This is a genomic window from Kribbella sp. ALI-6-A, from assembly GCF_001984195.1.
Lineage (GTDB): Bacteria > Actinomycetota > Actinomycetes > Propionibacteriales > Kribbellaceae > Kribbella.
Genome location: NZ_MTQN01000009.1, coordinates 281,540 through 394,084 on the forward strand (window position 1 = coordinate 281,540; position 112,545 = coordinate 394,084).

The following is a 112,545-nucleotide window of genomic DNA, read 5'->3' on the forward strand; positions in this document are numbered from 1 at the left end:
GGGGTCGTGGAGCTGGTCGACATCACCACCGTCAACCCGTCGATCATGAACGCGGCGGGCGAGATGATCTCGACCACCCGCGACCTGAACCGATTCTTCGGCGCACTGCTCGACGGCGACCTGCTGCCCGCCCACCTGCTGGCCGAGCTGAAGACGACGGCCCACAACTCGCCGTACGGCCTGGGCCTGATCAGCCGGTCGCTGTCCTGCGGCACCGCGTGGGGCAAGGACGGCGACGCGCCGGGGTACTCGACCTGGACTTTCGTCTCGCCGAACAACACCCGGCGCGTCACCGTCTCGGTCACCTGGGGCGCGGGCAACCACAAGGCCGCGGTGAACGCCCTGCTCGACAAGGAACTGTGCCGCTAGCGCCGGACGATTCGTACGTGGGTCACCGCCGGCGAGCTGCGCTGTTCGACCACTCGGTACTGCCGCAGCGCGTCACCGAGTCCCGCGAACAGCGGCTCGCCGGCACCGGCCAGCAGCGGCGCCACCGCGATGTCCAGCTGGTCGATCAGCCCGGCCTGCAGGTACTGCCGCACGGTCGCCGCACCGCCGGCCACGATGACGTCCTTCTCGCCGGCCGCCTCCCGGGCCCGTTCCAGCACGACCTCGATCGGCTCGCTGGTGAAGTGGAAGGTCGTCCCGCCCTCCATCTCCAGATCTGGCCGCGGGTGATGGGTGAGCACGAACGTGTCGTGGTGGTACGGCGGGTTGTCGCCCCACCAGCCCTTCCACGACTCGTCCGGCCACTCCCCCCGGATCGGCCCGAACATGTTGCGTCCCATGATGGTGGCCCCGAACGCGTCCCGGTCGAGCCCGACCTCGGCGTCCAGCCCGGTCGCCGTGCCCTCGAACAGCGGATCCATCCAGTCGTGCAGGTGCTCCACCCCGTCCCCGAACGGCTCCTCCAGCCGCTGGTTCGGCCCCGCACCGAACCCGTCCAGCGTGATCGTGAAGTTGTGAACCCGAACTTTGCCCATGATCGTTTCCTCCTGCGTTTGTGGCTTGCTGTCACCCGGTGGTCGGAGCCGTCCGTGGTTCTTTGACATCTAGACTGCCGCCATGCCCGGCCGAAAAGCGCGCGTCAGCGACGTCCACGAGGTGGCGCTCGGGATGCCGCACGTCACCATCGAGAAGGGTGGCGCCGGCAATCCCGTCTACCAGGTGGGCGGCAAGTCGTTCGTGTTCTTCCGCACGCCGCGGCCCGACGCGTTCGACCCGGAGACCGGCGAGCGGTACGACGACGTGATCGTGATCTGGGTGCCGTCGGAGGAGGACAAGCTCGCGCTGGTCTCGGACGACAACAGCCCGTTCTTCACCACGCCGCACTTCGACGGTCACCTGTCGGTGCTGGTCCGGGGCAGTCAGATCGGCGGGCTGTCCCGGCAGGAACTGACCGAGGTGATCCAGGACGCGTGGCTGTCCCGGGCCTCGAAGCGACGGGCGGCGGCGTGGCTCGAGGAGCATCGGCTGGCCTGATCCCCGGCTATCGTCCGGCGTGAAGCAGCTGGACTCGGGGAGGCGGACGCGATGGACGTGACAGTGCTCGGAGCGGTCATCGGCGTCCTGGTGGTCGCGGGCGTCGTCTGGGGTGTCGTCGCGCTGGTCCGCCGGCAGCAGTTCATCAGGTCGGTGCGCGAGCGCGGCTGGACGTTCGTGAACAGCCCGGACTTCACCGCGATCGCGCGACTCGGCAACCCGCCGTTCGGCCTCGGGTTCCGGCGTGACCCGGACGACCAGATCACCGGTCGCACCGCGTCCGGCCGCCCGTTCCAGGTGATCGAGTACAAGTCGGAGCACTGGAAGGGCTGGGTCGGCATGGTCGCGCTGTCCCGCCGGCTGCCCGAGTTGTGGGTCACCGCTCCCGGCATCCAGCCCCGGCACGGCGTGGAGGCGACCACGATGCCGTCCCCCGTCACGCTCGGTCCCGGCTGGCAGATCGGCGCGCTCGACCCGTCGTACGCCGCGGAGGTGCTCACCCCACAGGTGTGCCACCAGCTCAACGGGATGGCCGGCGCACATCCGGCGCTCAGCCTCGGCATCGACTCCGACCAGCTGACGGTGCTCCACCCGCCGCGCAAGGAGGTCGATCAGCTCGGCCCGTGGCTGGAGCAGCTCGCCGCCGTCGCCGACGCGATCGACGCCACCGGGCTGGACCGCTGGATCCAGCCTGAGCAACCGCCGAGGCTGACCTTCTACCACCACCCGGACTGGTACTGGGTCGGCGTGGACGACAGCCTGCTGGAGGTCACGCCGGCGAACCGGTCCGGCCACAGTCACCGCACCGCCGACGTGATCCGCGGCCGCGACGGCGACGGTCCGCCGTTCGTCGCGTTCACGCACCACTGGCAGACCACCCGGACCGAGAGCTCCACCGACAGCGAGGGCCGCACCACGACCCGCACGGTCACCGAGAACCACAGCGAGGCGATCCTCGGGTTCCAGCTGCCGGTCCGGATGCCGGAACTGACCGTCGCCGGCCGCGGGTTCGGGCGCGGGATCAGCTTCGAGAGCGAGGCGTTCAACGAGCGGTTCAAGGTCACCTCGCCGAGCACCAAGTTCGCCTACGACGTGATCCACCCGCGGCAGATGGAGTTCTTGATCGCCACCTCGCCGGCGCCGTTCCGGATCGCCGGCGACTGGGTCTGGTTCGCGCCCGGCACGCACGACCCGGCGCTGGTCGCCCACAGCTCGCACTTCATCCGCCACTTCCTGGCCGGCATCCCCCGCTTCGTCTGGCGCGACCTCGGAATGTCTGATGCGCCATACCCAAGGCTCGACCCGGTGGCGCCCGGCAGTTAGCTCACTCACACCAGGTCACATTCGGCCGCCGGGCGCGGTCTTCTGGAAGAAGGAACATCGCCGGCTATCCCGAGGAGCACCGCCGTGACCGTGACCGAGCAGCAGATCGCCACCTCCGTCCTGGTGATCGGAACCGGCGGAGGCGGTCTGCGCGCCGCCATCGAACTGGCCGAACAGGGCATCGACGTCCTCGCGCTGGGCAAACGGTCCCGGTCGGACGCGCACACCTCGCTGGCCGCGGGCGGGATCAACGCCGCGCTCGGCACGATGGACCCCGAGGACAGCTGGCAGCAGCACGCCGCCGACACCCTGCGGGAGAGCTACCTGCTGGCCAATCCGGTCACCGTGCAGATCGTCACCGAGCAGGCCGCCCGCGGGATCGCGGACCTCGAGCGCTACGGCATGCCGTTCGCCCGTGAGGCCGACGGGCGGATCTCGCAGCGCTTCTTCGGCGCGCACACCTATCGCCGGACCGCGTTCGCCGGCGACTACACCGGGCTGGAGATCCAGCGCACGCTGGTCAACCGGGCCGTGCAGCTGGGGGTCCCGATCCTCGACACCGTCTACGTGACCCGGATCCTGGTGCGCGACAACGCCGTGTTCGGGGCCTACGGCTTCGACATCGTCACCGGGAAGCGGTACGTGATCCGCGCCGACGCCGTGATCCTGGCCGCCGGCGGACACACCCGGATCTGGCGCCACACCTCCTCGCGCCGCGACGAGAACACCGGCGACTCCTTCCGCCTCGCCGTCCTGGCCGGTGGCAGGATCCGCGATCCCGAGCTGGTCCAGTTCCACCCGTCCGGCCTGATCGAACCGGAGAACGCGGCCGGCACCCTGGTCTCCGAAGCCGCCCGCGGCGAGGGCGGTCAGCTGCGCAACGCCGAGGGCGAACGGTTCATGGCCCGGTACGACGCCGAGCGGATGGAGCTGTCCACCCGGGACCGCGTCGCGCTGGCGGCGTACACGGAGATCAAGCAGGGCCGCGGTACGCCGAACGGCGGCGTCTGGCTCGACGTGTCCCACCTGCCGCGCGAGACGATCATGCGGCGCCTGCCGCGCGTCTACCAGACCCTGCTCGAGCTCCAGATGCTCGACATCACCAAGGAACCGATCGAGATCGCCCCGACCGCCCACTACTCGATGGGCGGAGTCTGGGTCCGGCCGGAGGACCACAGCACCGGCGTCGACGGCCTGTACGCGATCGGTGAGGCGGCCAGTGGCCTGCACGGCGCGAACCGGCTCGGCGGCAACTCGCTGATCGAGCTGCTGGTGTTCGGGCGGATCGTCGCCGAGGAGGCCGCGAAGTACTCGACCGGTCTGCAGCGTCAGGAGCGCTCGGCCGAGGCGCTCGGCGAAGCGCGCGCCGAAGTCGACGACCTGCTGGCCGGCGACGGGGAGGAGAACGTCCGCGCTCTCCAGCGGGCGCTGCGCAACACGATGACGAACCGGGCGGGCGTCGTACGGGACGAGGAAGGGTTGACGGCCGGGCTGGACGAACTGGCCGAGGTGGAGGACCGGATGAGTGGCCTGGGCATCCATCCCGACATCGCCGGGTTCCAGGACCTCGCGCACGCCTTCGACCTGAAGGCCTCGGCCCTGGCCGCGCGCGCCACGCTGGAAGCCGCCCTGGTACGCCGCGAGACGCGCGGCTGCCACAACCGCTCCGACTACCCCGAGCTCGACGAGAAGCTCCAGGTGAATCTGGTCTGGTCCGGCCGGGGCCAGGTCGAGCAGGAGGAGATCCCGCCGATCCCGTCCGAGCTGAACGCGCTGATGCGTGAGGTCTCCACCGAGGGCAAGCTGGTCGAGTGACGCCGCCGGCAGCTTGGTCGCCACCAGCTGTCACAGGCCGGGAGGCTGTCTTGTCCTAGCTGGTGACCGGCCGGCGACCAGCGCCACCGGCGGACAGGAAGGCCTCACGATGAAGGTCGTCGTCATCGGCGGTACTGGTCTGATCGGCTCGAAGGTCGTCGCGAAGCTCACCGAGCACGGGCACGACGCCGTGGCGGCCGCTCCCAGTACGGGAGTCGACACGCTCACCGGCCGGGGACTCGCCGAGGCGCTGGCCGGCGCCGACGTGGTGGTCGACGTGTCGAACGCGCCGGTCTGGGAGGACGACGCGGTGCTGGAGTTCTTCGAGACCTCCACCCGCAACCTGCTCACCGCCGAGCAGGCGGCGGGCGTGCGGCACCACGTCGCCGTCTCGGTGGTCGGCACCGAACTGCTGCTCGACAGCGGCTACTTCCGGGCGAAGCTCGCGCAGGAGAAGCTGATCGAGAGCTCGCCGGTCCCGTTCTCGATCGTCCGCGCGACCCAGTTCTTCGAGTTCGTCCCGAGCATCGCCGACGCGTCCACCGACGGCGCGCGGGTCCACCTGAAGCACGTCTTCTTCCAGCCGATCGCCGGCGCCGACGTGGCCCAGGCCGTCGCGCGGGTCGCCGTCGGGTCGCCGCTGAACGGCACACTGAACGTGGCCGGTCCGGAGCGGTTCCGGATGGACGACTTCTTCCGCGACGTGCTCGCTGCCGGCAACGACCCGCGCGAGGTCGTCACCGATCCGGACGCCGTCTACTTCGGCATCTCCCCCAGCGAGTACGCGCTGGTCCCCGGCGACGACGCCCAGCGCGGCGAGACGCCGTACGGCGAGTGGGCTCGCCACAACTCCTGATCCGTCCCCACCAGCTTTCGGAGGTACACCCATGTCCACAGGTGTTTGGCAGTCGGCTCTGACCGTCCTGCAGGAGGCCGAACCGCCGTCGATCCCGGTCGGCGCGCACGCGATGACGGTGGTGATCGAGTACCCGCCCGGCGACCCGGGCGCGCCGCCCCACCGCCACCCCGGCGGCCCGGCGTTCGGCTACGTGATCGAGGGCGAGATGCGGTTCGAGCTCGAGGGGCAGCCCGAACGTGTGCTGCGCGCCGGCGAGGCGTTCTGGGAGCCCGGCGGTGACGTCATCCACTACTCCGACGGCAACGCGAGCGACCAGACCACCCTGCGCTTCACCGTCACCATGCTCTGCGACCCGGCCCAGCCGATGCTGGTCGTCGTCGACGAGGAGGAACTCGCCCAGCGCAAGCACCTCCGCGCACCGCGCCCGGCCTGACTCCCCCACTGACCACTCCCGCGCTGGAAGGAAACTGATTCGTGAGTGCCCGGATCGCGTCGATCGAGGACCTGCGCGAGCATCTGCAGTGGGCGATCGAGCTGGAGCACGCGACGCTGCCGCCGTACCTGGTCGCGCTGTACTCGATCGACGCCGAACGGAACCCGGACGCCGTCCAGGTGGTGAGCAGCGTGTTCGCCGAGGAGATGATCCATCTCGCCCTGGCGGCGAACCTGCTCAACGCCGTCGGTGGGCACCCCCGGCTGGACACCCCGGCGATCCTGCCGGGGCATCCGCGAACGATGCCGCACGGCGACCGGTCGCTGGAGCTGTCGCTGCTTCCGTTCGGGCCCGAGGCGCTGGAGATGTTCCTGCGGCTGGAGCAGCCGGCACCGCCGGACGCTCCGGCCGAGGGCGACGGCTACGAGACGATCGGCCAGTTCTACTCGGCGATCGAGGAAGGGCTGCGCGACCTGTGTGCCGAGCTCGGTGAGACGGCGGTGTTCAGCGGCGATCCGGCGGACCAGGTCACCTCGGGGCCGTTCGCGCACAGCACCGGAAAGCTGACCGCCGTCACCGATCTGGCCTCGGCGCTGGCCGCCCTGGAGGAGATCGTGGAGCAGGGCGAGGGGACCTCGCGCGGCGAGGTCTGGGACGGCGACCAGGACGTCTTCCATCCCGAGCGGCACGAGGTCGGCCACTACTACCGGTTCCAGGAGCTCGCCCAGGGCCGCAGGTACCAGCGCGGGGACACACCTCGCTCGGGACCGACCGGGGACAAGCTCGCGGTCGACTTCACGGCCGTCCTGCCGATGCGGCGCGATCCGCGGCCGGCCGAAGCGGGCAGCCGGGTTCGGGCTGCCCAGGACCAGTTCGACAAGACCTACCGCGGGCTGCTGGCTCAGCTCCAGTTGGCGTTCAACGGAAGCCCCCAGGCGCTCGGTGCGTCGATCGGCACGATGTACGGCCTCAAGGCGCAGGCCCAGGCTTTGATGGCGATGCCGAACGGCGACGGCACCACGGCCGGCCCGACGTTCGGGTCCGGCGAGGACCTCGCACAAAATTCCTGACACCGCAGGGTTTGACGGTTGGGTACGAATGGCGGTCGAAGGCAAATGACCGCGGTCCGGAGAAGAGGCCGCGCCGTGACGAGTCCGTCGCGAGGTCACGTTCATGCTCAGTCAGCACCATGCCGCACCCACCAGATGTTCCTCGGTCGAGGACCGCGCGCGCCGCGAGGCCGCCACCCGGGAACTGCTCGAAGTCCGCGCCCGCTCCACCGACGAGGCCGAGCGGCAGCAGCTGCTCGAGCAGGCCGTCGAGCTCAACATCGAGATCGCCCGCGGCATCGCGCAGCGGTTCCGCAGCCGCGGCGTCGAGGACGAGGACCTCGAACAGGTCGCCTGCCTCGGCCTGATGAAGGCGGTCCGCAACTACCGTCCCGAGGACGGCATCCCGTTCATCGGGTACGCCGTGCCGACCATCCGGGGCGAGGTCAAGCGCTACTTCCGCGACTGCAGCTGGACGGTCCGCATCCCGCGCCGGCTGCAGGAGCTGCAGGGCAGGATCGCGTCCGTCGTGCCCGAACTGCTGCAGGAGCTGGGGCGCGAACCCACGCTGGACGAGATCGCCGCCGCGATCCATGCCGATGTCGGTGAGGTCCGGCAGGCCGAGGGCGCGCGAGGCTGTTTCAGCGTGCTTTCCCTGGACCGGCCGGCCGGGCGGACCGACAGCGACCTCGTGCTCGCCGATGTCGTCGCCGACAGCGAGGACCCGCAGCTGCACCGGTTCGAGGCGATCGAGATGCTGTCCCCGCTGATCGCCGAGCTCGGTCCCCGGGACCGGGAGATCATCGAGCTGCGCTTCGTCGAGAACTGGAAGCAGGCCGACATCGGTCAGAAGCTCGGCATCAGCCAGATGCAGGTCTCCCGCCTGCTGACCCGGATCCTGGCCGACCTGCGCGAACGCCTTCAGCCGGCCGAAGCCGCCGCCTGACCCTCAGGTTCCGGCGCTGGGCCCCGCGGATGCCGTCAGGCGTCGGCGGGGCCTTTGCGGTGGTGGCGATCCACCCGGGCGCGATTGCCGCACGGCGTACCGCACCATGCCTGGTTGGGACGCCGCCGGAAGAACAGCTGCCCGCAGCCCGGCGCGTCACACAGCGCCAGCTCACTCGGCGCGCTGACCAGCACGTCCCGGACCTCCCCGGCCAGCCGAGCCAGCAGCAACGTGAACGGCTCTGGTGAACCAACCGGGCGCGCTTCGGCAAGCCCAGGACCGTCGCCGATCGCCAACACTTCCGGCGCCGCCGCAAGCGCCTCGTTCAGTACGCCGGCGTCGCTCGCGTCCCATTTGCCATGCCCGGAGGCTGCCCGCAGCAGGCGAAGCGCGGGGTCCCGCAGTGCGAGAAAGTCCCGCACGTCGGACTCCGTCACCTGTTCGGGACGCGACGCCGGCAAGGCCGCCGCGTCCAGCCACGAGTCCAGATCGGCCGGCGTCCGGATCAGCTCGACCTCCTGCCAACCCCGGCGGATCACCGTGTTGACGAAGTCGAGCGCCGGCCAGCCTTCCAGCCAGGTCCAGCTCGGTACGTCGGCCACCCGGCCAGTCTAGCGCGACACGCTAATGCTTTACATGGCAAAACCCGTTACCTAGGGTCGAAGCATGAACCGGGAACGGGCACGGACCACAGTCATCTGCGCGGTGCAGTTCGTCGACGTCATGGGCGTGACCGTCGTCGTCGCGGCGCTGCCACGGATGCTGTCCGATCTGCAGGGCTCCCCCACGCAGGCCGGCCTACTGGTTCCGGCGTACGCCGTGGGCTTCGGCGGGCTGCTGCTGCTCGGGGCGAGACTCGGCGATGCGAAGGGGCATCGCCAGGTACTACTGGCCGGGCTGGCGTTGTTCGCGGCCGGATCGGTCCTGTGCGCGGTCGCGCCGGCCGTGAGCTGGCTGGTCGCCGGCCGTCTGCTGCAAGGCATCGCGGCAGCGATCAGCATCCCGAACGCGTTGGTCCTGCTGATCGGAGCCACCGAGCCCGGTCGCTCACGCAATCGCGCGTTGGCCGCCTGGAACGCGACCGGCGGCTTGGCCGGCGCATCCGGCTTGCTGGTCGGCGGACTGGTCACCGACAGCCTGGGCTGGCGAGTCATCTTCTGGGCCAACGTCGCCGCGACCGCCGTACTGGCACTCGCGATCGGGCGCCTGGTCGACGTCAAGGACACCCGTACGCCGACGCCGCTGAACGCCGGCTCGGTGATCCTCCAGGTCCTGTGCGTCAGTGCAGTCGTTGCCGCGGCCAACGTCGCCGGGACCTCGTGGCTCGCGGCGGGTCTGCTCACCGTCGTGGCCGTCGCGCTGGTGCCGCTGCTCGTTGTCCGGGAGCGCTCGACCGAAGCACCGCTCGTTCCGCCCAGAATCTGGCGCCGGCCCGGCACCGTCGGCGGCGTGATCGGGTCGTTCGGGATCACGGCCACCACCAGCACGTTCGTCGTGATCACCACGCTGTGGTTCCAGGACGCCCGCGGCCTGAGCCCCAGCGCGGCCGGGCTGATGATCCTGCCGTTCAGCTTCGCCGTCGTCGCCGGGGCGGCGTGCGGCGCCCGGCTGGTCAAAGGCCGGGCCCGGCCGGTCCTGGTCACCGGCCTCACCCTGATCGGCGTCGGCGCGCTGGCCGTGGTCGTTCAACCGACGATTGCGGTGATGGTCGCCGCGATGGTCCTGAACGGCGTCGGCAACGGCATCGGTGCGGTCGCCGCCTACACCCTCGGCACCGAGGTCGCCCCGGACGAGCAAGGCTCGGCCGCCGGACTGCTCAACACCGCCGCCCAGCTCGGCACGGCCGTCATGGTGGCCCTCGGCGTCGGGATCGCCACCGCGGTCGGCCCGGGCGTGAACCACACCTCGGGCTGGCTGACCGCCGCCACCACAGCGGCCGTCATCACCGCCGCGGTCCTAGTCGTCGCCAGGCTCCGAACCCCGGTCGGCTCCCCAACGTCCTGAATCGGTGCAGACGCACGCCTTGTTGCCGTCCTGGTCGGCGATCACCACGAACGACGGCGCTTCGCTGTCGTCGACCACGATCCCGCCGGCGGCGACCGCGGCGGCGATCCGCTGCTCGGCGTACTCGGGCGCCACCCAGATGTCGAGGTGCCAGCGCTGGCGTGGCGTGTCGTGCTCGTCGGTCTCCTGGAACCACACGATCGGCACCCGCCCGGTCGCGTCCCGGACGTCGGTCCCGATCGACCCGCGGCCGACGGCGTCGGTGCTCCCGGTCAGCAGGGCCGCCCACACCGGCGCGATCGTGACCGCGTGCGCCGTGTCGAGTCCGAGCTCGATCGCCGTGATGCCGGCCGGGTCGGCGGTGGCCTTGTGCTCGGCGGCGATCTCGGTGATCCGGCCGGCGAGGTCGAGATCCTTGTCCGTCACCCATTCGACGACATGCTCGGTGCCGGAGTCGTCGGTGTAGATCGCGTCCTGGCTGATCAGCTTCAGGTCGACGTACTGATTGCCGAGCGTTGCCTGCGGATGGTGGCCGAGCGCGGAGCCCGCCTCCCCGACCGCCTCGACGAAACGCGCTCCGGCGGTGAAGTCGCCGACCAGGTAGCGGGCGTGCAGGCCCTGCCCGAGTTTGCGCCAGTCGGTGAGGTCGGCTGCGGCGATTTGTGCTCCGGTCTTCATCTCCATGTCCGGACTCTAGGACCGCTCCCGGACAGTCGGCTTCCGCAAACTACTGCGCAGGCCGTTCGACCGGCTCCGGGCCGGCCGGCTCGGCCGGGTCGGGCTCTCCCAGCGGGTGCACCGGGTCCGGCTCGAGATCCGGCTCGTCCGGCTCCCCGAGCGGGTTGATCGGGTTGGGCTCGACCGCGGGATCTGTCACCTCGGTCAAGTACCCGCGAGCCTCGGACGGCATCCCCTGGGCCCAATAAGTTCCGGAACCGGGGAAGGGGTGTGGAATGCGCATGCTCGCAGTAGAGTCCAGCGCGCAAACGCTTTCCCGTAGATCATCGGAGGCACTGTGAGGCGTTCCATCTCCGCGGCGGTTGCTGCCGCACTGGCGGCCGGCAGCGTGCTCGCCGCCGCCGGACTGCCGGCCACCGCAGGCCGGCCCGATCGGGGTGCCGCCGTCACCGGCACCTATTCCGGCGGAGCCGACCAAGTCTGGCAGCCGCTGCCGACCACCCACGTGACGCGGGACGAAGGCGGCGCGACCGACGCCACCGTCGTGGTCGACCCGAGCGCCCTGCGGCAGAAGTACAGCGGCATCGGCTTCTCGCTCGACGAGACCAGCGTGTCGAACCTGTGGAAGCTCACCCCCGCCGAACGCGACCGCGCGATCCGCCTGCTGGTCGACCCGGTCAAGGGCGCCGGCTTCGAGCGCTTCCGCCTCACCATCGGCAGCCCGGACCTGATCGAGCACCTGCCGTTCTGGTCGTACGACGAACTGCCGCCCGGCGTCACCGAGGACTTCGGGCTCAAGTACTTCTCGATCAAGCGCGACGTCGACGCGCACATCATCGACACGATCAAGCTGATCCAGCGCTACAACCCGCGCGCGACGTTTTTCGCCTCGGCGTGGAGCGCCCCGGCCTGGATGAAGACCAACAACCGCTTCACCGGAGAGGTCGCGCTCAAGCCCGGCAGCACGTCGTACTACCAGGTCGGCAAGCTGCGCGACGACTGCATCGACGTCTTCGCCCGGTACTACGTGAAGTACCTGCAGGCGTACGCGAAGTACGGCGTGAAGGTCGACGCGCTGACCCTGCTGAACGAGCCCGGCATCGACGTGGTCTACCCGGCGATGGACATCAGCATCGAGCAGCAGCAGAAGCTGGCGGTCGCGATCAAGCGCGAGGTTCGCCGCGCCGGGCTGAACACCCAGCTGTACGTGCACGACTTCAACTTCTACGACTGGCGTGACCCGAACAGCACCGAGACGAAGAACTACCACCGGATCTTCGACGACCCGCGCACCAAGCAGGCCAGCGACGCGATCGCGTTCCACCCGTACTGGGGTGACCCGACGGTGATGCGGGACGCGTACGAGCAGACCGGCAAGCCGGTGCACATGACCGAGACCAGCGACCTGAACCCGGCGACGATCCTGAACTACTTCCGGCTCGACGCGTCGTCGTACGTGATGTGGGCGCAGGCCATCGACCAAGACGGCGGCACGCTGCACTGGACGCCGTCGAAGGACAACAACATCGACTGGGCCGAGGTCGGCCGCACCACCAAGTGGCCGAACCGGCTGGTCAAGGTGGACACGACGGCGAAGACGTTCACCGTGCGCAACGAGCTCTACGCGATGGGGCAGTTCGCGAAGTACCTCGGGCCGGAGCACACCCGGGTGGAGTCGAGCGCGCCGGCCAACGGCGTCAGCAACGTGGTCTTCAAGGACCGCGGCGACCGCTTCGTCGCGATCGTCGGCAACGCCAACGCGACGCCGAAGACCGTGCGGGTCCTACTCGCCGGCAAGTCGTTCACGACCACCGTGCCGGCGAACTCCTTCGCGACGTACCGCTGGAAGGGTGACGTCCCCGCGCAGCACCACAACCGTGCTCCCGTGCTGAACGACGTGCCGGAGGTCGTCGCCGACCAGTACGCCACGACTCAGGTGCAGCTCTCGGCCACCGACCGGGACCGTGACCGGCTCGCTTTCTACGCCAAGGATCTGCCGTCCGGGGTCAGCCTCGACGCGCGCACCGGTCTGGTGACGCTTCGCCCGACGACCGCCGGCCGGCAGGACGTGAAGATCCGCGTCACCGACGGCGCGGCGTACGACGAGCTCACGCTGCACGTGACGGTCAACCCGAAGGGCACTCCGCTCGGCGAACGGGTCGAAGCCGAGGCGTACGTGGCCCAGCACGGCTGGACCGACGGCGGCGCGAACTTCGTCGAGTCCAACCCGTCGGCCAGCGGCGGCAAGAACATCGGCTGGACCGCGCCGGGCAACTGGCTGCAGTACCGCGTGGACGTTCCGCAGGCCGGCACCTACCAGCTGGAACTACGGGCCGCCAACGGCACCGGTGCTGTCGCCCCCGACGCCGTCTCGCTGCGCGACGCGTCCGGCGCCGTACTCGCGAAACTGTCGGTCCCGGACACCGGCGGTTGGGCGACCTACCAGTCCCTCACCGCGCAGGTCACCCTGTCCGCCGGCGAGCAGACCCTCACGCTCTTCTGCGAGACCGGCGGCTTCAACGTCGACTACTTCCGGCTGAGCTAGCCGGAACCGGTCAGCGATCGCCGACGGTCTGCTTCAGGCGTTGTTTGGCGTCGCGCTCGACGAACAGCGGGACGAAGTCCCTGATCGGAGCGTGGTCGAAGGTCGGCTGGACCTGCTGGACGACCTCGGCCACGTTCTCCGTCGGCACGTCGGGGAACTGCTTGGCCAACCGGTCCACGACCTCGTTGATCGCGCGCTTCTCCTCTGTCTTGTCCATACCTCCACCATTCCCACGCACCCGGCCGGCCATCAACGCCGGCCGGGTTTGTTCACCTGATGGTCATCTTCCGAGCACAGCGGAGAAGAACTGCCGGAGGTCTCGCACCAGAAGGTCCGGCGTCTGCTGGGCGGCGTAGTGCCCGCCGGTGTCGTACTCGTTCCAGGAGACGATGTTCGCGTGGTCCCGTGCGGCGTAGCGGCGGATCGAGCGGAGGTCGTCGGCGAACTGGGCGAGGCCGAGTGGGACGGTGGTCGGTGCGGCCGGCGCCTCCTGGGCGGCGCTGTCGGCGTAGATGCGTAGTGCCGATCCGGCGGTGCCGGTGAGCCAGTGGATGGTGATGTGCGTGAGCAGGACGTCGGGTTCCAGACCGCCCATCACCTGGCTGTTCCACGCCAGCAGGCCGACCGGGGAATCCGTCAGCGCGTACGCCAAAGTCTGCGGCTGCTGGGCCTGCACATGGCTGTACGCCGACGTCGTTCGCTGGAGCTCACGGAGAGCGTCGAGTGCACGTCGGTCGCTCGGCGAGAGGTCGTCCGCCGGCTCGGTCGTCGGCGGGTACGACAGCGACTCACCGTCCGGGAAGGAGAACAGCTGCGTCACATGGACGCCGAGGACTTCGCCCGGCGCGACCCGGCCGAGCTCGGGTGAGATGTGCGAGCCCCAGTCGTTCCCGGCGGCGCCGTACCGGTGATAGCCGAGTCGGCGCATCAGCGTCGTCCAGGCGCGGGCGATGCGGCGGGGTCCCCAGCCCGCGTCGGGCGTCGCCCCCGACCACGCGAAGTTGGGCAACGACGGGATCACCAGGTGGAAGGCGATCGACCGGTCGAGCCCGTACGCCGCGGGATCGCTCAACGGGCCGATCACCTCGAGGAACTCGGCGACCGAGCCCGGCCACCCGTGGCTCAGGATCAGCGGTACGGCGTCCGGTTCGGGTGAGCGCACGTGCAGGAAGTGCACGTGCGCCCCGTCGATCGTGGTGGTGAACTGCGGATACGCGTTGAGCCGCGCTTCCCAGGCCCGCCAGTCGTAGCGCCGCAGCCAGCGGTCCATCAACGCCCGCACCGCCGCCGACGGTACGCCGTACGTCGTGGCTCCGTCGGGAGGCAGCCGCGTCCCGGCCAGTCGGCGGTGCAGCTCGGCCAAATCGCTGTCCGGCACGTCGATGCGGAACGGCTTCATGAGTCCTCCCGGGGCGCAGCCCGGGCGGGCCGCTCGCCGGTAAGTCGGCGTCGTCGACGAGTTCTCGACAAACGCGTGAAGTCGCCGTGGGCGGGGAACCGTGCGAACGTGGCTGCCAAAGGCGAGTTCGACCGTGACACCGACTACATCGCGACCCGGATCACCGCGGACGGGCGGGACGGATTCCCCGTCGAGCCCGGGCGGTACCGGCTGGTGGTCGCGCGTGCTTGCCCGTGGGCGAACCGGGCGATCATCGTGCGCCGGCTGCTCGGCCTGGAGGACGTGCTGTCGATCGGCTTCTGCGGACCGACGCACGACGAGCGGAGCTGGACGTTCGACCTCGACCCGGGTGGCGTCGACCCGGTGCTGAAGATCCCGCGGCTGCAGGACGCGTACTTCAAGCGGGACCCCGACTACCCCAAGGGCATCACGGTGCCGGCGATCGTCGACGTCCCGACCGGCGCGGTGGTCACCAACGACTTCGCGCAGCTGACGCTCGACCTGTCCACCGAGTGGACCGCCCACCACCGCGAGGGCGCCCCGGACCTGTATCCGGACAAGCTGCGCGACGAGATCGACGAAGTTGCCCAGCGCATCTACACCGACATCAACAACGGGGTCTACCGGTGCGGCTTCGCCGGTTCACAGCAGGCGTACGAGGCTGCCTACGACCGGCTCTTCGCAGCCTTGGACTGGCTGTCCGACCGGCTGCGCGACCGCCGGTACCTGGTCGGCGACTCCATCACCGAGGCCGACATCCGGCTGTTCACCACGTTGGCCCGCTTCGACCCGGTCTACCACGGCCACTTCAAGTGCAACCGCAACAAGCTCACCGAACTGCCGGTGCTGTGGGCCTATGCGCGCGATCTCTTCCAGACCCCCGGCTTCGGCGACACGACCGACTTCGTCCAGATCAAACAGCACTACTACCTCGTGCACACCACCATCAACCCGAACCAGATCGTGCCGAAGGGCCCGGACCTCGCGAACTGGCTGAGCCCGCACGGACGTGAAGCCCTCGGCGGCAGCCCGTTCGGCGACGGCACTCCCCCGGGCCCGACCCGCGAGGGCGAGCGCGTCCCGGCCGGGCACGGCGCAGACTGACGAGAGGCCAGGGACCGAGGTCCCTGGCCTCTCGCACCAATCACAGACGGCACGATCTTACCCGCGGTGAAACCGCGATCACAAGTCGTGGCGAGACCGGCCGCTCATACAGTTGCCCTGGACAACAACTTTCGGTCCAGGAAGTCGCCGATCAGCCGGCCGGTCTCGTCCAGAGCGCTCTCCAGCAGGAAGTGCCCACCGTCGAGCAGGTGGATCTCGGCGTCCTTGGCGTCCCGGGCGAACGCCTCCGCACCGGCCGGCCCGAAGATCGGGTCGTTGCGACCCCACACCGCCAGCACCGGAACCTGACTGGTCCGCAGGTACTCGTGCAGGTCCGGGTACAGCGCCGAGTTCGTCGCGTAGTCCCGGAACAGCTTCAGCTGGACCTGGTCGTTGCCCGGTCGCGCCAACTTCTGCAGATCGTGGTGCCAGGTGTCCGGGCTGACCACGGTCTCGTCGGCGACGCCGGTGACGTACTGCCACCTGATGCCTTCCGGGGACAACGCCCACCGGACCGCCTCTTCGGTCTCGGCGTTCTGCTCGTTCTGGTAGTCCCACACGACCTTCCAGAAATCCGCGACGAAGCCGTCGTCGTACCCGTTGCCGTTCTGGGTGACGATCCCGGTGATCGCCTCCGGGTCCTTCAACGCCAGCCGCCATCCCACCGGCGCGCCGTAGTCCTGGACGTAGATCGCGTACCGCTCGGCGCCGAGCGACTTCAGCAGCTCGTCGGTCAGCTCGGCCAGCGCGTCGAAGGTGTAGTCGAACTCCTCCACCGTCGGCGCGTCCGACAGCCCGAAGCCCGGCAGATCCGGCGCGATCACCCGGTACCGGTCGGCCAGCAGCGGGATCAGGTCCCGGAACATGTACGAACTGGTCGGGAACCCGTGCAGCAGCACGACAACGGGCGCTTCCACCGGCCCGGCCTCCCGGTAGAACAACCGCTGCCCCTGCACGTCCGCGAACCGGTGATGTACGACGTTGCGCATGTCTTCTAACCCCTCAACTCGATTGTGAGGGTTAGATCAAAGCGCGCAATGGTGTAACCTGTCAACACCGACAAGGGGGTTAGAGATGACAGCGACGGACGAGCACTTCCTGCTCGACCTGCTGAACAGCACGCCGGTGGTCGCCGGCGTGCAGCAGGACCGGCTGGAGGAGACCGAGGCCTGGAAGTCCTGCCCGGACGGAAGGTCCACGCTCGCGGAAGTCCGCTCAGCCCTTCAGGACGTGGTCCGCGGCGACCAGCCGGCCGACGTACTGGCACCGTTCTTGCGTGACGTTCGCCAGGTCCCGACCCTCACGGCCGACGGCACGGTCGAGTGGAGGCTGGAAGCGCCTCCCGAGCTCACTGCCGCAGCCCGTGCCGTCCTTGCCTGGTCCGAGCTTCGAACCACCCGCCCCGGACGGCTCCGCTCCTGCGGAAACCCCGACTGCCGGCTGTTCCTGATCGACCGCAGCAAGGCGAACACCGCCCGCTGGTGCTCGATGACCACCTGCGGCAACCGGATGAAGGCCCGCCGCCACTACCAAGCCAGGACCAAAGCCTGACCGGCGTCAGGTGCCAGGCTTCTGGAGCAGGTAGTCCTCGGCGCGCATCGACGCGGCGGGCTTGACGTCTTCGGGCAGCAGCTCCCGCAGGTCGCGCTCGGTCAGCGTGCTCGGGTCGCGCAGCGCGAGGCGGGTGGCCTGGTTGGAGATGGCTTCCTCGAGCAGGTTGCGGATGAAGCGGCCGTTGCCGAAGTTGTGACCGCGGGGCGCGGGCGGGATCACCCGGCGGACGCTGTCCAGGACGGCCTGGGTGTAGATCATGCCCTGCTGCCGGGCCTGCAGCTCGAAGATCGCGACCAGCTGGTCGGTGTCGTACTCGCTGAACGACAGCAGCTTCGGGAAGCGCGACTGCAGACCGGTGTTCGACTCCATGAACCGCTGCATCTCGCGGTGGTAGCCGGCCACGATCACCACGCACTTGTCGCGGTGGTCCTCCATCATCTTCAGGATCGTGGCGACCGCTTCGAGCCCGAAGTCGCCGGGCGCGTTCTCGGGCACCAGCGTGTAGGCCTCGTCGACGAACAGCACGCCACCGAGCGCCTCGCGGAACTTGGCCGCCGTCATCGGCGCGGTGGTACCGACGGTCGGGCCGACCAGGTCGGACCGGTCGACCTCGACGACGTGCCCGCTCTCGAGCACGCCCAGCTCCTTGTAGATCCGGGCGAGCAGCCGGGCGATCGTCGTCTTGGCCGTACCGGGCTTGCCGACGAACACCATGTGCCGGGCGCGCTCCTGCGCCGGCAGCCCGAACTCCTGCCGCCGCTGGTTGGTCTTGATCTCGGCCACCATCCGGCGGACCGCGTCCTTGACCGACTCCAGTCCCACCAGCGCGTCCAGCTCGGCCAGCGGCCCGTCCGACATCACCGGCGTGTGGACCACAGGCTCGTCGACGACCGGCTCCTCGACGACCGGCTCAGGCTGCTCCACGACCGGCTCGGTCACTGCAACAGGGGTGACCGCGGGCTCGGGTACGACCGGCGCCGGACGCTCCAGCAACCGGAAGAACGCTCCGAGATCCGGAACCTCCGGGTCCGGCCAAGCCCCTCTGTCCGGTACGCCGGCCAGCTGCACCGACACCCGCGTCGCCGCCGCCACCCAGGACCGCGCGAGCGCCTCCTGGTCCTCCGCGATCGCCCGCCCCAACCAGTCCGTGGTCCGCGCCAGCCAGACCCGCGGGTCGAAACCACGCTCGAGGTCGGCGATTGCGTACTCGACATCCCATCCGGCGACGCCGAGAATCTGCCCGACCGCCGCCGGCTGCCCGCGCAGCCCCGTCGCCCGGATCACTCGCGCCAGCAACTGCGCGAAGTCCCGCGTCTGATCGTTCGCCACAACGGCCGACAACTTCCCGTGCACGTCTCGCAAGGTGTCGAGCGAGTACTTCATCGCCGCCGACGGACCACCCAGTTCCGGCAGCACCGCCCGCTCGCCATCACTCAGTACGGCGGTCCGCCAGAACTGCTCGATCGTGTCGTAGTCGGCCGCCACGTGCATCCGGGTCGCCTCGCGATCGGCCAGCACCCGGTCGAACGCCGCGGTCAGCGCCCGAGCCCGCGCGGCCAGCGGCGGCGCGTCGACGAACAGGCTCGCCACGTCCCGCGACAACCGCAGCGCCTGCAACCGCGCGTCCTCGGGAAACCCCCGCGCTCCGGACACCGCCTGCAACGGCCAGTCGGTCGCCGCGACCCGCACCACGTATCCGGCCCCACCGAACCGCACAGACGGCCGGTGAAAGTCTCGAGTCAGTACGGCGGCCAGATCGGCGTACTCGCCGTGCAGCACCGGAATCCACCCGGCCAGCAGCGGCGCGACCTGATGCGCGAGCCACACCGCCGCCGGCGTCCCCTCCACGAACTCCGGAAACACTCCCGGCCGCAGCGCACCCGGCTCGTCGGCCCACGCCCTCAGCTGCGCGCGGACACCGTCCACCCACTCGTCCGGCACTTCCCACGGCTCGTCAGCACCGACAACGTCGAGCACACGCGGTCTCCGGGAGTGGTCAGGCACAGGCACACCTTAATCTGCGACCGGCCGACGTGCCGACCACGCCGCCTGCCCCCGGCAACGACGCCGGAGCGGCCGGTCGGGTGCTCAGGAGAAGGTTCGCGGCAGTCGCGGGTGGCGGTTGACGTCCTTGTAGATGAGGTAGCGGAAGCGACCCGGGCCGCCGGCGTAGCAGGCCTGGGGGCAGAAGGCGCGCAGCCAGAGGAAGTCGCCTTCCTGGACCTCGACCCAGTCCTTGTTCACCAGGTAGACGGCCTTGCCCTCCAGGATGTAGATGCCGTGTTCCATCACGTGGGTCTCGGGGAACGGGATCACGCCGCCGGGCTCGAAGGTGACGATGTTGACGTGCATGTCGTGGCGGACGTCGAGCGGGTCGGCGAAGCGCTGGGTCTTCCAGCGGCCCTCTGTGCCGGGCATCTCGACGCCTTCGACGTCGTCCTCGTGGGTGACAAAAGCCTCCGGTACGTCGATGCCGTCGACGCGCTCGTAGGCCTTGCGGACGAGGTGGAAGCGGGCGAGCCGGTCGCTGGTGTTGCGCAGCGTCCAGTCGGCGGCCGGCGGGAGGAAGGCGTAGCTGCCGGGGACGAGTTCGTGCTTCTCACCGCCGACGGTCAGCACCACGTTGCCCTCGACAACGAAGATGACGGCCTCGGCGCCCGGGTCGGTCTCGGGCCGGTCGCTGCCGCCGCCGGGGGCGACCTCCACGATGTACTGCGAGAACGTCTCGGCGAATCCCGACAGCGGCCGGGCCAGCACCCACAGCCGGGTGTCGTCCCAGAACGGGAGCTGGCTGGTGACGATGTCGCGCATCGTGCCGCGCGGCAGGACGGCGTACGCCTCGGTGAAGACGGCGCGGTCGGTGGTCAGCTCGGTCTGCGCGGGATGCCCGCCGGCCGGCGAGTAGTAGCGCGGCTGATTCATCGTTCGTCTCCTCGGGTCAGCAGCCGGCCGCGCGGGCCGGCGTCGATGTCGATGGGTCGGCCGCGCAGCCAGGTCCGGCGGACGACGCCGGCCAGCGGCCATCCGGCGTACGGGGTGACGGCGTTCTTGTGCTGCAGGGTGCCGGGATCGACCACGAAGGCCTCGTCCGGCGCGAAGACGCACAAGTCCGCGTCGCGGCCCGGCTCGATCCGGCCCTTGCGGGTCAGTCCGGCCTGTTCGGCGGGCGCCTGGCACATCCACCGGGCGACGTCGGCCAGGCCGAAGCCGCGGCGGCGCGCCTGCGTCCACACCGCCGGCAGAGCGACCTGGAGCGAGGCGATCCCACCCCAGGCGGTGCCGAAGTCGCCGGTGGTCAGGTGCTTGAGCTCGATCGTCGACGGCGAGTGGTCCGACACCACCAGATCGATGAGCCCGTCACGCAAGCCCTGCCAGAGCAGCTCGCGGTTCGCCGCTTCGCGGATCGGCGGGCAGCACTTGTACGGCGTGGCGCCGGGCGGGATCTCCTCGGCGCAGAAGGTCAGGTAGTGCGGGCAGGTCTCCGCCGTGATCCGTACGCCGTCGCGCCGGGCCGCGGCGATCAGCGGCAGCACCTCGGCGCTGGACACGTGCAGGATGTGCACCCGGCAGCCGGTCCGGCGGGCCAGCTCGACCACCGCCGCGACGGCCGCGTTCTCCGCCTCGCGCGGACGGGAGCGCAGGAATCCCAGGTAGTCCGGCCCGCTCGCCGCCGGCGCAGACTCGATCCGGTGCGCGTCCTCGGCGTGCACGATCAGCAAGCCGTCGAAGGCGCTGATCTCACGCATCGCGGCCTCGAGCCCGGCCGGTTCCAGCGCCGGGAACTCGTCGACGCCCGAGTGCAGCAGGAAGCACTTGAACCCGAACACCCCCGCGTCGTGCAGCGGTCGCAGCTCGGCGACGTTGCCGGGGATCGCGCCGCCCCAGAACCCGACGTCGACGTACGCCTGCCGCTCGGCGGTCTTCCGCTTCAGCTCCAGCGCGGGCACGTCGCAGGTCGGCGGGATGCTGTTGAGCGGCATGTCGACGATCGTGGTGACGCCCCCGGCGGCGGCCGCCCGGGTCGCGCTGGTGAACCCCTCCCACTCCGTGCGGCCCGGGTCGTTGACGTGCACGTGGGTGTCGACGACGCCCGGCATCAGCACCTCCTCGTCGCCCAGCCGCACCTGCTCGGCGGCGTCCAGCGCCGATCCGTACGGCGCGACAACGGCGATCCGGCCACGCTCGATGCCGACGGCAAGCGGCGACTCACCCGCGGGGCCGACCACCCGGCGAGCGTGGATGACGAGGTCCAACGCGCTCATATGAGGCCCCTCTCGGTCGCTCTCATCGTAGGCCCGAGTCGTTCGACCGCGATCCGTTCCCCGAGCCGCCGCAGCAACGGAACCGGATCCGCGATACATCGCCGTACGTCGGGCTGCAGGTCGGTCAGGGCGTACGCCGCGTCGATTCCCCCTTGCTCGAGTCGTTCCGCGTCGAGGCGATTCGTCCCACAAACAGCCACCACCGGGATGCCTGCCGCGGACGCCGCCGCGGCAACTCCAGCGACCGCCTTCCCGCGCAACGTCTGCTCGTCGAGCGCGCCTTCTCCGGTCACCACCAGGTCGACCCCCGCGAGCCGGTCCCGAAAGCCGACCAGCTCGAGCATCAACTCGATCCCTGGTGCGAGCTTCGCGCCGAGCACAGCCAGCGCCGCAAACCCAACGCCCCCAGCCGCTCCGGCCCCCGGTGCAAGTCGGAGGTCAGGTTGACCGGCGATCAGGTCTGCCCAGTGGCCGAGAGCGGCCTCCAGGACAGCGACCTGCTCAGGCGTCGCACCCTTCTGCGGCCCGTACGTCGCCGCGGCGCCGGACGGCCCGGTCAAGGGATTGTCGACATCGCAGGCAACCACGATCTCGACACCCTTCAACCGGTCGTTCACCGCACTCACCTCGAGTGAACTCGCCGTACCCAACGCCTCACCACCCTCGGCGACCTCGGCCCCCGCCGCATCGAGCACCCGAGCGCCGAGCGCCCGAATCAAGCCCGCTCCCCCGTCGGTGCTGGCACTCCCACCGATCCCGACGATCACCCGCGTGCATCCACTGTCGATCGCCGCGGCGATCACCTCACCGGTCCCGCGCGAAGTCGCGGTCAACGGACGAGGCTCGCCGCCGGGCAACCGGATCAACCCGGACACGTCGGCGAGCTCGACCACAGCGGTCTCCCCCCGTCGAGCGAACCCACTCCGCACCGCCTCCCCCGTAGGCCCCGCCGCAACCACCGGTACCAGCTCGAACCCAGCAGCAACAGCCGCCGCCAGAGTCCCGTCGCCACCATCCGCCACGAGCACGGACTCGACCACAGCCTGCGGACAAACTCCCCGCACCCCGTCGCCGACCGCCGCCGCGACGTCAGCGCTGCTGACCGTGCCCTTGAACTTGTCCGAGGCAACCAGCACCCGCATCAGCTGAGCGGCACGATCGCGGTCGGAGCGTCCTCGGGCCGCTCGGCCAGGTCCTCGAACTCGACCACCCCGTCGATCTCGGTGCCCATGGCAACGTTGGTGACGCGCTCCAGGATCACCTCGACCACGACCGGGACCCGGAACTCGACCATCAGCTTCTTGGCCTGTTCCAGGGCCGGCAGGATCTCGTCCGGCGCCGAGACCCGCAGCGCCTTGCACCCGAGCCCCTCGGCCACCTTGACGTGGTCGACGCCGTACCCGCCGACCTCCGGGCTGTTGATGTTGTCGAACGACAGCTGCACGCAGTAGTCCATCTCCAGCCCGCGCTGCGCCTGCCGGATCAACCCGAGGTAGGAGTTGTTCACGACCACGTGGATGTAGGGGATCTGGAACTGCGCCCCCACCGCCAGCTCCTCGATCAGGAACTGGAAGTCGTAGTCCCCCGACAGCGCGACCACGGTCGAGTCGGGATCCGCGACCGCGACGCCCAAGGTCGCCGGCACGGTCCACCCCAGCGGCCCCGCCTGCCCGGCGTTGATCCAGTGCCGTGGCCGGTACACGTGCAGCATCTGCGCGGCCTGGATCTGCGACAGCCCGATCGTCGACACGTAGCGCGTGTCCGGCCCGAACGCGCGGTTCATCTCCTCGTACACGCGCTGCGGCTTGATCGGCACGTTGTCGAAGTGCGTCTTGCGCTGCAACGTCGTACGGCGTTGCCTGCACTCCCCCGCCCAGGCCGAACGGTCGGCCAGCTTGCCGGCCTCGGCCCACTCCCGCGCGACGTCGACGAACACCGCGAGCGCGGCGCGCGCGTCGGAGACGATGCCGTAGTCGGGTGCCAGCACCCGCCCGAGCTGCGTCGGCTCGATGTCGACGTGCACGAACTTCCGGCCTTCCATGTACGTCGCCAGCGACCCGGTGTGCCGGTTCGCCCACCGGTTGCCGATGCCCAGCACGAAGTCCGAGGCCAGCATCGTGGCGTTGCCGTACCGATGCGACGTCTGCAGTCCCACCATGCCCGCGGCCAGCGGGTGGTCGTCCGGGATGGTCCCCCACCCCATCAACGTCGGTACGACGGGCACCCCGGCCAGCTCGGCGAACTCGACCAGCAGCGACGCCGCGTCCGCGTTGACGACCCCACCACCGGCGACGATCAGCGGCCGCTCGGAGGCGTTCAGCATCGTGAGCGCCTTCTCCGCCTGGGCTCGCGTCGCGGCCGGCCGGTGCACCGGCAGCGGCTCGTAGGTGTCGATGTCGAACTCGATCTCGGCCAGCTGAACGTCCACCGGCAGGTCGATGAGCACCGGCCCCGGCCGCCCTTCCCGCATCAGGTGGAAGGCCTTCTGGAACGTCCCCGGAACCTGCGCGGCCTCCATCACCGTGACGGCCCACTTGGCCACCGGCTTCGCGATCGAGGCGATGTCGACCGCCTGGAAGTCCTCCTTGTGCAGCTTGGCCACCGGCGCCTGACCGGTGATGCACAGGATCGGGATCGAGTCGGCCGAGGCGGAGTACAGGCCGGTGATCATGTCGGTGCCGGCCGGCCCCGACGTACCGATGCAGACGCCGATGTTGCCGGCCACGGCCCGGGTGTAGCCCTCGGCCATGTGCGAGGCCGCTTCGACGTGGCGGGCCAGCACGTGCTTGATCCCGCCGTGCTTGCGCATCGCGCTGTAGAAGGGGTTGATCGCGGCACCCGGCAGCCCGAAGGTCTGCACGGATCCCTCCTTCTCCAGGATCAGGACCGCGGCGTCGACCGCGCGCATCCTGGCCATCAGCTCGTCGCCCCTTGCGAACCGGCCGAGCCCGACAGGCGCTCGACCCCCCGCAGCAGCGCGGAGTGGTCGAGCCCTCCGTCGCCGTTGGCCCGCGCCGACGCGACCAGTTGGGCGACCAGCGCACCGAGCGGGATGACGACGCCCGCCTCGCGGGCGGCGGCCGTGACGATGCCCATGTCCTTGTGGTGCAGGTCGATCCGGAAACCCGGCTCGAACGACCGGGACAGCAAATTCTCCGTCTTCTGGTTCAGCACCGCCGAACCGGCCAGCCCGCCGCCGAGCACCTCGAGCGCGGCCTTGGTGTCCACGCCGTACGCCTCCAGGAAGACCACGGCCTCGGAGACCGCCTGGATGTTGGCGGCAACGATCAGCTGGTTCGCGGCCTTCACGGTCTGGCCGGCGCCGTTGCCGCCGACGTGCACGACCGTCTTGCCGACCACGTCGAACAGCGGCTTGGCGGTCCGGAAGTCCTCCTCCGACCCACCGACCATGATCGACAGCGCCGCGTTGCGGGCCCCGGCCTCGCCGCCGGAGACCGGTGCGTCCAGCAACCGGAATCCGTTCGCCTTCGCCTGCGCGGCGAGGTCGATCGTGACGTCGGGCCGGATGCTGGAGAAGTCGATGACCAGAGCGCCGGTCTGGGCGTTCTGGAACACGCCGTCCGGGCCCGCGAGCACCAGCTCCACGTCCGGCGAGTCGGGCACCATCACGCAGACCACGTCCGCGTCGCGGACGGCGTCGGCGATCGAGGCCGCGGCGCGGCCGCCCGCCTCGACGAGCGGCTTGGCCCGCTCGGGGTCCAGGTTGTAGCCGGCCACCTGGTGCCCGGCGTTCGCGAGGTGGACAGCCATCGGGCTGCCCATGATGCCGAGGCCGATGAAGGCGATGTTGGTCATGAGTTTCTCCAGTCGAAGCTGTTGAGCGTGGTGGTGGACGGCTTGTACTCCAGCCCGACCATGCCGGTGTAACCACCGGCTTCGAGGGCGTTCAGCTGCGCCCGCAGCGGGAGCGTGCCGGTGCCGGGCTCGTTGCGCCCGGGCGCGTCGGCGATCTGGACGTGCGCGATCCGGTCGAGGTGCTCGGCGATCACCCGGTCGACGTCGTCGCCGTTGACCGCGAGGTGGTAGAGGTCGGCGAGCAGGCCGAGGTTCGGTACGTCGTAGGCCGCCTGGACGCGGTCGATCACCGCGAGCGCGTCGGCCGCGGTCCGCAGCGGGTAGTGCTCGGCGCCGCTGACCGGTTCGACCAGGACGACTCCGCCGATCCGCGCGGCGGCCTGGGCTGCCAGCGCCAGGTTCTCCACGGCGAGATCGTCCTGCTCCGCCGGCTGATGCGCGGCGATCCGGTTGCCGTAGAGCGCGTTGAATGCCCGGCAGCCGAGCCGGTCACCGATGCCGACGGTGACGTCGACGTTGTCCCGGAACTCGCTGGAGCGCTCGGGCCAGGACACCAGCCCGCGATCGCCACCAGGCATGTCGCCGGCGAAGAAGTTCAGACCGGTCAGCTCCACGCCGGCGTCGTCGACCGCCTTCACGAACGTGTCGATCTCGGCGTCGGCCGGCACGGCCTCGGCGAACGGCCACCAGAACTCGACGGCTCCGAAGCCGGCCTGCCGGGCCGCGGCCGGCCGCTCGAGCAGCGGGAGCTCGGTGAAGAGGATCGAGCAGTTCACCGCGAAGCGATTCATCATCTTCCATCTTCCGCATTGTGGAATCTAACTTCTGTTCTGCGAAAGGACGATAAGTTGCCTTCACCGGCAGCGTCAAGCGCCCCGAGCGCTGTAGGTTTCTCCAAAGGGGCAGGAGGTGAACGAATGCTGCTCTCCGAGCTATGCGAAGCGCCGGAACTCGGACTGCGTCTGCTGCACCACGCGCAGGACGCGTCCGACCGCCCGATCGGCCGCCTGGTCACCACCGACTTGCTTGAACCCGGCAACTACCTCAACGGCGGCGAACTCGTGCTCACCGGCCTGGTCTGGCGCCGCTCCCCGACCGACAGCGAGACCTTCGTCGCCTCGGTGGCCGGCCGCGGCGCCACCACGATCCTGGCCGGCAAGGCGCTGCTCGGCGAGATCCCCGAGGATCTGGTCGAGGCGTGCCGTCGCCACCAGGTCACGCTGGTCGAAGTGCCCACCGAGGTCGCCTTCGCGGACATCACCGAGTACGTCGCGGCGGCCACGGACACCGGCGCCCGGTTGTCCGCCAGTCTCGTCCGCCAGCGCCAACTGCTCTCCGCGATCGCGTCCGGCCGCAGCCTCGACGAGCTCGCCGCTCAGATCTCCGCCGACATCGGCCACACCTGCCGGGTCGTCACGGCGACCGGGCGGCACGTCGTACCGGGGCCTGGCGCGCTGGACGACACGACGCTCGACACCGTGACGCGGCGGTTCCTCACCGCCGACCGGACCCCGGCCGTCGCCGACGCGGGCGACGCGTCGTACAGCGTGTTCCCGGTCGGATCAGGGCTCGGGAACCGGCTGACCGCCTGGCTGCTGGTGATCGAAGGCGACCACTCGCAGTGGCCTCGCGACCACGTCGAAACGGTGCACGAACTCTGCGCCATCGCCGCCCTCGACCGCGTACGCCGCGACGAAGGCCGGCACGCGCTGCGCCCGTTGATGGCCGACGCGTTGAGCCTGGTCGAGTCAGGCGGGCCGCTGCCCGAAGTCACCACCCGGCTCCGCCAGGCCGGTGCGCGGCCCGACGGGCCGATGGTGGTCGTCGCCGCCGAGCTGGTCACCGCGCAAGCCGGCGACGCGATCCCCCGCGACGCCGGCGCCGCCGAGGTGGCGATCACCGTCTTCGAGGACGTGGCCGGCGCCGCCGGTCCGGCGACCGTCGCGCCCGGCCGGGACGGGCTGCTGATCGGATTGTTGCCCTGGGCCCCTGATCTGCCGGTCCTGCTGCGCCGCGCGCTCGGCCGGCTCGCGCCGGGCCTGGGCCGGTCCCGGATCGCGGTCGGCATCAGTGGGGAGACCGCGGTCGACGCGCTGGCCGGCGCGCTCGAGGAGGCGCGCTTCGCCCACCGGGTCGCCCGCTCCGGCCTCACGCCCGTGTCGGTGGTGACCTCGGACCAGGTCGCCTCGCACGTGCTGCTGCTCGCCACCGTGCCTGACGACGTACGGCGCACCTACACCCATCGGGTGCTCGGAGCGGTGCTCGAGCACGACCGCAAGACCGGGGGCGAACTGCTCGCCACGCTGCGCGAGTTCCTGGCCTGCTCGGGTTCGTGGGCGCGGACCGCCGAGGCGATGCACCTGCACGTCAACACGGTCCGGTACCGGATCGAACGCGTTGAGCAACTGACCGATCGCGATCTGTCGCGGCTCGAGGACAAGATCGACGTGTTCCTGGCGCTCAAGTCGCTCTGAGCCCCGTCGTTTGGGTGATCGCACAGAACCGGGTGGGCCGGACAGGGCGATCTTCGGAGGTTCGTCGGTAGCCCGTGACGGCGCGGTGAACGCAAGCTGTCGTGCAGGTCACAATCCCGCCGCCGACCCCTTGGAGGGTGTTCGATGAAGGCAGCCCTGCGCCGCGGACGTCAAACCGCTCGTCATCCCGTCGACGAGCTGATGTCGCCCGGACGACTCGCCGTGTACGGCACTCAGCACGTGCTCGCGTTCTACGCCGGCGCGGTGATCGTCCCGATCCTGCTGGCGAACTCGATCGGCCTCAGCACCGAGCAGCTGGTGCACCTGATCAACGCCGACCTGTTCACCTGCGGCATCGCCTCGATCATCCAGTCGGTCGGGTTCTGGAAGATCGGCGTCCGGCTGCCGCTGCTGCAGGGCGTGACGTTCACGGCGGTCTCGCCGATGATCGCGATCGGCCTGGCCGCGGGCGGCGGCACCGACGGGCTGCTGGTGATCTACGGCGCGGTGCTGGTGGCGGGTCTGGCGACGTTTTTCATCGCGCCCTTCTTCAGCCGGCTGATCCGCTTCTTCCCGCCGGTCGTCACCGGCTCGGTGATCACGATCATCGGGCTGGCCCTGCTCCCGGTCGCGGCCGCGGACGCCACCGGCGGCGCGGGCCCGACCTCGGACCCGACCAGCGGCAAGTACCTCGCCTACGCGCTCGGAACGCTCGCGCTGATCGTGCTGATCCAGCGGGTCTTCAAGGGGTTCATGGCCACGGTCGCCGTCCTGATCGGCCTGGTCGTCGGCACGCTGGTCGCCTGGGCGCTGGGTGACGCGCACTTCGACGCGGTCGCCGACTCCGGCTGGGTCGGGATCACCACGCCGTTCTACTTCGGCTGGCCGCAGTTCTCGGTCGCCGCGATCATCTCGATGGTCGTCGTCATGCTGATCACCGCGGTGGAGACCACTGGTGACGTCTTCGCGACCGGTGAGATCGTCGAGAAGCGGATCGGCCGCGAGGACATCGCCCGGGCCCTGCGCGCGGACGGCCTGGCCACCACGATCGGTGGCGTCTTCAACTCCTTCCCCTACACCTGCTTCGCCGAGAACGTCGGACTGGTCCGGCTGACCCGGGTGAAGAGCCGCTGGGTGGTCGCCGCGGCCGGCGTGATCATGATCCTGCTCGGTCTGGTGCCCAAGGCGGGCGCGATCGTGGCCGGCATCCCGCATCCGGTGCTGGGCGGTGCCGCCCTGGCGATGTTCGCCACCGTGGCCGTCGTCGGCTTCCAGACCCTGACCAAGGTCGACTTCCACGACCACCGCAACGTCGTGATCGTGGCGACCAGCGTCGGCCTGGCGATGTACGTCACCGCGCAGCCGCAGGTCGCCCAGGCGGTGCCCGGCTGGGCCGAGATCATCTTCGGCAGCGGGATCACGCTCGGCAGCCTGACCGCGATCGTGCTGAACATCGTCTTCCACCACGTCGGCAAGGACTTCGGCCCGGCGGTGGCCGGCCAGCCCGGCGCGAGCACGGTCCGGCTGGACCAGGTCAACGAGATGAGCCGCGAGGAGTTCGTCGAGACCTTCGCCGGGCTCTTCCAGGGACCGCGCTGGATGGTCGAGCGTGCCTGGGACATGCGGCCGTTCGCCGACACCCACGCGCTGCGGCGCTCGTTCCAGGAGGCGTTGTTCTCCGGGTCGCACGAGGAGCAGCGCGAGCTGATCGAGTCCTACCCGCAGCTCGGGTCGCAGCTCGTCGCCGACGGTCTGAGCGGCGAGGCGTCGCTGCGGGACCAGGCCGCGCGCGGGCTGACCTTCCTGGCCGAGCCGGAACGCGACGAGCTGGCGACGATCACCGAGCAGTACCGCGAACGCTTCGGCTTCCCGCTGGTGATCTCGGTACGCGACGCGGACTCGTTCGCCCGGATCGTCGAGCAGGGCCGCGAACGCCTCGGCAACTGCGAGAACCAGGAGCACGCCGCCGCCCTGCTGGAGATCGCGAAGATCGCCGGCTACCGGTTCGACGACTTCCTGACCGACGCCAATCCCATCCACAGCGCAAGGACCCGCTGGAGCAGCAACCGATGAGTACGACGATCAAGGTCAACGGCCAAGACCTCCCGCTCGGGGGCGCCTCCGTCCACACCACCACGCTCGACTGGTTGCGCGACCGCGGCCTGACCGGCGCCAAGGAAGGCTGCGCCGAGGGCGAGTGCGGGGCCTGCTCGGTGCTCGTCGCCCGCCCCGGCATCGACAGCCCGACCGAGTGGACCGCGATCAACGCGTGCCTGGTGCCGGTCGCGGCGCTGGACGGTCAGGAGATCGTCACGTCCGAGGGCCTGGGCACGAGCTCGGAGCTGCATCCGGTGCAGCGGGAGCTCGCGGTCCGCGGTGGATCCCAGTGCGGCTTCTGTACGCCGGGCTTCGTCTGCAGCATGGCGGCGGAGTACTACCGCCCCACCCGTACTGCTTCTGCTGAAGAAGACTGTGAGCACGGGCCGAACGGCTTCGATCTGCACTCGCTGAGCGGCAACCTGTGCCGGTGCACCGGCTACCGGCCGATCCGGGACGCGGCGTACGCACTGGGAGACCCCGACGGCGACGACACGTTCGCCGCCCGCCAGTCGAGTCCTCCTCCCCCGCCGGCGCCTACACGACTCACGGTGAACGGTGCGGAGTTCGTCCGGCCGGAGCAGCTGGACGACGTACTGGAGTTGATCGCCGAATGTCCCGAGGCGAAGGTCGTGGCGGGGTCGACCGACACGGGCGTCGAGGTGAACCTGCGCGGCGTGCGGCCTTCCCTGGTCGTCGCTGTCGATCGGCTGCCGGAGCTGCGGGAGTTCTCGATCGACGACGAGCAGGTCCGGATCGGCGCCGCGCTGACGCTGACCGAGGTCGAGCGCCTGCTCGCCGGGCGGGTCCCGCTGCTGGAACAGCTGTTCCCGCAGTTCGCCTCGCGGTTGATCCGCAACGGGGCGACGATCGGCGGCAACCTCGGCACGGGGTCCCCGATCGGCGACACTCCGCCCGCGCTGCTCGCGCTCGACGCCTCGCTCGTCCTCGCTTCCCGCCGCGGCGAGAGAACTGTCGCCCTGGCCGACTACTTCACCGGATACAGGGAAACACTCAAGGCGCCGGACGAGCTGATCCGTGCCGTCCTGATCCCGTTACCGCTCGCGCCGCTGACCGCGTTCCACAAGATCGCCAAGCGTCGCTTCGACGACATCTCCAGTGTCGCGGTCGGCTACGCGCTCGACGTCGTGGACGGCGTCGTCCGCGAGGCCCGCATCGGGCTCGGCGGTGTCGCGGCCACGCCGATCCGCGCTCGCGCGACGGAGCAGGCGCTGGTCGGTCGCCCCTGGACCGAGCGCACGGTCCGCGAGGCCGCCGCGGTGATGGCTACCGAAGGCACCCCGTTGGACGACCACCGCGCCAGCGCGTCGTACCGGTCGGCGATGCTCGGCCAGTCGCTCCTCCGCTTCCACGCCCAGCAGCTCCACGTCGAGGGGGTCAGCGCATGAGCCAGTTGTCCGAGCGACCGGTCGAGGCCGTGGTCGGTCTGCCGTTGCCACACGAGAGCGCCGCGCTGCATGTCACCGGCGAGGCCCTCTACACCGACGACCTGGTGGTCCGAACCCGCGATGTCCTGCACGCCTGGCCGGTCCAGTCGCCGTACGCGCACGCCCGGATCGTCGACCTGCAGGTGAAGCCCGCGTACGACGTACCGGGGGTGGTCCGGGTGCTCACCTCGGACGACGTGCCGGGGGTGAACGACGCCGGGGTGAAGCACGACGAGCCGCTGTTCCCCGACGCCGAGGTGATGTTCCACGGGCACGCGATCTGCTGGGTGCTCGGCGAGACCCTGGAGGCGGCACGGCTCGGCGCCGAGGCCGTGCAGGTCGAGTACGAGCCGCTGCCCTCGCTGGTGAGCGTCCGCGAAGCGATTGCCGCGGGCAACTTCCAGGGCACCGGGCGGCACCTGGAGCGCGGCGATGTCGAGACCGCGCTGACGACGGCGGCCCACGTGTTCCAGGGTGAGTTCGAGTTCGCCGGGCAGGAGCACTTCTACCTGGAGACGCACGTCGCGCTGGCGCTGGTCGACGAGGGCGGCCAGATCTTCGTGCAGAGCAGCAGCCAGCACCCGTCGGAGACCCAGGAGATCGTCGCGCACGTGCTCGGCGTCGCCAGCCACGCGGTGACCGTGCAGTGCCTGCGGATGGGCGGCGGCTTCGGCGGCAAGGAGATGCAGCCGCACGGGTTCGCGGCGATCGCCGCGCTCGGGGCGACGCTGACCGGGCGGCCGGTGCGACTGCGGCTCAACCGCACGCAGGACGTGACGATGTCCGGTAAGCGCCACGGTTTCCACAGCCAGTGGCGGGCCGGCTTCGACGACGACGGCAGGCTGGTCGCGCTCGAGGCCACGCTCACCGCCGACGGCGGCTGGAGCCTCGACCTGTCCGAGCCAGTGCTTGCACGCGCGATGTGCCACATCGACAACGCGTACTGGATTCCCAACGTCCGCGTCGACGGCCGGATCGCCAAGACGAACAAGACCTCGCAGACCGCCTTCCGCGGCTTCGGCGGCCCGCAGGGCATGCTCGTCATCGAGAACGTGCTCGGCCGCTGCGCGCCGCTGCTCGGGTACGACGCGATGGAGCTGCGGCGCCGCAACCTCTACCAGCCCGGCCACACCACGCCGTACGGGCAGCCGGTTCGGCACGCCGAGCGGCTCGAGGCCTGCTGGAGCGAGGTGGTGCGTGGCGGCGAGGTCGAGCGGCGGCAGGCGGAGATCGAGCAGTTCAACGCGATCCACCCGAACACCAAGCGCGGGCTGGCGATGACACCGGTGAAGTTCGGCATCTCGTTCAACCTGACCGCGTTCAACCAGGCCGGCGCGTTGGTGCACGTCTACAAGGACGGCTCGGTGCTGATCAACCACGGCGGCACCGAGATGGGGCAGGGCCTGCACACGAAGATGCTGCAGGTCGCCGCGACGACGCTCGGCGTACCGCTGGAACGCGTGCGGCTGGCACCGACCAGGACCGACAAGGTGCCCAACACCTCCGCGACCGCGGCGAGTTCCGGGGCCGACCTCAACGGCGCGGCGATCAAGAACGCGTGCGAGCAGATCCGCGAACGCCTCGCCCAGGTGGCCGGCAGCCGGCTCGGGCTCCATGCCCATGACGTCCGGTTCGCCGACGGCATGGTCCGCGGGCTGCAAGGCGGAAGCCTGAGCTGGGACGATGTCGTGCTCGCGGCTTACTTCCAGCGCGTTCAGCTCTGGGCCGCGGGCTTCTACCGGACCGAAGGACTGCATTGGGACGCCAACGCGATGCAGGGCGAACCCTTCAAGTACTTCGCGTACGGCGTGGCCGCCGCCGAGGTCGAGGTCGACGGGTTCACCGGCGCCTACACGCTGCGCCGGGTCGACATCGTGCACGACGTCGGCGACAGCCTGAGCCCACTGATCGACCTCGGCCAGATCGAGGGCGGCTTCGTCCAGGGCACCGGCTGGCTGACGCTGGAGGACCTGCGCTGGGACGAGAGCGACGGCCCGCACCGCGGCCGGCTCGCGACACAGGCGGCGAGCACCTACAAACTGCCGAGCTTCTCGGAGATGCCGCAGGTCTTCAACGTGCACCTGCTGGACAAGGCGCACGAGGACGGCGCGGTCTACGGCTCGAAGGCGGTCGGGGAGCCGCCGCTGATGCTCGCGTTCTCGGTGCGGGAGGCGCTGCGGCAGGCCGCGGCCGCGTTCGGGCCGGTGGGCACGAGCGTGGACCTGCCGTCCCCGGCGACCCCCGAGGCCGTCTACTGGGCACTCGACGAAGCCCGCTCGGCGGCCCCCGTTCCCTCATCCTTCAGTCTGAGCGGTGTCTGAGATGGAATGGATGCGAGCGGTTCAGCGCCTCCGGGAGCAGCGGCTGCCCGGAGTGCTGGTCACCGTGGTCTCGGTGCGTGGGCACTCACCGCGCGAGGCCGGAGCCAAGATGGTGGTCTCCGCCGAACGGACCTGGGCGACGGTCGGCGGCGGCAATCTGGAGATGGTTGCCGTCGACCGCGCCCGCGCGATGATCGCCGAGGGACCGACTCAGCCCGAGGTGCTGGAGTTCGCGCTGTCGGACAAGGCGCCGTACCAGCAGGCAGTGCAGTGCTGTGGCGGTGAGGTGAAGTTGCTGCTCGAGCCGCTGCCGGTCGTGCCGTCCGTCGCGATCTTCGGTCTCGGGCACGTCGGCCTCGAGCTCGCGCGCATCCTTGCGCGGCACGACCTCGAGCTGCACCTGGTCGACTCGCGACCCGATCAGCTGACACCCGAGCGGCTGTCCGTCCTGGACGACGCCGTCGCCGGGGTCCACGTCCATCAGGTCCCGGTGCTGCCCGAGCTGGTGGTCGGCGAACTGCCACCCGGCACGCACGTCCTGGTGATGACCCACGACCACGCGGAGGACGCTGCCCTGTGCGACGCGGCCCTGCGCAGCGGGCACCTGGCGACGATCGGCCTGATCGGCTCCAGCGCGAAGTGGGCGCGGTTCCAGCGCAAGCTCGCCGAGGACGGCAACTCGCCCGAGGCGATCGCCAGGATCACCACCCCGATCGGCCTGCCGGACCTGTCCGGCAAGGAGCCGGCCACGATCGCTGTCAGCGTCGCGGCCCGCCTGCTGCAAATGTTCATTGCCGAGCGCACCACCGCGCCGGCCCAGCGTGAGGCATAAGAATGACCCTGTTCCGAGGCACGTTCCTCGACACCCCTGACAACCCGTTCACCGGTGGTTCGTTGCGAGTGGCAACCGACGCCGCCCTGCTGGTCGAGAACGGTGTGATCCGTGCCCGCGGCCCCTTCGCGGAGCTGCGCCGCGCGCACCCGGCCGAGCAGGTCGTTGACCTGACCGGCGGGCTGGTGCTGCCCGGGTTCGTCGACACCCACGTGCACTTCCCCCAGATCCGCGCGGTCGGCGGGATGGGCATGCCGTTGCTGGAGTGGCTCGACCGGTACGCGCTGCCGGAGGAGGCCAAGATGGCCGACTCCGCGTACGCCGCCAGTGTCGCCGACGAGTTCGTCCGTGGCCTCGTGGCCGCCGGTACGACGAGCGCGATGGTCTTCGGCGCCCACTACGTCGACGCGATGGACACGCTGTTCACCGCCGCGGCCCAGGTCGGGCTGCGAATCACCAGCGGCCTGGTCGTCAGCGACCGGTTGCTCCGGCCCGACCTGCTGACGACGCCCGAGCGCGCCCACGCCGAGTCGATCGCGCTGGCCTCCCGCTGGCACGGCGTCGGCCGCAACCGGTACGCCGTGACGCCGCGCTTCTCGCTGTCGTGCACCGACGAACTGCTCGAGGCGTGTCACGCCGTCCTGACCGAGGTCCCCGACGCGTGGTTCACCTCGCACCTCAACGAGAACGAGGCGGAGATCGCCACCGTCGCCGAGCTGTTCGGCGGCAGCGACTACCTCAGCACGTACGACCGGCACGGCCTGGTCGGCCGCCGGAGCGTCTTCGCCCACAACGTCCACCCCACCGACGTCGAGCTGAAGCTGCTCGGCACGAGCGGCGCCACCGTGGCGCACTGCCCCACCAGCAACGCCGCGCTCGGGAGCGGGCTCTTTCCGATCGGCCGGCATCTCGACCACGGCGTTCGCGTCGCGCTCGGGTCGGACGTCGGCGCGGGCACCGGATTCTCGCTGCTGAAGGAAGGGCTCCAGGCGTATTTCTGCCAACAGCTGCTTGGCGACCACGGCCACCCGCTGACGTCGGCCCACCTGCTGCACCTGGCCACCACCGCCGGGGCCACGGCGCTCGGCCTCGACGCAGAGATCGGCGATCTGAGCGTCGGTAAACGCTTCGACGCCCAACTGCTGCGCCCGGCGGACAACTCCCCGCTCGGCGTGGGCATCACGCACGCGGCCGACGCCGAGGACGTGCTGGCCAGGATCTTCACGCTCGGCACCCCGGCCGACGTCCGTGCCGTCTGGATCGACGGCGAACTGCTGACCCCTGAGGAGGCCTGACCGTGGACCTGCGCGCGTTCAACGCTGTGCCCGACGAGCGGCTCAGACCGATGCTCGCCGCCTGCTGCGACGTCGACCGCTGGGTCGACCGCGTGCTCGCCGGCCGCCCGTACGACGACGTCGCGGCGCTGACCGAGGTCGCGGACCAGGCGGCGCGCGACTTCGACGAGAGCGAGGTCGAGCGAGCGCTCGCGGCACATCCACGGATCGGTGATCGCGCGGACGGCGAAAGCACCGAGGCGTCGTGGTCGCGCGACGAGCAGGCCGGCGTCGGCGAAGACACCGGCGTCCGGGCTGCGCTTGCCCAGGGCAACCGTGAGTACGAGCAGCGGTTCGGCCGGGTCTTCCTGATCTGCGCGACCGGCCTGTCGGCCGGCGAGCTGCTCGCGGAGCTGCGCCGGCGGCTGGGCAACGACGAGACCACCGAGCGGGGCGTCGTACGGGACGAGCTGCGCAAGATCGCCGTGCTGCGGCTCGGCAAGGTCGTCGACCAGGAGATCTCGGTATGAGCACCGTCAGCACGCACGTCCTGGACACCGGCCTGGGCCGGCCCGCGCGCGGCGTACCGGTCAGGCTGTCGCGGATCGCCGACGAGCGTCCGGGTGACCGGGCCGCCGATCTGGTGGTCGAGCTCGGGTCCGGCTGGACCGACGAGGACGGCCGGATCAAGGACCTCACCCCGCACGGGCTCGCGCCCGGCACGTACCAGCTCCGGTTCGACGTCGCCGCCTACGCGGCCGCGTCCGGCCAGGAGATCTTCTTTCCCGAGGTCACCGTGACCTTCACGATCACCGACGAGCGGCACCACCACGTCCCGCTGCTGCTCAGTCCGTTCGCGTACTCCACCTATCGAGGGAGCTGATCCGATGGCGATCCACCTGGGAGCCAACCAGTACGGCAAGGCCGAGAGCCGCGTCGTCCGCATCTACCGCGACACCCCGCGGCACCAGATCCGCGACCTCAACGTGTCGTCGGCGTTGCGCGGCCGGTTCGAGGACGCCCACATCAGCGGCGACCAGGCCGAGGTGCTGCCGACCGACACCCAGAAGAACACCGCGTTCGCGTTCGCCAAGGAGAAGGGCGTGGGCGCGATCGAGGACTTCGCGCTCACTCTCGGCGACCACTTCCTCGCCGCCACCCCGGCCGCCGACGGCGCGCGGATCGCGGTCGAGGAGTACCCGTGGGAGCGGATCCTGGTCGACGGCCAGGAGCACGACCACTCCTTCGTCCGGTCCGGCGCCGGCGTCCGGACCACGGTCGTCAACGTCGAGGGCCGCGGCAGCGAGCGGACAGCGTACGTGGTGTCCGGGATCAGCGACCTGGTGGTGCTGAAGTCCACCGGCTCGGAGTTCCACGGCTTCCGCAAGGACAAGTACACGACGCTGCCGGAGACCAACGACCGGATCCTCGCGACGTCGCTGGTGGCCCGGTGGCGCTACGACCACACCGAGGTCGACTGGGACAAGTCGTACGACGAGATCAAGGCCCTGCTGCTCGAGCAGTTCGCCAGGATCCACAGCTACGCGCTGCAGCAGACGCTGTACGGCATGGGAGAGGCGGTGCTCGAGCGGCACCCCGAGGTCGCGGAGATCAAGTTCTCGGCGCCCAACAAGCATCACTTCCTGGTCGACCTGAGCCCGTTCGGCGTGGAGAACCCCGGTGAGGTGTTCATCGCCGCGGACCGGCCGTACGGGTTGATCGAGGCGACCGTCGTCCGCGACGACGCCAGCGACGCGGGCAGCGCCTGGCACGCCGTTCCCGGCTTCGTCTGAGGCCGGCGTGCGGACGAGCGCCGGACCGATCGTCGTCGACGGGGCGACGGTGGTCACCCTCGATCCGGACCGGCGCGAGTTCGCGACCGGGCATGTTGTTGTCGAGGGCAACCGAATTGTCGCTGTCGGCGCCGGACCGGCACCGGCGCACGAGGGCGCGAGGGTGGTCGACGGGCGTGGGTGTCTGCTCACGCCCGGCCTCGTCAACACTCACCAGCATCTGTATCAGTGGGTGACGCGCGGGCTCGCGCCTGATGCCGGGCTGTTCGAGTGGCTGACGACGCTGTACCCGGCGTGGGCGGGCATCGACGAGGAGTCGGTGCACGTCGCGGTGACGGGCGCGCTCGCTCAGCTCGCGCGGACCGGGTGCACGACGGCGGCGGATCACCACTACGTCTTCCCTCGCGCGGGTGGGGACGTGTTCGCGGCGGAGATCCTCGCCGCGGCCGAGGTGGGACTGCGGTTCCATCCTGCGCGGGGTTCGATGGACCTCAGCGTCAAGGACGGCGGGTTGCCGCCCGACACGGTAGTGCAGGACCGCGACGAGATCCTGCGCGCGACCGAGGCGGCGATCGACCGCTGGCACGATCCTTCCCCCGGCTCGATGCTCCAGGTCGCCGTGGCGCCGTGCTCGCCGTTCACCGTGACCGGCGAGCTCATGCGCGAGGCGGCCGAACTCGCCCGCCGGCGAGGCGTGCGGCTGCACACGCACCTGGCCGAGACGACCGACGAGGCCGACTGGTGCGAGCACCGATTCGGCTGTACGCCGTCGGAGTACGCCGAAGAGCTCGGCTGGACCGGGTTGGACGTGTGGTTCGCGCACGGCATCCACTTCGGCGACGCGGAGATCAAGCGGCTGGGGCAGACGGGCACCGGCGTCGCGCACTGTCCCAGCTCCAACGCGCGACTCGGCGCCGGGATCGCCCGCGTGGCCGACCTGCGCGCCGCTGGGTGCCCGGTCGGGCTCGGGGTGGACGGTGCCGCGAGCAACGAAGCCGGCAGCCTGCTCGAGGAGGTCCGCCACGCCGTCCTGTTCGCCCGGGCCCGGGGTGGCCCTCGATCCTTGGACGTCCGGTCCGCCTTGGAACTGGCGACCCTGGGAGGCGCACGCCTGCTCGGCCGCGAGCACGAGATCGGCTCGATCGAGGTCGGCAAACTGGCCGACCTCGCGGTGTGGCGGCTCGACACGCTCCCGCACGCGGGGATCGCCGATCCGGTGGCGGCGCTCGTCCTGGGCGCTCCCCCGCCGCTCGAACTCCTGCTGGTGAACGGCCGGCCGGTGGTCGAGCGCGACACGGTGATCACCGTCGACGAGTCCGCCGTGGCCGCCCAGGTCGCACAAGCCCAGCAGGCCCTCCTCGCCAAGGCGAGGTGAGGACCCGCGTCCCGCCACCATCCGCCTCCCGATCGGCGCCGTCCCTCTCGTCCAGGCCGGCGCCATCCCCCTCTCCGTGCACAGTCAGCTGCGGGGCTTCCGTTTGGCGAGCGTCGCGAGCACGGTGGAGTCCAGGCCGGTCAGCTTGTCGACCTCCGCCTGGTCGGCAGCCCCGCACTCAACGGCACGCAGCACGAAGCCCGCGAGCGCCGCCGCGGTCGCCGGCTCGTCGAGATACCCCGACTCCCCCTCCCCGGCGTACGCCCGCAGGCGCGCACCGGCGGCCTCCAATCCCTCACGATAGAACGAGTACGTCGCCAGGAACCGGCTCGGAAGCTGGGCAGGATGCATGTCCCACCCTTGGTAGATGCCTCGCTCCAGCGACCGCCGGACCAGCCGCGCGTGCAGCCGCCAGGCCGCGTGCACGGCGTCGCGATCGCCCACCGGCAGGACATTGGTCGAGCCGTCGGAGACGAACACGCCGGTACCGGCCGCAGCCAGTTGCATCACGTTCTTGGCGTGATCCGCGACCGGATGCTCCATGCTCTGGTACGCCGCCGCGACGCCGAGCGAGGCCGAGTAGTCGTACGTGCCGTAGTGCAGCCCGGTCACCCGCCCCGCGCCCGCGCCGATCATCCGCGCGATCAGCGCCGTACCGTCCGGCCCGAGAATCGCTTGCGGCGTCTCGACCTGGATCTCGAAGGTCAGCCGGGGTGTCGCACGAGCCCGTTCCACCGCGTCCAGAACGACGACCATCGCCTCGATCTGCTCGACCGACGTGACCTTCGCGAGCGTGATCACGAAGCCGTCCGTCAACGCCCCGGCCGATGCCAGCTCGCCGACGAACAGATCCAGCGTGCGCACCCCGCGCCGGCGGCTCGGCGCCTCCAGCGACTTGATCCGCAGACCGTGGTACGGCGGCGCGGTGCCCGCCTTGACCGTCTCCGCCAAGGCCCTCGCCGCGCCGATCGCCGCGGCGTCCTCCTCGTCGTCGGACCGGGTCCCGTAGCCGTCCTCGAAGTCGATGCGCAGGTCCTCGATCGGCTCGTCGTCCAGCTTGGCGACGGCCCGGTCGTACACCCCTTCGGCTGCGGGCAGCTCCACCGCGGCCGCCAACTCGTCTGCAGATCCTCCGTAGGACGCCAGAGCGGCCTTCGCCTCGGCGGCCCAAGCCGCTACCGTGCCGGCGTCGTACTGGTCGGCGGGAACGTAAACGGTGTGAACCGGCTGCCGAACCCCGCGATCCCCGGGATAGCGCGCCGCCAGTACGGCGTCCGCCGTGGCCAGCCGTCGGTCCAGCTCATCGGCGAGAGCGTCGAGCTCCGTCATCCGTCCACCCCATTCAGAACGCTTCAATTCCGTATCGCGGATACTAATATCTACAGTGCGGAACCAGCAAGCTCTTGAGCTTCCAGCATCTGACGTTAGACTTCCGCCATCCGGAAATGAAGGAGACACCGTGACGGAAGCCAACGGCAGCGCGCGCACCGCCCGCTCCGGCAGCGTGCAGTCCATCGAGCGCGCCTTCGGCCTGCTCGAGATGATGGCCGACGCCGGCGGCATGATGGGTCTGTCCCAGCTCGCCACCGCCTCCGGCCTGCCCCTGCCGACGATCCACCGGCTCGTCCGTACGCTCGTCGACCTCGGCTACGTCCGCCAGGAGCCGTCGCGCCAGTACGTGCTGGGCCCGAAGCTGATCCGGCTCGGTGAGACCTCCTCGCACATGCTGAGCGTCTGGGCGCGGCCGCACCTGGCCCACCTGGTCGACGAACTCGGCGAGTCGGCCAACCTGGCCATGCTCGACGGCGACCAGGTCGTGTACCTGGCCCAGGTCCAGTCGCGGCACTCGATGCGGATGTTCACCGAGGTGGGCCGCCGGGTTCTGCCGCACTGCACCGCCGTCGGCAAGGCGATCCTGTCCCAGCTGCGTGAGCCTGAGGTCCGGGAGCTGCTGCAACGCACCGGGATGCCCAAGCACACCGAGACCACCATCACCGATGTCGAGGAGTTCGCGGCCCAGCTGCGCAAAGCCGAGCAGGACGGCTACGCCACCGACGAGGGCGAGCAGGAGCTCGGCGTACGCTGCATCGCCGTACCGGTGCCCGACGTACCGTCCCGGCTCGCGTTGTCCATCTCCGGACCGGCCGGCCGGATGACCGAAACCCTGGTGGACCAGGCGATCCCACTGCTCGCGCAGGCGGCTCGATCCTTGTCGGACGACCTGCGCTAGGGACGTTCACACCTTCCACCGGGCGAAGCGATGCAGGGTGTTGTGCGGACCGGTCAACTGGCCCATGATGAAAGCGCGACGCGCCGTGGTGCCCAGCACCCTCCGGCCGCCGTGAGCTCAGACAGCGGGCTGCAGTGACCGAGTTCTCGGAGGGCCCCCGTTGTGACGATTTCCGTGGTGCCGGCCCGGCGGACCCGGGACTTCGCCGAGCTCGCGATGCACCTGCACCGGCTCGACTCCGTCGACGACGTCGCCGGCGCGATCGTTGGTGAGGGCTCGCGGATCCTTGCCGGCGGGGCCGTCAGCATTCTGCTCAACCACCGGCATCACCTCGTGCCCCAAGCCGCGAGCCACCCCGCCCTCCGCGCGGCGGACAGAGTCCAGCTCGAGCTGGAGCAGGGGCCGGCGATCGGCCTCACCGCCGGCTGCGGCGCCGTTCACTGCCCCGACCTCGCCGCGAGCGACGAGTGGCCGTTGTGGTCGCCGGTTGCCGTCGCGCACGGCTGGCGCAGCTGGGTCACCCTGCCACTGCAGAGCCGCAAACAGCACCTGCTCGGCGTACTCAGCTTCGCGCATCCCCGGCCGCACGCGATCAGCGCCGAATTCGGCTGCTATCTGCGGGACTTCTCGATTCACGCGGCGATCGCGCTCGACACCACGGACACCCGGCACAACCTGCAACGCGCGATCGAGGCGCAGACCCGCGTGGGCCACGCCGTCGGCGTACTGATGGAGCGCTTCACGCTGGACGCCGACCAGGCGTTCGCGGTGCTGCGCCGGTACTCGCAGGACCGTAACCGCAAGCTGCGCGACGTCGCCGGCGAAGTCGTGCACACCCACCGCCTGCCGCGGTGAAGGACGCACAGTGGGACGACGGATGCGATGGGGTACCGGTCGAGCGGCTCAGGCAGCGGGCCGGCCCGACGAGCGCCCGAAGGACCGATCGTGAGCACCGCTTCGCCGAGCGACCGGCTCGGCCAGTACGCCGACTCCGTGTGGCAGTGGCACCAACTGGAGACCGTCACCGACGTGGCGGTGGCCGTCACCGCCGCGGGACCCCGTCTGCATGACGGCGGCGGCGAGTTCGGGGTGCTGCTGAGCCACCAGCGCCAGCTCGTTCCGGAAGCGGCCAGCAGCACCGCCATGGCGCTGACGGACGGCTTGCAGGTCGAACTCCGCGAAGGTCCGGCGGTCGACGCGGCGCGCGACGCCTGCGCCGTCTACTGCCCCGACCTCGTCGATGCCCGGCTGTGGCCGCGCTGGGCGCCGATCGCGGTCGGGCACGGATGGCGATGCTGGGCGAGCTTGCAGCTGCTCAGCCGCCGCGAGCACGTGCTCGGCGTCCTCAGCTACGCCCATCCCGAGCCCGACGCCGTCACCCCGGAGGTGATCGAGCGGCTGAACGACCTGGCGGTGTACGCCGCGGTCGCGATCGACTCCGCCCGGATCCGCCAGAACCTGCGGGTCGCCGTCGACGCCCAGACCCATGTCGGTCAGGCGGTCGGCCTGCTGATGGAGCGCTACGGGCTGACCGACGACCAGGCGTTCGCCGTCCTGCGCCGCTACTCCCAGGACCAGCAACGCAAACTGCGCGACGTCGCGTCGGACCTGCTCGAGACGCGCCGCCTGCCGGCGCGCCCCGAGCAGTAGCGGGTCACTCCTTCTTGAGTTTGTCCTGAGCTCTTCCGGCCAGCTTCTCCATCGTGTTGGGCAGGTCGGTGGTGCCGTAGAAGCGGGCGTCGGGACGGGTCGGCGGCGGCATCGGCGCGGTCGTGGTCGGCCCGTCGTGGTAGCTGAACTCGCCGTTGCCGTCGGGCGTCGGACCGTGGGCCCAGCTGCCCTCGCTCGCGGTCTGCCCGTCGCTGAAGTTCAGGTACTGGTACGAGACGTCGGTGTGCTCCTTGGACTGCGGGAAGTTGCTCGGTACCGGCAGCTTCTCGGCCCCTTCCTCGCGTAGCTCGGCCGCCGCGGCCAGCCACATGTTCTGGTGCATCGTGTCCCGCGCCAGCAGGAACGACAGCAGATCGCGAACGCCGTGGTCGTCGGTCATGTGGTAGAGCCGCGCGACCTGCACCCGGCCCTGCATCTCCGCGTTGGCGTTGGCCTGGAAGTCGGCCAGCAGGTTGCCGCTGGCGGTGATGTAGCTGCCCTGCCAGGCGTTGCCCATGCTGTCGGTGGCCCGGGCGCCGGCCCCGGCCACGATCGCCTGCTGGATGTCGGTTCCGCCCACCACCGCGGCGACCGTCGGGTCGTCCTGGACGGCGTCCTCGGTGATGCCCAGCGGGGCCTTCTCCAGCAGTTGCGCGATCATCGTGGCCAGCATCTCCACGTGCCCGATCTCCTCGGCGCCGACGCCGAAGACCAGGTCGCGGTACTTGCCCGGTGTGTGCATGTTCCAGCCCTGGAACATGTACTGCATCGCGACGGTGATCTCGCCGTACTGCCCGCCGAGCACTTCCTGCAACTTGCGTGCGTAGACCGCGTCGGCGCGATCCGGGGTCGACTTGAACTGCAATTCCTGACGATGAAAGAACATTCGCCGCCTCCTCGGGGCTTTGTCGAGGGCGCAGAGTTCCCCTCGCGATCCCCGGCAAACACGCGATCGGTGTTCGGTCACGACGGTCTGCGACCAGCCGTGCGGCGGCATGCCGAGGGCGTCCGGCCCGGCGTCGAACAAGCAACGCCGGGCGGGACGCCCAGGGGGTGACAACTCAGGTGTTGCGGACGTTCGCGGCCGACTCACGAGCGTCACTGCGGACGTCGTCGGCGGCGGACTTGCCTTCGTCCTTCACTTCCGCGGCAGCGTCGGCCGCGGTCTCCTTGACGTGCTGGACCGCTTCCTGCGCGGGCTCCTGCAGGTTCTCCTTGAGTTCCTGCGCGATGCCGGAGGCCTGCTCCTTCAGCGGATCCAGCGCCTTGTCCTTCGCCTGCTCGGCCAGCTCCTGCTCCTTGGCCGTCGCCGGCAGCGCCGCGGACAGCACGTAGCCGAGCGCGAAGGCGACCACGCCGGCGGCCAGCGGGGCACCGCGGGTCCGCTCCTTCGCGGCGCTGGGTGCCGACCCGACGGCGTGCCCGACCTTGCTGCCGACGTCCTGCACGGCTGATCCGGCCGACTGCACCGACGAACTCGTGCCGCCGCCCAGCGACTCGGCCTTGCCCATCACCCGATGCTTCAGCCGGTCGACGCCGGCCCGGGCACGATCAGTCCGGCGCTGCACGATCGCGCTCGGGCTCACCTTTTCGGTCAGCGCGTCGACGTCCCGGCCGAGGTTCTGCCGGGTCTGCTCGATGTCGCGCCTCAGTTCTTGCGTGTCTTCAGCCATTCCGCGTCCTCCTTGAGGGTCTCGACCGTCTGCTCCGGCTTCGGATTGACGTTCTTCAGCTCCTTGCGCCCGGTGCTCGCGAGCACGGCCGCCACGATGCCCCAGACGACCGCCACGATCAGCGCCGCCCAGGCCAGGTGCATCACTTCACCCAGCGCCCACATCGCCGTCAGCGACAGGAACAACGCCAGCATCCAGCCGGCGAACGCCGCCCCGCCGAGCAGTCCGGCGCCCTTGCCCGCCTGCTTGGCCTCGGCCTGCAGCTCCAGCTTGGCCAGCGCGAGCTCCTGGCGGGTCAGCGTGCCGAGGTCCGAGGTCAGGTGCGTGACGATCTCGCCCAGCGACGCATCGCCGTACGACGGAGTGCCGGCCGGCCGGCTGGTGTCGCCGTACGAGGTGGCCGGGTCTCCCGGGCCGCCCGCGGCGTACGATCCGGCCATCTCACTGCCCCGATCCGGGCCCGAACCGCGGCTGCACCGGAGCGCCCGGATCCAGGTCCGGCGCCGACGGCGACGGCTGCGGCGGCAGTCCGGCCGGAGGCGGCGGTGCCGGCGTTCCACCGGTCACCAGCGGATCACCCATTGCCGCACCACCGGTCGCCGGAGTACCGGGTGTCACGCCGGTCGCCATCGGGTCGCGGTAGCCCGGGCCCGCGGTCGGCATACCGGTCGTCGGAGCGGACGTCGTTCCGTTCGACGAGACTCCCGACGGCGAGTTGCTCGACGACGAACTGGCCGCCGACATCGCCCGCGTCATCCGCCCGGCTGCCATGCCCGCCACCACGGCGCCGAGCAGGAACCGGCCCGGACGCCTGCGGGCGATCCCGCGCACGTCCTCGAGGATGTCGGTGAACTCCCGGCCGTCCAGGAATCCCACCGCCCGGTCGGTCCAGTCCGCGCCGTGCCGGGCCAGCTGGCCCGCCAGACCCGAACCGTGCTCGGCCATCCCGCGCAGCTCGTCACCCATCGACCGCAGACCGTTCACAGCCGAGTCCCGCTGCTGCCCGGCCTGGCGGCCGAGTTCGTCCCGGGTCTGTCCGAGCAACTGCTGCGCCTGCTCCCGGACGTCGGCAGTCACGTCGGCCGCACCGCTCTTGGCGGTCTCCGCGACGTCGCGGGCCGCGCCAGCGGCGTTGTCCTTGAGGTGTTTGGCCTCGTCGCGCGCGGTGTCCACGCCTGAACCACCGGACGCCGTACCGACCTGTTGGTTGGTCGTCATCTGACGTCTCCCTTCTGTGAGCCACCTAGGTATCCCCTTGCGCCGACCGCAAACCGAAACGCCGCGATCGGGCTGGGTACCTGAGCGTCATGAGCCTTCGACGGGAAGTCACCACACCGCTGCTGTACCTGTTCGTTCTCGGCGACGTCCTCGGCGCCGGCGTCTACGTGCTGGTCGGCCAGGTCGCCGCCGCCTCGGGAGGTGCGGTCTGGCTGCCGCTGGTGCTGGCCCTGCTGCTGGCGATGCTCACCGCGACCTCGTACGCCGAACTGGTGACCAAGTACCCGCGGGCCGGCGGTGCGTCGTACTACGCGCATCGCGCCTTCGGGCCGTTCGCGGGTTTCCTCACCGGGTTCTGCATGCTGGCCGGCGGGATCGTGTCGGTGGCCGCGCTGGCCCGGGCCTTCGGCGGTGAGTACCTGGCCGAGTTCGTCACCTCGCCGCCGGCCCTGGTCGCCCTGCTCTTCCTGGCGGCGCTCGCGCTGCTCAACGCCTACGGCATCAAGGACTCGCTGCGCGCGAATGTCGTTGCCACCGGCATCGAGGTGGGCGGGCTGCTGCTCGTCGTCGGCCTGGGCGCCTGGGTGATCGCCCGCGGCGACGCCGACCTCGGCCGGCTGAGCGAGCTGAGCGGCTCGGGCACCGGCGCGGTCACCGCCACGCTGAGCGGCGCGGTGCTCGCGTACTACTCGTTCGTCGGGTTCGAGACGTCGGTCAACGTGGCCGAGGAGACCAAGGACCCGCGCCGGTCCTACCCGCGCGCACTGTTCGGCGCGCTCGCCACCGCCGGGGTCGTCTACCTCCTGGTCGGGATCGTGGCCAGCGCCGTCGTGCCCACCGGCGAGCTCGCCGAATCCAGCGGGCCGCTGCTCGAGGTGGTCCGGGCCGCGGGCGGCGTACCGACGTGGATCTTCAGCGCGATCGCGCTGGTGGCGGTCGCGAACGGCGCCCTGCTGACCGGCATCATGTCGTCCCGCCTCGCCTACGGCATGGCCCGCGACGGGCTGCTCCCCCACGTTCTGACCCGGCTGCTGCCCGGTCGCGGTACGCCGTGGATCGCGATCGCGGTGACGTCCGGGCTGTCGCTGGTCCTCGCGGTGACCGGTGAGGTCGCGCAGCTCGCGTCGACGCTGGTGTTGCTGCTGCTCGTCGTGTTCATCTCGGTCAACCTCGCGGTGCTGGTCCTGCGGCGCGAACCGGTCGAGCAGGACCACTTCCGCGCGCCGACCGTCGTACCGGTGCTCGGGATCGCGTCCTGTCTGTTGCTGTTCACCCAGATCGAGGCCGCGGTCTGGCTGCGGGGCGGAATCCTGATCGCCGTCGGCTTCCTGCTCGCCCTGTACGCCGCCCGCAAGAACCGGAACCGTAACCTGGACCGGTCCGACGTTCCGGCGTGAGACGGAGCGAATGCGCTGCGCGAACGTGGGTAACGGAAGCCATCCGGCTGCTGGTCCAACCCCTGCCATCCCGGCCGGACTTCGGTGAGCAGGCTTGCCATGCGTCAATCATCGCCACTTCCCGCCCGCACCGATCTCGACCGGCGACAGGAGTTGCGCGACCAGCGCGCCGCGGAGATCGAGCAGCTGCTCCGGCTCGGCGCCGAGGCCGGCACGCAACGCAGAGCGTCGTACCAGGACCGGGCCGTCGAACTCGGGTTGCCGATGGCCCACACTCTCGCCGCCCGGTACCGGCAACGAGGTGTCGACGGCGAGGACCTCGAGCAGGTCGCCTGCGTCGGCCTGGTGAAAGCCGTCCGCGGCTACCGGCCCGGCCCGGAGACCGACTTCCGCTCGTACGCCGTACCGACGATCCGCGGCGAACTGCGCAAACACTTCCGCGACCGGGCCTGGATGGTCCGGCCGCCGCGCCGGATCCAGGACCTGCAGACCGCGATCAACGCGGTCGAGGGTGAACTGGCCGCCCGCCTGCAGCGCTGGCCGACGACCGACGACCTGGCGGAGGCGATCGGCGTACCGGCCGAGGAGATCCTGGACGCGCAGCGCGCGCAGGGCTGCTTCCGCCCGGTCTCGCTGGACGCCCGGCTGCGGTCGGCGCCGGATCTCACCCTGGAGAACGTGATCAGCGGCGACACCGACACCTACGCGCTGGTGGAGCACGTCGAGACGCTGCGCCCGGTCGTCGACAAGCTGCCCGAGCGCGACCGGCTGATCCTGCGGCGGCGGTTCGTCGACCACCGCACCCAGGCCGAGATCGGCGCGGAGATCGGCGTCAGCCAGATGCAGGTGTCGCGGTTGCTGCGCCAGATCATGCTCGTGCTGCGCTCGGCGCTCACCGCGTGAGGCCGCCGTCCGCGAAGCGCTTGATTGCCCAGCGATTCGCGGGGTACCGGTTCGCTGTTTTCGCGGCCGCTGTTCGCGGGCCGCGCCGAGCCGAAAGGATGCACCCACATGGCGCAGGACGTCGTCGATCTGATCATGCAGGACCACCGTGAGGTCGAGCGGCTGTTCGACGAGCTGAAGGACAACCCCGAGAAGCGCAAGGGGCTGGTACCGGTACTGACCACGCTGCTGACCGCCCACAGCCGCGCCGAGGAGGCCGAGGTTTATCCCGCGGCCGCCGGTGAGGCCGACGAGGCCGACGAGGTCGCGCACAGCCAGGAGGAGCACGTCGAGGCCGACGAGCTGCTGGAGAAGCTGGCCGGTACCGACCCGGAGTCCGCCGAGTTCGAGAAGGTCCTGCAGAACCTGGTCGACGCGGTCACCCACCACGTCGAGGAGGAGGAGACCAAGGTGCTGCCCGGGATGCGGCAGAACCTGAGCGAGCAGCGACTGCTCGAGCTCGGCGAGGCGTTCGCCGAGAGCCGCAAGCAGCACCTCGGCGAGCAGCCCGACGACATCACCCGCGAGCAGCTGCAGCAGCAGGCGCGCAACGCGGACATCTCCGGCACGTCGTCGCTCGGCAAGGACGCGCTGCAGAAGAAGCTGCGCGAAGAGGCCAGCGAGTAGGAGCGACCGGTCCGCCCGACCGGCCGAGGCAGCAGCGTGAGGGAGAGTGCCACCAGATGTTCGACAGCGAGTCCGATCCGGCACTCTCCCGCGCTGCCACGGCGCTGAGCGAGGCCACCCGGTTGGAGCAGATCCGCGACGACGAGTCGTCGGAGCGGTGGATGCTGCAGCTCGGCAGCCTGGCGACGGTGGTCGATGCGGGTGCTCGGCTGGCCACCTGTCTCGGTGAGCGGTTCGAGCACTCCGCCGACACCCGGGCCTGGGGTGGCCCGCCGGCCCACGAGTCGCTCTCCGCGGCCAGTACGTCGGCACTGCAGGCGGCCGCGGCGCTGCACACCGCCGCCGCCCTGATCGCCGAAGCCCACGACCGGCTCCTGTCCCTTCCGCCCGCGCCGGCGCCGGAACCCCCGCACTGATCGGCCGATGATGGAACCGGACACGACGCCCCGCGGTGGGCATGCCATCACCTTCGTCGGCAACGCCACCACGATCGTCCGGCTCGGCTCCTTCACGCTGCTGACCGATCCGAACTTCCTGCACCGCGGCCAGCGCGCCTATCTCGGCAAGGGACTCTGGTCACGCCGGCTGCAGGACCCGGCGCTCACGATCGCCGAGTTGCCGGCCCTCGACGCGGTCGTGCTCTCGCATCTGCACGGCGATCACTTCGACCGGATCGCGCGACGCGAGCTGGACCGCTCGGTCCCGCTGGTCACGACCGAGCACGCCGCGCGCCGGCTGGCCCGATCCGGCTTCGACACGCACGCGCTGAACACCTGGGACACCTGGCAGCTGACCACCGCGGACGAGACGTTGACCGTCGAGTCGATGCCCGGCATCCACGCGCGAGGCTTCCTCCAGACCCTGCTGCCGCCGGTGATGGGATCACTGCTCACCTACCAGGGCCCGACCGGTACGCCGTACACCGTCTATCTGAGCGGCGACACGTTGACCGGCGACCATCTCGACGCGATCCGGGAACGTTGCCCGCAGATCGACGCGGCCGTCGTCCATCTCGGCGGGACCAGGATCCTGTTCTCGACGGTGACGATGGACGCGGTCCAGGGACTCGACTTCCTGCACCGGATCCGGCCCAGCGTCGCCATCCCGGTCCACTACGACGACTACCGGGTGATGAAGTCCCCGCTCGCGGACTTCCTCGCGGCGGTCAAGGCCGACCCGGAGCCCTGGCGGGTGGCGGCACCGGCGCGCGGCGAGACGATCGAGTTGAAGAGCTCCGCACGTTAGCCGGGGCCCGGGCGGGGAACCGGTCGGTAATGATCGCATCGTTGCTCACCGCACCGCTGGCTGTCGTCGCGCTCGCCCAAGGCCCGGCCCTGGCCGCGCCCGCTGCTCCGGCCGTCGCGGACGGCGTCACCACGACCTCGATGACGATCCCCGCCGCGGACAGCCCGTCGCCCACCCCATCGCTGGGCTCCACGCCGCGCACCGGCGCCGACGGCGCCGGGGACAACGATGGTGACGCGGCGGACTTCTCGCAGACCGGGCTGGTCTTCATCTCCGCGGGAGCCATCGTGCTGGCCGTCGGCGGCTCGGTCGTCTTCTACCTGATCCGCCGCAACCGCCGTAGTACGTCGGCCTGAGCAAATTCGCCGGATTCGCCCGCATGGGAGCGGACCGGCGGGGTACTCCCGGCCGGGAGGTTCAGATGGCAACTGAACGCAAGGACATCACGCTGGTACCGATCCTGTCGCGTGGCCCGCATCGTGACCCGCGCCGGGGCGCCTGCTTCATGGAGTACGCGTCCCACCTGGCCGGCCTCGAATGGTCGGACCGGCCCAGCTGCACGCATCCCCTGCTGGCCCTGGTGGCCCGCGAGGTGAACGACGAACTGTCCGACGCCGCCCGCGTCCAGCTCGTCCCGATGATCCCCACCGTGATCGGGCTGGTTCCGACCGACCCACGCTACGTACCGGCGCTGGTCGTGCGCTGCGTCACGCCAGTCCTGCCGGTGGTGTCACCGCAGTTCCGGCGGACGCTGATGGGTGCGCTGAGCAGGGCGCAGGACCTCCTGGCCGAGCTGGCGGCGAGTCCTGTCCCCCGGTGTGAGCCGACCGGCTATCTGGCCGAAGCGCCGCTGGTGCTCGCCGGGGCCATCCGCGCCGTCACCGACTTCCGGGCTCCGGACGGCGACGCTCTACTCCGCAGGCTGCTGTCCGAGGCCATCGACGAATCTCGCTCCTGGATGCCCGAGCCGGCCGAGCCCCGGGCAACTCCGCTGGTCATGACGCCGGCGACAACACGCTGAAGGGACCTTCGCGATGGTGGATCTGGTCGAACGGCGGCAGGCCCCGGCTGTCGGTGAGCGCGCGACCCGGCGCAGTCTGGGGCAGGCGGCGGTACGCATCCTGACGACCACCGACCACAAGGTCATCGGTCACCTCTACCTGATCACGTCGTTCGTCTTCTTCCTGATCGGCGGGGTGATGGCGCTGCTGATCCGCGCCGAGCTGTTCTCGCCGGGATTGCAGATCGTGAACGAGGAGGTCTACAACCAGCTGTTCACGATGCACGGCACGATCATGCTGCTGCTGTTCGCGACGCCGCTGTTCGTCGGCTTCGCGAACGTGATCATGCCGGTGCAGATCGGCGCGCCCGACGTCGCGTTCCCGCGGCTGAACATGTTCAGCTACTGGCTGTTCCTGTTCGGCGGCCTGATCGCGTCGGGTGGGTTCCTGACGCCGCAGGGAGCCGCCGACTTCGGCTGGACGGCGTACACGCCGCTGTCGGACTCCGAACGCTCGCCGGGCATCGGTGCCGACCTGTGGATCATGGGGCTGTGGATGGCCGGTCTGGGCACGATCCTCGGCGCGGTCAACTTCATCACCACGATCATCACCATGCGCGCTCCGGGCATGACGATGTTCCGGATGCCGATCTTCACCTGGAACACGTTCGTCACCTCGCTGCTGGTGCTGATCGCGTTCCCGATCCTGGCCGGCGCGCTGCTGATGCTGGAGGCCGACCGAAGACTCGGCGCGCACGTGTTCGAGGCCGCGAACGGCGGGCCGTTGCTGTGGCAGCACCTGTTCTGGTTCTTCGGCCATCCCGAGGTCTACATCATCGCGCTGCCGTTCTTCGGCATCATCACCGAGATTCTGCCGGTGTTCAGCCGCAAACCGGTCTTCGGCTACATCGGCCTGGTCGCCGCGACCATCGCGATCGCGCTGTACTCCACGGTGGTCTGGGCGCACCACATGTTCGTCACCGGAGCGATCAACCTGCCGTTCTTCTCGTTCATGACCTTCATCATCGCGGTGCCGACCGGGGTGAAGTTCTTCAACTGGATCGGCACGATGTGGGGCGGCTCGATCTCCTTCGACACCCCGATGCTGTGGGCCGTCGGCTTCCTGACGACGTTCCTGCTCGGCGGCCTGACCGGGGTGATCCTGGCGTCCCCCTCCCTGGACTACCAGCTGTCCGACTCGTACTTCGTGGTGGCGCACTTCCACTACGTCGTGTTCGGCACGGTGGTGTTCGCGATGTTCGCCGGGTTCTACTTCTGGTGGCCGAAGATGACCGGCCGGATGCTCGACGAGAAGCTCGGCAAGCTGCACTTCTGGCTGCTGTTCATCGGCTTCCACACCACGTTCCTCGTGCAGCACTGGCTGGGCGTCGAGGGCATGCCGCGCCGCTACGCGACGTACAACGAGTTCGAGGGCTTCACCACCCTGCACCAGGTGTCGTCGATCGGCGCGATGGTGCTCGGAGCCTCGACGCTGCCGTTCCTCTACAACCTCTACAAGTCCCGCCGGTCGCCGCGGGTGAACGTCGACGACCCGTGGGGCTGGGGCCGCTCGCTGGAGTGGGCGACCAGCTCTCCGCCGCCGCGGCACAACTTCGTCTCGCTGCCGCGGATCCGGTCCGAGAGCCCGGCGTTCGACCTGCACCACCCCGATGTCGCCAAAATGGAGTACGCCGACAGCGGCGCGGGCGAGGACAACCTGCTCGACGCGGGCGAGGACCAGGGCCGGCTGAAGAACCTGAACGAGAACGACAACACTTGACCCGCCGGGCCTGCAGCTGCTTCCCGCTCGACGCTCGGTCCAAACTCGGTGCGGATCACGATCTTGGGCCGAGCCGGGTTGCGACCAGGACTCGGTCCGGCAACGCGGAGCGCGCGGCATCCCCTCGATTCCGTTGCATCGTTACCGTTCAGGCGGCCGCAGGTCACGACGGCATGGCAGTTGGTTGCCAATGGCATCTAGTGACTGTTGCTGGTGGGGTGTGGATGGGAACTACTGGGCGTGGCGAAGCATTTGCGGTCAGTGATCGGCTCGACGACTGCACCCGATGCCGGGCTCGACGCCCCTCGCCTTCCATGCCCGACAGTGGAGGTTGCTTTGAGTACTCGCACTTTGTTGAAGCGCAGTGGCGCCATGCTGGTGGTCGCTGCTCTCGCGGCCGGTCTCGCACCCGCCGGTTCGGCGCAGGCCGCGCCCGCGCCGACGTCCGACAGCGCCTCGGCGGCGCCGGCCGATCTGCCGGTCGGCAAGCCCCGGCAGATCGTGAACCGGGTGCAGAACAAGTTGTGTCTGACGTTCGCGGTGACGCCGGACGGGATTCCGACCGCGGTGATGATCAAGTGCAACAAGGGGTCCAAGGGCAAGATCCAGCAGTGGACCTACACCGCGGACCAGCAGTTGATGGTGTCGATGTCGAAGGACGTCGGTGGCGACCTTCCCAACGGCGCCTGCCTGGACACCGCGGCCGATCTGACCACGGTGCAGGACAAGGCCCCGCTGCTGGTGCTGCCGTGCCGTGAAGGCGCGGGGCAGAAGTGGACCTACAACAAGGACACCGGCACGCTGATCAACAAGGCCAACGGCAAAGCCCTGTCCTCGATGATCGGCGTCGCCAAGCAGGCCATGCCGACCTCCACCGTCGTCCCCAACGGCGGCAAGGACCAGAAGTGGCAAGACGCCGGCATCCCCATGGAGACCCTGCTGGGTGCGGTGATCCAGCTGCTCGACGCACTCCTGGAAGCCCTCGGCCTGGAGATGCCCGACGAGTACGAGACCCGCGGCCTGGAAATGCTGAAGTCGATCGACGGCAAGGTCCAGGTCCCCGACCAGCTCAAGCAGCTCCCGAAGAAGATGGTGGAGATGGCCGGCTGACCTCGGCCACCCCCGACACAACCAGGGGCCGGAAGCAACCGCTTCCGGCCCCTGCTGCTTGGCTAGGGCTCGTCGGCGACCGCCTCGAGCTCGGCCAGGAACGCCGTGACGGCCGGCCGGTCCCGGCTCCCGCTCCGGATCAGCACCCGCACGCGACGACGCAGGTCGATCCCGTCGAGCGCCAGCCGAACGGTTGGCGAGCCCTCCCGGTCGGCGACCAGGTCAGGGACGAGCGCGACCGCCCAGCCCGTGGCGGCGAGCGTGAGCGCGGCGAACGGATCGGCGATCGCAGCGGCGACGCGGGGCTCGAACCCCGCCGCGCGGCACAGCGAGAGCGTCAGTACGCCGAGAGACGACGCCGGGTCGAGCACCCATCGGTCGCCCGCCAGATCGCGGAGCTGCACGGTGAACGGCGACCCGCCGGCCAGCGGATGGCCTGGGCTGACCGCGACGCGGAGCGGATCGCTGGCCAGCAGCAGATCGACCAGGCCGGGCTCCGCTCGCTTCGGCGTACCGTCGTGGTCGTCGGACAGCGCGAGGTCGAGCTTTCCCAGCCTGACTTCTCGGGCGGCGTCGTCGGGAGCGACCTGGCTCAGGGTGATGAGTAGACCGGGATGTCGCTGTTGAAGCCGCGCGATGCTCCGCGCCAGCAGCGGAGGCCCGTGGTGCAGAGGCACACCGATCCGGAGCTCGCCGGCGACCTCGGCCCCGGGTGCCTTGACCTCCGCCTCCGCCTGCTCGAGCTCGGCGAGAACGACTTCGGTCCGGGCCACCAGTGCGTGGCCTGCCTCGGTCAGCGCGGCGCGGCGGTTGGTCCGGTCGAGGAGCGGGACGCCGAGGTCCCGCTCCAGTGCGGTGAGCTGCTGGGAGACCGCGGACCGGGTGTAGGCCAACGCATCAGCCGCCGCTGCGATCGAGCCGCGAGCCCCGACCTCGCGCAGCAGCACCAGCTTGCGAACATCGAGCATCCGTCATCTCCACTAACGGTTTCCGTAAGAACCTGTTACCGCAGATTACGGCATCTCGCCCGGGGCCGGTGCGTTCCAGCTCGTGGAAGCACCGTTCACCCCGAAGGAGAAACCGTGTCACACCTGCTGCACCTCGACTCCAGCCCGCGGCGCGAATCGGTGTCGCGCCAACTGACGGCCGCCTTCACGAAGGAGTGGCTGCGGCTGCGGCCGGAAGGCCGGTACACCTACCGGGACCTGGCGGCCGTACCGATCCCCCACGTCGACGAGGCTCATGTGGCCATCAGTCAGCGCTTGGAGACCGCTGGGGAGCGTCGGCTGCCCGAAGCGCGGGCCGCCGCCGCCACACCGGCCGAACGCGACAGCTGGAGCACGAGCTGGCAACTGATCGAGGAACTGCTCGCCGCCGACACCGTCGTGATCGGCCTGCCGATGCACAACTTCTCCGTGCCGTCCGGGTTCAAGGCGTGGCTCGACCGGATCGCCGTACCGCCTCTTCTCGTCGACCGGGACAATGGCCGCGGTCCGCTGTCCGGCACCAGCGTGGTTGTCGCCACCGCCCGCGGCGGCGCGTACGGACCCGGCACCCCTCGGGCCGGCTTCGACCACCAGGAGCCATGGCTGCGGGCCGCGTTCAGCATGCTCGGGCTCGACGACGACCTGACCTTCGTCCACGCGGAGCTGACGAAGTCGCAGCACATGGCGCACTTGTCGCACCTGCGCGGCGCGGCTGCCGATTCGCTCGTCGCGGCGCAGCAGAGGCTGGTCGCGGAAGCAGGCCGCCTGTCCTGAGCGTCGGCTGGGCGGTCCCGGAGGCTGCGGGTTCAACTCTCCGAGACCTCGGCGCGCGGTCGGCTCGCGCGAACGGCGCGCCGTCACCGGCGAGGTTCCCCGCCGGATCCGCTCAAAACGCGGCGGCCGTGGCCGCGTCATCTGATCCTCGCCGGGAGGCCGGGCAGGGTTCATGTCCGGCCGGTTCACTGACAGCTCCGCCCTTGTCACTGTGAGGAGTCAGTCGTGGATCGTCGGAGTTTTCTTCGTGCGGCAGTGATCGGTTCGTCGGCCTCGGTCGCCTTCGGGTTCAGCGTGACGCCGCAGGCGCTCGCGTTCCCCGCCCAGACCGGCCCCAGCCCGTACGGCGGCCTGCGGGCCGCCGACGCCAACGGGATCATGTTGCCGCAGGGCTTCACCAGCCGGGTGCTGGCCAGGTCCACCCGCGTCGTCAGCGGCACCAGCTACACCTGGCACAACGCGCCGGACGGCGGCGCGTGCTTCGCCGACGGCACCGGCTGGATCTACGTGTCCAACTCCGAGGTGGGCAGCGGCAACGGTGGGGCCGGCGCGCTGCGGTTCAACAGCAGCGGGACGGTCACCGGCGCGTACCGCATCCTGTCCGGTACGACGCAGAACTGCTCCGGCGGCGCGACCCCGTGGGGTACCTGGTTGTCGTGCGAGGAGACCGACCTCGGCTACGTCTGGGAGACCGACCCGTTCGGCACGAAGGCGGCGGTCCGTCGTCCGGCGATGGGCCGCTTCTCCCACGAGGCCGCCGCGGTCGATCCGGACCGGCGCGTCATCTACCTCACCGAGGACACCCCCGACGGCGGGTTCTACCGCTTCCGCCCGACCACGTGGGGCGACCTGTCGGCCGGCACCCTCCAGGTCCTGCGGGAGTCCGGCGGCGCGCTGTCCTGGGTCACCGTGCCCGACCCCGACGGCAGCCCGACCCGCACCCGCAGGCAGGTCTCCGGCATGAAGACGTTCAACGGCGGCGAAGGCTGCTACTACCGCAACGGCACCTGTTTCTTCACCACCAAGGGCGACAACCGCGTCTGGGCCTACAACGCGGTGAACAACACGATCGCCATCGCCTACGACGACAACCTCACCCCCAACCCGCCGCTGACCGGCGTCGACAACATCACCGGCACCTCCGCCGGCGACCTGTACGTCGCCGAGGACGGCGGCAACATGGAGATCTGCGTCATCACGCCCGCCGACGTCGTCGCCCCCTTCCTCCGCGTCACCGGCCAGTCCGGCTCCGAACTGTGCGGGGTCGCCTTCAACCCGGCCGGCAACCGCCTCTACTTCTCCTCCCAGCGCGGCACCAGCGGCTCGAGCAGCGGCGGCATCACCTACGAGATCACCGGTCCCTTCCGCACCACCAGCTGACCACCCGCTGACCACGTGCGAACGAACCGCACCGGACCCCGCCGTGGGTTCGGTGCGGTTTGTTCAGGCTGCGTTCGCCGCGGCGTCGTCGGAGCACTGGAGGATCGACGGGCGACGACGGCCGACTCGGGGAGCCTGCGCGCACCCTGCTGATCCACGCTCCAAGGAGTACCCATGTCTCTCGATCGTCGTTCCGTTCTTCGCGGTGCCGCGGGTGCCGCCGGCGCCGCCGGCGTCGGACTCGTCACCGTCGGCGCCGTGCCGTCGCTGGCCGAGGCGACCCCCGCCCCGCGGCGTTCGCCGTTCCCCACGCACCGCCCGTTCCCGCCGCTGATGGACGACCCCAAGGGTCTGCTCGCGTTGCCGCCGGGCTTCAAGTACACGATCGTCACCAAGGCCGGTGAGACCAAGCTGACGACCGGTCAGCCGACGCCGGGATCGCACGACGGCATGGCCGTCTTCGGCGACGGCCGGAACCACACGCTGATCCTCAACCACGAGATCGGCAGCAACAACGCGCTCGGCGTACCGCAGATCAAGGGCACCGTGTACGACGAAGGCGTCGGCGCCGCGGGCGGCTGCACCGTCATCTCCGTGGACCGCGACGGCCGCAACCGCGGCGAGTGGGTCGGCATCTCCGGCACGCTCACCAACTGCGCCGGCGGCCACACGCCGTGGGGCACCTGGATGACGTGTGAGGAGACCGAGAACAAGGCCAACGGCACCACCCGCCTGAAGGACCACGGCTATGTCTTCGAGGTCTGGGCCGACGGTAAGACCGCTCACCCGGTCCCGCTCAAGGCACTCGGCCGCTACGCCCACGAGGCCCTCGCGGTCGACCAGGACCGCACTCACATCTACCTGTCCGAGGACGCGTCCGGCCCCAACGGCCTGTTCTACCGGTGGAGCGCGCCGCGCGGCTACAAGCTCGGCCCGAAGAGCTGGCAGGACCTCGCCGACGCCGGCTTCGGCACGCTCGAGGCGATGGCGATCCTCGGTGGCGACGGCAAGCCGATCCCGGACGTCGCCTACCTGACGTCGGCCCAGCTGCTGCGCCCGTTCCGGGTCGCCTGGGTTCCGGTGCCGGATCGCGACGCGGTGTCGGTCTCGTGCCGCAAGCAGTTCACCGACGGCCAGGTCACCCGCGGCAAGAAGTTCGAGGGCGTCTACGGCACCGACGAGGGCGTGTACGTGGTCAACTCCTACGCCGAGTCGGGCACCGCCGACCTGCCGGCCGACGCCGTTCCGCACGACGGGATGGTCTGGTTCTACAACTACAAGGCCAGGACCATCCAGCTGGTCACGTACTTCCCGCACAACCCGGCCGCCGACCAGGGCAGCACCGCCCGGTACGACGACTACAACTTCGACAGCCCGGACAACGTGACCGTCACGCCGTGGGGCTCGCTCGTGCTCGCCGAGGACGGCAACGCCAGCAGCCACGTGCTCAGCTCCACGCCGGGCGGCCCGACGTACGCGATCGCCCGCAACATGCTCAACGAGTCGGAGTTCACCGGCCCGGCGTTCTCCCCCGACGGCAAGGTGCTGTACGTCAACCTGCAGTCGCCCGGCATCACCTTCGCCATCACCGGCCCCTGGCGCGACTACCTCGGCTGACCGAGGCCGGCGGCACGGTGGCAGTCGTCACCGTGCCGCAGGGTCGTTGGGGTGCGGGCTGAGCACGAGCACCTCGTCGGTCCGCCAGATCCGCAACGGCATCGAGGCGAGCGTCCGCTCCAGTTCTTCGGCGTCGTCGGCGGCGAAGAGCCCGATCGTGCGCCACTCCCCCGGCTTCAGCGGCGGCCGCCACAGGCGGAGCACCCGTCCTTCGGCGGCCAGCTCACGCGTGTGCGCGGCCTCGCGGGCCCGGACGTCGTCGACCTCCTGCGGCGACACGCCCTCCGGTACCCGAGTGGTCATCGTGACCAGGAACTCCATGCCGGCCTCCTCAAGCTTCGGTCCACCCGACTTCGGTACGCCCAGCATCGGTCGGCCCGGCGGGTGCTCGCGCCGGTGAGCTCCCCTGGCAGGCAGTGCCCAGGGGGTTTCCCTGGCGCGACCTCGCGTCCGTTCGCGCGAGGCTCGGAGCGTGTACTCGGCCGAGTGCAGGACGGGAGCAGCAAGGCGATGAGCGCAGCACAATTCGACGTCAGCGAGGTGTCCCCGTCGTACTGGCGGGTGACGTTCGGCAACGGTCCGGTGAACCTGATGGACCCGGACACCGTCGACCAGCTCGGTGAGCTCGTCGGGCGGATCGAGAACGACCCGGATCTCACGGTGGTCGTCTTCCGCAGCGAGACGCCGGGCTACTTCATGGCCCACTGGGACTTCCTGGCCGACAACTCCCGGGTGGCGGCGATGCAGCCCGGGCCCACCGGACTGCACCCGTACCTGGACAACTTCGTCCGGCTCAGCCGGTTGCCGGTGGCCACGATCTCGGAGATCCGCGGCCGGACCCGCGGCGCGGGCAGCGAGTTCGTGCTCGCCACCGACATCCGGTTCGCCTCCGAGCAGGCGGTGCTGGGCCAGTTCGAGGTCGGTGTCGGCGCGGTGCCCGGCGGTGGCCCGATGGCCCGGCTGGGACGCCTGGTCGGTCGCGGTCGCGCGCTGGAGATCCTGCTCGGCGGTGACGACGTACCGGCCGAGCTGGCCGCGGCGTACGGGTACGTGAACCGGCTCGTCCCGGACGCCGACATCGAGCAGTTCACCGACGCGTTCGCCCGCCGGATCGCGGCCTTCGACAAGGTGGCGGTCAGCGGGATCAAGAAGCTGGTCGACGTCGCCACGCTGCCCGCCGACGAGGAGTTCGCGCCCGGACTGAGCGCGTACTTCGCCACCGCCGGCCGCCCCGAGCACCGGCCGTTCGTCAAGCTCCTGCTCGGCAAGGGGCTGCAGCAGCCCGACGGCATCGAGACCGACCTCGGCACGGCCATCGGGCAGCTGCGACAGGATCTCTGACGTCACCGCGTCAGAGGTGATCGGCGTCGACCACGGCCTGGGCGAAGCCCCGCGGGTCCTCCTGCGGCACGTTGTGGCCGACGTCGAGCACCCGATGGTCGTACTTGCCGGTGAACTTGGCCCGGTACGCCGACCCGTGGCCGGCCGGCGTGAACGGGTCGTACCTGCCGTCGATGGTGACGGTCGGGACGCCGATCGTCGGCCCGGCCTGCAACCGGCGCTCGATGGCGGTGTACAGGTGCTCCGCCGGGGCCAGGCCGAGCCGCCAGCGGTAGTTGCCAATGACAATCGGTACGAAGTCCGGGTTCTCGAACGCCGCCGCGGTGCGGTCGTACGTCGCGGTGGAGTAGTCCCAGGTCGGCGAGTTGAACCGCCAGACGAAGTCGCCGAACTCGTAGCGGTTCTCGGTCAGACCGAGCACGCCCCGCTCGGTGGTGAAGTAGTACTGGTACCACCAGGCGTTCTCCGCCTTGGGCGGCAGCGGCTTCCTGTTCGCGGCCAGGTTGGTGATCAGGTACCCGGTCACCGAGACCAGGGCCTCGCACCGCCGCGGCCAGAGCGCGGCGATGATGTCGGCGGTGCGCGACCCCCAGTCGTAGCCGGCCAGGATCGCCTTACGGATCTTCAGCGCGTCCATCAGCGCGAGGATGTCGAGCGCGAACGCGGCCTGGTCGACGTCGCGCCGGGTGCGGTCGGACAGGAACCTCGTCGTCCCGTAGCCACGGAAGTACGGGACGATCACCCGGTAGCCCTCGGCGGCCAGCAACGGCGCGACCTCGACGTAGCTGTGGATGTCGTACGGGAAGCCGTGCATCAGGATCACCGGACGGCCGTCGGCCGGACCGGTCTCCACGTAGCCCACGTTCAGCACGCCGGCTTTGATCTGTCGCACCGGACCGAACCCCGTGCGGGGAGCCTTTGCTCCGGCGGCCTGCGCGGCCTCGGTGCCGAGCAGGCTCAGGTGGGTGGCGGCGACGGTCCCGGCCGCGAGCCTGAGGAATCCGCGACGGCCGGGTTCGGATCGGCTGGGCGGCTTGCTGTTGTCCATCGATGACGCTCCTTCACGAACAGCTCGAGGGTCTTGCGACTCACGGTCGCCGAGTTGGTTGCCGGTCGCACCCGGGGATGTCCCTGGTCCCGTTGCCTGGCCCGGCGTTGGGCCCGTGGCCCGAGTACCGACCGACGGCGAGGCCAGGGACTGTCCCGGGCGCGAAGCGAGCGGCCGGCACGCGACCGTGGGTCCGAACCAGAAAGCCACACCCTCGTGAGGCGTGCTGTCACGCAGGACTGAGACAAGGAGCTTTGATGGGTACGAGCGAGAACAACGGCCACTTCGGCACAGATCGTCGCGGGTTTCTCGGACTGGCGGCCGGCGCCGTGGTCGCCACGCAGCTCGGGCTTCCCGGGCAGGCGGCGGCGAGTCCGTCCGGCGGCCACCGCAAGGAGATCCCGGGCGTGCACCGGTTCCGCATCAAGGTGCCGCAGCGGGAGATCAACGATCTGCGGCAGCGGCTGCGGATGACGCGCTGGCCCGATCGGGAGACCGTCGCCGATCGCTCACAGGGCGCGCAACTGGCCAAGGTCCGCCCCTTGGTCGAGTACTGGGGCCGGCACTACAACTGGCGCAAGCTCGAGACGCGGCTGAACAACCTGCCGCAGTTCATCACCCGGATCGACGGCGTGGACATCCAGTTCGCCCACATCCGTTCGCCGCACGCCGACGCGCTGCCGCTGCTGATGACGCACGGCTGGCCGGGCTCGATCGTCGAGCTGCTGAAGGTGATCGGCCCGCTGACCAACCCGACGGCGCACGGCGGCCGCGCCGAGGACGCCTTCCACCTGGTGCTGCCGACGCTGCCCGGCTACGGCTTCTCCGGCAAGCCGACCTCGACCGGCTGGAACCCGGCCCGCACGGCCAAGGCCTTCCACCAGCTCATGCTCCGCCTCGGCTACCCCCGCTACGTCTCCCAAGGCGGCGACTGGGGCGCGATCATCTCCGAGGTGCTCGCGGTGCAGAAACCTCAGGGACTGCTGGGCATCCACGTCAACATGCCGGGCACGGTACCGCCGGAGATCCTGCGCCACCTGCGCAACTTCGACCCGGCCCCCGCGAGTCTGTCGGCGCGCGAGAAGATCGCGTACGACCGGCTGCTGCACTTCTACCACGACGGCTTCGGCTACGCGGCGATGATGAACCAGAGCCCGCAGACCATCGGCTACGCGCTCGCCGACTCGCCGGTCGCGATGGCGGCGTACTACTACGACAAGATCGCCGAGTGGACCGACAGCGGCGGCGAGCCCGAGAAGGTGTTCTCGTACGACGAGATGCTCGACGCGATCTCGCTGTACTGGCTGACGAACACCGGCGCCTCGTCGTCACGCTCCTACTGGGAGGGCTACCAGGCCGGCGGCGGCCCGTTCGACGCCGTCGCGATCCCGGACCTCCCGGTGGCGGTCACGGTGTTCCCGGGCGAGATCTACCGCGCACCGCGCAGCTGGGGCGAGCGCACCTTCGGCAACCTGATCCACTGGAACGAGGTCGACAAGGGCGGCCACTTCGCGGCGTGGGAGCAGCCGGAGATCTTCACGAAGGAGGTCCGGACCGCTTTCCGGACGTTGCGCTAGCCGGCAGGCCGCCGCTCATCGCACCCGGACCAGCCCTTGCTGGTAAGCGAAAACGACCAGCTGGGCGCGGTCGCGGGCTCGCGCCTTCATCATCGCCCGGTGAATGTGCGTGCGGACCGTCAGCGGACTCACGAACAGCCGCTCGGCGATCTCCTGGTTCGACAGGCCGTGGGCGGCCAGGGCGGTGATCTCGCGCTCCCGGTCGGTCAGCGTCACCAGCGAGCCGTGGGGCAGCTCGCCGCTGCTGCCGGGAGCGGACAGGAAGCGGTCGATGAGCGCGCGGGTGGCCGTCGGCGAGAGCAGCGCCTCGCCGCCGACCACCGTCCGGATCCCGGCGAGCAGGCCCTGCGACGTGACGTCCTTGCCGAGAAACCCGCTCGCCCCTGCCTCGAGCGCGCGGGCCACGTGCTCGTCGGTCTCGAACGTCGTCAGGATCAGCACGCGGGTGCTCGCCAGCTCGGGCGTCGAGCAGATGCGTCGCGTCGCGGCCAGCCCGTCGACGACCGGCATCCGAATGTCCATCAGGACCAGGTCCGGCCGGTGCAGCCGGGCCAGCTCGGCCGCTTGCTCGCCGTCCGCGGCCTCGGCGACGACCGTCATGTCGTCGCACGAGTCGATCAGCATGCGGAAGGTCGAGCGCAGCAGCGCCTGATCGTCGGCGAGAAGGATGTCGATCATCGGGTCAGCCGGTCTTCCTGCCATGGAGCCAGCGGAATGGTGAGACGGACCGCGTACCGATCAGGCCCGGCCGGACCCGCCCGGACCGACCCGCCGACCGCGGCTGCGCGTTCGCGCATGCCGATCAGCCCGAAGCCTTCTTCTCCCACCGGAGCGGGGTGGGCAGAGGTGTTCACCACATGGACGGAGAACGTGTCCTCGTCATAGGCCAGGGAAATCGTCACGACCGGATGGACCGCGTGTTTCGTGACGTTGGTCAGGGCCTCTTGGACGATCCGGAACGCCGTGAGCTCGACCAGCGGCGGTAACTGCCGCGTCGTACCGTCGCTGGCCACGTGGACGTCGATTCCGGCTGCCCGGCACGCTTCGACCAACTCCGGGAGTTGGTCGAGGCCCGGGGCCGGCGTGGTGCCCGGCGAGGAGTCGTCGCCGGGATCACGCAGCAGCCCGACGGTCGCTTTCAGCTCCCGCAGTGCGGCCGACGTGGAGCCGCTCAGCCCGGTGAGCAGCTCACCGACCTGCTCGGGACGCTTGGTCAGCAGGTGGGCCGCCGTCCCGGCCTGCGCGTTCGCGACGGCGAGGTGGTGCGCGACGACATCGTGCAGGTCCTGCGCGATGCGCAGGCGTTGCTCGCTCAGCCGGCGGCGCACCTCGTCGTCCCGGCTGCGTTCGGCGTCCTCGGCGCGAGCCTGCACCAGTTGAAGGTACGCCCGCTGGGTATGGGACATCCGTCCGGCGAACACCGCCGGCAGCAGCCACAGGGCGACGCCGACGGTCCGCAGCAGCAACGAACCTCCCGTCGGGTTCGCGTCGCTCGCCGCTCCGCCCGCGATCACCGCGCTCACCGCGATCGCCGTCCACCAGCCGGCCGCCCTGGGGCCACCGAGCACCGTCAGCCGATAGAGGCATCCGATCAGCGGAGCCAGCAGCAACGGCGTCGGCAGGTAGCCGGCCGCGCAGGCGGCCGCCTCGCAGCAGATCGCGACGACGGTCGCGGCCCGCGGAGAGCGGGCGGACACGAACAGGGCCCCGCTCGCGACCAGGCTCAGCATCGCACCGGGAAGCAGCTCGGCAGGCCGGAAGATGCCCTCGGTGCTGAGGCTGGCACCGAGTACGGCGAAGAGGAACGCGACCAGCGCGGCCAACACGTTCATCGGGCCGACACTACCGGGGCGATCACCGCGCGCTCGGCACATGCGCCGGCTCCGGCCGCTGTTCGCTCAGCGACTCACCCTCCACGTCGACGCGCGGCAGCACCCGATCGAGCCATCGCGGCAGCCACCAGGCCCGCTCACCGAGCAGTTGCAGGAGGGCGGGCACCAGCGTCAGGCGGACCACGAAGGCATCGAAGAAGACCGCGCACGCGAGCCCGAGGCCGATCATCTTGATCAGTGGTTCGTCGGCCGCCGCGAAGCCGCCGAAGACCGCGATCATGATCACCGCGGCCGCGACGACGACCTTCGAGCTCTGCCGGAAGCCGGTGCCGATCGCGTCACGGGCCGGCTCGCCGTGCGCGTGGGCCTCGCGCATCCGCGACACGAGGAAGACCTCGTAGTCCATCGCCAGGCCGAACACGATGCCCACCAGGAGAATCGGCATCAGGCTCATCACCGGGCCGGTCTGCTCGACGCCGAGCAGATCCGCCGCCCAGCCCCACTGGAACACCGCGACGATCACTCCCAGCGCCGCGAACAGCGACAGCAGGAAGCCGAGCGCCGCCTTGACCGGAATCCAGATCGAACGAAACACCACCAGCAAAAGCAGCACGGCCAGGCCGATCACGATCGCCACGTACGGCACCAGCGCGGACTGCGTCTTGCGCGCCATGTCGATGTCCAGCGCGGTGACGCCGGTGATCTCGTAGCTGACGTGTCCGGCAGCCTCCACGCCCGCTCGCGCGGTCCGCAGCTGTTCCACCAGCTTCTCGGTGCGTTCGTCGGTCGGGCCGGTCGACGGCACGGCGGTGAGGATCGCCGTGTCGCCCGCCTGGTTGAAGGTTGCCTTGGACACCGATACGACGCCGCTGGTCGTCCTGATGCCGTCTGCCACGGTCGCCACCGCCGCCTTCGGATCCGCGGCGCCCCGCGCGTCGACCACCACCGTGAGGGGACCGTTGAATCCCGGGCCGAACGCTGCCGCACGGAGGTCGTACGCGCGTCGCTGGGTTTCCGTGACCGGCAGCGACGCATCCCCGGGCGTGCCGAGTTGCAGTGACAAGGCCGGAACGGCGATCGCGGCCAGCAGCGCGACACCGGCCAGCGTGATCACGAGCGGACGGCGCAGAACCAGCCGCATCCAGGGGCTCGCCACCGAGCGGCGAGCGGAAGGTTGCACACCGCCGCGACGTTGCGCTCGCGTCAGGACCCGGTCCGGGGCGAAGCCCAGCAACGCCGGAACCAGAGTCAGCGCCACCAGTACCGCCACGACCACCGCACCCGCGGCGGCCAGACCCATCTTCGCCAGCGACGGAATGCCCACCACCGACAGGCCGGCGAGCGCGATCACCACAGTCGTCCCGGCGAAGGTCACCGCCGAACCGGCCGTTCCCACCGCGCGAGCGGCCGCCTGCTCGGCGTCGTCATGGCTGTGGCGCTCTTCCCGGAAACGGGAGACGACGAACATCGCGTAATCGATTCCTACCGCCAGCCCCAGCATCAGGGCGAGGATGCCGCTGGTGATCGCCATCTCCAGCGGGCCGGCCACCGCCCAGACTCCGAGGAACGAGACAGCCACCCCGATGATCGCCGTGACAAGCGGCAGACCGGCCGCGACCATCGATCCGAACGTCATCAGCAGTACCACCGCGGCGATCGCGACTCCGGCGAGCTCCATGGCACTCATCCTGGTACCGGTCTTGAGCGCCGAGCCGGACATCTCCGCCGTCAACCCGGCCCGACGGGCCTGCTCCACCGCGGCGGCCAGCGCGGCCCGCGACTCCTCGGTCACCTCGGACGACGGCACCCCGTACGACACCGACGCGTAGCCGGTGGAACCGTCGGCGCTGATGCTGCCTCCGGTCGACGGTGGGACGATCCGCGCCACCTGAGGACCGTCGGACAACGAGTCGAGCGCCGCGTCGACAGCTATCGCGTTCTGCGCCGACGTCAGCGCCTGACCCTGGGGAGCAACGAACACGATGGTCGCCGACGCGCCGTCCGCGGCGGCGCCGGGAAAGCGCTGCTCGATCAGGTCGAACGCCTGCTGCGACTCGATCCCCGGCATCGTCGCCCGGGTGGTGACCGGACCGTCCGACTCGACGGCGAGCAGCACCGTCCCACCGAGTGCGAGCAGCCACACCGCCACGACGAACCACCGCCGGCGAAAGCACCAGCGACCAAGACGACTGAGCATGCCTGCCATGACGCGACACTCCACTTCTCCGGCGAACGTTGCGCACAGCCTTTCGGCCCGGCCCCGGTCGCGTCGTCGTGCAGGCGCAGGCTCCGGATACGGCAATCGCAGTACGGGGCGCGAAGGCACCGGGCTGATCCGCGCGGTCGGGCGTGCTCGATCGGCGCGGTCCAGGCGCGTTCGCAGGAGCCCCGGCCGGCGCGGATCCAGGCGCGTTCGTAGGAGCCTGGGTCGGCGCGGATCCAGGCGCGTTCGTAGGAGCCTGGGTCGGCGCGGATCCAGGCGCGTTCGCAGGAGCCCCGGCCGGCGCGGATCCACGCGCGTTCGCAGGAGCCCCGGCCGGCGCGGATCTACGCGCGTTCGCAGGAGCCCGGCCGGCGCGCGGAGCGGCGTGCGCGGCGCGTCTACCGGCGGGTGAGGCGGGCGTGGAAGATCGCCGCGCGGGCGGCGTTGGAGCCGCACGCGCCGTGCACTCCCCCGCCGGGATGCGCGGAGGCCGACGCCAGGTACAGGCCCTTCACCGGCGTCTCCGCCCGGCCGAGTCCCGGGATCGGGCGGAAGACCAGTTGCTGGTGGAGGGCCGCCGTGCCGCCGTTGACCGCGCCGCCGACGAGGTTCGCGTCGCGGGCCTCCAGGTCGGCCGGCGCCAGGATCCGGCGGCGCACGATGCGGCTGGCGAACCCCGGCGCGGCGCGTTCGACCTGGTCCTGCATCCGGTCGGCGAAGCGCTCCACCTCGTCGGCGGTCCACGCGCCGCTGAAGTCCGCGTCGCCGCGGATCCGTTGCGGGACGTGGGTGTAGGCCCAGACGGCCTCCGTACCGGCCGGTGACCGGGTCGGATCGGCCGTGGTCATCTGACCCATCAGCAAGAACGGCTCGGCCGGAACCCGGCCGGCCGCGATCTGCGCCGCGGCGAGGCTGAGTGCGTCCACCGAGTCGGCGAGGTGCACCGTACCGGGCGACTTGGCCGGCTTCTCCCGCCACGGGATCAGGCCGTCCAGCGCCCAGTCGACCTTGACCGTGCCCGGATCCCACTCGAAGCCCCGGATCGCACGTTTCACCCGCCCGGGGACCGCGTCGGCGGGCAGCAGTTCGCCGTACAGGGCGGGGGCCGAGACGTCGGCGAGCACCGCCCGGCGCGCGGCCAGGAACTCCCCGCCGGCAGTCCACACGCCAGTGGCCCGTCCGCCCCGGACCTCGATGCCGGTGACACGGTTGCCGCACCGGATCACCCCGCCGCGGTCCTTCAGCCGATTCGCCAGTGCCTGACTCAGTTGCCCGGCGCCGCCGCGAGGTACCGGATAGCCGAACTGCTGTCCGAGCATCACCAGCAGCCAGCCCATCAATCCCGAACCGGCCGATTCCGGGCTGAGGTCGGCGTGCTGCGCGTTGGTTGCCAAGAGCATCTTCGCGGCCTCGCCCTGGAACCGCCGGTCGCCGAGCGACCGCACCGACGACGCCAGCAGCCGGATCCGTTCCAGCCCGCGCCGGCCCAGCAGGTGCAGCGCGAGCGATCCGCCGGAGCGGACCGGCGGAAACGGATCGAGCAGCAGGCCGACCATGCCGTGCTGGATCCGCCGCCAGTCGTCGTACATCTCCAGCCAGCTGTCACCGTCACCCGGCGTGACCCGATCCAGCTCGGCGGCGGTGTCGAACGGGTCGTCGTGCACGATCGCCCACCCGCCGTCGGTCATCGGGTTCCCGACCGCGGCCGGCGCGTTCGACCACTGCAGGCCCCAGCGGTCCAGCTCCAGCGCCTGGATCGTGGGCGAGACCGCGGCCAGCGGGTAGAACGAGCTGAACGTGTCGTGCACGAAGCCCGGCGCGACGTCCTCGGCGCTGCGGACCGCGCCGCCGATCTCGTCGTTCGCCTCGAGCAGCAGCACCTCCCAGCCCTGGTCGGCGAGCAAGTTGGCGGCGACCAGCCCGTTCGGCCCGGCGCCGATCACGATCGCGTCTGTCATGGCCGCCCGGTGTCCACGAAGCGGTCGAGTCATGCGCGATGGGTACAGGCAGGGCATGAGCGAGAACGAGTGCGTGATCAATGCGTCCGTCGACGACGTGTTCGCCGTCCTGACCGATGGCTGGTCGTACGCCGGCTGGGTGGTCGGTGCGTCCCGGGTCCGGGACGTCGAGCCGGCGTGGCCGCAGCCCGGCTCCAGCATCCACCACTCGGTCGGGACCTGGCCGCTGCTGATCGACGACACCACCACGGTCGAGGAGTACGTCCCGCTGTCGCTGCTGCGGCTCCGGGTGCGCGCCTGGCCGACCGGTGAGGGTCAGGTCGAGTTCGAGGCGACGCCGAAGGACGACGGCTGCCACCTGGTGATGCGCGAGCGCGCGGTGAAGGGACCGGCCGCGATGATCCCGCAGGCGGCGCTCGACCCGGTGCTGAGTCTGCGGAACACCGAGACCCTGCGTCGGCTCCGGCTGATCGCGGAGGGTCGCAAGACGTGATCGTCACGATCACCGGCGCCTCCAGCGGGATCGGCCGGGCCGCCGCGCTGGCCTTCGCGGCGCGCGGCGACACCGTCGTCCTGGCGGGCCGGTCGCGGACGAGCCTGGACCGGGTCGCCGCCGAGTGCCGAGACCGCGGGGGCGAGGCGGTCGTGGCGCCGACCGACGTGGCGGACCGGCAACAGGTCGAGGTGCTCGTCGACCTGACCGTCGCGCGCTGCGGCCGGATCGACGTGCTGCTGCACTGCGCCGCGGTGATGGCGTACGGCGAGTTCACCAAGATCCCACCCGAGGTCTTCGAGCGTGTCCTGCGGGTGGACATCGACGGGACGGTGCACGCGGCTCGCGCGGCGCTCCAGCGGTTCGAGGAGCAGGGCGAGGGTCACCTGATCCTGGTCGGCTCGGTCGTCGGCAAGATGGCACCGCCGTTCATGAGCGCGTACGTGATGAGCAAGTGGGCCGTGCACGGCCTGGCACGGGCGTTGCAGGCCGAGGTGCGGGCGACGCCCGGCGTGCACGTCAGTCTGGTGGCGCCGGGAAGCATCGACACACCGGTCTACCAGAACGCCGGCAACTACATCGGCCGGGTCGGTCAGCCGCCACCACCGGTCGGCGACGTCGACAAGGTCACCGCCGCGATCCTCTCGCTCACCGACCACCCCCGCCGGGAGCTGTCGGTCGGGTGGGCCAATCCCGTCATGATCCTGGGCTTCCGCTACCTGCCCGCCGCGTACGACGCGCTCGTCGTCCCGCTGATGAAACGGCTCGGCCTGTCCCGAACCACGACCCCACCGACGGAGGGCAACGTCTTCGAACCCCGCTGAGACGCGGGCTGCGCGGTCGCCGGACTCGCCGCCCTCGCGATCCGCGACCTGCGCAGCCCGCGCTGAGCCCTACGGCAGCGGCTGTCCGCCGGTGACACCGATCCGCTCACCGGTGATGTAGCTCGACTCCTGCGAGGCGAGGAACACGTATGCCGGCGCCAGCTCCGCCGGCTGCCCCGCGCGACCCAGCGGGGTCTGCGCACCGAACTCGTCCACCTTCTCCGGCGGCATCGTCGCCGGGATCAACGGAGTCCAGATCGGGCCGGGCGCGACGGTGTTCACCCGGATGCCCTTCGAGGCCAGCTGCTGGGCCAGGCCCTTGGTGAAGTTCACGATGCCGGCCTTGGTGGTGGCGTAGTCGAGCAGGTTCGGCGACGGCTGGTAGGCCTGGATCGACGAGGTGTTGATGATGCTCGAGCCCGGGCCGAGATGCGGGATCGCGGCCTTGCAGAGCCAGAACATCGCGTACAGATTGGTTTTCAGCACCCGGTCGAACTGCTCGGTGGTGATCTCCTCGATCCCCTCCTGCGACATCTGGTACGCCGCGTTGTTGACCAGGATGTCGAGACCGCCGAGCTCGCTCACCGCCCGGTCGATGATCTCCTGGCAGTGCGCCTCCTCCTGGATGTCCCCGGCGACGGTCACCGCCTTGCGCCCCTCGGCCTCGATCAGCTTGCGGGTCTCCTGCGCGTCGGGCTCCTCCGCCTCCAGGTACGAGATGAGCACGTCGGCACCCTCCCGCGCGAACGCGAGCGCGACGGCCCGCCCGATCCCGGAGTCGCCCCCGGTGATCACCGCCCGCTTCCCGGTCAGCTTGCCGGTCCCCCGGTAGCTGTCCTCGCCATGGTCGGGCTGCTGGTCCATCTCCCCCGAACGGCCGGGGTGCTGGATCTGCTCCGGTCCCTGGGACTCGGGACCCGGGTGCTGGGTGGTCGGATCCTCCGGCTGGTGCTGGTCGGACATGTGCGAACTCCTGAACATCGTCGAACGACTGGTGGTCCGGCGGTACCCACGTCGGCCACCTCGTAGTCCGGTCGATCAGTCCGCGCCCCACACGATGCAGAACTCGTTGCCCTCCGGGTCCCGCAAGCAGGCCCACAAATCGCCGTCGTAGATGTCGTCGGCCCTGGTCGCGCCGAGTTCGAGCGCCCGGTCGATCGCCGCCTCGCGGTTGTCGGCCGGCACCTTCAGATCCAGGTGGACGCGGTTCTTGCGGATCGACGGCGGGTCCGGAACCCGGCAGAAGTCCAGCCGGACCGTTGCCTCGTGCAACTCGGTGTCCCCGTCGTTGCGCGGCCGCAGATCGCCGCCGAGCAACGACTGCCAGAACAGTCCCAGCGACAGCGGATCGGCGCAGTCGATGGCGACCGCCGACAGCTGCGGTACGACGTTCATGAAAACCTCCGAGTTCGGCACCGGTCGGGACCGACCGATACCCCTTTCCGGCGGCGTGACACCGATCACGCTGTGTTTACGATCGTGCACACAGGGCACAGGGAGCCCGCCGATCGAGAACCAAGGGTAGCGGCGGCCGGACACCGCTGACACAAACGTTTGACAGGTGGGTACGACTGCCGCCGTAGCACTGACCGCGGTCCAGGGATGCGGCCGCGCCGTGATGTGTTGTCCATCGCGAGGTCATGACCATGCTCACTCTCACCGACTCCGGGGCCGGCACGGTCCCCACCCACTGCACCACCGTCGAGGAACGCGCCCAGCGCGAGGCGGCCACCCGCGAGCTGCTCGCTGCCAGAGCCCGCAGTACCGACCAGACCGAACGCCAGGAACTGCTCGAGCGAGCCGTCGAGCTGAACCTCGAGATCGCCCGCGGGATCGCCCGCCGGTTCCGCGGCCGCGGCGCCGAGGACGACGACCTCGAGCAGGTCGCGTGCCTGGGCCTGATGAAGGCCGCCAGCGGCTACCGCCCCGACGACGGCGTCCCGTTCATCGGGTACGCCGTACCGACGATCCGTGGCGAGCTGAAACGCTACTTCCGCGACTGCACCTGGACCGTTCGCATCCCGCGCAGCCTCCAGGAGCTCCAGGGCAAGATCGCCGCGGTGCTGCCGCTGCTGACCCAGGAGCTGGGCCGCGAACCGGCGGTCGAGGAGATCGCCGTTCGCCTCGGCGCACCCCTGGAGGACGTGCGGCAGGCCGAGGCCGCGCGGGGCTGCTTCAACGTGCTCTCGCTCGACCGGCCGACCGACGACGGCGAGCTGGTGCTGGGTGACGCGGTGGCCGACGACGAGGATCCCTACCTGCAGCAGCTCGAGACGGTCGACATGCTCGGCCCGGTCGTCGCCGAGCTGTCGCCGCGCGACCGCCGCATCCTGGAGCTCCGCTTCGTCGAGAACTGGAAGCAGGCCGACATCGGGACGGAGCTCGGCATCAGCCAGATGCAGGTGTCCCGGCTGCTGACCAGGATCCTCGCCGAGCTGCGGAACCGCCTCGAGCCGGCGAGCGCCGCGGCCTGACACGGAAGGTTCCACGCCGACCCGAGACCCCGGCCGATCGTCTGTGGCCGGCCGGTCGTCGGCCGCGGCAATCGGGGTGGGTGCACTGTCCACTGTGCACCCACCCCGATCACGCGTTCAGCTCTCCCGCTCCTTCCGCTCCGCCTCGGCCCTGGCCTCCGCGCCGGTCTCCCCCGCGTAGCCCTCGTCCTGCCCGGCGGCCCGTCCGACGAACGTCTGGTTCTCGCCGGTCCCGGTGGTGGCCTGCGTACCGCCGTCGGCCGCACCTCCGGTCTCGCGCGTCATGGCCACGTCGGTGTCGGCCGGCGCGTCGTCCTCGTTCAGTGCGTGGGACTGCCGCCACCGCTTCAGGCGATCGAGTACAGACATCGGTTTCCCTTTCTCTCAGTCGGCATTTCGGCGCCCCTGACGACTGCCCTGGTAGGCCAGTTCGCGCAGTTGCCGCAGCCACGGCGGGCCCGGGACGGCATGGTCGGGGTGGTTCAGCACCGGATCGAAGGTGAGCACCTCGGTCGACGGCGAGAACAACTCCAGCTCGCCGATCCGCACCCACCGCGGTCGCGGACCGCTGATGGAGACGGTGAACCTCGACGGCGCCCGCTTGTGCAGCGCGTCGACCGACGCGTGGCCGATCCGGCGGCCCTCCGGCGTCAACATCAGCCACCAGTCGTGCCCAGCGACCTCGTACGGGCCGAGCGTTCCGTAGCGAGCAACGTTCCAGTCCGGCGCCGGGACCGGGATCCAGCGGCTCAGCCGACCGCGTCCCGCGCTCGAGAACAGGAAGTCCCACGGGGTCTGCTCGGGCTCCAGCCGCAGGGCGATGCCGAGGACGTCGGGCCAGCGTCCCGGCGTACCGGCGCCCTTGGACAGTTGCACGGTCGCCGGATAGACGCCCTTCGGCAGCACCGCGTTGACGCCACTGACCACCAACTGGCCGGTGAATCCCAGCCGTCGCGGATGCACGGCCGGTGCCTGCCGCACGCGGGCCAGCGCGGAGAAGAAGGCTGAGACAACAGTCCGCATGACGCTCCTGCTCAGTCGGCGATCACGGTCGGCGGCGATGGCTGATCGGGCCGTGGCGCAGCAGCTCGGCGACCTCGGAACGCACAGTGCGCTGCCGCAGTACGGCGGTGTCGCCGGCCGCGGCCTCGCGCATCCCGTCGACGATCTCCTGCAGCACGCTCATCGCGTCGACCTTCGGGAACCAGCCGAGTTCGTTCACGGCTCGGGAACTGTCCAGCGCGGGTGCGCAGCAGGCGAGGTCGAGCCAGCCGGGCGACACCGGCTGCAGGCGTGCCTGCCAGCTCGCCGCCATCACCCCGCGCACCAACGGCGCCGGCGCCTTCACCCAGCGCGCACCGAGCGCCTCGGCGATCAGCGCGGCGGAGATCGTCGTCGGCGCGGCCACGTTGAACGCTCCCACCGCGCGCTGCTCCAAGGCCCGGACCACCGCGTCCGCGAGGTCGTCGGCGTGGACCATCGCGATCGTCAGCCCGGCCGGCATCGGCAGTACCGGCACCGCCGCGAGGGTCCTGGCCGGCAGCAGGATCGGCACCCCGTAGCGCAGCAGCGCGCTGCCGATCGACCGCTGCCCGACGATCCCCGGGCGCAGCCGCGTCACCGGCGTACCGTCGTAGGAGTCGAGCATTCGCTCCGCCGCGGACTTGTGCCGGCTGTACGACGACGTCGGTACGCCGTCGACCGGCCAGTTCTCGTCGACCGCCTGATCGTCGCGCTTGGGCGAGTACGCCCCGACCGACGACATGTGGACGAGCTGTCCGACGCCCGCCGCCGTGCAGGCGTCGAGGACTCGTTGCGTCCCGCCGACCCCGACGGCCTCCAGGTACCCGAGGTCGTGCGAGGGCTGGAACGCCCAGGCGAGGTGCACGACGGCATCCGCACCGAGGAATGCGTCACGCAACTCGTCCCGGCAGTCCGGCCGGGACAGGTCGATCGACATCCACCGAATCCCCTCGGTGGCCCGGACGGGGACCCGCCGGGCCACTCCGACGACGTCGTGCTCCCCGGTCGCCCGCAGCCGGCGGACCAGGGCGCTGCCCACGTTGCCGCTCGCGCCGGTCACGACAACACGCATGGATCCTCCCGGGGTGCTCGAAGACCTGCTGGGACCAGACCTTCAGGAAGGTGCCCGGTACCCGCGCACAATCCGCGTACCTAGAAACCGGGCAGGAACAGGCAGAAGATGTGCCCGGCCGGGTCGGCGAGCACGCGTACGCCCTCCTTCTGCGGTTGCCAGTCCATCAGCGTCGCGCCGGCGTCTACCGCCTGCTGCTGGGCCGCTTCGAGGTCGTCCACCTGGAAGTCCAGATGGACCTGCATCTGCTGCTGGCCGGCCTCGCTCGGCCACCGGGGTGGGCGGTGGTCGGGGTCGCGCTGGAACGACACCTTGCTGCTGCCGTCGGGCCCGCGCAACGACACCCAGTTGTCCTCGTCGGCCACGATCTCCCACCCCAGCAGGCGGCGGTAGAAGTCCGCCAGCCCGCGCGGATCAGGCGTGTCGAGCACAACACCCGACAGCGGGATCATCTTCTCGGCCACTGAACCCTCCTTCGGACGGCAATCCGGTACGGCGAGTCCGGTTGCCAGCCCGCCGACCGGGGAAACGCCGCCGCCGCGCGTGGCTAGGGACGGGAGAACAAACCACCCTTGGCGAGCCGGCTCTCGATCTGGCGGCGCTTGGCCGGATCGGCCAGCGTCTTGGCCGCCTGCTCGCGGTGCGTGGCCAGCGTCGGGCTCCACGCCGACTGGTCGGCCGCGGTGATCGTCTGCTTGCTTCCGGACAACAGCTTCACCAGGAGGTCGGCGACCGCGGTCTGCTCCTCGGCCCGCGGGTGGTAGCTGGCAGCCTTCAGCAGGTCCGGCGTCGCCCCCTGCAGCCACGCCTTGTCCTTGGCGCAGACGTCGTGGCCTTCGGAGGGCTTGAAGACGTCGAGGTACTTCGCACCGCCCTGCTTGGCCGCGGCCTGGATCGCGGTGTTCAGCTCGGTCTCGGTGGCGTTCAGGTAGGCGTAGTCGCCCTTGGCCAGCGGCAGGTCGGGACAGTTGCCCTGGGCCGGCGCGATCCGGGGATAGCCGACCAGCACGATCGTGGCCTTCGGGGCGATCTTGGCCTTGACCGTCTTGAGCAGCTCGACCAGCCGGGTCTTGGTCTTGGCGACGTTCTCCTTCAACTGGTCCTTGCCGCCGGCGGAGAACTGCTTCTTGCAGGGTGCGCCGTCGGGGTCGGACTTCTGCAGGCTCGGGCAGACGGCGAGCAGGTCGGCGAACAGCCCGAAGTCGTTCGCGCCCAGCCCGATGGTGACCAGATCGGTCTGCTTGGTCAAGGCGTTCATCTGCGGCGGCACGAAGCCGGTCGGCGTCGCCTGCCCGGTCTTCACATGGGTGGTGTCGGCGCCGCCGCAACTGACGTCGGTCACCTTCGGCACCTTCAGCTTCGGTGCGGCCAGCGCAGGGTAGTTACCTCCGCCGGAGCGCAGGCAGCCGAGATTGCTCAGGTCGAGTGGCGGGACCAGGGGGGCGGCGGTGTAGGAGTCGCCGAGGGCGACATAGTTCTTGAAGGTCGGAGCGGCCTCGCTCGCGGCGGCCGTACTGGCGCCGGCCGGCAGCAGCGCCGCCACGGCCAGGGGTGCGATCACGCGCAGAACATTCATCAGAGTCTCCGTTCGATGGTGGCGGGGAGGCGGCCCACCGACGGTGTACCCCGGCAATCCTAGGGTGTTCCGGCGCGCAAAAGCAGCACATCTCGACTACAGCATCAACAAATTACCTGACCGCTCAACAGTTATTCACATCGGTCCGAAAAAGTTTCTCCGGCGACCGTTTAGGGCGCTATTTCCGGGGCACCGCGATGCCACCACGACGATGGTCCAGAGATGCGGCCACGCTCGCGACGAGCTACGGAGTGGCCGGATGCTGGACGTGCGCACTGGGTCTGCCGCACTGCGGGTTTCTCCTTCCACCGCAGCCGATCGGCGGCACCACGACGACCTGACGCACGCCCTGCTCCAGCCCGGGCGGCCGGATCGCCAGGACGCGATACGGCGCGCCGTGGAACTCAATCTTTGCCTGGCCTTCGAAGTGGCCGCGCGATTCTCCGGGCGTGGCGTCGACGACGACGAGCTGCGCCAGATCGCCGCGCTCGGTCTGGTGAAAGCCGTCCGGACTTTCCAGGCCGACCGGGACAGTTCCTTTCTCGCATTCGCGCTGCAGACCGTCACCGGTGAACTGAAACGCTATTTCCGCGACCACGCCTGGCTGGTGCGGATTCCGCGCCGGCTGCACGAGGTGCTCGGCGACGTCCAGAAGATGGGCGGCGAGCACCCACCGGCGGGCATCGCGGCCCGGATCGACCGGTCCGAGCAGGAGGTCGAGGAAGCGCTGCAGGCGCGCAGTTGCCGGGAGGGTCTCCCCCTCGCCGAGCTGAGCGACCGCCCGGCCGATCTCGACGCCGAGGTGGAACGAATCGAGACCGCCGACCTGGTTCGGTCGGTGCTGGCCGAGCTCGATCCGCGGTCGCGCACGATCCTGTTCCTGCGGTACGTCGAGGAGCGCGGCCAGGCCGACATCGGCCGGGTCGTCGGGCTCAGCCAGGTCCAGGTGTCGCGCGAGATCCGCCGTGCGCTGACGCTGGCCCGCGAGCGGTCCGCGGAACTCGTCTAAGGGGCCGCAGGCAAGGGCTCACAGCCAAAGGGGCCGCAGGCAAGGACCCGCCCCCAATGGATGCAGGGGCCGGAGGCGCGTACGGCGCTTCCGGCCCCTGCGGCTCAGCTGCTCCCGGCGGCCCGACGCTCACCGGGGCCTCCATCTCGCGCAATCGGCACACAGCTGAGCAGAGGATGGCTCAGGGTCGGGCAGTTCGCGAGGTGAGCCGGGTGAAACCACCCGGCTCACGTCTCGCGGGACAGGTGGATCAGGTCAGCCGGCCATCTCCACCATCTTCTTCGGGAGCTGCTTGAGCTGGTCGGGGACCTGGACCTTGCCGTCGATCGACTTCAGCATTTCCAGGCCACGGGTCTCGTACTCGTCCGGCATCTCCAGACCCAGAGCCTCGAGCAGCGCGTCCAGCAGCTGCACGATGGCGCCGATCAGCGTCTCCATCGGGATGCCGGCGTCGCGCCACTTCTGGTCCTTGCCGCCGTTGGGGACGACGGTGGAGGTCGGCATGGCCTGCTTGGCGACACCGATCATCGAGGACAGGGCCTTGCCGTTGGCCTTGTTGATCAGCGTGCCGGTGTCCTTGTTGTAGCTCCACTTCTGCCCCGCGCCTTCACGGCACGGCAGCACCAGCAGCGGGGCCTTGTCCTGCACCGTGGTCAGATCGGCCGCGGTGTCCAGGCAGGCGCCGTTGGGAAGGTCGCCACCGACGTCCTTCGACATCGACACCATCAACTGCTGGTCCGCGGTGTAGGTCCACTGCTGGATCTTGCCCTTGGACCCCTTGTTGCACTTGATCATCACCGCGGTCGGAATCCCGTCCGGCGTCACCGCGAACGTCAGACACAACTTGTTCTGCACCCGGTTCACGATCTGCCGGGGCTTGCCGACCGGCAGATCGGCCGGCGCCGCCGAGGCGCTGTCGGACGACGGCGCGGGCGCGGCCTGCGCCGAACCGGCGGGTGCGAGACCGGCCGCCAGAGCAGCGACCACCAGCATGGCGCCACTGCGCTTCAACAAAGTGCGAGTACTCAAAGCAACCTCCACTGTCGGGCATGGAAGGCGAAGGGCGTCGAGAGCCCCGCATCGCTGAGAAGCCAGTATTTCGATCACTGACCGCGACGCGTCGCCACACTCAGTAATTCCCACCGGTTCGCCGACGGCAACAGTCACTAGATGCCACTGGCAACAAACTGCCACCCGTCCGTGACCCGCGCCCGCGTGGCAGGTCACGACGCAACGAGATCGCCGGACGCCCGTGCGTGGGCCGACAACAGTTCGTGCCGTCGCCGCGACCGACTCCAGCCGAGACCGTGACATGGCCCGCGAATACCCTGCCCTCCGCCTGGGAAGCATCCGGTCCCGTCCCCCGGTTGACGCACCGTCACGAAACTGCGTGCGCATCGATCGTCCTGGGTACTGGGGCGGTACCTTCTTCGTTCCAGTCCAACCACCGGCCGGGACCCTGATCGCTCGAGAAAGAGAAGCCCATGTCCCAGTCCGCCTCCGCGCGCGGCGCGGCCCGTACTCCGATCCAGCTGGCGGCCATGGTCGTCGGTATCGTCTTCCTCGCCGTCGGCATTCTCGGGTTCATCCCGGGCATCACCACCAACTACGACACGATGTCGTTCGGCGGCCACCACTCCGATGCCTTGCTGCTCGGCATCTTCCAGGTCTCGATCCTGCACAACATCGTGCACCTGCTGTTCGGCGCCGCCGGTCTGGCGCTGGCCCGGACCGTCTCCGGCGCCCGCAACTACCTGATCGGTGGCGGTGTCGTCTACCTGATCCTGTGGATCTACGGCCTGGTCATCGACCAGAACAGCTCGGCGAACTTCGTCCCGGTCAACACCGCCGACAACTGGCTGCACCTGGTGCTCGGCATCGGCATGATCGGCCTCGGCGTCGCGCTGAGCCGGAACGTCACCCGTTCAGCCGCTCACCACTAGCCACGAACGCGGTCACGGCCGCGCCGGAGGTCGAACCTCCGGCGCGGCCGTGTGCTGTGCGGGCCTGCTGTCAGCCGTCGTTGTCCGCCGAGGGGATGACGGCCCCCGGGACGTCGGCCGGCGCGAAGATCTTGTCCTCCCCCGGGTACGGAGTCGACCAGTCATGGGCCTGGTACCAGCCGAAGTGGTTCATCTGCGCCGGGTTCGCGAAGTCGGCCCGCGCGTCGGTCCCGGTGAGGTGCTGCTGGGTCTTCCAGCTGTCCCATTGCGCCGCGACCGCCCGCTGCTCCGCCGGCACGACGGCCTTCGGCGCGGGTGCCGCGTTCGGGTTCTGCGCCGCGGGAACGTCCGCCCCACAGGCCGGCGCGGTGGCCAGTCCGGCGGTCAGCGACGTCCGGTTCGGCACCGCGGTGAACGGCGTGAAATCGGGCGTCTGGGTGAACGCCGTGGCCATCGGGGTGGCCGCGGTGTCCTTCTGGTTCATCGGCTTGATGCCGAGGATCTGCTCGATCGTGCGGATCATCGTGATCTGCGTGTAGTACCGGCTGTCGACGACGCCGTGCCGGGCGTACGGGCTGATGATCTGGATCGGCGCCCGGTGCCCGTCGACGTGGTCCAGGCCGGCCTGGGAGTCGTCCTCGACGACGAAGATCGCCGAGTCCTTCCAGTACTTGCTGTGCGAGATCTCGTCGACGATCTTGCCGGTGGCCAGATCGTTGTCGGCGACCTGCGCGGCACCGCTCGGCGGTCCACCCGTGTGGTCGCTGGACAGCCAGAACATGTTCAGGTTCGCCGGCCCGAACTTCTCGAAGTCCCGCTTCCAGATCTCGTAGCGGTACAGGTCCGGGACCGAGGTGTCGAACTTCGGGAAGCCGTGCACCGAGACGTCGTTCAGCGACGGGATCGGTGACGACGAGACCAGCGGGTAGGCGGTGTTCTGCCCGGTCGCGGCCATGGCCTTGGTGTCGCAGTACAGGTTCTGCCAGGTCGCACCGGCCGGCTTGGTCAGGAACTGCTGGAACTCGCCGAAGTTCCGTACGGTCTTGCCGGCCGCCTGCGCACCGGTCCAGATGAAGCCGCTCTGCTGGTGGCCGAGGGCGTCGTCCTCGGTGTCGTAGCTGCGCAGGTACTCACCGGCCGACGACTCGGTGTACTCCGGGTTGTCCGCCTGCATCAGCCAGTTGTGGCCCTCGGCGGAGTTCGTGCCGACGTCGTAGGTGTTGTCGTAGAGGCCGAACTGCTTGGTCATCGCGTGCTGGTTCGGCGTGACGTTCTCGCCGTACTGCGCGAGCGCCGGATCACCGTTGCCCTCGGCAATGTCACCGAACAGCTGGTCGTAGGTCCGGTTCTCCTTGACCAGCAGGAAGACGTGCTTGATCGTCGACGGGTCGCCGATCCGCAGCGGCACAGGCACCGGCTTCTTGCTGCCCTGGCCCTTGTTCGCGACCCGCGCCGCGTGCTTGGTCCAGCCGTTCTGCTCGAACACCTTGGCCGTGCTTGCCTTCACGGCGTGGTCGTCAGGCAGCTGGAACCGGGTCAGGCTCGACGTCGTGTCGTGGGTGGCGCGGCCGGCCGCGGTGGTCTCCCGCCGGGCGTCGACACCGCGGGTGTTCGACACCACGACGTCCTTGCCGACGGTGGTGATCTCGGCCGGGAAGTAGTCCGTCGGCAGCAGGCCGACGTAGCTGACCGGCTCGAGGGCGTTGCGGTACCGGTAGACCGCGACCGCGTTCGCGCGGCCCAGCGTCACCAGCAGGTGGCCGTCGTCGGTCAGCGTGACGCCGTTGGGCTCGTAGCCCACCGAGGCCTCGGTCCAGGGCTGGGTGGCGATGGTCTGCATGACCTTGTCGCGCCGGGTGTCGATCACCGACACGGAGTTCGTGGCCGTGTTGGTGACGAACAGCGTGCCGTTCTTGGCGTACAGCGCGGTCGGATGCAGGCCGACACTGATGCTCGCCGGCACGGCGGCCGGGCGCGCCAGATCGATCACGCTCACGGTGCCGGTGGTGGTCGCGGCGGTGACCTGCGAGGCAGGCACCTGGGTGCCGTACGAGTTGATCGTGGGTTCCCCCGGCTTCGCCGGACGACCACCCTCGTTGCTGACGTAGAGCTTCGACCCGACCTGGATCAGGTCGCGCGGAGCGTTGCCCACGGCCCAGCTCTGCTTGACCGTGCCGGTCGCCGCGTCGATCGCGACCACCCGGTTCTGGCCGTTCACCGCGGAGTACACGGTCGAACTGTCCGCCGAGAACACGGCCTCGCCGACCAGTGCCTGCTTGGCGCCGTCGGCGGCGATCGTGACGAAGGTCGGGTCAGCGAGTGAACCGTCCGGCTTCACGGTGAACCGGCGGTACCCGTCCGCCTGGCCCAGCCACAGCTGCGAACCGTCGGGCGAGTACGTCGGGCCTTCCTGGCCGATGTCGTTGCCGGGGATGCGCAGGTCCGCCGCGGCGTTGTTGCCGACGTACTGCTGCACCTTCCAGTTCTTCAGGTCGACGATCGCCAGCGCCATCCCGCCGTCGGTGATCGACGCGGCCAGGTGGCTGCCGTCGGGGCTGACCGTCGACGACATGATCTTGCCCTTCTGGAGGACGAGCCGGTCGCCGAGCGGCGCGAGGTACTGGTCGCTGGGCAGGACCTGGCCGTCCGCGGTGACCTGGCCGACCTGGTCGGTTCCGAACTGCTGGGTCGAGGCGACGGCGGTTCCGGCGACGGCGACCGCGAGCGCGGTCGTCGTGGCCGTCACCACGGTCGTACGCCGGCTGATACGCCGGCCGAGAAGACCGTGACGGCTCTTCTCGTCACGCCTACGGCGTGTTACCTGCATGGGGTTGGTCCCTTCAGGGGGTGGACGGAAGCAGCTCGACGGAGCCGTCGAACTGCCAGAGCGGATTCGGTTCGTCGCCGGCCGGAGTCCGGACCAGGAAGTAGCCGTTGACTTCCTTCGGGCCGTCTCCGTCGGCGACGTACCGGCCGACCGGATTGATGTCGAGTTGGTAGATGGCCGAGCCGGCGGCGGCGACACCTGGCACGTGCCAGCTCACGACGCACCGCCAGTCGTTGCCCGGGCCCCGCGCGGCGACCTGGTCGCCGCCCTTGGTGCAGGCGGCCGAGGTCTGCAACTGCTGCTCGGTGACACCCGGCCGGTTGAGCTGGGTGGTCTGCAGGCGGTAGAGATGCGCGAACTCGGTCGCCAGCGCCCGCTGAACCTTGTCCTGCTCGATCCCCGAGCCGGTCGCTCCGGTCGCCGGCGCGACGACCAGTGTGGTGATCCCGAACAGGATCGCGAGCGGCAACGCACCGACGACGATCGCGCGGCGGCCGGAGCCGTCGTGGGCCGGGTTGGTGAAGTCACGGCGGACGAAGAGGTGGTACGCCAGGGCGGTCGCGGCGACGGCCCACGCGAGGCTGACCACGACGCCGATCAGCATCGGCTTCAGTTGCGCGGGCCCGGTGAACAGCCCGTTCCAGCTGATGAACCCATAGCCCGGCAGCGCGAGCCGGACAGCGACCGGAACCGGCAGCATCTGGACGATCTGCATCGCCAGAGCTACCAGAGCCGGCAGCAACAGTCCCATCGGAGACCGGCCGAGCGCGACGGATCCGAGCAGGCCGATCGCGGCCAGCGCCAGCGTCGGCGCGAGAGCGCAGGCCCAAGCGAGCACCACCTTGCCCGCGGCGTCGCTCGCCGACAGCACGTGGCCGTCGAGGCCGATCAGCGGGCGGTTGCCGACGACCGCGATGCCGCTGATCGCGCTCGAAACCACCAGCCCGACGACCAGCAGCAGGATCACCGTGAGGCTGGCGAGCGCCTTCGCCACGAAGATCCGCCGCGGTGACCGGACGGCGACCAGCAGGTGCCGCCAGGTGCCGAGCCGGTCCTCCGACGCGAACACGTCGCCGGCGACCAGCGAGGTCAGCAACGGCAGTGCCCACGAGCCCGAGAATCCCAGCAGTACCAGTGGTCCGGCCCAGCCGGTGGCGTGCATCCACCGGCCGAAGAGGGTGTCGACCGGGAGTGAAGCCTGTCGGCTCACCACGGCGACGAACACCGCCGGCGCCAGCCAGCAGGCCACGACCAGCAGGCGCACGCGCCACTGCGACAGGAGCTTCACCAGCTCGAAGCGGTAGCCCCGTGCCACCGAAACCTCAGTCACCACAGGCGTTTCGGCCACGATCGCGGTCATCGGCTGATCTCCAGATCGGTCGGTTCGGTGAGGGCGAGGAACGCGGCCTCGAGCGGCGACACCACCGGGGCCAGCTCTCGGACCGCGATGTCCGCCTGGACGAGCCGCTTCACCAGCACGTCCAGCACCGGGACCGTCGCGGCGATCACCAGTACGTCGTGCTCGTCGACGATCCGGACTCCGGCGGTCCCACCGGCGACCGTGCGCGCGGCGCGCGGGTCGGAGGTGACGATCCGGTAGCCGAGCTCGTCGTTCTCGCCGGCCAGCTCGGCCAGCGGGCCGGAGAACGCGACGCGCCCGGTGGACAGGATCGTCACCTCCGAGCACAGCGCCTCGACGTCGTCCATCCGGTGGCTCGACAGGATCACCGCCGTCCCCTCCGCCGCCAGCCGGGTCAGTACGCCGTACACGTGGTGCTTGCCGGCCGGGTCGAGGCCGTTCGACGGCTCGTCGAGGATCAGCAGCCGGGGTTTCGTGAGCAGCGCCGCGGCGAGACCGAGGCGCTGGCGCATGCCGAGCGAGAAGCCACGGGTGCGGTCGTCGGCGACATCGGTCAGGCCGACCTGCTCCAGCACGTCGTCGATACCCAGCGCCGGTGCGCCGCGCAGGGACGCCAACGCCGCGAGGTTCTGGCGCGCGGTCAGAGACGGGTAGAGCCCGGGGCCGTCGACGAAGCCGGCGACGCCTTCGGGCACCGCGAGCGCACGGCCCACCGGTGTACCGAGGATTTCCAGCGTTCCGCTGTCGGCGACGGCCAGGCCGAGCAGCAGCCCGAGCAGGGTGGTCTTGCCCGCGCCGTTGGGGCCGACGAGTCCGTGGACCTGGCCGGCCGGCACCGTGAGCTCGACGCCGTCGAGGGCGACCACGTCCCCGAAGCACTGCCTGATCCCGCGAGCCCGGACAGCGAGCGGAGTGTCCATGGTGGCCTTCCTGGCGAGTTCCTTGACCAGGAAACATTAGGCACGAATACATCTACCCACGGGAACAGCCAGTTGAACAACGAACGAACAGCGCCGGCGCCTCAGCCTGCGCGCAGGGCCCGCACCGCCAGCTCGGTCAGCTCGTCCGCATAGGCCTGGTCGAACTGGTGCGTACGCAGGATCCACCGGTGGTAGATCGGCCCGAAGACCAGCTCGGCGGCCAGATCCAGATCGATGCCGGCGGCAACTTGTCCGGCCCGTTGCGCCGACTCCAGCCGGCGCTTCGTGGCCGCCAGCTGAGGCCCGAGCATCCGGGTCATCACCTGCTCGCTGAGCGCCGCGTCCTGCTGCATGTCGATCATCAGCGCGCGCAACGTCGCGGACGTGGACTCGTCGGCGAACTCGGCGACCGTCGCGCGCAGCACGACGCGCAGGTCCGCGGTCAGGTCGCCACTGTCGGGCCACTCGGCGTCGGGCTGGTCAGCAGCCAGGGCGTCGAGCACAACAGCCCCCTTCGACGGCCACCACCGGTAGATCGTCTGCTTGCCGACACCGGCCCGGGCGGCGATGCCCTCGATCGAGGTCTTGGCGTACCCGAGCTCGGCGACGGACCCGGCGGCCGCGGCGAGGATCGCGGTGCGGGCCCGGTCGCTGCGCCGGCGCTGGTCTGGACTTCTCATGAACGAGACGATACGGTCCGTCTCGTTGATATTCAAGCGAGAGGACATCGCATGCGACTGTGGTTCATCACCGGAGCGGGGCGAGGACTCGGCCGGGCCTTCACCGAGGCAGCGCTGGAGCAGGGCGACCGGGTGGTCGCGACCATCCGGCAGGACGGCGTACTCGACGAGCTGGTCAAGCAGTACGGCGACCAACTGGTGCCGCGCCGGCTCGACGTCGCCTCCCGGGCCGAGGTTGAGGCCGTGGTCGCGGATGTCGTGGCGACGGTCGGTACGCCGGACGTCGTGGTGAACAACGCGGGCCACGGCTTGGTCGGCGCGGTCGAGGAGCTGTCCGAGGAGGAGATCCGGGCCCAGTTCGACGTCAACCTCTTCGGCGCGGTCTGGGTCACCCAGGCGGTCCTGCCGCACCTGCGGGCCCGCGGATCCGGCCGGATCGTGCAGGTCTCCAGCGTCGGCGCGGTCGGGCATCTGCCGTTGTTCGGCGCCTACAACGCGACCAAGTGGGCGCTCGAAGGGCTCAGCTCCGCCCTGGCTGCAGAGGTCGCACCGCTCGGCATCGGCGTACACCTGCTGCAGCTCGGCGGGTTCGCCACCGACTGGGCGGGGTCCAGCATGCGCTTCACCACCGCAGACCCGGCCTACAACGCGACTCGGGAAGGCATTCTCGGCATGCCGGCGTACCCGACGCCGGAGATGGTCGCGGACGCCGAACCATCCACCGAGGACTCCCCCGCGGTCGCCGCGCAGGCCCTGCTCGCCCTGCTCGACGAGCCGGAGCCGCCGCTGCGCAAGATCATCGGCACCGGCGCCCACGACATGGTCAGGACCGCGCTGGAGTGGCGCCGCGACGACTACCGCCGCGACCCGGCCTTCACCTGGCCCGAGTAGCACAAGCCGGACCAGACCCAACCCGGCTGTGCCCTCACCGTCGCCTCCTGCGACGGCGAGCGGCACAGCCGGGTTTCTTGACGGCCGATTTCCAGCGCTGTAAATTCCCCGAGGGCGGTGCGGTTCGATCGATCAAAAGGGAGACGGCACGTGAGTTCTGACGTCCGGCACACCACGATGCTGGGACGGCGGTCGTTTCTCGCCCGCGCTGCCGGAGTCGCGCTCGTGGGCGCGTTCGGAGCGGCGTGCTCTGCGCCGGAAAGCCGTGGCACGCTGCGGTTCTACGAGCAGAAGCAGGAGGTCATCGCCTACTTCGACAAGTTGCTCCGGGCGTTCGAGGCCGAGCACCCCGGCCTGTCGGTGGTGCACGACTCCACGTCGTCCATCGCTCCGCAGTTCGTCCGCAACGACCCGGCCGACGTCGGCTGCTTCAACGCGAACCTCGAGCTCGCCCGGTACGTCGAACGCGGTCAGCTGAGCGACCTGTCGCACCTCCCCTCGGCGGCGACCATCCGGCCGGACATCGGCAAGCTCGCCGAGCAGTACGCGACGTTCCCGGGCCGCACGTCGGTACTGCCGTACTCGCTGGCCGCGGCCGGGGTCATCTACAACCGCAAGATCTTCGCCGACCACCGCCTCCCGGTGCCGACGACGTGGACCGAGTTCGTCGACGTGTGCACCGAGCTGAAGCGCGCCGGCGTGGTGCCGGTCTACGCGACCGGCCGGACGACCTGGACGATCTGGCAGGGCCTGTTCGACTACTCGGTCGGCAGTCTGGTCGACACCGCCGAGTTCTTCCGCACGATGAAGGAGCTCGGCACCGACGTCGGCCCGGACTCCGAGGTGTCGTTCCAGAAGACGTTCGCGGTCGCGATGGAACGGGCGAAAACGATCTCGACGTTCTTCAACGCCGACCAGGCGGTCCGCTCGTACGAGGACGGAAACCTTGCCTTCGGCAAGGGGCAGGCGGCGATGTACCTGCAGGGCCCGTGGGCGATCGGCCAGATCGCGCTGGTCGATCCCAAGCTCGACATCGGCACCTTCGCGCTCCCGGTCAGCGAGAATCCGAACGACCGCAAGGCGCGGGTGAACGTCGACCTCGGCCTCTACATCCCGCAGCGGTCGGCCGACGTGCCGGCGGCCGCCGAACTGGTCGAGTTCCTGATGCGGCCGGACGTGATCAACGCCTACAACCAGGACAACCTGGCCTACGCGACCACCAAGACCGCTCCCCCGCAGCGCGACCCGCGCCTCGCGGGTCTGCAGACCTACGTCGACCGCGGCGCCTTCTACCAGGGCGCGGGCACCTTCATCCCGACCTCGATCCCGCTGGGCAACTACCTGCAGGCCGCGATCGGCAGCGGCGACTTCGACACGATGCTGCGCCAGCTCGACGCCGACTGGCGCCGGCTCGCCCGGCGTGGCGCGACCACGTGACCGCGTCCACGACCGCGCCGGCAGCCGTTCACGGAAAGGCCAGTTCATGAAACGCCGCGTCGAACCGGTGTACTACCTGTTCCTCGTCCCGACGCTGGTGCTGTTCACCGCGTTCGTCGTCGGGCCGGCCCTGGTCGGCATCTTCTACAGCTTCACCGACTACATCGGCGTCGGGACCTGGTCGTTCATCGGCCTGAGCAACTATCTCGCGCTGTTCGACGACCCGGCGATCCTGCAGTCGTACACGTTCACGCTCGGCTTCGCCGCCGTGACCGTGATCATCGCGCAGGTGATCGCGCTCGGCCTGGCGGTCGGACTGTCCAGCCGGATCCGCTTCCTGGCCTCGCTGCGCAGCGTCTTCGTGCTGCCGATGGTGCTGTCCGGCATCGTCGTCGCGTACGTGTTCAGCTTCCTGTTCTCGAACACGCTGCCGGCCGCCGCCACGGCGATCGGCTTCGCGCCGCTCGAGCAGAGCATTCTCGGCAATCCGGACCTGGCCTGGCTGTCGATCGTGATCGTCTCGGCCTGGCAGACGATTCCCGGGGCGATGCTCGTCTACATCGGCGGCCTGACCGCGATCCCGGCCGACCTGTACGAAGTGAGCGCGCTCGACGGCGCCGGCCCGTGGCGGCAGTTCCGATCCATCACCGTGCCGCTGATCAGCGGCTTCATCGTGATCAACACGATCCTCGGGGTGAAGGGCTACCTCGGCGCGTACGACGTGATCGTCGGCCTCACCGGCGGCGGTCCGGGCACGTCCACCCGCAGCGTCGCGGTGACGATCTTCGGCGGCTTCACCGGTGGCGACTACGCCTACCAGATGACCAACGCCACGATCTTCTTCGTGCTCACCGTGCTGATCTCGATCGTCCAGCTCATCGCCACCCGAGGAAGGATGGTGCGGCTGTGACCACCCTGCAGGCCGCGACCCCGCGGGACCGCCGGATCGGCCGGCGGCGGTCACGCCGGACCAACTGGCCGGTGACCGTCGTCCTCGCGCTCGCCTCGCTGACCGTGCTCGCGCCGTTGTACGTGACGGTGGTGATGGCGTTCAAGACCAGCGGGCAGTCGATCGACGGCAACGCGTTCTCCTGGCCGTCACCGTTGCATCCGGCAAGTTTCGCGCAGGCCTGGCAGCTGACCCGGTTCCCGGTGGCGTTCGCCGTCTCGGTCGCCGTGGCGGCCATCACGGTCGTGCTGACGTTGCTGCTCAGCTCGCTGGCGGCGTACGCGATCGCCAAGAACTGGTCGCGGCGGTTCTTCCGGTGGTCGTTCGTCTACCTGCTCGCCGCGATGTTCCTGCCGTTCCCGGTCGTCGCGCTGCCGCAGATCAAGCTGACCGCACTCACCGGCCTCGACAACCCGGTCGGCGTCGGTATCCTGCACGCGATGTTCCAGCTGTCGTTCAGCGTGCTGCTCTACACCGCCTACCTGCGCTCGGTCCCGGCCGAACTGGAGGAGAGCGCCCGGATGGACGGCGCCTCGACCTGGCAGATCTTCCGGCAGATCGTGCTGCCGCTGCTCGGGCCGATGAACGCCACCGTCGGGATCTTCGCGTTCCTCGCGTCCTGGAACGACTTCATGCTGCCGTCGCTGATCACCGCCGATCCCGGGCTGCAGACACTGCCGGTCGTGCAGAACATCTTCCAGAGCGACTTCGGCACCGACTACAACGTCGCGTTCGCGTCGTACCTGATGACGATGGCGCCGACCGTCGTGGTGTACCTGTTCGCCCAGCGCTGGGTGATCAGCGGCGTCACCCAGGGCGCCGTCAAGAGCTGACCAGCCACCACTCGAGGGAGTCCCATGACCGACGTCGCCGACCGCACGGCCACCGAGCTGCCGGTGGTCAGGCCGTTGCCCGAGGCATCGCCGCGGGCCCGGACCGACCACCAGGTGACCGGCGACCACTGGCGGGTCACGGTGCTCGGCACCGGGCTGTTCCGGATCGAGTGGTCCGACGACGGCGGGTTCGAGGACCGCGTCTCCACCTTCGCCGTACGCCGTGAGCTGCCGTCGGTGGACTTCACCGTCGAGCGCGACGACCGCGGTGTCGTGATCACCACCGACCGGGCCCGGCTGCGCTACGACGGCAAGCCGTTCTCCACCCACGGACTGCTCGTCGAATGCCTCGGCCGCGACAGCGGACGCTGGCGCTACGGCGAACCGGCCAACGACCTCGGCGGTACGACGCGCACGCTGGACGACGTCGACGGCCGCACCGAGCTCGGACCGGGAGTGGTGGCACCGAACGGCGTCGCCGTACTGGATGATTCCGAGTCGTTCCTGTTCACCGACGACGGCTGGATCGGGACTCGTGAGCCCGGCCGGCGGGACCTGTACGTGTTCGCGTACGGACGCGACTTCACCGCCGCCGTCGAAGCTTTCTACGCGGTGTCGGGAGCTCCGACGCGACTCCCCCGCTGGGCGCTCGGCAACTGGTGGAGCCGGTACCACCCCTACACCGCCGACTCCTATCTCGCGCTGATGGACCGGTTCCGCGACGAGCAGTTGCCGTTCTCGGTGGCCGTGATCGACATGGACTGGCACCGGGTCGACTCCGTGCCGCCGGAGTACGGCAACGGCTGGACGGGCTACTCCTGGGAGCGCTCGCTGTTCCCGGATCCGCCGGCGTTCCTCCAGGCCCTGCACGAGCGCGGACTGCGCACCACGCTCAACCTGCACCCCGCGGACGGGGTCCGTGCCTTCGAGGACGCCTACCCCGCGATGGCCCGCGCGGTCGGTGTCGATCCCGACACCCAGGCGGCGATCCCGTTCGACCCGACGGATCCGGCGTTCCTGCGGGCGTACTTCGCCGAGCTGCACCACCCGCTCGAGGCCGAGGGCGTGGACTTCTGGTGGATCGACTGGCAGCAGGGATCCAGCTCGAACGCCGTCGGTGTCGACCCGCTCTGGCTGCTGAACCACTACCACCACCTCGACGCCGCCCGCGACGGACGTCCCGGCATGACCTTCTCCCGGTACGCCGGCCCCGGCAGTCACAGGTACGCCGTCGGCTTCTCCGGCGACGCGGTCGTCTCGTGGGCGTCGCTGGCCTTCCAGCCCGAGTTCACCGCGACGGCCGCCAACATCGGCTACTGCTGGTGGAGCCACGACATCGGCGGCCACACCCGTGGCGTCCGCGACGACGAGCTCGCCACCCGGTGGGTCCAGTTCGGGGTGTTCTCACCGATCTCGCGGCTGCACTCGGCGAACAACCCGTTCATCCGCAAGGAACCCTGGGCGTTCCCGGCCGAGCACCGCGCCGCGATGGGCGAGGCGCTGCGGTTCCGCCACCGGCTGGTGCCGTACCTGCACACGATGAACCACCGGGCCGCCGCGGGCACGCCGCTGGTCCGGCCGATGTACCACCTCGAGCCGCGCCGCTTCGAGGCGCACGGCGTACCGAACCAGTACGCGTTCGGTTCCGAGCTGATCGTTGCCCCGATCACCGAACCGCGCAGCCCGGAGTCCCTGCGCGGACGGGTGCGCGTGTGGCTGCCGGCCGGCACCTGGACCGACGTCTTCACCGGCACCGTCTACCACGGCGATCGGTCCGTCGAGCTGCATCGCGACACGGCCTCCATCCCGGTGCTGCTGCGCGAAGGCGGCATCCTGCCGCTCGCGGCCACGAGTGATCTCGACGCGACCCGCAACCCGGCGGCGTTCGAGGTGCTGGTCGCACCGTCGGCCGCCGGCGAGTTCGTCCTGGTGGAGGACGACGAGGACGACCGTGTGCTCGGCCCGGACGGCGGTCCCGCGGCGCGCACGGTGCTGCGCTGGGATCCGGACAGCGGCCAGTTCCTGATCGCTCCGGTCGACGGGCGTGCCGATGTGGTCCCGACCGTACGCGAGTGGACCTTGACGTTCCTGGCCAGGCTGCCCGGTGGTCAGGTCACCGTCGACGGCCGGCCGGTGGAGGTGACCGGCGTTGACGGCCGGTGGCGTGTCACGACCGAAGGACGGTCCGACCAAGGGCTCGTCGTCCGCGTCGAGGGCGATCGGCTGCGCGTCGGAACGACTCAGGACGACGCGATCCGCGAGCTTCTCGAACGCGCCCAGACCGGCAACCCGGAGAAGCTGGAGGCCTGGGACATCGTCCGCGGCGCACGCCCGGCGGCCGAGCGGATCGCGGAACTCGCGGCCGTCGACCTACCCGACGCGGTCCGCGCCGCGGTGATCGAACTGCTGGGCGCTGTCGTCGACGACTGAATCGGGCGCGGGGGCGCTCTCCCGGACGACGATCCGGTGCCCGACGGTGACCTGCCGGCCGGGCGTCTGGTGGTCGTCCATGCGCTCCAGCAGCAGATCCAGCGCGCGCTGAACGAGGGCGTGCGTGTCCGGCTCCACGCTGGTGATGCTCGGCACCGTGCTCGCGCCGAGGTCGATCGCGTCCCAGCCGATCACGGCGACATCGCCGGGTACGTCGAACCCTCGTCTCGACAACGCACGGAGAGCACCGACGGCGGCGAGGTCGTCGCGGCAGAGCAGACCGTCGATGCTCAGCCCGGCATCGAGGGCCTCGCCGAGCGCGACCTCGGCGCCCACTGCGTCCCCCTCGCTCCGGGCGACCAGCAGCGACGCGTCGTACGGCAGACCGGCTTGTTCGAGCGCCTGGCGATAGCCCGCGATGCGCAGCTCCGACGGGCTGGAGAGTGGGCCGGTCTCGTGGCCGAGGAATCCGATCCGCCGGCGTCCGAGGCCCAGCAGGTGAGCCATCGCTTCTTCGGCAGCAGCCACGTTGTCGATGGCCACCTGGTCGGCCGTCGGCGGCCGCTGGTCCTCGCCGAGGAAGACAAGGGGGGTGTCGTGCCGGAGCAGTTCGAGCTCGGCCGCGGTCAGGGCCTGCGGGTGAAGCACCATCCCGGCCACCACGCCGACCTCGAGATCGCGCAGTACCGCCCGCTCCCCCTCCGGGGTGCCGCCGGTCTCCTCGAGCAGCAACCGGTAGCCGCGGGCGGTGCTGACGCGGGCGAACACGTGCGCCAGCTCCGCGAAGTAGGGCCGCCGCAGATCAGGAACCGCCAGCGCGAGCAGACTCGAGCGCCCGGTCGCCAGACTGCGCCCGCTGAGGTTCGGCCGGTAGCCGAGCTCGTCGAGCGCCGCCTGCACGCGCTCACGCATCCGAGGGCTGACGTGCTTGTAGCCGCGGACCACGTTCGACACCGTTTTCATCGACACGCCGGCCCGCTCGGCAACGTCCTGCAGGGTGACCCTCTCCACGGCAAAACCTTACCGGCCATAGCGCATTTCACGGCTCAGCGCGAAGACGGCCGCAGGTTCGCCAACGCCGCCTCGTCCAGCGGTCGCCCGGACTGGTGGGCGGCGTACAGGGCGGCGCCGATCACCGGGCGGTACAACGGCGTCCGCAGGTCGTAGTCGTGATCGAGCCCGGCCACCGCGGCGGTGAACTCCCGCAACACTTCCGGAGCCGTGAGGACGCCGCCCGAGTACGACACCGGAACCGTCGCGGAGGAAGGGAATCCGAGGCCTTGCCGCGTCGCCTCCACCAGCCGGACGAGCTCGGCCGCGGCGTCCCGGAGGATGCCCGCCGCAGCCGTGTCACCTGCGTTCGCGGCCTCGACGACCTGCCGCGACAGCGCCGCGACCGCCCGCCGGCTGCCGTGCCAGCGATTCAGTACGACGTCGACCAGGTCGAGGTCGGACGCGAGTCCGAGATGCTCACGCAGTACGTCGAGCAGCGGTCCGGCCGGCAGCCGCCCGTCACTCATCTGCGAGAACGCCTGCAATCCCCGCACGCCGATCCAGTAGCCGGATCCCTCGTCACCGAACAGCTCTCCCCAGCCGCCGACGCGGACACCCGTCTCCCCACGGCGGCCGTAGGTCATCGACCCGGTCCCGCTGATCACGTTGATCCCGTCGGCCAGCGCGAGCGAACCGGCCCAGCCGCAGACCATGTCGTTGCCGCAGCTGTACCGGTCGTGCCCGAGCGCGGCACCGGGTGCGGCGTCGAGCTCGGGCAGGTCAGCACTCACTTCGCCGTACGCCGGAAGGCCGAAGAACGCCGAGGTGATGTCGGCCGGCTCGACCCCGGCGACGGCGCAGACTTCCGGTACGGCGTCGGCCAGCACCCGCCGGACCAGGGAGACGCCTTCGCCGTCGCTGGAGTCGAGGTAGTAGCAGCTGGGCGCCTCGGCGGTCGCCAGCAGCTCGCCGCGGCCGGAGACCAGGCACAGCGCCGTACCGGACCCGCCGCCGTCGACGCCGAGGAAGACGCTCACCGCGGCAGTGGGTGGATGGTCACGCCCTGGACGACGCGGTTGACCTCGCCGTCCGGGAACGGGTTGTCCGGCGTCCGGCCGAGCTGGATCGAGAACCGCAGCGCGAGCAGTTGCGCGATCACCACGAACGGCAGCGCCAGGGCCGCGTCGTCGACGTCGCTCAGTCCGTCGATCCGCCAGGTCTCCGGCCCGCCGTTCGAGCTGCCGGCGCCGATCACCAGGACGTTCTCGGCGCCGATCGCCGTCCGGAGTTCCTCGGCGATGTCGAGGTCGTACTGGCGTGTGTAGGTGTCGTTGGACAGGTAGACGACCGCGAGCGTGCCCTCCTTCAGCACGGCCTTCGGTCCGTGCCGGAAGCCGAGGGCGGTGTCGTAGTAGCTGACCACCGCACCGGCGGTCAGCTCGAGCAACTTCAGAGCCGACTCCCTGGCCAATCCACCCAACGGACCGCTGCCGAGATAGACGACGCGGTCGTAGCCGCCGGCGGTGAGCCGGGTCAGCTCGTCGGACCGGGCGAGGACCTGCTCGGCCGCCTCGGCGAGCCGTTCGGCGAGAGCCGCATCCTGCGCCGGCGCGAGCGCCAGCCACGCGGTCAGCACCATCGACGTGAAGCTGGACGTCATCGCGAAGCCGCGGTCGTTGGTTGCTGATGGCATCAACAGGACCAGGGACTCGTCGGCCTGCTGGTGCTCGCGTGCGAGCCGGCCGTCGGCGTTGCAGGTGATGACCAGCTGGTGCACCGACCGCAGGCACTGCGTGGCGAGCTGCGTCGCGGCGACACTTTCCGGACTCTCCCCGGAGCGCGCGAACGAGACCAGTAGCGTCGGCACGTCCTCGGCGAACATCTCCCGCGGATTCGAGACGATGTCCGTGGTCGCGACCGCATCGACCCGGCGGTGCAGTGCACGGGACAGCGCCGGCGCGAGGATCTCCCCGGCGAACGCCGACGTGCCGGCGCCGGTCAGGACGATCCGTAGCTCCGGCTGCGCGAGCAGCGGGTCGAGGAACTTCGCGACCTCGTCCGCCCGGTCGGCCAGCAGCCCGGCGGCCTCACGCCACACCACCGGCTGCTGCACGACCTCGCGATAGGTGGCGAGCGAACTGAGGTCCCCGGCGACGGCGGTGGAGACGTCGGTCATGCGGCGGCCTCCGTCGCGGTGAACCGGCTCATCGCCGATCCGTGCGCCTCGATGGCGTCGTCGAGAATCTTGGTGGCGACGTCGAGCCCACCGACCAGCGGGTCGAGCGTCAGCGCCTGCAACGCGAGCGAGCGATCGCCGGTCAGGGCGGCCTGGACAGTGATCTCCTGCTGGTGCGCTCGCGCGGTCAGGACCGCGGCGATCGCGTCCGGCAGGGCACCCACGCCGAGCCCGGTGATACCAGCGGCTCCCACGACGGCCGGGACCTCGACGACGGCGGTCGGCGGCAGGTTGCTGATCTTGCCCTCGTTCGGCAGATTCACCGCCAGCTCGACATGGTCGTTGCCGGTGACAAGGGCTTCGGCGATCGCCACCAGCCGCTCGGCCTCCTGGTTGTCGGTCGTGGGCAACGGCGCCTTCCCGTCGGCCTGCGCGTGCAACTGCTCCCAGAGATCGTCCTTCTCGCCGATGTACTCCATCGTCGCGTCCCGGCCACCCTGCAAGCCCCAGGGCAGGTCCTTCTCGTCGGCCGGTCCCCCGTCGACGTCCCGCAGGTAGTGGCCGAAGAACTCGGCGACGTGCCGGTCACCCGGCGCGGGGTACAGCCCGAAGGTCCGCATCAGATCCGCCGGCACCGGCAGGTGAACACCCTCGTCCCGGGTGGATGCGGCGTCGATGCCACCCGCCCGCTCAGCGACGGCCTTGCGCAGCAGCGGGTAGAGGTCTTCGGCGCCGCGCCGCAGGTCGAGCAGCCAGCACAGGTGGTTCAGCCCCGCGAAGACGGCGTGCACCTCGTCCGCCGGTACGCCGAGGTCGGCGGTCAGCTTGGACAGCGTGTGCATCGTGCCGTGACACAGCCCGACCGCCTTGGCCCCGGTCTGCGACGTGATCGCCCGGACGTTCGCGGTCAGCGGGTTCGAGTAGTTGATCATCTGCGCCTCGGGCGCCAGGTCGGCGACGTCGCGCGCGATCGCGACCAGCTCGGGAACGTGACGCAGCGCCCGCAGCACACCGCCCGGTCCGACGCTGTCGCCGACCGTCTGCGCGATCCCGTACCGGGCCGGCACCTCGACGTCGGTCCGCCAGCCCGCGGCGGCACCGACCGCGATCGTCGTCGTGACGAAGCGGGCGTGCGGCAGCGCGTCGCGGCGGTCGACGTGCGGCACGAACGTCAGCTCGGCGCCTTGCTCGGTGGCGATCCGCCGGCCCACCCGGGCCATCGTCTCGGCGGCCTCGCCGTTCAGGTCGACCAGGTGGACCGTCCAGCCGTCGAACGTCCGGGACGACGCCAGATCGGTCATCAGGCCCGGTGTGAACACCGTGCTGCCCGCGCCGATCAGGACGATCGAGTTCTCACTCACTAGGGTTCCTCTCGAGAAAGTTCACTTGGTCGAACCGGCCAGCAGGCCGTTGACGATGTAGCGGTTGAACGCCAGGGCCAGCACCGCCGGCACGATGATCGCCAGCACCCCGGCCGCGTTCAGCAGCGTCGACGGCACCACGTGCCGGCCCTGCAGGGAGGCGATCACGACGGTCAGCGGCTGCGTCGACAGGTCGCTGGACAGCACCAGCGGGAACAGGAACTGGCCCCACGCGAACAGGAACGTGATCAGCGCGGTCGAGATGATGCCCGGACGCGCCAGCGGCAGCAGCAGGTGCCACAGCACCTGGAGCCGGTGCGCGCCGTCCACCAGCCCGGCCTCCTCGATCCCGCTCGGCAGGCTGGCGAAGTAGTTGTGCAGGATCCACGTTGCCAGCGGCAAGAACCCGGAGACGTAGACCAGCACGATGCCGGTGTAGGTGTTCACCAGCCCGAACGTGCTCATGATCCGGTACAACGGGATCAGCGTCGTGTACGCCGGGAACGCCATCGTCGCGATCACCGCGTAGAACAGCACGGTCTTGCCGCGGAACTGCATCCGGGCGAACGCGTACGCCGCCAGCGTCGCCAGCAGCACGGTCACCACGGTCGCGGCACCGCACTCGATCACGATGTTCAGCGTCGAGCGCCGGATCTGCGCCGGCACGTCGCCGTCTCCACTGAGCAGCGTGGCGTAGTTCTGCCAGGTCGCGTTGGTCGGCAGGTAGTGCGCGGGCTTGGCCCGGGCGTCGGCCTCGGTCTGCAGGCTGGTCTTGATCGCCCAGTAGATCGGCACCAGCGACCACAGCAGGATCATCGCCACGCCGACTCCGCGCAGCCCGCTGGTCCGCCGCTTCACAGCTCGACCCTGCGGTAGACCAGGCGGATCACGCCGAGCGAGATCACCAGCGTGACGAGTGTGATGAGCAGCGACAACGCGTATCCCCCACCGAAGTCGAGATCCTGGAAACTGATGAAGTAGGTCTGCATGGTCACCGAGGCGCCGGTGTTCGCGGCGCCGTTCAGCACGTACGGCTGGTCGAAGACGTTGAGCGTCGCGATCACGGCCTGCACCATCGTCACCGCGATGCCGGGCCGGGCCAGCGGCAACGTGATCCGCAGGAACGCCGACCACGGCGTACAGCCGTCGATCTGGGCGGCCTCGTACAACTCGTCCGGGATCAGCTGCAGCACGGCCAGGATCAGCAGCACCGACAGCGGCGCGATCTGCCAGACCTGGACGAGCTCGATCAGCGTGATCGTCAGCAACCGGTTCTGCCCGAGCAGGACGGCGTTGCCGTCACTGAGGTGCAGGGTCGACAGCACGCTGTTGATCAGGCCCGCGTTCGGGTCGAAGATGCCCGTCCACAGCACACCGCCGACAGCTCCGGGCAACGCCCACGGCAGGATCAGTACGGCGATCACGAGACTGCGGCCGCGGAACGGCTTCTGCAGGACGACGGCGGCGCCGATGCCGATGATCGTGGACAGCGCCACGCCGACCACGACGTAGAACACCGTGTTGCCGATGCTGCCGAGCAGCGCCTTGTCGCCGGCCAGCCGGACGAAGTTGCCGAAGCCGTCGAACCGGGTCGGCGGGTCGAGCGCGTCGACCCGGAAGAACGACTGCACGACGGTGGTCACCGCAGGCACCAGCGCCAGCAGCGCGATGAAGATCATCACCGGCGCGATCAGCAGGTAGGGCAGCAGATCGACCCGGGACCGGCGGACCGGCGCCGACCCGGTCGCCGGTCCGGCCGGAGGCGACGCCGGCTGCGCTGTCGCCGTCGGCTGGGCCGTCGAGGAGCTCGCGCTCACGACCCGGACGCCAACTGGGTCGCGGTGTCGCTGATCGCCTTCATCGCCTGCTCGACCGACATCGAACCGGTCGCCGCGGCGTGCAGGTTGGTGTAGACGGCGTTGGAGAACTTCGGGTACCACGCGGGCGCGCCGCCCTCGAAGACCGGCTTCGAGCCCTCCAGCATCGGCTCCAGGTCAGCGCCGCCGATCAGGTTGCCCTTGGCGGTCATCTGCTTCACCGCGGACAGGTGCGACGGCAACGGGTAGCCCGGCATGGTCTTGTCCGGGCCGTTCACGCCGGAGAAGTCGGCCTGCTGCTCGGTCGCGGTGAACCACTCGATGAACTTCGCCGCCGCGTTCGGGTACTTGGCTTTCTTGGGGATGCCGATGCCGTCGGGGTTGCTGAGGTTCGCGGCCGGCCCGCTGACGCCCGGCGTCTTGATGTACTTCACCTTGCCGACCACCGACGAGGACGCCTTGATGCCGTACAGCGTCCCCACCGTGCCGGAGTAGTCGGAGAAGGTGCTCGCCACGACGCCCTTGGCCATCAGCGTCTGCTGGCCCTGGGAGTCGGTGACGTTGATGTTGCCGGGCGGCACCAGACCGGACTTCAGCGCGTCCACCATCCACTGGGCCGCCTTGTAGCCGGCCGTGTCCGGGGTCGCGAACTGGGGCTTGCCGTCCTTGTCCAGCACCGAACCGCCGAACGCGTTGGTCGCCTCGTACCAGTACGTCGACAGGCCCTCGGCCGCGGCGAACGGGATGTTCAGCGGATACTGGACGACGCCCTTGGACTTGATCGTGCGCAGCGCGTTCGTGTACTCGTCCATCGTCTTGGGCGCGGGGTTCACGCCGGCCTTCTGGAACATCTCGGTGTTCACCGTGGTCACCATGATCGAGGCGTCGTACGGGATGCCGACCACGTGGCCGTCGCTCTTGAACGACGCCAGCTGCGGGACGTCGGCCTCCATCGCCGCGGTGTCGACGTAGTCCTCCATCGGGAAGTACCAGCCGAGCTTGCCCAGCTGGCCGACCCGGGACCAGTCCACGTTGGTCGCGTCGGCGAAGTAGGTGTTCGCGGTGGCCGCGGCGGAGATCTTGTTCTGCAGGCTGTCCCAGTCGAGGTTCACCCAGTTGACCGTGATGCCGGTCTGCTTGGTGAACGCCTCCAGTGCCGCCTTGGGCGGCGGGTCCGAGGCGAGCGCGACGGTGATCGTCACCCCGCTGGTCTGGGTCGAGCCGCCGCCGGCCTGGCCGTTGCCACCGTCGCCACAGCCCGCCAGCACCAGGGCCAGACCGGTGAGTCCGGCGATCAGCGCGGTGCGCCGTCGCGGCGGGGTGATTCGGGTTCCGGTCCGGCGTCTGATCCTGAGCATGGCTTCTCCAGGGGGTAGCGGTTGACGCGCATCTGCGCATCCCAGCGCTTGAATTTGACGAGAACGTAGTTGGATGAGCAAAACTGGTCAAGGAATTCGAATACATGCGCAGAATATTGATCAAGTGCGCAAAAGTTGCTCAGAGAGGGGTTGCTACAGTGCGAGTCGTGCGCAAGGCAGAGCGGCTGAGCTCGATCCTCGACCAGGTCGGCGAACGCGGGCGGGTGGACGTCACCGAGCTGGCGGCGTCGCTGGGCGTGTCCGGCGCGACGATTCGTCGCGACCTGCAGTCCCTGAGCCGCAACCAGCTCCTGGTCCGGACCCACGGCGGGGCGACCGCCAACGCCTCCGGGGACGAGGTTCCGACCAGGGTGAAGGCGGCCCTGCACCAGCGGGAGAAACGCACCATCGGCCGCGCCGCCGCCGCGCTGATCGAGGACGGCGCCGTGGTGGGCATGACCGGCGGCACCACCGTGCTCGAGCTGGCCCGCGCCCTGTCCGAACGGCGCGGCATCACCGTGGTGACGAACGCGATCAACATCGCCGCGGAACTCACCGGCCACGCGGGCATCCGGCTGGTGGTCGTCGGCGGGATCGCGCGGCCGTCGTACGAGCTGGTCGGGCCGGCCGCGGAGGCGATGCTGTCGAACTACCATCTCGACGTGGCGTTCATCGGCGTCGACGGCCTGACCCCGGAGGAGGGCTGTACGACGTACGACGAGATGGAGGCGCAGACCGATCTGGCCTTCCTGAGCCGGGCGCGGCGCAGCGTGGTGGTTGCCGACAGCACCAAACTCGGGCGGGTCACGTTCGCCCGGATCAGCCTGCTGTCCGGCGTCACCGACATCGTCACCGACCGGGGTGCGCTGCCCGAGCAACTGGCCGCGTTGCGGCAGGCCGGCGTCCAGGTCACCGCGGTCTGAGTCGGTCCGCTTTCCCGGCTGCGCGGAGGTCTGCACGGTTGCGCAATTAGTTGCGCAAGCGTGGGATCTTCTTGACCGCTGTTGTTCACGAAGTTACGTTCTGGTCCTCATCGCGCAGTTTCGCGCGAATCCCGCGCACTGTGCGCAGGCTGCTTCCACCTCCGTCCAGAGGGAGCTCAGATGACCGAGATGCAACGGCGAACCGTGCTGAAAGTCGCCCTGGGAGGCGCCGGCCTGGCCGCGCTGCCCGCGCTGACCGAATCCGCCGCCGCGGCCACCACGCCGAAACCCGGGCCCGAGTTCGTCGGTGTCGGCGACCAGTCCATCACCCTGGAGTTCGACGACCGGTTGCGCAGCCGGGTCGCGGTCCAGGGCACCACCGTGACGCGCTTCGACGCGAGCGAAGCCCTGCTGCTGGGCGATTCGGCCGTCGAGGACTTCAGCTACCGCGGGCACCGCACCCGCCCGATCCGCCACTCCCGGCACGGTGAGGGCGTCCAGGTCACCATCCAGGGCGACTCCACGTCAGGGGTGCGCAAGACGGTCGAGCTCACGTCGTACGAGCGGCTGACCGGGATGACCGTCATGCAGGTGACCTACGCGAACCTGTCGCACCGTTCGCTGACCGTCACCGGCTGGCGCAACGGAGCCCACGAGCTGCTGCACAAGCCCGGCGGCTTCTACACGTTCTCGGGCAGCACCCACGAGGACCGGCGCGACTGGGTCCAACCGGTGACCGACGACTTCGTCCAGGAGAACTCGCTGGGCATGGATTCGTCCGACTACGGCGGCGGTACGCCGTTGGCGTCGGTGTGGCGCCAGGGCGCCGGGATCTCGGTCGGGCACGTCGAGGCCCGCGCGCGGATCCTGCGGATGCCGGTGCGCAGGACCGGCAACGGCGCGAGCATCGCGATCGAGGGCGACACCCCGCGGACCTTGAAGCCCGGCGAACGGCTGACCACCGACACCACGTTCCTGACCGCGCACCCGCGCGACCACTTCGTGCCGCTGCAGCGCTACCGCGACTACATGAGCGACATCGGCCTGCGTGCCCCGCGGGTGCCCGATTCGGCGTACGAGCCGATCTGGTGCGCCTGGGGCTACGAGCGGAACTTCACCGTGGAGCAGGTGATCGGGACGCTGCCCAAGGTGCGTGAGGTCGGCCTGAAGTGGGCCGGCCTGGACGACGGCTGGCAGACCAACGAAGGCGACTGGGACCTCAACCCCCAGAAGTTCCCGCGCGGTGAGGCCGACATGCGGGCCTTCACCCGGCAGGTCAAGGAGGCCGGGCTGCGACCGCGGCTGTGGTGGGCGCCGCTGGCCGCCGACCCGGACAGCAACCTGTTCCGCGACCACCCGGACATGCTGCTGCTCGATGCCGAGGGCAACAAGCAGGAGGTGACCTGGTGGGACGCTTACACGCTCTGCCCGGCGTACCAGCCGACTGTGGACTACTTCGTCGCGCAGGCCCGGAAGTTCATCGGCAGCTGGGGTTACGAGGGACTGAAGATCGACGGGCAGCATCTCAACGCCGTTGCCCCCTGCCACAACCCGGCGCACCGGCACGCGCGGCCCGAGGAGTCGACCGAGGGACTCGCGACGTTCTGGAAGGCGATTCACCAAGCCGCGCACCAGGCGAATCGCAACGCCGTCGTGGAACTGTGCCCGTGCGGTACGGCGTTCGCGTTCCACAACCTGCCGGCCGTCGACCAGTACCCGGCCTCCGACCCGACCTCGTCGTACCAGGTGCGGCACAAGGGCAAGACGATGAAGGCGCTGATGGGCCCGGGCAGCAGCTACGCCGGCGACCACGTGGAGCTGAGTGACGGGCGCAACGACTTCGCCTCCAGCTACGGCGTCGGTGCGGTGCTGTCCACCAAGTTCACCTATCCGAGCGACCCGCCGGGGACCCGGCCCGGCCGCGGCAACGTGCTCACCCCGGAGAACGAGGTGCTCTGGAAGAAGTGGGTGGCGCTGTACCAGCAGAACATGCTGCCCACCGGCGAGTACCGCGGCGAGTTGTACGACATCGGCTTCGACAAGCCCGAGACGCACGTCGTGGCCAAGGGCGAGACACTGCACTACGCCTTCTACGCCGACCAGTTCGACGGCACGGTCGAGCTGCGCGGTCTGGGCCGTGGCCGGTACCGCCTGACCGACCCGTTCAGCGGTGCGTCGCTGGGATCGGTGGACGCCGAGCACAACACGGTCGCGCTGAGCTTCGCGAAGTTCCAGCTGATCGTTGCCCAGCGCACCTGATTCCGGTCCCGAGCGGCTCGATCCCTGGCTGGGTCGAGCCGCTCGGGTCGCTACGAGCGGGTCAGCTCGGCGCTCGTCTCCTGCTGGCGAAGCTGCTCGTCGAGGTCCCGCAGGACGTGCATGAAGGCCTCGGAGAACGTCGGGAACGGCTGGATCACGTCGAGCAGCACGGACAGCGGCACCCGCGCGCGGATCGCCAGGGTTGCCTGCTGCAACCATTCACCGGCCTCCGGCCCGACCGCGTAGGCGCCGGTGAGCACCTTGCCGTCCGAGACGATGGTCAGGAAGCCCGGCTGGGTGTCGTAGGCGCGGGTGTACGTCGCGGTGCGAGCGACGCCGGACAGTCGCACGGTGCTCGTGAACGGTCCGTCCGCGGCGCCGACCGACGCCGCCTGCGGATTGCAGAACACGACCCGCGGTACGGCGTCGTAGTCCGCGGTCCGCGGCCGGCCCAGGATGTTGCTCGCCACCACCCGCCCCTGGTACTCACCGACGTGGGTGAGCTGCCACAGCCCGGTGACGTCGCCGACCGCCCACAGCCCGGGACCGGCCGAGAGTCGCTCGTCGACCGGGACGCCGCGCGGATTCACCGGGATGCCGACCGTCTCCAGGCCGATGCCGTCCACCCGCGGCCGGCGGCCGGTAGCGACCAGCAGGCGGTCACCGCGCAGCTCCGTGCCGTCGTCGAGGCGGACGACGTACTCGACGTCTTCGCGCCGGGCTTCCGCCATTCCGTGGCCGAGCCGGACGTCGACGCCGTCCGCGGCGAGCGCGGCCGCCACCGCGACACCCACCGCACGCGGCTCGCGCGGCAGGATGTGCTCGCCACGCTCGATCAGCACGACGGCCGATCCCATCCGCGCCAGCGCCTGGCTCATCTCGACACCTGTCGCGCCGCCGCCGAGCACGAGCAGCCGCTTGGGCACCTCGGTCATCCCGGTGACGTCACGATTCGTCCAGACGCCCGGCAGCTCGCGCAGCCCCGGCACCGGTGGGATCACCGGATCGGCACCGGTCGCGATCACCACGTGCTCCGCCGTGTGGCGCTGATCGTCCACCAGGACCGCGTTCGGCCCGTCCAGCCGCCCGGTCCCCCGCAGTACGGCGACACCGGCGCTGTCGGCCCACGCCACCTGGCCGGCGTCGTCGTAGCTGGACACCATGAAGTCCCGCCACTCCAGCGCCGCCTGCGTGTCGACCGTTCCGGTCACAGCCTCGCGCGCGCCTGGCACCTCGCGCGCCTCGGCGAGTGCCTCACCGGGACGCAGCAGAGTCTTGGAAGGGATGCAGGCCCAGTACGAACACTCACCGCCGAGCAGTTCGCGCTCGACGACGGCGACCTTGGCCCCACCTTTGGCCAGTGCCGCGGCGCAGTGCTCCCCCGGTGCTCCGCCGCCGAGCACGATGACGTCGAAGTCCTTCACGACGGCAGCTCGGTTCCGGCCTGCTCCTTGACCATGTAGTCGGCGTACCAGTCCGGCCAGTCGGCGTCCTCCTGGCCGGTGCGCGCCTCGTGCTCGCCGTGCGCGTGGGCGGCCCGGCGCAGCGCGGCGGCGAGGTCGTCGGTCGAGGCGAACGACGTCGCCGCGGGGTCGATCCGGCCGGGCAGCCGGGTGGTGACCTCCTGCAGGATCCAGCCGTTGCCGTCCGGGTCCTCGAAGGACAGGAACGAGCCGTAGCTGCTGCGGTCCGGGCTCGGGCCGCTGACCCGCTCGTCGGTCCCGGCGTGGTGGAAGATGCCGCCGGCGTCGTGCCACACCTCGCTCGGCTCGGCGCCCAGCCGCTTCAACTCGTCGTACGCGGCGTCGATGTCGTTGACGATCAGGTGCAGCCCCTGCGCCGTCCCCGGTTCCTGCGCGGTCACCGACGTACCGAAGATGACCGAGGCGGGCGAGCCCGGCGGGGTGACCTGCACGACCCGGAAGGTGTCGCTGGTGGCGAGGTCGGCGTCGAGCCGCCATCCGAGCGCCGTGTAGAAGTCCTTCGACCGGTCGACATCGGCGACCGGGACGACAACGACCTCGAGCTTCATGTCCATGAGCTGTGCTCCTTGCACTCGTCGGGAAGCAGACGACCACAGCCTGGTCCGCGACGAGCTCCGGTCGCCCCAGGGTATGTCCCTGGCCGGGGCCGACCAGGGACATCCACGGGCGCGAACCGGGCCCCGCCGGGCGGATCGTCGGAGGCGAACCGGACGGCGCGAGAGGACGTGAGAGATGACACGGGACACCACCACCGGGGACGCGCCGGCCGGTCCGGGAGCATTGCCGGCTCTGCGCAGCGGCACCGGGGTGGCCCTGGTCGCCGCGACGGTGCTCGCGTCGATGGTCGGCTTTCTGGACGCCTACATGGTCAACGTCGCCGTGCCCGCGATCGGCACCGGACTGCGGGCCGGGGTCAGCCAGGTCCAGTGGGTGCTGACCGGCTACCTGGTCACCGTCGCGTCCCTGCTGCTGCTCGCCGGTGCGCTGGCCGACCACTTCGGCCGCCGCAGGATCCTCGTCGTCGGCCTGGGCATCATGTTCGTCGCCTCGCTGTGCTGCGCGGCGGCGCCGAACGTCGAGCTGTTGATCGCCGCCCGGGCCGTCCAGGGCGTGGGCGGCGCGCTGGTCGTGCCGAGCAGCCTGGCGCTGCTCAACGGCACCCTGCGCCCGACAGATCGGGCGAAGGGAATCGGCGTCTGGGCAGGGATATCGACCCTCGGCACCACCCTCGGCCCGTACGCCGGTGGCTGGCTGGTCGACCACGGATCCTGGCGCCACATCTTCCTGCTGAACGTTCCGCTCATCGCGGCGGCGTACTGGGTGCTGCGCCGGGTCCCCGAGGTCGATCGCACCCGGCGGCCGCTGTCGCTCGACCTCGCCGGAGGCCTGCTCACGGTGCTCGGCCTCGGCGGCATCGTCTACGCGCTGACCGCCGGCCCGGAGTCCGGCTGGGCCAGTACGCCGGTGCTCGCGTCGGTCGCGATCGGACTCGTCAGTCTGGTCGCGCTGGTCCCGCTCGAGCAGCGCCGGGCGGCGCCGATGGTGCGGACGGCGTTGTTCCGGATCCGGCAGTTCGTCGCGATCAACGCGACCACCGTGCTGTTCTACGGCGCGATCTCGGCCGCGGCTTATCTGGTCGTGCTGCAGTGCCAGCTGCAACTGGGCTACAGCGCGACCGCGGCCGGTGCCGCACTGGTTCCCGAGTCGGTCGTGTTCCTGATCGTGTCGCCGCTCGTCGGCGGCCTGGTCGCTCGCGTCGGCACCCGCTGGCCGATGACCGTCGGAATCCTGCTCGTGGCGGGTGGCTTCGTCTGGTTGTCGACCGCCCGGCCCGGTGACGGCTACCTGACCGCGATCCTGCCCGGCGCGATCCTGTGGGGCCTCGGCCTCGGCCTGGCGGTCGCTCCGCTGACCGCTGCTGTCCTGGCCGCCGTCGACGACTCCGACCTGGGCGAGGCCTCGGCGATCAACGACGCCGCGTCCCGCGTCGGCGGCGTGATCCTGGTGGCGCTCGTTCCCGCGCTGCTCGGCGCCGGCGGCTCGCACGATCTCGTGCAGCCGCTGGCCGGCAACTACCGGACCGCGATGCTGGTGCTGGCCGGTCTGACGATCGTGAGTGCCGTCGTCACCAGCGTGTTCGTCACGTCCGGCCGCCGGCCGTCGGCGCCGGTTCCCGCCGCGCCGCCGCGCGTGCACGGCTGTGCTGCTCCCACCCGCTGACCACCGACCCGGCTGCGCGTTCCCACCACCTGAGGAGAATCGATGACCGAGGCAACAACCCTGACCACCCGGACGCCGGACGGGGCGCTGGCCGGGCAGGCCGTCGTGGTGATCGGCGGCAGCTCCGGCATCGGCCTGGAGACCGCCCGTCAGGCGCACGAGGCCGGCGCCCGGCTGTTCATCACCGGCCGCAACCGTGAGCGGCTCGGCAAGGCCGCGGACGAGGTCGGCGCGGAGAGCGCTGCCACGCTCGACCTCGGCGATCCGGTCCGGCTCGAGCGGGTTTTCGCCGGGTTGCCCCAGCAGTTCGACCACGTGCTGGTCAGCGGCGGCGGTCCGGCGTACGCGCCGATCGCGGAGATGGACTTCGACGAGGCGTTGCGGGGATTCGACGAGCACCTGATCGGTGCGCTGCGGATCGCCCGGCTGTGCATCGGCAGGATCCCGGCGGGTGGCTCGCTGACGCTGATCAGCGGAACCGGCGCACGGCGTCCCGGCCTCGGACTGAGCCTGGCCGCGATCGGCACCGCCGCGCTGCCCGCGATCGCCGCGAACGCCGCGGTCGAGCTCGCTCCGATCCGGGTCAACGCGATCGCGGCCGGCTTCGTCGACACCCCGCTGTCGGCGCGGCTGCTCGGCGGGCACCTCGAGGAGCGGCGGGCCGAGCTGCGGGACACCCTGCCGATCCGCCGTGTCGTGGGACCGGAGGATGTCGCCGCGCTCGCCGTGCACCTGATGACCAACACGGCACTGACCGGCGCGACGTACGACGTGGACGGCGGACAGCAACTGCTGTCGCGCTGAGGCGTGGTGAGTCCGGCGGTGCTAGCCCGGCAGGGACTCGTAGTCGGTGCGCTGCAGGGCGTCCCGCAGCTGCCGGCGCGAGTTGATCCCGAGCTTGTCGAAGATCTTGCGCAAGTGCCACTCGACCGTCCGCGGACTGAGGAACAGCCGGGCGCCGACCTCGGGATTCGACAGGCCGTCGCGGACCAGCAGCGCGATCTGCTGCTCCTGCGGGGTCAGCTCCGCACCGGCCGGCTGCGCGCCGGTTCGCTTGCGGACCGTCTCGCCGGTCGCCTGCAGCTCACGCCGCGCCCGCTCGGCGAACGCCTCCATCCCGATCGCCTGGAACGACTCGTGCGCGACCCGCAGCTGCGTCCGGGCGTCGACCCGGCGGTTCTGCCGGCGCAGCCACTCGCCGTACAGCAGCTGGGTGCGCGCGAGATCCGGCCGCAGCCGCGTGCCCTCCAGGTGCGCGATCGCCTCCACGTAGCCGTCCTCGGCCTGGGAGCCTTCGCTCGCCAGGCCTCGGGCGCGGGCCGCGAGCCCCAGTCCCCAGCGCTCGTCCGTGCTCTCCGTACGCTCCCGCAGCCGCTCGAGCGCTTCGTCGGCCGCCGGCCGGTCACCGCTCCGGACCGCGGCCTCGACCCATTCGCTGAGCGACCAGGCCGAGACGAAAAGCTCTGGGGTGTCGTTGGCGGCCATCTTCGCCGCCAGCAGGGCCTCGTCGTGCCGGCCGACGGAGTTCAGCACCACCGCGCGGGCATAGTGCGCGTACTGGACCGCGGTGCCCTGCCCCTCCGCGGAGGCGGTGCGGATGGTCGACTCGATCAGCGGGTAGGCCTCGGCTTCGCGCCCTCGCAGGGCAGACAGCACCAACGCGCCGTACCGGGCGACCTTGGTGCCGGTGGCTTCGCGCACCGCGTCGGCTTCCGCCATCAGCGACACCGCCTCGCCGAAGTCACCTTCCAGGGCGACGACCTGACCCAGCACGTTGACGCCGACCGCCAGCACGGCCAGAGCCCCCGTGCTTCTGGCCACCTCGACCTGACGGGTGGCCGCGCCCACGCACGCTTCGAAATCCCAGGCGGCCGCCGCGGCCGCCGTGGCGAGCCAGCCCCAGCGCATCACCTCCTCGACCGAGACCTCATTGGCGGCGAACATCCTGGCCGCCTGTTTGAGCATCGGCAGCGCCTTGGCCCGTTCGTCGGTCAGCAGCAGCGCGAACCCGTCGAGCAGCAGGTCGGCCCCCGGCATCGCGGTGTCCGGCCGCGGTGCGGTCCGGGCCGCGGTCGAGACCTTGCGCAGGTCCGCCGCCGTGGCCAGCCGGCCGGCGAACAGCGCGGCGCTCCACGCGTCGAGGTAGGTGTTCCGGGACAGTCGTGCGTCGAGCGGCTGGAGCGTCTGCGCAGCGCGGAGCAGCAGGCCGGGTGCCTCGCCGCCGCGCTGCAAAGCGAACGCGGCCTCCGCGCGGAGCAGGTCGACCCGCGCCCGGCCGATCTCGTCGAGCCGGCCGGACTCCGCCGCGGCGAGCAGACCGCGGGCTGTCTCGAACGCGCCTGCCTGGAGAGCCGCCTGGGCCGCGGCCAGGGCCCGCGCGCTGCGGGGCTCCGGCTCCGCTGTCAGAGCGACTGCCCGCTGGAGGAAAGCAGCGGCGGCAGCGAATCCGCCGCGCGCCTGGGCCCGGTGTGCCGACTCCTCCAGCTCCACCGCCACCGCTTCGTCCGGTCCGGGCGCGGCCGCCGCCAGGTGCCAGGCGCGGCGGTCGGGGTCGACCTCCGGATCCGTCACGTGTGCCAGAGCCAGGTGTACGGCGCGCAGCTCCTCGGGGGTTGCCGAGCGGTACAACGCCGAGCGCACCAGCGGATGGCGGAAGGTGACGCGCTCGCCCACCGTGAGCAGACCGTCGATCTCGGCGAACGCCGCGGCGATGCCGAGCTCGTCGGCCGCCCGCCACACCAGCACCGGATCTCCCACCGGTTCGGCGGCCGCGAGCAGCAGCAGCTGCCGGGTGGCCGCGGGCAGTAGATCCGCGTGGCGCAGAAAGCTCTCCTCGATCCGGCCCGGCAGCATCTGCGTGCCGATCACGCCGAACCCGCTCGCCAGCTCGGTCGCCGTCAGCCCGCGCGGCAGCTCCATCAGCGCCAGCGGGTTGCCACCGGTCTCCGCGACGATCCGTTCCCGGACCGGCTCGTCGAGCAGGAACCCGACCACCGACCCGAGCAGGGCACGGGCGTCGACGTCCTGCAGACCACTGACGGTGAGCTCGGGCAGCGGGTGCAGCTCCTCGCGCACCTCACGCGCACCGAACAGCAGACCCATGGTCTCCGCCTGCACCCGCCGGGCGACGAACCCGAGCGTCTGGGCGGTCGCGGTGTCCAACCACTGTGCGTCGTCGATGACGCACAGCAACGGCTGCTCCTCGGCCGCCGCCGCCAGCAGGCTCAGGACCGCCAACCCGACCATGAACCGGTCGGGCGCCGGGCCCGGCCGCATCCCGAACACGGTCGAGAGGGCGGCCTGCTGCGGGGACGGGAGACTCGGCAGCCGGTCGAGCAGCGGGGCACAGAGCTGGTGCAGCGCGGCGAAAGCCAGCTCCCGCTCGGACTCGACACCGGCCGCGCGCAGCACGCGCATCTCCGGAGCGGCCTCCACGGCGTACTCCAGCAGGGCGGACTTGCCGACCCCCGGACCGCCCCGCACGACCAGGACCCGGCTCCGGCCCGCGCGAACCTCCGTCAGCAGGTCGTCGAGCAACGCACACTCCGACCGCCGTCCGACCAGCTTCATGCCCAGCCCCTCGTCCCCCGCATGATTGCCTTTGGCATCGAGCACGCGGCGCACACGGTCGTGTACGGACGACAGCGGGGGCGGGCATGCCGGTACGGGAGGAGGGTACCCGGCATGATGGCCGAGATCGACCGCACTGCCGAACCCCGGGAAAACCCGCACACCGTACGGCGCCGGCAACTGGACCGCTGACGACCTGCTTCAGATCCAGTGCTGGCGCTCGACGACGACTTGATCGGCTCTGACTCTCAGCTGGACGACGTCCTCGTCGACGGCCGCGATCTGGTCCGCGGCGACGTACCGGTCGTGGTCCATCAGGCCGGCGCCGGTCACCTCGAGGAAGCCCTCGCGGATCAACCGGCACGCCTCGGCCTGGCCGACGCGGGGCTCCGCCTCGGTCAGCGCGCGGGCGAAGGCCTGGTTCAGGTTCTCCTCGGCGAACGGCTTGCCGCCGGCGACCGCGGCGGCGACCGGATCCGCCGTCCGGACCAGCTTCACCGAGCCGATCAACTTGCCCTCACTGTCCACCACCGGCATCCCCTGCCAGACCAGGTCCAGCAGGGACGCGCGGGCCAGGGACGGATGCTGCTTCACGGCAATCACCTCTCGTCGCCTCGCTGACTGCCTGTCTAGCTCATCCCCACGGCGGATTCCCCTGCTCAGCCCGAAACGACATGAGATCTCAAAGTTCCGTCCGCCGCGGTCAGGTGCCGGAGGTGGTGCCGAGCACCTTGGTCGCCTTGGCGACGGCGGCTCGCGTCGTACCCTCGATGTCATCGGACGCCCCGCCCATCACGGTCACCGAGACCACGACGTCCTGCACTCCGGTGGTCACCATCGTGACCTCCAGTCCCGCCGCGGGTCCCTCGATCGCGCTGAACCGGACCGCCACCGGCGTCGCGCCGGTCTTGGGTGCGGACACCTCACGCACGGTGATCGGTGAGCGGCCTTCGCCGGGGATCGAGATCGACATGCCGCGGCAGGTCCGGATCGCCTGCTGGAACGACCGCTGCAGCGCCTGGACCGCCGCCTCCGAGCCCATCGCGTCCAGGCCCTCGTCGACGAACGGGCCCTGCTCACCGGCCGCGAAGGACCGGTACGCGCTCGCCTTCGCGCCCGGGGCCTTGTCCGCGTTGGTGAGGGCGACGAGTCGCGCGCACTTGGGGTCCTTGGACGACAGCGTCACGTCGTCGCCCTCCTCACCGATGTCCGGCTCGATCGAGAAGCCGGCCGGCAGGTCGTCGAGGCCGAGCAGCGCCTTGGTCAGCTGCGCCGCGGTCCGCGCCGGAGCCGCCGGCGGGGTGGTCGGCGTCGGTGCCGGAGTCGAGGGCGCCGGTGTCGACGGAGCCGCTGTCGGCGTCGTGCTGACCGACGGTGAGGTGGTGCCGTCGGCCTCCGGCTCCCCGGAGCAAGAGGCGAGCGCGACCGTCAGGCTGGTCGCGGCGATGATGCTCAGGCGGGTCTGTCGATTCATGGGTGCTCCCGGGTGAGGACATGGCCAGAGCGATCGCGCCGGCCTCAGCAGGTCGCCGGTGGCGACGACACTTGCTTTCAGCAACGATCAGGCAACACCCAGGTCACGACCGGCCCGCCCACCCCGGCAACGATCAGGCAACGCCACCGACGCGGGCGGCGTCGGGCCACGCCGCGCGCAGGCACTTCGGCGTACCGACCAGGCGGGTGGGGTCTCCGCCGGGCGGCGGCACCGGCGCGACCTCCACGAACTCAGCACCGGTGGCGCGGTAGAACGCTTGCGCCGCGGTGTTCTGCTGCAGCACCCACAGGTACATCGCGTCGCCGCTCGCCTGGTCGATCACCGCCCGGCCGGCGCGGGTGAGCAGTTGCCGGCCGATGCCGCTGCGGTGCTCACTGGTGCGGACGTGCAGGTTGTCGACCAGGCTGCCCCACCGCGGGTCGTCGTCGAACGCGACGTGCACGAAGCCCACCAGCTGATCGTCCCGCTCCGCCAGGATGGTGGCTGTCGCGACCGGCGCCGCGAGCCGCGCCGACCAGACAGAACGGCGGTCGGCCACGACGTCGCCGTCCAGGAACGAGTCGGCGTACGCACCCCGGTAGTGCCGGCGCCAACTGTCCGCGTGGAGTCCGCCGACCTGTTCGGCGTCGTCCACCGTCGCCGACCGGAACCGCACCGTTGTCATCGTGACCTCCCGACCGGAATCATCGCCCACCGGTCAGCGCAGGTCCAGGCGCATCAGCACGCGGGGGTGACCGGCCAGGACGGACGTGGTGTCGGCGACCTTGCGGAAACCGGCGCGCTCGAAGTTCTTGCGCAGGCCGGGGTAGGCCATGGTCAGGTCGACTTTGGCGTCGCCGTTGTCGAGCGGATAGGACTCCACCACCGGCGCACCGTGGGCGCGCGCGAAGTCGACGGCGCCGGAGATCAGGGCGTGCGAGATGCCCTGCTTGCGGTGGCCGGGGCGGACCCGGACGCACCACAGCGACCAGACCGGCAGGTCGTCGAGCCGCGGGATCTTGCGGTTGCGGGCGAACGACGTGTCCGCGCGCGGCGCGACCGCCGCCCAGCCCACCGGCGTGTCCCCGTCATAAGCCAGTACGCCGGGCGGCGGCTCGGCGCGGCACAGCTCGGCGACGTACTCGCCCCTGGCCGGGCCGCGGAGCTCGTTGTTCAGCTTCGACGGAATCCGGTAGCTGAGGCACCAGCAGACGGTGGACTGCGGCGACTTCGGACCGAGCACCGCCCGCACGTCCTCGAAGACCACCGCCGGCCGGATCTCGATCGCCATGACGACACGATGACACCGTTCGGGTCACCCGTCAGCGACCGCCACGACGTCCACCGCGGGCCGGTGGTAGTTGATCCGAACGGTGGCCGGGTGATAAATCTGAAGGTCGATTCGGTGGTTCCGACCTGCAGCCGCCGTCGTCGCCCGTGGTGTCGTACCGCCGCGGGTTGTCCGACCGGCTCCCGGCACGACAGCGGGTGACGGGGTTAGGAGCCTGTCGTGCTCACCGACGACGCCGCCGCTTTCACCGTGGACGTCGACACCTCCGGACCCGGCCCGCTGGTTCGGGTGCACGGCGACCTCGATCTGGAGTCCGCGCCGGAGCTGACCAACACGCTCAAGGCGCTGCTCGGGCCGTACCCGCTCGTGCTCGACCTGAGCGGCGTCGAGTTCATGGACTCCTCCGG

106 protein-coding genes (2 of these 106 only partly in view) are annotated in these 112,545 nt (G+C 70.3%); 54 read left to right on the top strand and 52 right to left on the bottom strand.

Annotated features, from left to right (window positions below; all coding sequences use genetic code 11):
• Positions 1–369: the end of a serine hydrolase domain-containing protein gene (locus BWI15_RS10355; RefSeq protein ID WP_237771217.1), read on the top strand. 735 nt of this gene lie to the left of the window's left edge; only the last 369 of its 1,104 coding nucleotides appear in the window; the start codon falls outside the window, past its left edge; its stop codon occupies positions 367–369.
• Here BWI15_RS10355 and BWI15_RS10360 read toward each other — a convergent pair.
• Positions 366–983 (bottom strand): dihydrofolate reductase family protein, encoded by a 618-nt coding sequence (locus BWI15_RS10360; protein ID WP_077014122.1) that lies wholly within the window; start codon positions 981–983, stop codon positions 366–368. The genes BWI15_RS10355 and BWI15_RS10360 overlap by 4 nt on opposite strands.
• 82 nt (positions 984–1,065) lie before the next feature.
• Between BWI15_RS10360 and BWI15_RS10365 the strand changes: the two genes are divergently transcribed.
• From BWI15_RS10365 to BWI15_RS10395, 7 genes are all read left to right on the top strand, one after another.
• Complete coding sequence (locus tag BWI15_RS10365) at positions 1,066–1,482, top strand: MmcQ/YjbR family DNA-binding protein (protein ID WP_077014123.1); 417 nt, start codon at positions 1,066–1,068, stop codon at positions 1,480–1,482.
• 51 nt (positions 1,483–1,533) lie between these two features.
• Positions 1,534–2,805, top strand: coding sequence for a hypothetical protein (locus BWI15_RS10370; RefSeq protein WP_077014124.1), 1,272 nt, complete (start codon positions 1,534–1,536; stop codon positions 2,803–2,805).
• Between the two features lie 84 nt (positions 2,806–2,889).
• The gene (locus BWI15_RS10375; protein WP_077014125.1) at positions 2,890–4,620 is read left to right on the top strand and encodes an L-aspartate oxidase; all 1,731 of its coding nucleotides are present in this window, start codon (positions 2,890–2,892) and stop codon (positions 4,618–4,620) included.
• Positions 4,621–4,729: 109 nt separating this feature from the next.
• Positions 4,730–5,476, top strand: coding sequence for an SDR family oxidoreductase (locus BWI15_RS10380; protein WP_077014126.1), 747 nt, complete (start codon positions 4,730–4,732; stop codon positions 5,474–5,476).
• 31 nt (positions 5,477–5,507) lie between these two features.
• Entirely contained in the window at positions 5,508–5,912 is a 405-nt protein-coding gene (locus BWI15_RS10385) for a cupin domain-containing protein (RefSeq protein WP_077014127.1), read from the top strand.
• Between the two features lie 41 nt (positions 5,913–5,953).
• Positions 5,954–6,982: a ferritin-like domain-containing protein gene (locus tag BWI15_RS10390; protein ID WP_077014128.1), complete on the top strand. Its 1,029-nt coding sequence runs from the start codon at positions 5,954–5,956 to the stop codon at positions 6,980–6,982.
• 103 nt (positions 6,983–7,085) lie between these two features.
• The gene (locus tag BWI15_RS10395; RefSeq protein ID WP_077014129.1) at positions 7,086–7,907 is read left to right on the top strand and encodes a SigB/SigF/SigG family RNA polymerase sigma factor; all 822 of its coding nucleotides are present in this window, start codon (positions 7,086–7,088) and stop codon (positions 7,905–7,907) included.
• Positions 7,908–7,942: 35 nt separating this feature from the next.
• Here the strand turns inward: BWI15_RS10395 and BWI15_RS10400 are convergent, their stop codons facing one another.
• Complete coding sequence (locus tag BWI15_RS10400; RefSeq protein ID WP_077014130.1) at positions 7,943–8,509, bottom strand: CGNR zinc finger domain-containing protein; 567 nt, start codon at positions 8,507–8,509, stop codon at positions 7,943–7,945.
• Positions 8,510–8,573: 64 nt separating this feature from the next.
• On the opposite strand from BWI15_RS10400, the gene BWI15_RS10405 reads away from it, so the two are divergent.
• Entirely contained in the window at positions 8,574–9,911 is a 1,338-nt protein-coding gene (locus tag BWI15_RS10405; protein ID WP_077014131.1) for an MFS transporter, read from the top strand.
• On the opposite strand, the gene BWI15_RS10410 is transcribed toward BWI15_RS10405, so the two are convergent.
• Together BWI15_RS10410 and BWI15_RS39290 are read right to left on the bottom strand one after the other, a co-directional pair.
• Positions 9,864–10,595, bottom strand: a complete 732-nt coding sequence (locus BWI15_RS10410) for a VOC family protein (RefSeq protein WP_077014132.1) — start codon at positions 10,593–10,595, stop codon at positions 9,864–9,866. The two genes, BWI15_RS10405 and BWI15_RS10410, sit on opposite strands and share 48 nt — an antisense overlap.
• 43 nt (positions 10,596–10,638) lie before the next feature.
• On the bottom strand, positions 10,639–10,788 hold the full coding sequence (locus tag BWI15_RS39290) for a hypothetical protein (protein ID WP_168197287.1): 150 nt from the start codon (positions 10,786–10,788) through the stop codon (positions 10,639–10,641).
• A gap of 138 nt (positions 10,789–10,926) precedes the next feature.
• Here BWI15_RS39290 and BWI15_RS10420 point away from each other — a divergent pair, with 138 nt between their 5' ends.
• The gene (locus BWI15_RS10420) at positions 10,927–13,134 is read left to right on the top strand and encodes a carbohydrate-binding protein (RefSeq protein WP_077014134.1); all 2,208 of its coding nucleotides are present in this window, start codon (positions 10,927–10,929) and stop codon (positions 13,132–13,134) included.
• Between the two features lie 10 nt (positions 13,135–13,144).
• On the opposite strand, the gene BWI15_RS10425 is transcribed toward BWI15_RS10420, so the two are convergent.
• Positions 13,145–13,351, bottom strand: coding sequence for a three-helix bundle dimerization domain-containing protein (locus BWI15_RS10425; protein ID WP_077014135.1), 207 nt, complete (start codon positions 13,349–13,351; stop codon positions 13,145–13,147).
• Positions 13,352–13,414: 63 nt separating this feature from the next.
• Positions 13,415–14,533: an epoxide hydrolase family protein gene (locus BWI15_RS10430; RefSeq protein ID WP_077014136.1), complete on the bottom strand. Its 1,119-nt coding sequence runs from the start codon at positions 14,531–14,533 to the stop codon at positions 13,415–13,417.
• A 108-nt stretch (positions 14,534–14,641) separates the two neighbouring features.
• Here BWI15_RS10430 and BWI15_RS10435 point away from each other — a divergent pair, with 108 nt between their 5' ends.
• Positions 14,642–15,637 carry a glutathione S-transferase family protein gene (locus tag BWI15_RS10435; protein WP_143465473.1) on the top strand — a complete coding sequence of 332 codons (996 nt, stop codon included), beginning with the start codon at positions 14,642–14,644 and terminating at the stop codon, positions 15,635–15,637.
• Between the two features lie 104 nt (positions 15,638–15,741).
• Here BWI15_RS10435 and BWI15_RS10440 read toward each other — a convergent pair whose 3' ends face one another.
• The gene (locus BWI15_RS10440; RefSeq protein ID WP_077014138.1) at positions 15,742–16,626 is read right to left on the bottom strand and encodes an alpha/beta fold hydrolase; all 885 of its coding nucleotides are present in this window, start codon (positions 16,624–16,626) and stop codon (positions 15,742–15,744) included.
• A gap of 85 nt (positions 16,627–16,711) precedes the next feature.
• On the opposite strand from BWI15_RS10440, the gene BWI15_RS10445 reads away from it, so the two are divergent.
• A complete protein-coding gene (locus tag BWI15_RS10445; RefSeq protein ID WP_077014139.1) occupies positions 16,712–17,188 on the top strand; it encodes a CGNR zinc finger domain-containing protein in 477 nt (158 codons plus the stop codon).
• Positions 17,189–17,194: 6 nt separating this feature from the next.
• Here BWI15_RS10445 and BWI15_RS10450 read toward each other — a convergent pair whose 3' ends face one another.
• From BWI15_RS10450 to BWI15_RS10480, 7 genes are all read right to left on the bottom strand, one after another.
• Complete coding sequence (locus tag BWI15_RS10450) at positions 17,195–19,168, bottom strand: AAA family ATPase (RefSeq protein ID WP_077014140.1); 1,974 nt, start codon at positions 19,166–19,168, stop codon at positions 17,195–17,197.
• Between the two features lie 111 nt (positions 19,169–19,279).
• The gene (locus BWI15_RS10455) at positions 19,280–20,113 is read right to left on the bottom strand and encodes a bifunctional allantoicase/(S)-ureidoglycine aminohydrolase (protein WP_077014141.1); all 834 of its coding nucleotides are present in this window, start codon (positions 20,111–20,113) and stop codon (positions 19,280–19,282) included.
• Positions 20,110–21,453, bottom strand: a complete 1,344-nt coding sequence (allB, locus tag BWI15_RS10460) for an allantoinase AllB (protein ID WP_077014142.1) — start codon at positions 21,451–21,453, stop codon at positions 20,110–20,112. The genes BWI15_RS10455 and allB overlap by 4 nt, the downstream gene beginning before the upstream one ends.
• Positions 21,450–22,595 carry a glycerate kinase gene (locus tag BWI15_RS10465; protein WP_077014143.1) on the bottom strand — a complete coding sequence of 382 codons (1,146 nt, stop codon included), beginning with the start codon at positions 22,593–22,595 and terminating at the stop codon, positions 21,450–21,452. Before BWI15_RS10465 ends, allB begins: the two co-directional genes overlap by 4 nt.
• Positions 22,595–24,370: a glyoxylate carboligase gene (gene gcl, locus BWI15_RS10470; protein WP_077014144.1), complete on the bottom strand. Its 1,776-nt coding sequence runs from the start codon at positions 24,368–24,370 to the stop codon at positions 22,595–22,597. The genes BWI15_RS10465 and gcl overlap by 1 nt, the downstream gene beginning before the upstream one ends.
• Positions 24,370–25,269 carry a 2-hydroxy-3-oxopropionate reductase gene (locus tag BWI15_RS10475; protein WP_077014145.1) on the bottom strand — a complete coding sequence of 300 codons (900 nt, stop codon included), beginning with the start codon at positions 25,267–25,269 and terminating at the stop codon, positions 24,370–24,372. Before BWI15_RS10475 ends, gcl begins: the two co-directional genes overlap by 1 nt.
• Positions 25,266–26,063, bottom strand: coding sequence for a hydroxypyruvate isomerase family protein (locus tag BWI15_RS10480; RefSeq protein WP_077014146.1), 798 nt, complete (start codon positions 26,061–26,063; stop codon positions 25,266–25,268). The genes BWI15_RS10475 and BWI15_RS10480 overlap by 4 nt, the downstream gene beginning before the upstream one ends.
• A 123-nt stretch (positions 26,064–26,186) precedes the next feature.
• Here BWI15_RS10480 and BWI15_RS10485 point away from each other — a divergent pair, with 123 nt between their 5' ends.
• The 10 genes from BWI15_RS10485 to BWI15_RS10530 all read left to right on the top strand — a co-directional run bounded on the left by BWI15_RS10485 (position 26,187) and on the right by BWI15_RS10530 (position 38,883).
• Positions 26,187–27,743, top strand: a complete 1,557-nt coding sequence (locus BWI15_RS10485) for a PucR family transcriptional regulator (protein WP_077014147.1) — start codon at positions 26,187–26,189, stop codon at positions 27,741–27,743.
• A 144-nt stretch (positions 27,744–27,887) separates the two neighbouring features.
• Positions 27,888–29,816, top strand: coding sequence for a 2-oxo-4-hydroxy-4-carboxy-5-ureidoimidazoline decarboxylase (gene uraD / locus BWI15_RS10490; RefSeq protein ID WP_077014148.1), 1,929 nt, complete (start codon positions 27,888–27,890; stop codon positions 29,814–29,816).
• Positions 29,813–31,249 carry a xanthine dehydrogenase small subunit gene (locus BWI15_RS10495; protein WP_077014149.1) on the top strand — a complete coding sequence of 479 codons (1,437 nt, stop codon included), beginning with the start codon at positions 29,813–29,815 and terminating at the stop codon, positions 31,247–31,249. Before uraD (BWI15_RS10490) ends, BWI15_RS10495 begins: the two co-directional genes overlap by 4 nt.
• Positions 31,246–33,609 carry a xanthine dehydrogenase molybdopterin binding subunit gene (gene xdhB / locus BWI15_RS10500; protein ID WP_077014150.1) on the top strand — a complete coding sequence of 788 codons (2,364 nt, stop codon included), beginning with the start codon at positions 31,246–31,248 and terminating at the stop codon, positions 33,607–33,609. The genes BWI15_RS10495 and xdhB overlap by 4 nt, the downstream gene beginning before the upstream one ends.
• Positions 33,610–33,619: 10 nt before the next feature.
• Entirely contained in the window at positions 33,620–34,441 is an 822-nt protein-coding gene (gene xdhC / locus BWI15_RS10505) for a xanthine dehydrogenase accessory protein XdhC (RefSeq protein WP_237771218.1), read from the top strand.
• A 2-nt stretch (positions 34,442–34,443) separates the two neighbouring features.
• Positions 34,444–35,736 carry a guanine deaminase gene (guaD, locus tag BWI15_RS10510; protein WP_077014152.1) on the top strand — a complete coding sequence of 431 codons (1,293 nt, stop codon included), beginning with the start codon at positions 34,444–34,446 and terminating at the stop codon, positions 35,734–35,736.
• 2 nt (positions 35,737–35,738) lie between these two features.
• Positions 35,739–36,245: a 2-oxo-4-hydroxy-4-carboxy-5-ureidoimidazoline decarboxylase gene (gene uraD / locus BWI15_RS10515; RefSeq protein WP_193432153.1), complete on the top strand. Its 507-nt coding sequence runs from the start codon at positions 35,739–35,741 to the stop codon at positions 36,243–36,245.
• Positions 36,242–36,598, top strand: a complete 357-nt coding sequence (gene uraH, locus BWI15_RS10520; protein WP_077014154.1) for a hydroxyisourate hydrolase — start codon at positions 36,242–36,244, stop codon at positions 36,596–36,598. The genes uraD (BWI15_RS10515) and uraH overlap by 4 nt, the downstream gene beginning before the upstream one ends.
• Before the next feature lie 4 nt (positions 36,599–36,602).
• Complete coding sequence (pucL, locus tag BWI15_RS10525) at positions 36,603–37,508, top strand: factor-independent urate hydroxylase (RefSeq protein ID WP_077014155.1); 906 nt, start codon at positions 36,603–36,605, stop codon at positions 37,506–37,508.
• A 7-nt stretch (positions 37,509–37,515) separates the two neighbouring features.
• A complete protein-coding gene (locus BWI15_RS10530) occupies positions 37,516–38,883 on the top strand; it encodes an 8-oxoguanine deaminase (protein ID WP_077014156.1) in 1,368 nt (455 codons plus the stop codon).
• A gap of 84 nt (positions 38,884–38,967) precedes the next feature.
• On the opposite strand, the gene BWI15_RS10535 is transcribed toward BWI15_RS10530, so the two are convergent.
• Positions 38,968–40,212 carry a DUF6986 family protein gene (locus tag BWI15_RS10535; RefSeq protein WP_077014157.1) on the bottom strand — a complete coding sequence of 415 codons (1,245 nt, stop codon included), beginning with the start codon at positions 40,210–40,212 and terminating at the stop codon, positions 38,968–38,970.
• A gap of 130 nt (positions 40,213–40,342) precedes the next feature.
• Between BWI15_RS10535 and BWI15_RS10540 the strand changes: the two genes are divergently transcribed.
• The 3 genes from BWI15_RS10540 (at position 40,343) to BWI15_RS10550 (ending at position 42,763) form a co-directional block, all read left to right on the top strand.
• On the top strand, positions 40,343–41,113 hold the full coding sequence (locus BWI15_RS10540) for an IclR family transcriptional regulator (RefSeq protein WP_077014158.1): 771 nt from the start codon (positions 40,343–40,345) through the stop codon (positions 41,111–41,113).
• 162 nt (positions 41,114–41,275) lie between these two features.
• Positions 41,276–41,968, top strand: coding sequence for a GAF and ANTAR domain-containing protein (locus BWI15_RS10545; RefSeq protein WP_143465475.1), 693 nt, complete (start codon positions 41,276–41,278; stop codon positions 41,966–41,968).
• Between the two features lie 90 nt (positions 41,969–42,058).
• Positions 42,059–42,763 (top strand): GAF and ANTAR domain-containing protein, encoded by a 705-nt coding sequence (locus BWI15_RS10550; protein WP_077014160.1) that lies wholly within the window; start codon positions 42,059–42,061, stop codon positions 42,761–42,763.
• 4 nt (positions 42,764–42,767) lie between these two features.
• On the opposite strand, the gene BWI15_RS10555 is transcribed toward BWI15_RS10550, so the two are convergent.
• The 4 genes from BWI15_RS10555 to BWI15_RS10570 form a co-directional block, all read right to left on the bottom strand.
• Positions 42,768–43,649 (bottom strand): manganese catalase family protein, encoded by an 882-nt coding sequence (locus tag BWI15_RS10555; protein ID WP_077014161.1) that lies wholly within the window; start codon positions 43,647–43,649, stop codon positions 42,768–42,770.
• 175 nt (positions 43,650–43,824) lie between these two features.
• Positions 43,825–44,436, bottom strand: a complete 612-nt coding sequence (locus tag BWI15_RS10560) for a DUF3618 domain-containing protein (protein ID WP_077014162.1) — start codon at positions 44,434–44,436, stop codon at positions 43,825–43,827.
• A complete protein-coding gene (locus BWI15_RS10565) occupies positions 44,412–44,876 on the bottom strand; it encodes a phage holin family protein (protein ID WP_077014163.1) in 465 nt (154 codons plus the stop codon). The genes BWI15_RS10560 and BWI15_RS10565 overlap by 25 nt, the downstream gene beginning before the upstream one ends.
• Position 44,877: 1 nt before the next feature.
• Complete coding sequence (locus BWI15_RS10570) at positions 44,878–45,654, bottom strand: hypothetical protein (protein ID WP_077014164.1); 777 nt, start codon at positions 45,652–45,654, stop codon at positions 44,878–44,880.
• Positions 45,655–45,743: 89 nt separating this feature from the next.
• Between BWI15_RS10570 and BWI15_RS10575 the strand changes: the two genes are divergently transcribed.
• From BWI15_RS10575 to BWI15_RS10615, 9 genes are all read left to right on the top strand, one after another.
• The gene (locus BWI15_RS10575; RefSeq protein ID WP_077014165.1) at positions 45,744–47,051 is read left to right on the top strand and encodes an APC family permease; all 1,308 of its coding nucleotides are present in this window, start codon (positions 45,744–45,746) and stop codon (positions 47,049–47,051) included.
• A 99-nt stretch (positions 47,052–47,150) separates the two neighbouring features.
• Positions 47,151–47,954: a sigma-70 family RNA polymerase sigma factor gene (locus BWI15_RS10580; RefSeq protein WP_077014166.1), complete on the top strand. Its 804-nt coding sequence runs from the start codon at positions 47,151–47,153 to the stop codon at positions 47,952–47,954.
• Positions 47,955–48,062: 108 nt separating this feature from the next.
• Complete coding sequence (locus BWI15_RS10585) at positions 48,063–48,620, top strand: hemerythrin domain-containing protein (RefSeq protein ID WP_077014167.1); 558 nt, start codon at positions 48,063–48,065, stop codon at positions 48,618–48,620.
• A gap of 56 nt (positions 48,621–48,676) precedes the next feature.
• Positions 48,677–49,036, top strand: a complete 360-nt coding sequence (locus BWI15_RS10590; RefSeq protein WP_077014168.1) for a hypothetical protein — start codon at positions 48,677–48,679, stop codon at positions 49,034–49,036.
• Positions 49,037–49,043: 7 nt separating this feature from the next.
• Positions 49,044–49,865, top strand: a complete 822-nt coding sequence (locus BWI15_RS10595) for an MBL fold metallo-hydrolase (RefSeq protein WP_077014169.1) — start codon at positions 49,044–49,046, stop codon at positions 49,863–49,865.
• Positions 49,866–49,894: 29 nt separating this feature from the next.
• A complete protein-coding gene (locus tag BWI15_RS10600; protein WP_077014170.1) occupies positions 49,895–50,221 on the top strand; it encodes a hypothetical protein in 327 nt (108 codons plus the stop codon).
• Positions 50,222–50,286: 65 nt separating this feature from the next.
• Positions 50,287–50,886 (top strand): hypothetical protein, encoded by a 600-nt coding sequence (locus tag BWI15_RS10605; protein ID WP_077014171.1) that lies wholly within the window; start codon positions 50,287–50,289, stop codon positions 50,884–50,886.
• A 13-nt stretch (positions 50,887–50,899) separates the two neighbouring features.
• Complete coding sequence (ctaD, locus tag BWI15_RS10610; protein ID WP_077014172.1) at positions 50,900–52,645, top strand: aa3-type cytochrome oxidase subunit I; 1,746 nt, start codon at positions 50,900–50,902, stop codon at positions 52,643–52,645.
• A 336-nt stretch (positions 52,646–52,981) separates the two neighbouring features.
• Positions 52,982–53,755: an RICIN domain-containing protein gene (locus BWI15_RS10615; RefSeq protein WP_077014173.1), complete on the top strand. Its 774-nt coding sequence runs from the start codon at positions 52,982–52,984 to the stop codon at positions 53,753–53,755.
• A gap of 62 nt (positions 53,756–53,817) precedes the next feature.
• On the opposite strand, the gene BWI15_RS10620 is transcribed toward BWI15_RS10615, so the two are convergent.
• Positions 53,818–54,723, bottom strand: coding sequence for a LysR family transcriptional regulator (locus BWI15_RS10620; RefSeq protein ID WP_077014174.1), 906 nt, complete (start codon positions 54,721–54,723; stop codon positions 53,818–53,820).
• Positions 54,724–54,837: 114 nt separating this feature from the next.
• Between BWI15_RS10620 and BWI15_RS10625 the strand changes: the two genes are divergently transcribed.
• The 3 genes from BWI15_RS10625 to BWI15_RS10635 all read left to right on the top strand — a co-directional run bounded on the left by BWI15_RS10625 (position 54,838) and on the right by BWI15_RS10635 (position 58,512).
• Entirely contained in the window at positions 54,838–55,515 is a 678-nt protein-coding gene (locus tag BWI15_RS10625; protein WP_077014175.1) for an FMN-dependent NADH-azoreductase, read from the top strand.
• Positions 55,516–55,740: 225 nt separating this feature from the next.
• Positions 55,741–56,895 (top strand): alkaline phosphatase PhoX, encoded by a 1,155-nt coding sequence (locus tag BWI15_RS10630; protein ID WP_077014176.1) that lies wholly within the window; start codon positions 55,741–55,743, stop codon positions 56,893–56,895.
• 174 nt (positions 56,896–57,069) lie between these two features.
• The gene (locus BWI15_RS10635; protein WP_077014177.1) at positions 57,070–58,512 is read left to right on the top strand and encodes an alkaline phosphatase PhoX; all 1,443 of its coding nucleotides are present in this window, start codon (positions 57,070–57,072) and stop codon (positions 58,510–58,512) included.
• A 27-nt stretch (positions 58,513–58,539) separates the two neighbouring features.
• Here the strand turns inward: BWI15_RS10635 and BWI15_RS10640 are convergent, their stop codons facing one another.
• Entirely contained in the window at positions 58,540–58,833 is a 294-nt protein-coding gene (locus BWI15_RS10640) for a muconolactone Delta-isomerase family protein (RefSeq protein ID WP_077014810.1), read from the bottom strand.
• Between the two features lie 189 nt (positions 58,834–59,022).
• Here BWI15_RS10640 and BWI15_RS10645 point away from each other — a divergent pair, with 189 nt between their 5' ends.
• On the top strand, positions 59,023–59,853 hold the full coding sequence (locus BWI15_RS10645; protein ID WP_077014178.1) for an enoyl-CoA hydratase/isomerase family protein: 831 nt from the start codon (positions 59,023–59,025) through the stop codon (positions 59,851–59,853).
• Between the two features lie 10 nt (positions 59,854–59,863).
• Here the strand turns inward: BWI15_RS10645 and BWI15_RS10650 are convergent, their stop codons facing one another.
• On the bottom strand, positions 59,864–60,901 hold the full coding sequence (locus BWI15_RS10650; protein WP_077014179.1) for an alpha/beta fold hydrolase: 1,038 nt from the start codon (positions 60,899–60,901) through the stop codon (positions 59,864–59,866).
• 257 nt (positions 60,902–61,158) lie between these two features.
• Between BWI15_RS10650 and BWI15_RS10655 the strand changes: the two genes are divergently transcribed.
• Positions 61,159–62,478 (top strand): epoxide hydrolase family protein, encoded by a 1,320-nt coding sequence (locus BWI15_RS10655; RefSeq protein WP_077014180.1) that lies wholly within the window; start codon positions 61,159–61,161, stop codon positions 62,476–62,478.
• 15 nt (positions 62,479–62,493) lie between these two features.
• Here the strand turns inward: BWI15_RS10655 and BWI15_RS10660 are convergent, their stop codons facing one another.
• The 4 genes from BWI15_RS10660 to BWI15_RS10675 all read right to left on the bottom strand — a co-directional run bounded on the left by BWI15_RS10660 (position 62,494) and on the right by BWI15_RS10675 (position 68,471).
• Positions 62,494–63,156: a response regulator transcription factor gene (locus tag BWI15_RS10660; RefSeq protein WP_077014181.1), complete on the bottom strand. Its 663-nt coding sequence runs from the start codon at positions 63,154–63,156 to the stop codon at positions 62,494–62,496.
• On the bottom strand, positions 63,153–64,310 hold the full coding sequence (locus BWI15_RS10665) for a sensor histidine kinase (RefSeq protein ID WP_077014182.1): 1,158 nt from the start codon (positions 64,308–64,310) through the stop codon (positions 63,153–63,155). Before BWI15_RS10665 ends, BWI15_RS10660 begins: the two co-directional genes overlap by 4 nt.
• 22 nt (positions 64,311–64,332) lie before the next feature.
• Entirely contained in the window at positions 64,333–66,516 is a 2,184-nt protein-coding gene (locus BWI15_RS10670) for an MMPL family transporter (RefSeq protein ID WP_077014183.1), read from the bottom strand.
• A gap of 395 nt (positions 66,517–66,911) precedes the next feature.
• Positions 66,912–68,471, bottom strand: coding sequence for a phytoene desaturase family protein (locus BWI15_RS10675; protein WP_077014184.1), 1,560 nt, complete (start codon positions 68,469–68,471; stop codon positions 66,912–66,914).
• Positions 68,472–68,526: 55 nt separating this feature from the next.
• On the opposite strand from BWI15_RS10675, the gene BWI15_RS10680 reads away from it, so the two are divergent.
• The gene (locus tag BWI15_RS10680) at positions 68,527–68,964 is read left to right on the top strand and encodes an SRPBCC family protein (RefSeq protein WP_077014185.1); all 438 of its coding nucleotides are present in this window, start codon (positions 68,527–68,529) and stop codon (positions 68,962–68,964) included.
• Complete coding sequence (locus BWI15_RS10685; protein WP_077014186.1) at positions 68,961–69,788, top strand: SDR family NAD(P)-dependent oxidoreductase; 828 nt, start codon at positions 68,961–68,963, stop codon at positions 69,786–69,788. The genes BWI15_RS10680 and BWI15_RS10685 overlap by 4 nt, the downstream gene beginning before the upstream one ends.
• 69 nt (positions 69,789–69,857) lie before the next feature.
• On the opposite strand, the gene BWI15_RS10690 is transcribed toward BWI15_RS10685, so the two are convergent.
• Both BWI15_RS10690 and BWI15_RS10695 read right to left on the bottom strand, forming a co-directional pair.
• Complete coding sequence (locus tag BWI15_RS10690; protein ID WP_077014187.1) at positions 69,858–70,751, bottom strand: SDR family oxidoreductase; 894 nt, start codon at positions 70,749–70,751, stop codon at positions 69,858–69,860.
• A gap of 75 nt (positions 70,752–70,826) precedes the next feature.
• A complete protein-coding gene (locus tag BWI15_RS10695; protein ID WP_077014811.1) occupies positions 70,827–71,183 on the bottom strand; it encodes a VOC family protein in 357 nt (118 codons plus the stop codon).
• Between the two features lie 251 nt (positions 71,184–71,434).
• Between BWI15_RS10695 and BWI15_RS10700 the strand changes: the two genes are divergently transcribed.
• Entirely contained in the window at positions 71,435–72,262 is an 828-nt protein-coding gene (locus BWI15_RS10700) for a sigma-70 family RNA polymerase sigma factor (RefSeq protein WP_077014812.1), read from the top strand.
• A 117-nt stretch (positions 72,263–72,379) separates the two neighbouring features.
• Here the strand turns inward: BWI15_RS10700 and BWI15_RS10705 are convergent, their stop codons facing one another.
• The 5 genes from BWI15_RS10705 to BWI15_RS10725 form a co-directional block, all read right to left on the bottom strand.
• Positions 72,380–72,631, bottom strand: a complete 252-nt coding sequence (locus BWI15_RS10705; protein ID WP_077014188.1) for a hypothetical protein — start codon at positions 72,629–72,631, stop codon at positions 72,380–72,382.
• Between the two features lie 15 nt (positions 72,632–72,646).
• Positions 72,647–73,285 carry a hypothetical protein gene (locus BWI15_RS10710; RefSeq protein ID WP_077014189.1) on the bottom strand — a complete coding sequence of 213 codons (639 nt, stop codon included), beginning with the start codon at positions 73,283–73,285 and terminating at the stop codon, positions 72,647–72,649.
• Positions 73,286–73,307: 22 nt separating this feature from the next.
• Positions 73,308–74,357, bottom strand: a complete 1,050-nt coding sequence (locus BWI15_RS10715) for an NAD-dependent epimerase/dehydratase family protein (protein WP_077014190.1) — start codon at positions 74,355–74,357, stop codon at positions 73,308–73,310.
• An 80-nt stretch (positions 74,358–74,437) separates the two neighbouring features.
• A complete protein-coding gene (locus BWI15_RS10720; protein WP_237771219.1) occupies positions 74,438–74,821 on the bottom strand; it encodes a VOC family protein in 384 nt (127 codons plus the stop codon).
• Positions 74,822–74,904: 83 nt separating this feature from the next.
• Positions 74,905–75,933 (bottom strand): SGNH/GDSL hydrolase family protein, encoded by a 1,029-nt coding sequence (locus BWI15_RS10725; RefSeq protein WP_077014191.1) that lies wholly within the window; start codon positions 75,931–75,933, stop codon positions 74,905–74,907.
• Positions 75,934–75,997: 64 nt separating this feature from the next.
• On the opposite strand from BWI15_RS10725, the gene BWI15_RS10730 reads away from it, so the two are divergent.
• Positions 75,998–76,942, top strand: a complete 945-nt coding sequence (locus BWI15_RS10730) for a sigma-70 family RNA polymerase sigma factor (RefSeq protein ID WP_143465479.1) — start codon at positions 75,998–76,000, stop codon at positions 76,940–76,942.
• Between the two features lie 255 nt (positions 76,943–77,197).
• Here BWI15_RS10730 and BWI15_RS10735 read toward each other — a convergent pair whose 3' ends face one another.
• The gene (locus BWI15_RS10735) at positions 77,198–77,971 is read right to left on the bottom strand and encodes an RICIN domain-containing protein (RefSeq protein ID WP_077014193.1); all 774 of its coding nucleotides are present in this window, start codon (positions 77,969–77,971) and stop codon (positions 77,198–77,200) included.
• Between the two features lie 455 nt (positions 77,972–78,426).
• On the opposite strand from BWI15_RS10735, the gene BWI15_RS10740 reads away from it, so the two are divergent.
• Complete coding sequence (locus BWI15_RS10740) at positions 78,427–78,885, top strand: DUF4383 domain-containing protein (RefSeq protein WP_077014194.1); 459 nt, start codon at positions 78,427–78,429, stop codon at positions 78,883–78,885.
• A 70-nt stretch (positions 78,886–78,955) separates the two neighbouring features.
• On the opposite strand, the gene BWI15_RS10745 is transcribed toward BWI15_RS10740, so the two are convergent.
• The 4 genes from BWI15_RS10745 to BWI15_RS10760 form a co-directional block, all read right to left on the bottom strand.
• The gene (locus BWI15_RS10745) at positions 78,956–81,712 is read right to left on the bottom strand and encodes a bifunctional YncE family protein/alkaline phosphatase family protein (protein WP_077014195.1); all 2,757 of its coding nucleotides are present in this window, start codon (positions 81,710–81,712) and stop codon (positions 78,956–78,958) included.
• 13 nt (positions 81,713–81,725) lie between these two features.
• A complete protein-coding gene (locus BWI15_RS10750) occupies positions 81,726–83,072 on the bottom strand; it encodes an ABC transporter permease (protein WP_077014196.1) in 1,347 nt (448 codons plus the stop codon).
• Positions 83,069–83,992: an ABC transporter ATP-binding protein gene (locus BWI15_RS10755; RefSeq protein WP_077014197.1), complete on the bottom strand. Its 924-nt coding sequence runs from the start codon at positions 83,990–83,992 to the stop codon at positions 83,069–83,071. Before BWI15_RS10755 ends, BWI15_RS10750 begins: the two co-directional genes overlap by 4 nt.
• A 101-nt stretch (positions 83,993–84,093) precedes the next feature.
• Complete coding sequence (locus BWI15_RS10760) at positions 84,094–84,672, bottom strand: TetR/AcrR family transcriptional regulator (RefSeq protein WP_077014198.1); 579 nt, start codon at positions 84,670–84,672, stop codon at positions 84,094–84,096.
• Positions 84,673–84,723: 51 nt separating this feature from the next.
• Between BWI15_RS10760 and BWI15_RS10765 the strand changes: the two genes are divergently transcribed.
• From BWI15_RS10765 to BWI15_RS10785, 5 genes are all read left to right on the top strand, one after another.
• Positions 84,724–85,563 (top strand): SDR family NAD(P)-dependent oxidoreductase, encoded by an 840-nt coding sequence (locus tag BWI15_RS10765; RefSeq protein ID WP_077014199.1) that lies wholly within the window; start codon positions 84,724–84,726, stop codon positions 85,561–85,563.
• A 150-nt stretch (positions 85,564–85,713) separates the two neighbouring features.
• Positions 85,714–87,000, top strand: a complete 1,287-nt coding sequence (locus BWI15_RS10770; RefSeq protein ID WP_202817614.1) for an ABC transporter substrate-binding protein — start codon at positions 85,714–85,716, stop codon at positions 86,998–87,000.
• Between the two features lie 46 nt (positions 87,001–87,046).
• Positions 87,047–87,910: a carbohydrate ABC transporter permease gene (locus BWI15_RS10775; protein ID WP_077014200.1), complete on the top strand. Its 864-nt coding sequence runs from the start codon at positions 87,047–87,049 to the stop codon at positions 87,908–87,910.
• The gene (locus BWI15_RS10780; RefSeq protein ID WP_083750664.1) at positions 87,907–88,782 is read left to right on the top strand and encodes a carbohydrate ABC transporter permease; all 876 of its coding nucleotides are present in this window, start codon (positions 87,907–87,909) and stop codon (positions 88,780–88,782) included. The genes BWI15_RS10775 and BWI15_RS10780 overlap by 4 nt, the downstream gene beginning before the upstream one ends.
• Positions 88,783–88,806: 24 nt before the next feature.
• On the top strand, positions 88,807–91,212 hold the full coding sequence (locus BWI15_RS10785; RefSeq protein WP_083750665.1) for a glycoside hydrolase family 31 protein: 2,406 nt from the start codon (positions 88,807–88,809) through the stop codon (positions 91,210–91,212).
• Here BWI15_RS10785 and BWI15_RS10790 read toward each other — a convergent pair.
• Genes BWI15_RS10790 through BWI15_RS10820 form a run of 7 tightly spaced genes read right to left on the bottom strand, consistent with a single transcriptional unit; the run spans position 91,153 to position 98,917 of the window.
• Positions 91,153–92,223, bottom strand: coding sequence for a LacI family DNA-binding transcriptional regulator (locus BWI15_RS10790; protein WP_083750666.1), 1,071 nt, complete (start codon positions 92,221–92,223; stop codon positions 91,153–91,155). The two genes, BWI15_RS10785 and BWI15_RS10790, sit on opposite strands and share 60 nt — an antisense overlap.
• 35 nt (positions 92,224–92,258) lie before the next feature.
• Positions 92,259–93,242, bottom strand: a complete 984-nt coding sequence (locus tag BWI15_RS10795) for an N-acetylglucosamine kinase (protein ID WP_077014201.1) — start codon at positions 93,240–93,242, stop codon at positions 92,259–92,261.
• The gene (locus BWI15_RS10800) at positions 93,239–94,381 is read right to left on the bottom strand and encodes an SIS domain-containing protein (protein WP_077014202.1); all 1,143 of its coding nucleotides are present in this window, start codon (positions 94,379–94,381) and stop codon (positions 93,239–93,241) included. The genes BWI15_RS10795 and BWI15_RS10800 overlap by 4 nt, the downstream gene beginning before the upstream one ends.
• A complete protein-coding gene (locus BWI15_RS10805; RefSeq protein ID WP_077014203.1) occupies positions 94,378–95,742 on the bottom strand; it encodes a family 4 glycosyl hydrolase in 1,365 nt (454 codons plus the stop codon). The genes BWI15_RS10800 and BWI15_RS10805 overlap by 4 nt, the downstream gene beginning before the upstream one ends.
• Before the next feature lie 21 nt (positions 95,743–95,763).
• Positions 95,764–96,600 carry a carbohydrate ABC transporter permease gene (locus tag BWI15_RS10810; protein WP_083750667.1) on the bottom strand — a complete coding sequence of 279 codons (837 nt, stop codon included), beginning with the start codon at positions 96,598–96,600 and terminating at the stop codon, positions 95,764–95,766.
• On the bottom strand, positions 96,597–97,559 hold the full coding sequence (locus tag BWI15_RS10815) for a carbohydrate ABC transporter permease (protein ID WP_083750668.1): 963 nt from the start codon (positions 97,557–97,559) through the stop codon (positions 96,597–96,599). Before BWI15_RS10815 ends, BWI15_RS10810 begins: the two co-directional genes overlap by 4 nt.
• Positions 97,556–98,917, bottom strand: a complete 1,362-nt coding sequence (locus tag BWI15_RS10820; protein ID WP_077014204.1) for an ABC transporter substrate-binding protein — start codon at positions 98,915–98,917, stop codon at positions 97,556–97,558. Before BWI15_RS10820 ends, BWI15_RS10815 begins: the two co-directional genes overlap by 4 nt.
• A 167-nt stretch (positions 98,918–99,084) precedes the next feature.
• Between BWI15_RS10820 and BWI15_RS10825 the strand changes: the two genes are divergently transcribed.
• Together BWI15_RS10825 and BWI15_RS10830 are read left to right on the top strand one after the other, a co-directional pair.
• A complete protein-coding gene (locus BWI15_RS10825; RefSeq protein WP_077014205.1) occupies positions 99,085–99,840 on the top strand; it encodes a DeoR/GlpR family DNA-binding transcription regulator in 756 nt (251 codons plus the stop codon).
• Between the two features lie 180 nt (positions 99,841–100,020).
• Complete coding sequence (locus BWI15_RS10830) at positions 100,021–102,099, top strand: glycoside hydrolase family 36 protein (RefSeq protein ID WP_077014206.1); 2,079 nt, start codon at positions 100,021–100,023, stop codon at positions 102,097–102,099.
• Between the two features lie 50 nt (positions 102,100–102,149).
• Here BWI15_RS10830 and BWI15_RS10835 read toward each other — a convergent pair whose 3' ends face one another.
• Together BWI15_RS10835 and BWI15_RS39800 are read right to left on the bottom strand one after the other, a co-directional pair.
• Complete coding sequence (locus BWI15_RS10835) at positions 102,150–103,523, bottom strand: dihydrolipoyl dehydrogenase family protein (RefSeq protein WP_077014207.1); 1,374 nt, start codon at positions 103,521–103,523, stop codon at positions 102,150–102,152.
• A complete protein-coding gene (locus tag BWI15_RS39800; RefSeq protein WP_077014208.1) occupies positions 103,520–104,137 on the bottom strand; it encodes a VOC family protein in 618 nt (205 codons plus the stop codon). Before BWI15_RS39800 ends, BWI15_RS10835 begins: the two co-directional genes overlap by 4 nt.
• 178 nt (positions 104,138–104,315) lie before the next feature.
• Between BWI15_RS39800 and BWI15_RS10845 the strand changes: the two genes are divergently transcribed.
• Together BWI15_RS10845 and BWI15_RS10850 are read left to right on the top strand one after the other, a co-directional pair.
• Positions 104,316–105,803 (top strand): MFS transporter, encoded by a 1,488-nt coding sequence (locus BWI15_RS10845; RefSeq protein WP_077014209.1) that lies wholly within the window; start codon positions 104,316–104,318, stop codon positions 105,801–105,803.
• Between the two features lie 42 nt (positions 105,804–105,845).
• Positions 105,846–106,607 carry an SDR family oxidoreductase gene (locus BWI15_RS10850; RefSeq protein WP_077014210.1) on the top strand — a complete coding sequence of 254 codons (762 nt, stop codon included), beginning with the start codon at positions 105,846–105,848 and terminating at the stop codon, positions 106,605–106,607.
• A 21-nt stretch (positions 106,608–106,628) separates the two neighbouring features.
• Here the strand turns inward: BWI15_RS10850 and BWI15_RS40440 are convergent, their stop codons facing one another.
• From BWI15_RS40440 to BWI15_RS10875, 5 genes are all read right to left on the bottom strand, one after another.
• Positions 106,629–109,373, bottom strand: a complete 2,745-nt coding sequence (locus BWI15_RS40440) for a helix-turn-helix transcriptional regulator (RefSeq protein ID WP_077014211.1) — start codon at positions 109,371–109,373, stop codon at positions 106,629–106,631.
• Between the two features lie 201 nt (positions 109,374–109,574).
• Positions 109,575–109,967, bottom strand: coding sequence for a hypothetical protein (locus BWI15_RS10860; protein ID WP_143465481.1), 393 nt, complete (start codon positions 109,965–109,967; stop codon positions 109,575–109,577).
• A 109-nt stretch (positions 109,968–110,076) separates the two neighbouring features.
• On the bottom strand, positions 110,077–110,847 hold the full coding sequence (locus BWI15_RS10865) for a sensor domain-containing protein (protein WP_077014212.1): 771 nt from the start codon (positions 110,845–110,847) through the stop codon (positions 110,077–110,079).
• A 133-nt stretch (positions 110,848–110,980) separates the two neighbouring features.
• The gene (locus BWI15_RS10870; RefSeq protein ID WP_077014213.1) at positions 110,981–111,532 is read right to left on the bottom strand and encodes a GNAT family N-acetyltransferase; all 552 of its coding nucleotides are present in this window, start codon (positions 111,530–111,532) and stop codon (positions 110,981–110,983) included.
• Positions 111,533–111,565: 33 nt separating this feature from the next.
• The gene (locus BWI15_RS10875) at positions 111,566–112,138 is read right to left on the bottom strand and encodes a GNAT family N-acetyltransferase (protein WP_077014214.1); all 573 of its coding nucleotides are present in this window, start codon (positions 112,136–112,138) and stop codon (positions 111,566–111,568) included.
• A gap of 219 nt (positions 112,139–112,357) precedes the next feature.
• Here BWI15_RS10875 and BWI15_RS10880 point away from each other — a divergent pair, with 219 nt between their 5' ends.
• A protein-coding gene (locus tag BWI15_RS10880; protein WP_077014215.1) for an STAS domain-containing protein crosses the window boundary here: on the top strand, positions 112,358–112,545 show its 5' end (the start). It continues 334 nt past the right edge of the window; only the first 188 of its 522 coding nucleotides appear in the window; its start codon is at positions 112,358–112,360; its stop codon lies off the right edge, out of view.

Bases quoted from the DNA above. Each gene is read 5' to 3' on its own strand.
- BWI15_RS10485 (WP_077014147.1), top strand. From the start codon at position 26,187: ATGCTGCTCTCCGAGCTATGCGAAGCGCCGGAACTCGGACTGCGTCTG.
- uraH (WP_077014154.1), top strand. From the start codon at position 36,242: ATGAGCACCGTCAGCACGCACGTCCTGGACACCGGCCTGGGCCGGCCC.
- uraD (WP_077014148.1), top strand. From the start codon at position 27,888: ATGAAGGCAGCCCTGCGCCGCGGACGTCAAACCGCTCGTCATCCCGTC.
- BWI15_RS10645 (WP_077014178.1), top strand. From the start codon at position 59,023: ATGAGCGCAGCACAATTCGACGTCAGCGAGGTGTCCCCGTCGTACTGG.
- BWI15_RS10675 (WP_077014184.1), bottom strand. From the start codon at position 68,471: ATGACAGACGCGATCGTGATCGGCGCCGGGCCGAACGGGCTGGTCGCC.
- BWI15_RS39800 (WP_077014208.1), bottom strand. From the start codon at position 104,137: ATGGACATGAAGCTCGAGGTCGTTGTCGTCCCGGTCGCCGATGTCGAC.
- BWI15_RS10600 (WP_077014170.1), top strand. From the start codon at position 49,895: ATGATCGCATCGTTGCTCACCGCACCGCTGGCTGTCGTCGCGCTCGCC.
- BWI15_RS10650 (WP_077014179.1), bottom strand. From the start codon at position 60,901: ATGGACAACAGCAAGCCGCCCAGCCGATCCGAACCCGGCCGTCGCGGA.
- BWI15_RS10370 (WP_077014124.1), top strand. From the start codon at position 1,534: ATGGACGTGACAGTGCTCGGAGCGGTCATCGGCGTCCTGGTGGTCGCG.
- BWI15_RS10680 (WP_077014185.1), top strand. From the start codon at position 68,527: ATGAGCGAGAACGAGTGCGTGATCAATGCGTCCGTCGACGACGTGTTC.
- BWI15_RS10740 (WP_077014194.1), top strand. From the start codon at position 78,427: ATGTCCCAGTCCGCCTCCGCGCGCGGCGCGGCCCGTACTCCGATCCAG.
- BWI15_RS10475 (WP_077014145.1), bottom strand. From the start codon at position 25,269: ATGACCAACATCGCCTTCATCGGCCTCGGCATCATGGGCAGCCCGATG.
- BWI15_RS10875 (WP_077014214.1), bottom strand. From the start codon at position 112,138: ATGGCGATCGAGATCCGGCCGGCGGTGGTCTTCGAGGACGTGCGGGCG.
- BWI15_RS10380 (WP_077014126.1), top strand. From the start codon at position 4,730: ATGAAGGTCGTCGTCATCGGCGGTACTGGTCTGATCGGCTCGAAGGTC.
- BWI15_RS10440 (WP_077014138.1), bottom strand. From the start codon at position 16,626: ATGCGCAACGTCGTACATCACCGGTTCGCGGACGTGCAGGGGCAGCGG.
- BWI15_RS10710 (WP_077014189.1), bottom strand. From the start codon at position 73,285: ATGCGGACTGTTGTCTCAGCCTTCTTCTCCGCGCTGGCCCGCGTGCGG.
- BWI15_RS10575 (WP_077014165.1), top strand. From the start codon at position 45,744: ATGAGCCTTCGACGGGAAGTCACCACACCGCTGCTGTACCTGTTCGTT.
- xdhC (WP_237771218.1), top strand. From the start codon at position 33,620: ATGCGAGCGGTTCAGCGCCTCCGGGAGCAGCGGCTGCCCGGAGTGCTG.
- BWI15_RS10800 (WP_077014202.1), bottom strand. From the start codon at position 94,381: ATGACCGACGTCTCCACCGCCGTCGCCGGGGACCTCAGTTCGCTCGCC.
- BWI15_RS10565 (WP_077014163.1), bottom strand. From the start codon at position 44,876: ATGGCCGGATCGTACGCCGCGGGCGGCCCGGGAGACCCGGCCACCTCG.
- BWI15_RS10385 (WP_077014127.1), top strand. From the start codon at position 5,508: ATGTCCACAGGTGTTTGGCAGTCGGCTCTGACCGTCCTGCAGGAGGCC.
- BWI15_RS10775 (WP_077014200.1), top strand. From the start codon at position 87,047: ATGAAACGCCGCGTCGAACCGGTGTACTACCTGTTCCTCGTCCCGACG.
- BWI15_RS10635 (WP_077014177.1), top strand. From the start codon at position 57,070: ATGTCTCTCGATCGTCGTTCCGTTCTTCGCGGTGCCGCGGGTGCCGCC.
- BWI15_RS10820 (WP_077014204.1), bottom strand. From the start codon at position 98,917: ATGCTCAGGATCAGACGCCGGACCGGAACCCGAATCACCCCGCCGCGA.
- BWI15_RS10870 (WP_077014213.1), bottom strand. From the start codon at position 111,532: ATGACAACGGTGCGGTTCCGGTCGGCGACGGTGGACGACGCCGAACAG.
- BWI15_RS10405 (WP_077014131.1), top strand. From the start codon at position 8,574: ATGAACCGGGAACGGGCACGGACCACAGTCATCTGCGCGGTGCAGTTC.
- BWI15_RS10620 (WP_077014174.1), bottom strand. From the start codon at position 54,723: ATGCTCGATGTTCGCAAGCTGGTGCTGCTGCGCGAGGTCGGGGCTCGC.
- BWI15_RS10455 (WP_077014141.1), bottom strand. From the start codon at position 20,113: ATGAATCAGCCGCGCTACTACTCGCCGGCCGGCGGGCATCCCGCGCAG.
- pucL (WP_077014155.1), top strand. From the start codon at position 36,603: ATGGCGATCCACCTGGGAGCCAACCAGTACGGCAAGGCCGAGAGCCGC.
- BWI15_RS10570 (WP_077014164.1), bottom strand. From the start codon at position 45,654: ATGACGACCAACCAACAGGTCGGTACGGCGTCCGGTGGTTCAGGCGTG.
- BWI15_RS10425 (WP_077014135.1), bottom strand. From the start codon at position 13,351: ATGGACAAGACAGAGGAGAAGCGCGCGATCAACGAGGTCGTGGACCGG.
- BWI15_RS10640 (WP_077014810.1), bottom strand. From the start codon at position 58,833: ATGGAGTTCCTGGTCACGATGACCACTCGGGTACCGGAGGGCGTGTCG.
- allB (WP_077014142.1), bottom strand. From the start codon at position 21,453: ATGAGCGCGTTGGACCTCGTCATCCACGCTCGCCGGGTGGTCGGCCCC.
- BWI15_RS10555 (WP_077014161.1), bottom strand. From the start codon at position 43,649: ATGTTCTTTCATCGTCAGGAATTGCAGTTCAAGTCGACCCCGGATCGC.
- BWI15_RS10700 (WP_077014812.1), top strand. From the start codon at position 71,435: ATGCTCACTCTCACCGACTCCGGGGCCGGCACGGTCCCCACCCACTGC.
- BWI15_RS10670 (WP_077014183.1), bottom strand. From the start codon at position 66,516: ATGGCAGGCATGCTCAGTCGTCTTGGTCGCTGGTGCTTTCGCCGGCGG.
- gcl (WP_077014144.1), bottom strand. From the start codon at position 24,370: ATGGCCAGGATGCGCGCGGTCGACGCCGCGGTCCTGATCCTGGAGAAG.
- BWI15_RS10850 (WP_077014210.1), top strand. From the start codon at position 105,846: ATGACCGAGGCAACAACCCTGACCACCCGGACGCCGGACGGGGCGCTG.
- BWI15_RS10560 (WP_077014162.1), bottom strand. From the start codon at position 44,436: ATGGCTGAAGACACGCAAGAACTGAGGCGCGACATCGAGCAGACCCGG.
- BWI15_RS10465 (WP_077014143.1), bottom strand. From the start codon at position 22,595: ATGCGGGTGCTGGTTGCCTCGGACAAGTTCAAGGGCACGGTCAGCAGC.
- BWI15_RS10595 (WP_077014169.1), top strand. From the start codon at position 49,044: ATGATGGAACCGGACACGACGCCCCGCGGTGGGCATGCCATCACCTTC.
- BWI15_RS10750 (WP_077014196.1), bottom strand. From the start codon at position 83,072: ATGACCGCGATCGTGGCCGAAACGCCTGTGGTGACTGAGGTTTCGGTG.
- guaD (WP_077014152.1), top strand. From the start codon at position 34,444: ATGACCCTGTTCCGAGGCACGTTCCTCGACACCCCTGACAACCCGTTC.
- BWI15_RS10660 (WP_077014181.1), bottom strand. From the start codon at position 63,156: ATGATCGACATCCTTCTCGCCGACGATCAGGCGCTGCTGCGCTCGACC.
- BWI15_RS10665 (WP_077014182.1), bottom strand. From the start codon at position 64,310: ATGAACGTGTTGGCCGCGCTGGTCGCGTTCCTCTTCGCCGTACTCGGT.
- BWI15_RS10395 (WP_077014129.1), top strand. From the start codon at position 7,086: ATGCTCAGTCAGCACCATGCCGCACCCACCAGATGTTCCTCGGTCGAG.
- BWI15_RS10590 (WP_077014168.1), top strand. From the start codon at position 48,677: ATGTTCGACAGCGAGTCCGATCCGGCACTCTCCCGCGCTGCCACGGCG.
- BWI15_RS10430 (WP_077014136.1), bottom strand. From the start codon at position 14,533: ATGAAGCCGTTCCGCATCGACGTGCCGGACAGCGATTTGGCCGAGCTG.
- BWI15_RS10585 (WP_077014167.1), top strand. From the start codon at position 48,063: ATGGCGCAGGACGTCGTCGATCTGATCATGCAGGACCACCGTGAGGTC.
- BWI15_RS10725 (WP_077014191.1), bottom strand. From the start codon at position 75,933: ATGAATGTTCTGCGCGTGATCGCACCCCTGGCCGTGGCGGCGCTGCTG.
- BWI15_RS10865 (WP_077014212.1), bottom strand. From the start codon at position 110,847: ATGAATCGACAGACCCGCCTGAGCATCATCGCCGCGACCAGCCTGACG.
- BWI15_RS10705 (WP_077014188.1), bottom strand. From the start codon at position 72,631: ATGTCTGTACTCGATCGCCTGAAGCGGTGGCGGCAGTCCCACGCACTG.
- BWI15_RS10655 (WP_077014180.1), top strand. From the start codon at position 61,159: ATGGGTACGAGCGAGAACAACGGCCACTTCGGCACAGATCGTCGCGGG.
- BWI15_RS10760 (WP_077014198.1), bottom strand. From the start codon at position 84,672: ATGAGAAGTCCAGACCAGCGCCGGCGCAGCGACCGGGCCCGCACCGCG.
- BWI15_RS10765 (WP_077014199.1), top strand. From the start codon at position 84,724: ATGCGACTGTGGTTCATCACCGGAGCGGGGCGAGGACTCGGCCGGGCC.
- BWI15_RS10580 (WP_077014166.1), top strand. From the start codon at position 47,151: ATGCGTCAATCATCGCCACTTCCCGCCCGCACCGATCTCGACCGGCGA.
- BWI15_RS10495 (WP_077014149.1), top strand. From the start codon at position 29,813: ATGAGTACGACGATCAAGGTCAACGGCCAAGACCTCCCGCTCGGGGGC.
- BWI15_RS10535 (WP_077014157.1), bottom strand. From the start codon at position 40,212: ATGACGGAGCTCGACGCTCTCGCCGATGAGCTGGACCGACGGCTGGCC.
- BWI15_RS10445 (WP_077014139.1), top strand. From the start codon at position 16,712: ATGACAGCGACGGACGAGCACTTCCTGCTCGACCTGCTGAACAGCACG.
- BWI15_RS10480 (WP_077014146.1), bottom strand. From the start codon at position 26,063: ATGATGAATCGCTTCGCGGTGAACTGCTCGATCCTCTTCACCGAGCTC.
- BWI15_RS10745 (WP_077014195.1), bottom strand. From the start codon at position 81,712: ATGCAGGTAACACGCCGTAGGCGTGACGAGAAGAGCCGTCACGGTCTT.
- BWI15_RS10755 (WP_077014197.1), bottom strand. From the start codon at position 83,992: ATGGACACTCCGCTCGCTGTCCGGGCTCGCGGGATCAGGCAGTGCTTC.
- BWI15_RS10830 (WP_077014206.1), top strand. From the start codon at position 100,021: ATGACCGAGATGCAACGGCGAACCGTGCTGAAAGTCGCCCTGGGAGGC.
- BWI15_RS10365 (WP_077014123.1), top strand. From the start codon at position 1,066: ATGCCCGGCCGAAAAGCGCGCGTCAGCGACGTCCACGAGGTGGCGCTC.
- BWI15_RS10715 (WP_077014190.1), bottom strand. From the start codon at position 74,357: ATGCGTGTTGTCGTGACCGGCGCGAGCGGCAACGTGGGCAGCGCCCTG.
- xdhB (WP_077014150.1), top strand. From the start codon at position 31,246: ATGAGCCAGTTGTCCGAGCGACCGGTCGAGGCCGTGGTCGGTCTGCCG.
- BWI15_RS10785 (WP_083750665.1), top strand. From the start codon at position 88,807: ATGACCGACGTCGCCGACCGCACGGCCACCGAGCTGCCGGTGGTCAGG.
- BWI15_RS10695 (WP_077014811.1), bottom strand. From the start codon at position 71,183: ATGAACGTCGTACCGCAGCTGTCGGCGGTCGCCATCGACTGCGCCGAT.
- ctaD (WP_077014172.1), top strand. From the start codon at position 50,900: ATGGTGGATCTGGTCGAACGGCGGCAGGCCCCGGCTGTCGGTGAGCGC.
- BWI15_RS10360 (WP_077014122.1), bottom strand. From the start codon at position 983: ATGGGCAAAGTTCGGGTTCACAACTTCACGATCACGCTGGACGGGTTC.
- BWI15_RS40440 (WP_077014211.1), bottom strand. From the start codon at position 109,373: ATGAAGCTGGTCGGACGGCGGTCGGAGTGTGCGTTGCTCGACGACCTG.
- BWI15_RS10410 (WP_077014132.1), bottom strand. From the start codon at position 10,595: ATGGAGATGAAGACCGGAGCACAAATCGCCGCAGCCGACCTCACCGAC.
- BWI15_RS10845 (WP_077014209.1), top strand. From the start codon at position 104,316: ATGACACGGGACACCACCACCGGGGACGCGCCGGCCGGTCCGGGAGCA.
- BWI15_RS10690 (WP_077014187.1), bottom strand. From the start codon at position 70,751: ATGTCCGACCAGCACCAGCCGGAGGATCCGACCACCCAGCACCCGGGT.
- BWI15_RS10605 (WP_077014171.1), top strand. From the start codon at position 50,287: ATGGCAACTGAACGCAAGGACATCACGCTGGTACCGATCCTGTCGCGT.